This is a genomic window from Streptomyces sp. NPDC048211 (assembly GCF_043202315.1).
Taxonomy (GTDB): Bacteria; Actinomycetota; Actinomycetes; order Streptomycetales; family Streptomycetaceae; genus Streptomyces.
This window is the reverse complement of the sequence record NZ_JBIDAD010000011.1, coordinates 113047-228389: the sequence shown is the minus strand read 5'-3', so window position 1 is coordinate 228389 and position 115343 is coordinate 113047. Positions and strand designations below refer to the sequence as shown.

Sequence of the window (115343 nt, the reverse complement as noted above, 5' to 3'; positions counted from 1 at the left end):
GCTCGCGCCGCGCGCCCTGCGCTGCTGGAACTTCTCCCGGATCTCGCCGACGGAGGACACCACCTCGGGGCCTACGCCGTCCATCACGTAGTCGGCGTGCCCCTCCAGCAGGGACATCACCGCGGTGAGCCGGCCGAGGATCTCCCGCTGGGCGGGCGTCTGGACGATCTCGACCAGGCTGCGGCCGCCGTCCTCGCCCTCCTCGCCCTCGGGCCGTCCGCCCGCCAGCGACTGGGCGGCCTCGCGGAGCCGTTCGAGCACCGTCATCGGGTCGACGTCGGTCTCGTCGAGGAATGACTGGATCTCGCCCTGCAGATGGTCGCGGAGCCAGGGCACCGCGGTGAACTGCGTGCGGTGCGTCTCCTCGTGGAGGGCGACCCAGAGACGGAAGTCGTGCGGGTCCACCTCCAGTTCGCGCTCGACGTGGACGATGTTCGGGGCGACCAGCAGGAGCCTGCCGCCGCCGTCGGCCGAGGCGGGGAGATCGCGGGTGGCGGGGGCGAACGTCTCGTACTGGCCGAGGACCCGGGAAGCCAGGAACGACAGCAGCATCCCCACCTCCACGCCGGTCACCTTGGAGCCGACCGCGCCGAGCACGGCGCCGCCCGTACCGCCGCCGCGCCGCTCCTCCATCTTCTCCAGCAGGGGGCGGAGCAGTTCCCGGAAGCCCGCGACGTTCGCCCTGATCCAGCCCGCCCGGTCGACGACCAGGACCGGGGTGTCCTCCGGCTCGGTCCCTTCCGGGATCATCCGGGTGAAGGAACGGACGTGCTCCTCCGCCGCCTTGGCATGCCTGCGCAGCTCCGCGACGACCTCGCGGGCCTCCTCGCGGCTGATCTCGGGACCCGGCCGCACAAGCCGGGTCGCTGTCGCGACCGCGAGATTCCAGTCGACCATCCCGGCACCACCGATGCTCGTCATGCGTCAACCGTACGTGCTCGGCCCCTGGTCCGACCGGCGAATGAGGGGGCGGCGTCCCGGGGCCGGGCACGTGCGTCCGTTGCGTCGTCGCCCGTCACCACGGCTCCGCCGTGCCCCGGTCCTGCGCCGTGCGGCCGCGGGCAACCGGCCCCGCTCCGTCATCCGCTCCCCGGTGACGGCCGGCCCGGACGCGGTGGGGTGCCGACCGGCTCATCGCCTGCCCGCGGCCAGTGCGGTCGCGAGCGCGTCGAGGGCCGACTGCGCCTCGGACGGGGCAGTGGTGCCCGAGGCGAGGAAGGCGAACGCGAGCAGCCGGCCGTGGGGGTCGACGACCGTGCCGGAGAGGCTGTTGACGCCCGTGAGGGTGCCCGTCTTGGCGCGGATCAGCCCGGTGCCGCCGGATTTCGTGGTGTAGCGGCCGCTGAGCGTGCCGCTGAAGCCGGCCACGGGGAGGCCCGTGAGGACGGGGCGCAGCTCCGCGTGGTCCTGGTCGGCGGCGCGGGCGAGGAGCCCGGCGAGCAGGGCGGCGGTGACCTTGTCCTTGCGGTTGAGCCCGCTGCCGTCGGCGAAGACCACACCCTTCAGCGGCAGGCCGAGCTTCTTCAGCTGCGCGGTGACGGCCCGTCGGCCGCCGTTGAAGTCGGCCGGTTCGCCCGTGGCGAGCGCGGTCTGGCGGGCGAGCGCCTCGGCGATGTCGTTGTCGCTGTTGGTCAGCGCGCGCTCGACGAGGGCGGACAGCGGGACGGACAGGTGCGTGGCGACGGGCCGGGACTTCGCGGCCGTCCGGCCGGGCTCGGGGCCGTCCGTGGTGGTGATCCCGGCCTCGTCCAGCAGTTCGCCGAAGACGTCCGCCGCGTCGCGGGCCGGGTCGCCGCTGCGCGGCGCGGGGCCGCTGGAGGTGTCGTCGAGCCGCCCCTCGTTCATCATCAGGGCGCTCACGGGCGCGATGTTCTCGTTGGGGCCGATCGGGTGGAGTGCGGGGCCCGAGTAGCCGGAGGTGTCGTACCGCAGCCGCACCGAACGGACCCCGCCGTCCTTGAGGGCGCGGGCCGTGTCGGCGGCCAGGGCGCGCAGGGCCGCCCGGTCGAGGGTGGGGTCGCCGCCGCCGACCAGCGTCACGGTGCGCAGATCGGCGGAGGCGCCGACGGTCGTGGGGATGCGGTGATCGGGGCCGAGCGCGGTCAGGGCCGCGACGGTGGTCGCGATCTTGACGGTGGACGCCGGCGTCATGGGCGTGTCGGCCCCCAGCCCGTACAGCCGCTCTCCGGTCGCGGTGTCGATGACGACGGCGCTGCGCCGGGTGCCGAGCGCTGAGTCCTTCAGCAGGGGGCCCAGCACGGCACGCAGTCCGGCCGCTGCGCCGTCCGGGGCGACCGCGGCGTCCGGCGCGGAGTCGTCGGTACCGGTGCCCAGCGCCGCGAGCACGGCCTGCGCACTGGGCGCCGGAGCCGGTCCGGAGGGCGCGGCGGGTTCGTGATGTGCGCCACCTGTACCGGCCCGGGCAGCCGCCCAGTCCTGCTCGGCCTTACGCTGACCCGAGTCCCAGGGACCGGCGGCAAGGACGGCGCCGGCTGCGAGCGCCAGGCCCAGGACGGCGGAGACGCCCGTGAACTGCCGGTCGCTCAGTCCGTTGCGCATGCCCAGGCGGTCCGTGAGGGCCGTCCTGTCAACGCGGGAGAACGGATTGATCGACGGTCTTTTCACCGGATCAGCCACCGTTGACCAGCCCCTTTCGCGAGCACACAACTCCGTGGGGGACACTTAACCATCAGTCGTATGTGTTGATCATGGAGGAGCCACCCGTGGAGTTCGACGTCGTTATCGAGATCCCGAAGGGTTCGCGGAACAAGTACGAGGTGGACCACGAGACCGGTCGGATCCGCCTGGACCGTCGACTCTTCACCTCGACCAGCTACCCGGCGGACTACGGTTTCGTCGAGAACACCCTCGGCGAGGACGGCGACCCGCTGGACGCGCTGGTCATCCTGGAGGAGCCGACGTTCCCCGGCTGCCTCATCAAGTGCCGCGCGATCGGCATGTTCCGGATGACGGACGAGGCCGGCGGCGACGACAAGCTGCTGTGTGTGCCGGCCTCCGACCCCCGGGTGGAGCACCTGCGCGACATCCACCACGTGTCGGAGTTCGACCGCCTGGAGATCCAGCACTTCTTCGAGGTCTACAAGGACCTGGAGCCCGGCAAGTCCGTCGAGGGTGCCGACTGGGTCGGCCGCGTCGAGGCCGAGGCCGAGATCGAGAACTCCTACAAGCGCCTTGAGGCGCAGGGCGGCGCGCACTGACGTTCCGCTTGCGGTTCTGAGCACGCTTCGGGCGGTACACCTTCAGGGGTGTGCCGCCCGTTCGCATGCCCCCCCATGGGCGCGGCCATACTGGGCAGGAGCGCAGCCGAGGACGCGCAGCCGATGAGGATCGAGGTCGAGTGGTGGCGGAACCGGGCGGTCCCGATGACCAGAAGCCCCAGTCCGACGAGGCGCGCAGCGCCTTCTCCCAGCCCGCCGGGGTCGAGAGGTCGGCCCCGCCGTCGGACGACGATCATCCGACGTCGGAGTTCGCCCTTCCGTCGGGTCTGGCACCCGAGCCGCCGGGGCCGCCGTCGGGCCCGGGAACGGGTTCCGCTTCCGGTTCGGACACGATCGGCTCCGCCTTCGCCCCGCCGCGCACCTACGACGCCCGGAACTCCCCGCCCGCCTTCACGCCCGCGCACGGCATCCCGATGATCCGGCTGACCAAGGAGGCTCCTTGGCAGGACCGGATGCGCACGATGCTGCGGATGCCGGTCGCCGACCGCCCGGCTCCGGAACCCGTCCAGCGGCACGACGACGCGGGCCCCGCGGTGCCGCGCGTACTCGACCTGACCCTGCGTATCGGGGAGCTGCTGCTCGCCGGCGGCGAGGGGGCCGAGGACGTCGAGGCGGCGATGTTCGCGGTGACCCGCAGCTACGGGCTCGACCGCTGCGAGCCGACCGTCACCTTCACGCTGCTGTCGATCTCGCACCAGCCTTCGCTGGTCGAGGACCCGGTGACGGCGAGCCGTACCGTACGCCGCCGCGGCACCGACTACACCCGGCTGGCCGCGGTCTTCCGGCTCATCGACGACATCACGACCGTGGAGGGCGAGATCTCGCTGGAGGAGGCCTACCGGCGCCTCGCGGAGATCCGCCGTAACCGGCATCCATACCCCGGCTGGGTGCTCACCTTGGCCGCCGGCTGTCTGGCCGGCGCGGCATCGGTGCTGGTCGGAGGCGGGGTGCTGGTGTTCGTGATCGCCGCGCTCGGCGCGATGCTCGGTGACCGGCTGGCCTGGCTGTGTGCCGGGCGCGGGCTGCCGGAGTTCTACCAGTTCGTCGTGGCGGCCATGCCGCCCGCCGCGATGGGCGTGGCGCTGACCCTCACCCACTGGTCGGACGTACGGCCGTCGGCGGTGATCACCGGTGGGCTGTTCGCGCTGCTGCCGGGGCGGGCGCTGGTCGCGGGTGTGCAGGACGGCCTGACCGGCTACTACATCACCGCGGCGGCGCGGCTGCTGGAGGTCATGTACTTCTTCATCGCCATCGTCGCCGGGGTGCTGCTGGCTCTCTACGGGGGGCTGCAGCTGGGTGCCGAGCTGGATCCGGAGGCGCGGCTCATCTCCCATGACCGCCCGGTGGTGCAGATCCTGGCGTCGATGGTGCTGACGCTGGCCTTCGCGATCCTGCTCCAGCAGGAGCGGTCCACGGTGCTGGCGGTGACGCTCAACGGCGGCGTGGCCTGGGTCATCTACGGGGCGATGGCCCGGACGGGCGGGCTGTCCGCGGTGGCGGCCACCGCCGCGGCGGCCGGGCTCGTCGGGCTGTTCGGGCAGTTGTTCTCGCGCTACCGCTACACCTCGTCGCTGCCGTTCATCACGGCCGCGATCGGCCCGCTGCTGCCCGGCTCCGCCACGTACTTCGGTCTGCTGGGCGTTGCCCAGAACGAGCTGGACCGGGGTCTCGCCTCGCTGTCGACGGCGGTGGCGACGGCGCTGGCCATCGCGATCGGGGTGAACCTGGGAAGCGAGATCTCCCGGCTGTTCATGCGGGTGCCGGGGGCGGTCGGCGGAGCGAACCGCCGCGCGGCCAAGCGGACGCGCGGCTTCTGACGCGGGAGCCCCGCGCCCGGACCGGTGTCAGCGCTTGGCGTGGCGGCCGCCGCGGCGGCTCGCGGCCGGGGTGCCTCCGGTGCCCGGCCCGCGGTCCTCGTCCTCGCTCGCCGCCGCCTTCTTCGACTTGCTGCGGGCGCGCAGGAACTCGATGCCGATCGGCACGACCGAGATCAGCACGACCAGGACCAGCATCGCTTCGATGTTCTCGTGGACGAAGTCGATCCGGCCCAGACCTGCCCCGAGGAGCGTCACCCCGACGCCCCAGAGGACCCCGCCGATGATGTTGAACGTGATGAACGAGCGGTAGTTCATCCGGCTGACACCGGCGATGATCGGCGTGAACGTCCGCACGATGGGCACGAAGCGGGCCAGGATCAGCGACTTCGGCCCGTACTTCTCGAAGAACTCGTGGGCCTTCTCGACGTTCTCCTGCTTGAAGAGGCGGGAGTCCGGGCGGTTGAAGAGCGAGGGGCCGACCTTGCGGCCGAAGAGATAGCCGGCCTGGTCGCCGAGGATCGCCGCCAGCGCGACCAGCACGCAGACCAGCCACAGCGGGGTGTCCAGCTTGCCCGTGGTCACCAGCAGACCTGTGGTGAACAGGAGCGAGTCGCCGGGCAGGAAGAACCCGATCAGCAGCCCGGACTCGGCGAAGACGATGACCAGCACACCGATCAGCCCGAACTGCCCGATGAGATGGTCCGGGTCCAGCCAGCTGGGTCCGAGCGCAAGCGTATTCAAGGGTCCGGGCTCCAGGATGTGGGTCGATGGCGGCTGCGTGGCCGCCCCAAGCTATCAACGCCGCAGCCCCCCTCCCGGTTCCACTGGCCCCCGTGGAGATGCACACGGGATGAACCGGGGCAAAACTCGATCCCAGGAGGTGCCACACCATGGGCATTGAGGATTACGGCGGCGGCCAGACGGCACAGTCCGATGTGCTGGTCGTCACGACCAATGACGTACCCGGCCACCAGGTGACCCAGGTCATCGGCGAGGTGTTCGGCCTGACCGTCCGCTCCCGCCACCTCGGCAGTCAGATCGGGGCGGGGCTGAAGTCCATGATCGGCGGCGAGCTGAAGGGGCTGACCAAGACGCTCGTCGAAACCCGCAACCAGGCCATGGAGCGGCTGGTCGAGCAGGCGCGGGCGCGCGGCGCCAACGCGGTGCTGATGATGCGCTTCGACGTCTCCGAGGCGGCCGACGTGGGCACGGAGGTCTGTGCGTACGGAACCGCAGCGGTGATCAGCAAGGGCTGAGCGGACGACGGGGCGGGGCGTCCCGCCGGGCGGGAGCAGGACCGGCCGCCTCGCCGCCGGAGACCGGCCGGACGCACCGGACGGCATCACCGTCCGCATCGCCTCACCGGTCTGCACCGACGCGTTCGTACGAGTTCATTGGGATTCATCCGGGCTCATCGAAGAGAGCCGAGAAGGGCAGGTCCGTGATGGCGCTCCACAAGGGCTCCGCACACCGCACCGAACCGTCCGACGAGCGGCGGCGGCTCGCGCTCAACCCGTTCTTCGGGGAGGCCGACCCGACCGCCGGGATGGAGTCCGCGCCGCCCCGGCACAAGCTGCCGGACGGACCGCTGCCGCCCGCCACCGCGTACGGCCTCGTCCATGACGAGCTGATGCTCGACGGCAATTCCCGGCTCAACCTCGCCACCTTCGTCACCACCTGGATGGAACCCCAGGCCGGTGTGCTGATGGGCGAGTGCCGCGACAAGAACATGATCGACAAGGACGAGTACCCGCGCACCGCCGAACTGGAACGGCGCTGTGTGGCGATGCTCGCCGACCTCTGGAACGCCCCCGACCCCGCCGCGGCCGTCGGCTGTTCCACGACCGGGTCCAGCGAGGCCTGCATGCTGGCCGCCATGGCGCTCAAACGCCGCTGGGCGGCCAGGAACGCCGACCGCTATCCGACGACCGCCCGGCCCAATCTGGTCATGGGCGTCAACGTGCAGGTCTGCTGGGACAAGTTCTGCACCTTCTGGGAGGTCGAGCCGCGCCTCGTCCCGATGGAGGGCGACCGCTTCCACCTCGACCCGCAGGCCGCCGCCGACCTCTGCGACGAGAACACCATCGGCGTCGTCGGCATCCTCGGCTCCACCTTCGACGGCAGCTACGAGCCCATCGCCGAGCTCTGCGCGGCCCTCGACGCCCTCCAGGAGCGCACCGGCCTCGACATCCCCGTCCACGTCGACGGCGCATCGGGTGCCATGGTGGCGCCGTTCCTGGACGAGGACCTGGTGTGGGACTTCCGGCTCCCCCGGGTCTCCTCGATCAACACCTCCGGGCACAAGTACGGACTGGTCTACCCGGGCGTCGGCTGGGCCCTGTGGCGCTCACCCGCCGAGCTGCCCGAGGAGCTGGTCTTCCGGGTCAACTACCTGGGCGGCGACATGCCGACCTTCGCACTGAACTTCTCCCGGCCGGGCGCCCAGGTCGTGGCGCAGTACTACACCTTCCTGCGGCTGGGCCGGGAGGGTTACCGGGCCGTGCAGCAGGCGTCGCGGGACGTGGCCACGGGGCTGGCGAAGAAGATCGAGGAGCTCGGCGACTTCCGGCTGCTCACCCTGGGCGACCAGCTGCCGGTCTTCGCGCTGACGACGAAGCCGGAGGTGACGGCGTACGACGTCTTCGACGTGTCGCGCCGGCTGCGCGAACGCGGCTGGCTGGTGCCCGCGTACACCTTCCCGGCCCACCGGGAGGACCTCTCCGTGCTCCGGATCGTGTGCCGCAACGGCTTCTCGTCGGACCTGGCGGAACTGCTGCTGGAGGACCTGCGGCTGCTGCTGCCCGAACTGCGCGGCCAGGACCACCCCTTGAGCGCCGAGCACGCGCCGGCCACGTCGTTCCACCACTGACCGCCCCGGCGGAGGCCGGAGCCGTACGCCCCCGTCAGCGGCCGAGCCGCGCGAAACGGCGTACCGCCGGCGGGAGGAAGACCGCCGGCAGCGCCGGCGGCCTCACCGCCGCGAGCAGTTCCGCAGGGGCGGCGGCCCACGAGTCGCCGCCGCCCGGGCCACCGAGTGGAGCATCTCCGCGACGGCCCGGCCGACCAGCACCGTGCCGGAGAGCGTCGGCATCGAGCGGAAGCGGTCGATCACGCCCTGTCAGTGGGCGTCCCCGGGATCGGGCACCCCGGTCGCGTACGGATTCTGCTCGCCCTCGGCCAGCACGCCGACGAACGGATCGCCCTCACCCGCGAAGGTGTACGCCCCGCCCTCGATGCGTTCGATCAGCCCGCGGGTCCACTGCGCACCGGCGTCCGCCGAGTGCACCCACATGTTCATGATCTCGCCGATGTGCCCGATCGACTCGGGGCCCGCCTCGGGCGTGTAGTACTCGGTGACCGAGCGGCGCCACCGGGTGAGACCGGCCACCCGCTCCTTGAGCAGGGCCACCGCCTCGGCCCGCTCCAGGTCGACGATCCCGCCGAGCCCGGCGGACAGCACGTCCAGCTTCTGGTCGTACGAGGTCAGCGCCGCGCGCAGCAGCGTGAAGTACTCCTCGTCGCCCTGCTCGGTGATCTCGTACTCGGTGCGCGGCGGCCCGCCCACCGTGCTCGGGGCGACCTCGTGGGCGAGCAGGACGCCCTGCTTCGCCATCTGCTTCAGTGCGTGGTAGATCGACCCCGGCTTGGCGTTGGACCACTCGTGCGCGCCCCAGTACTCCAGGTCGTTGCGGATCTGATAGCCGTGCGCCCGGCCGTGCTGGCGCACCGCGCAGAGGACCAGCAACCGGATCGCCGACATGCCGCCCACCTCTCTACTCAACTTTGACGAGAGTAGCGGTGCGCGCGTCAGAGCGGGAAAGTGCTCCGGCCGTGCTGGATCGAGATCCACTTCCGGGTGGTGAAGGCCTCGACCGTCGCCTCGCCGTTCAGCCGGCCGCTGCCGGAGGCCTTCTCGCCACCGAACGCGACCAGCGGATCGTCCTGGACGGTGGCGTCGTTGACGTGGAACATCCCGCTGTCGATCCGCTGGGCGAAGCGCACCCCGCGTTCGGCGTCGGCGGTGTGCACGGCGCCGCTGAGCCCGTAGGGGCTGTCGTCGGCGATCCGTACGGCCTCCTCCTCGCCGTCGAACTCGATCAGCAGCGCCACCGGGCCGAAGATCTCCTGGGAGAGCAGCGGGGAGCCGTCCGGGAGGCCGGTGAGGACGGTGGGCTCGACGAGGTTGCCGCGGGTACGGCCGCGGAGCAGCGCCGTGGCTCCCTCCGCGAGCGCCTGGTCGACCAGGCCGGTCAGCGCGTCGGCCTGGAAGGCGTCGATGACCGGGCCGATCTGTGTCTGCGGGTCACGCGGGTCACCGGCCCGGAGCGCGGCCACCCGGGCGACGAACTTCTCGGTGAACTCGGGGGCGACCGCGCGGTCCACCAGGATCCGGTTGGCGGCCATGCAGACCTGGCCCTGGTAGACGAAGCGACTGAAGACGGCGGCGTCGACGGCGTAGTCGATGTCCGCGTCGTCGAGCACCACCAGGGCGCTGTTGCCGCTGAGTTCGAGAATGGTGCGCTTGAAGAGCGCGCCCGCCGTCGCGGCGACATGGCGGCCCACCCGGTCCGAACCCGCGAAGGAGATCACCTTGGGGACGGGGTGCTCGATGAACGCGTCACCTATCTCGGCTATGTCGGTGACGACGACGTTGAGCAGCCCGGCCGGCAGTCCGGCCTTCTCGAAGATCCGGGCGATCAGCCCGCCGCCGGTCACCGGCGCGTTCTGGTTGGGCTTGACGACGACCGCGTTGCCGAGCGCCAGGGCCGGGGCGACCGACTTCATCGTCACCAGGAAGGGGAAGTTGAAGGGGCTGATGACGCCGATCACGCCGACCGGCAGCCGGTAGAGACGGTTCTCCTTGCCGTCCACCGGGGACGGCAGGATCCGGCCCTCGGGGTGCAGCGCCTGGTGGGCCGCCTCGCGCAGGAAGTCCTGGGCGGCGCTCAGCTCGTACAGCGCCTTCGCCCGGGTGCCGCCCAGTTCGTCGATGACCGCCTCGACGATGTCGTCGGCCAGCTCCTCGGTGATCCGCACGGCCCGTTCCAGAACGCCCCTGCGCTCGTACGGACTCGTGGCGGCCCACTCCCGCTGGGCGCGCTCGGCGGCACGGTAGGCGCGGTCCACCTCGTCCGCGGTGGCGACGGTGATGGCGGCGAGCTTTTCCCCGTTGTAGGGATTGAAATCGATGATGTCCCACGAGCCCGTGCCGGTGCGCCATTCACCGTCGATGTACTGGGCGGCCAGCTCGTGGAAGAAGGACATGCGATCCCTTACTGCAGGTGCAAACTCCTGTCGGTACGTCATCGTACTGACATATCAGGAGAGTTGGAGAAGACCTCGGAGGAGATCCCGGCTCTCCTCGGGACCCGGACTGTCCGCGTGAAGCCGGACCATCGCCTTTTCGTACTGGGCGACTTCTTCGGCCTTGTCCAGATAGAGCGCACTTGTCAGCTGCTCCAAATAGACAATGTCCGACAGATCGGATTCCGGGAATCGCAGCATCGTAAAGGAGCCGCTCTCACCCGCGTGTCCGCCAAAACTGAACGGCATCACCTGGAGCGTGATGTTCGGCTGTTCCGACATTTCGATCAGATGCCGCAATTGGGCGCGCATCACTTCGCGTCCGCCGTAGGGGCGGCGCAGCGCCGCCTCGTCCAGTACGGCGTGGAAGCGGGGGGCCCGTTCGGAGACGAGGGCCTTCTGGCGCGCCAGTCGGAGGGCGACCCGGCGGTCGATCTCGGCAGCCGGGGCGCCTCGCATGCCCCGCGAGACGACCGCGTGCGCGTAGTCCTCCGTCTGCAACAGACCGTGCACGAACTGGACTTCGTAGATCCGGATGAGCGAGGCCGCGCCCTCCAGACCGATGTACGTCTGGAACCAGCCGGGCAGCACGTCCCCGTAACTGTGCCACCATCCCGCCACGTTGGCCTCACGGGCCAGGCCGAGCAGGGAGTCGCGCTCCGCGTCGTCCGTGACTCCGTAGAGCGTGAGCAGGTCCTCGACGTCCCTTGCCTTGAAGCTCACCCGTCCCAACTCCATGCGGCTGATCTTCGATTCGGAAGCCCGGATGGAGTAGCCGGCCGCCTCACGGGTGATGCCACGCGAGTCCCGCAGCCGCCTGAGCTGCGAGCCCAACAGGATGCGCCGCACCACTGATCCACTCGACTCGCCTGCCGCCACCGGTCCAACCCTCCCCATCGCTTCCTGGGCATCGGGGTCCCCCCGAACCCCAAGAGCCGGATTCTGCCATCAAAACGCTTCAGCCCGTACTCATTCGATTACGGAAATGGGAAGACTTCCAGAAGGTCCCGAAACTCCACACAGGAAGAAATGACCAAGAACCGGCACGGTATCGGACAGGTCAGGCGCATGCACGTGCATCTGCCCTTGCATCTGCCCTGCGCATTCGGAACCATGGGCCTCGCGCACCTGCGTGCTCGTTCGTGTTGTGCCGCTGTACCCGTGTACCCGCAGTACCGATACAGCCGCGAATCCCGGGAGTGCCTCGCATGGGGACGAATGGATCGACGATGCTCGAGCCCTTACGACAGGGGCTCCCCCCCATCGATCCCTCGGACGTCTCCGGATCGGCCACCTGCGCCCTGCCCGCCCGCTACGAAGCCGTGGGCGGCGCACGGCAGTTCACCCGGGCGACGCTGAGCGGCTGGGGTCTGAGCGAGCGCTTCGACGATGTCGCGCTCGTCGTCTCCGAACTGGTCACCAACGCGCTGCGGCACGCCCTGCCCGCCGATGTCCCGCGCGATCCCCAGGACCCGCCCGTCCGGCTGCACCTGATGCGCTGGACGTCGCGGCTGGTGTGCGCGGTGCGCGATCCCAGCCAGGCGAGCCCCGTCGCGGCCGAGGCCGCCGACTCCGCGGAGTCGGGCCGCGGCCTGTTCCTGGTGGACTCCTTCAGCGACTGCTGGGGCTGGCACCCTTCACCCGTATTGACGACGGAGAGCTCCATCGCCGGACCGGCGCCGCGCGGAAAGGTCGTCTGGGCGCTCTTCCGGCTGTCCGACCCGGCGTGACGCGCGGACGGAAATGCGGTATCCGGACGCGATCGCGCCGTACCGCCGGGGAATGACGCTCCGGCACAGCCCCCGCGATCGCTCCGCGTCGCCGGGGAATGACGCTCCGGAACGGCCCGTCGAAGGCGCTCAGACCTCCGCTATGAGGTGGTCGAACTCGCCGTCCTTCACACCGAGCAGCAGGGCCTCTATCTCCGCGGGCGTATAGACCAGCGCCGGCCCGTCGGGATGACGCGAATTGCGCATCGCCACATCGCCGCCCGGCAGTTTCGCGAACTCCACGCAGGATCCTTGGGAGTTGCTGTGCCTGCTCTTCTGCCAGACGACTCCGCGAAGCTCTGTGGCCGCCATGCCGTTGTACACGTGGTGCACAGGACGCTCCCCGAGTTGCAAAGTGCAAGTGTCAACTGTCTCGGATCATAGCTGTGTTCAATTTCCGGTGCATGAGCGGATGCATGGGCAGATGCACGTGCACGCGGGGTGTTCCCTCGGTTACAGCCCTCCGCAGGAGAAGGACGAACGAACGGCCTGTTCCGCTCCCGAATCCGGGAGTTGACCGTTCCGCCCCGGTTCCGACTCACTGGTAGCTTGGACGGTCATTCGTCATCCAGGGGGAATTCAGCATGGACACATTCGTACGTACCGCCACCGTCGTCGCCGCCGGGCTGCTGACCGCCCTCGCCCTCACGGGGTGCAGCAGCGACAGCGACAAGGACGGCGCGGACAGGACGGCCGGTTCCACCGCCACCCCGGCACCCGCCGGCAGCGGCGGCGACTCCGGCTCCGGAGCGGACGACGCCACCGGCGGCCTCAAGGCGCTGGAAGGCGCCTGGGCCGGGCAGACCGACGGCAAGGCCGTCGTGCTCTCCGTCGCATCCGGGAAGGCCGTGATCGTCGCCGAGTCCCACGTCTGCTCGGGCACCGCCAAGAACATGGGCAACAAGCCGATGCTGGCCCTGACATGTGCCGACGGCGACACCGACAGGACCATGGGAGCCATCGAGTCCAACGACGGAAAGACCGTCGTCGTCTCGTGGAACGGCGGCACGAAGGACACGCTCGCCAAGACCGACGCCGACTCCCTGGAGGGGCTGCCCGACCTGCCGACCCCGTGACCCGCGGGCGCGGGCCCGGAGCCTGACGCCGCCTCAGTCGTCGTCGGAGGAACGGGACCGCGGGCCGTTGTCCAGTCCCTGGGAGAACTCCTCCAGGGCTTCGAGCAGGAGGTCGGCCCCGTTGCGCACGACGGGGTCCGCCCCTCCTTCGCGCATCCGCTCCTCCTCGTCCCACTTCTCCAGCGCCTCCCGCACCGGCGTCCAGTCCGGTACGCGCCGCTCCCGCACCGCTTTCGCCCCCTGCTCGGTGGCCCGGCGCAACGCTTCGGCGAGCGGACCGGCCGCAGGCACGGGGGTGGCACCGCCCTCCGGGAGGTGCGCCTCCATCAGCATCGCGACCCGGCCGAGCTGGGCGAGCGCGTGCTGGGTGTCGTCGGCGGCGGCGCGCGAGAGGCCCCGGTGGCGGACCGGTTCGTGCTGTGCGGTGGCCACCGCCTCCTGCCAGGCGACGCGGGCGTTGCGGGTGGCGAGCAGGGCCTGGCGGACGTCGTCGTGGCCGCGGTCGGCGGGATCGGCGTACTGATCGACGACCGAGGCGGCGTAACGGCCGTCCTCCTTCAGCCAGTCGCCGAGCCGGCCGCGCAGCCGCGGAGTCTCCCAGGCCGGGTAGACGGCATACGAGATCATCGCCAGGACACCGCCGAGAAGGGTCAGGATGACCCGTTCGAGCACGGTCTGCGAGAGGTCGTCGCCCGCCATGCCGAGCAGGAAGACCACGTACGCGGCGACGCAGGCCTGACTGACGGCGTAGCCGGTGCGCATCAGCAGGTACATCAGCAGGGCGCAGACCACGGCGAGCACGGCGGACAGCCCGGCGCGGGGGTGGGACGCCTGGACGATCACGCTGGCGACGAAGACCCCGACGACGGTGCCGCCGAAGCGCGCCACGGACCGTTCGTACGTCCGGGAGAACTCCGGCCGCATCACCATGACGGCGGCCATCGGCACCCAGTAGCCGTGGCCGTACGGCAGCGCGAGACCCAGCAGGTAGCCGGCCGGGGCGACGACGGAGATCCGGATCGCGTGCCGCAGGATCGGGGAGCCGCGGTACAGCTCGCGGCGCATCGAGGCGATCACGACCGGGACCAGCCGCAGCAGGGTGGGCCGCCGGTGGTGCTCGGCGGGGAGCCGGCCGCCGCGCCCGGCCTCGATGGCGTCGGCGGCCTCCGCGGCCCCGGCCCGTTCCTCCTTCGTGCCCTCGCCCTCGGCGGCCTCGATGACGTCGGAGAGCAGGGCGGCCAGCCGGTCGGCGGCCCGGAGCGGAGGGCCGGTGAGCAGCGCGCCGGTGTCAGGTGTCTTCAGCGCGGCGACGGCGGGGGCGGGCAGGCGCACCGGGTCGCCGTGACGGATGGCCCGGGCGGCCGCGTCGAGCAGGGAACCGGCAGCGGCGAGGAGCTCGCGGACCCGGTCGCGCTCGGGGCCCTCCGACGGGACGCCCATCGCCGGGTCCGCGAGTGAGGCGAGGACGGGGCGGATGCGTTCGGCGACGCCGCGCGATCCGTGCAGTTCGGCGGGGCGGCGCCGGGCCTGGCGGGCGGTGACGGCGGCGGCCTCGCGGGCCTCCATCAGGGGGACAGGGTCGAAGTGGGCGACCGGGTCGTGGCGCAGTCTGCGGGCGTAGTCGGCCTCGGCGGCCAGCGCGTCGGCCAGGGCGTCGCGCTGGGCGCCCCATCGGCGGACCGGGAACATCAGGATCAGCACGGCCTGGACCACCCCGCCGAAGGTGATCATCAGGGCGTGCAGGGCCGCCTCGGCGACGGACGTGGGCAGCGTGACCGTCACCAGCATGATCGCGACGTTGGACGCGGCGATGATGCCGCCCGTCGGTCCCGCCGCCCAGGCCAGCCCGGCCAGGAAGGTCCAGAGCACCAGCAGGACCAGGAAGAGCAGGAGATGGGAGCCGGTGACATAGCCGAGGAACGTCGAGACGCCGAGGCTGAAGCCGGAGACCAGGGCGAGTACCGGCCGGGGCCGCCAGCTGCGCTGGAACGTGGCGATCGCCGCCTGGTAGGCACCGAACGCGGAGCTGGCGGCGACCACCGGCCCGAAGAGGGCGAGACTCACCTCGATCACCACGGCCAGACCGACCGCGCCGCGGATCGCGATCAGCGGTTCGAGACGCTTCCGCTCGATCGTCAGCCCCGAGCGCGCGGTCTCCCTCAGCGCCCGGAGCCAGCTCATGCCCAGAGCCTAACCGGATTTCCCGATATGCCCGAGTTGTCACGTCCGGTTTCCGCCTCGCGGACCCGCCGCGGCCCCGGCGCCGGCTCGCTCCGGGCCCGCCCCGCCCGCCCCCGGAGGAACCACCGGGACAGGGCCGCCGGCCTCAGTCGGAGATCTCCGGCGTACGCCCGCCCATCCTGGCCCGGTCCGCCGCGGCCGTCCCATGGGTCCAGCCGTCCAGGTCCGTGGCCCCGCGGACCCGGGTGGTCGTGGTCGTGGGGAACATCTTCTCCGCGGTGTCCGTGACCGCCACGTCCCGGGCGGCCAGCACGGGCAGCAGGCCCGCTCCCGACCCGGCGGACGGGGTGCCGCCCGTGGCCCCCTCGGCGTCGGCCTCCGCAGTGGCGCGGGCGGTCCCGTCGGCCAGCCGGCGGCCCAGCCGCTGCGCGTAGGCCATCAGGAAGGACTGCCGGAATGTCTTGGTCCGCTTGCGGCCGCCGGCCCGCTGGCCCGCCTCGGCCCGGGTCATCGCCGCCGTGCCCTGCACCAGCAGCGAGGTGTGGAGCAGCTCCACGGCCTCCAGGTCCGGCTCGAACCCGACCACCGTCGAGAAGCCGAGATCGCTGTTCCACACGGCCCGGCAGCGGTTCGCCGAGGCGACGGCGTCGAGCAGGATCGCCTTGGCCGTCTCGTACGGGGCCTCCACGCCGATCCGACAGGCCATCGGCACGCTGCCGCCGTGCGTACGGGCTGCCAGCAGGGCCTCGTCGATGCTGTGGCGGGCCATCAGCTCCTGCGCCTTGGTGGTGAGCGCCTCCGCCTCCTCGGGAAATCCGGTCGCCTCGGCCTTGGCCAGCAGCGCCCGGATCCGGCTCAGCATGCGCGGTTCGTCGTGCGCGGGCGGCAGGTGCAGGGTGTCGCGCAAGGCACCGGGCGGGGGCCCCACGGGCTCGATCGCGGGCAGCCGGAGCAGCAGCCGGTAGAGCCCCAGGAGTGCGGAGGCGTAAGAGAAGCGGTCCGGCCGCCCCGTCGGCGGGACAGCGGGCAGCTCGTCCAGCTGGGCCTGCCAGCGGGGCGGCAGCGCCTCGTAGCGCCGGACCTCCGAGCCGATCAGCCCGGCGGCCAGGCCGGCCGCGTGTTCGTCGAGTTCGCGGCGGACGAGACGCACGAGATCGGCGGGCAGCCAGCCCCGGTCCCAGGCGCGCCGCACGAACTCCTCGCCGCGGCGCCGCAGCTCCGCGTCGGACGCCGGGTCGGCGGCGAGAAGGGACGCGCCGGTGTCGAGGCCGTCGTCGCCGTCCGAGTACAGGGCAGCCGCGAAGGCCTGGTCGATCACCGGTTCCATGAGATCAGCGTAGGCGTGGCGGCTCGACACACTTCAGCGAGTGCACGTGACGGGCCGGGCCGGGCCGGTGAACCCGGTGAACCCGGTGAACCCGGTGAACCCGGTGAACCCGGCGAAAGTTATCCACACCCCGTGGATAACTTTCGCCACCCGAACCGCTCACCCGCTCCCGGGCGGCCTCCCGTCAGGGCAGCAGGACGACCTTCCCGCGTACGTGCCCCGCCTCGCTCAGTTCCTGTGCCCGGGCCGCTTCGGTGAGCGGGAACGTCTCGGCCACGGGCACCCGCAGCTCGCCGGCCGCCGCGCGGCGGGCGTGCTCGGCCAGTTGCTCCCTGGACCGGGAGCCACCGCCGGAGAAGGACACGCCGTACTTCGCCGCGTCCGGGTCGGCGATGGTGACGATCCGGTCCGTGGTACCGCCGCGCAGCTCGATGGAGTCCGGCAGCGCGCCGCGCCCCGACGCGTCGAAGACCGCGTCCACACCCTGGGGAGCGATGTCGCGCACCCGGCCGACCAGCCCGTCCCCGTACTCCACCGGGGTCGCACCGAGCACCCGCAGGTAGTCGTGGTTGCCCCGGGACGCCGTGCCGATCACCGTCGCGCCGCGGGCGGCCGCCAGCTGGACCGCGGCCGATCCGACGGCTCCGGCCGCTCCGTGCAGCAGCAGCGTCTCCCCCGCCTCCACGGCGAGCTCGTCCAGGACGCGCTGGGCAGTGTTCGACGCGATGGTCAGGGCGGCCGCGTCCGGCCAGCTCAGCTCCGCGGGCTTGGGGGCGACGAGGGCGGGGTCGGCCAGGGCGTACTCGGCATAGGAACCGGTGGCGCTCCAGCCCAGCACCTCGTCCCCCACCGCCACACCGGTGACGCCTTCTCCCGTCACGTCGACCACCCCGGCGAACTCGACACCGGGAATCGCCGGGAGCGAGGTCGCGAACACGTCCTCCATCCAGCCGCGCCGGATCTTGTAGTCCATCGGGTTGACCGCGGCGGCCCGGACCTTCACCCGGATCTGGCCGGGACGGGGATGCGGGTCCTCGACCCGGGCCGGATGCAGCACCTCGGGCCCGCCGAACTCCTCGAAAACGATCGCTTCCATCGTGTCGTCTGCCTCCTCGTTCTCCGCGGTGGATGAGCCGCTTCCGAATCCTTTCAGCCGACGCCGCCCCGCGCCCGACGCCTTGCTGTCAGTGCCGGGTGCCAGACTCGGCCATATGACCGAACGCTGGGCGCTGGCCGTCACGGAGAGCGGCGGCGCGCGCCTCGCCCCGCTGGACCGCGCCGGCCTGCCCACCGCCCCGGCCGTGACCGAGCCGGACCTCGCCGAGGCCGTCCGCTCCCGGCCCGATGTCACCCGCTGGGTGTGGCGTTCGACGGCCGAGGTCTACCCCCGGCTGCTGGCCGCCGGGGTCCCGGTCGCGCGCTGCTACGACATCGAGGTCGCCGAATCCCTCCTGCTGGGGCACGAGGGCCGGCTCGGCGAGCCCCGCTCCGCCGCGGCCGCCCACGCCCGCCTGCTGAACGGCCCGGTGCCGCCCGACCCGCCGCCGCGCTCCGCCGTGCCGGGCTCCCAGTCCTCCCTGTTCGAGCCGCAGTCCGGGACCGACCTGCCGTTCGACGCCCTCCTCCAGGTGTACGCGGGCCAGCTCGCCCGCCATGACGCCACGGACCGGCCGGGCCGGATGAGCCTGCTGACGGCCGCCGAGTCCGCCGGCATGCTGGTCGCCGCGGAGATGAACCGCTCGGGCCTGCCCTGGCGGGCCGACGTCCACCGCGAGCTGCTGCACGAGCTCCTCGGCGAGCGGTACGCGGGCGGCGGCGAGCCCCGGAAGCTGGCCGAGCTGGCGGACGAGGTGTCCGCCGCGTTCGGCCGCCGGGTCCGCCCGGATCTTCCCGCCGATGTGGTGAAGGCCTTCGCGCAGGCCGGGATCAAGGTGCGGTCGACCCGCCGCTGGGAGCTGGAGGAGCTGGACCATCCGGCGGTGCGGCCGCTCATCCAGTACAAGAAGCTGTACCGGATCTGGACGGCCCACGGCTGGAGCTGGCTCCAGGACTGGGTGCGCGACGGCCGCTTCCGCCCCGAGTACCAGCCGGGCGGCACGGTCAGCGGCCGCTGGACGACCAACGGCGGCGGGGCGCTGCAGATCCCCAAGGTGATCCGGCGGGCGGTGGTCGCCGACGAGGGCTGGCGCCTCGTCGTCGCGGACGCCGACCAGATGGAGCCGCGGGTGCTGGCCGCGATCTCCCGCGACCGGGGCCTCATGGAGGTGGCCGGCCACGACGGCGACCTGTACACCGCGCTGTCCGACCGCGCCTTCCACGGCGACCGCGACCACGCCAAGATCGCCCTGCTCGGAGCCGTCTACGGCCAGACGTCGGGGGACGGTCTGAAGAATCTGGCGGCCCTGCGCCGGAGGTTCCCGCACGCGGTCGCCTATGTGGACGACGCAGCGAAGGCCGGCGAGGAGGGCCGTCTCGTACGGACCTGGCTGGGCCGGACCAGCCCGCCCGCCGCGGGCAGCGGGGACGACGGGGAGGCCGGCATCCCGCAGGAGAGCGAGAATCCGGCGGCCGACGGTGCGGAACAGAGGGATGGCGGGTTCACTCCGGGCTACGCCTCCTCCAACGCCCGTGCGCGTGGCCGCTTCACCCGTAACTTCGTGGTGCAGGGCAGTGCGGCCGACTGGGCCCTGCTCCTCCTCGCCGCGCTGCGTCAGTCGATGGCGGCGGCCGGGCTCCGGGCCGAGCTGGTCTTCTTCCAGCACGACGAGGTGATCGTGCACTGTCCCGCGGAGGAGGCCGAGACCGTCGTGGAGGCGATCCGGGAGGCCGGTGAACTGGCCGGCCGGACCGCCTTCGGTGAGACACCGGTGCGCTTCCCGTTCACGACCGCGGTGGTGGAGCGGTATGCCGACGCGAAGTGAACCCGGCCGCGCCGCGGCAGCGTTCGCGCGACAGCGAAGCTGCCGGGCCGGAAACTCCGGCCCGGCGACGGGGAAGCGGCCCGGGCCGGAGGTTCCGGCCCGGGCCCGGCGCGGCGCACACCCCGGGAAGAGGCCCGGGGCGTACCCGCGCGGCGGAGGTCACCCCGCCGGTCTGCCCGTCTACCCGCGCTCCCACAGCGCGGGGACGTTCGGCGGCTCCCAGCCGGTCAGGGCGGTGTGAGCCTGCAGACAGCGGTAGGTGACGCCGCCGTACGTGACGCGGTCGCCCGCGTGGTAGAGCGTTCCGGCCGTCCAGCCGCCGCCCGGGCCGGTGGGCGGGTCCGTCGGGCCGGTCGGCGGATCGGTCGGATCCGTCGGGTCCTGGGCGACGTCGAGGACGAAGTCGAAGGTCCCCTGCTTGCCTGAACCCACGGTGCGGACGTTCATCAGGAGCGCCGGGTCGTACAGGGTGTCGGTGTTGTTGCGCGGTTCGCCCGGGAAGTACAGCTGCGTGGTGAGGATGCCCGAGCCGGGCGCCTGGGCCTTCACGTGGATGTGCCGGGTGCGGCCGGGATACAGCCCCGCCACGATCGTCGTGAGCGTGAACGCGCCCGACTGATCGGTGAACTGGTGCCCGCGGAAGGCGTATCCGCTCATGTCGTACGCGCCGTTGGTGTCGGCCTGCCAGAAGTCCAGCAGCACTCCGGGGATGGGGCGGCATCCCCGGCCGAAGACGTAACCGCTGACCGTGAGCGGGACTCCGGGGGTGCCGGCGGTCACCAGGCTGGTGCGCAGTGGGGAGTTGGGCTTGAAGTACGGGCCCTCCATCTGGTCGTGCGTGGGGCCGTCGCCGTCGTCGCAGTCCGGTGTCGGGGCGAGCGGCACTCCGGTGGAACCGGCGTCGCGCGCCAGCGCGACCCCGCCCCCCGCGAGCAGCGGGGCGGCGGTGGCGACCAGGGCCGCCTTGAGCAGGGTCTTACGGCTGATGGACCGGTCGCCGGTGGCGCCGTCGTCGGCCGGGACGGGTGTCGGGTCGGGGGTCATGGCTGCTTCCTCGGGGTGGTGGGGAAGGGCACGTGCGGAGGGGCGGTTACAGGGCCTGCCAGAGCGCGGGAACGTTCGGGGGCGTCCAGCCGGGCTGCGCCCGGTGTCCCTGGAGGCAGCGGTAGCTGCCGGAGCCGTACGTCACCACGTCACCGGCGGCGTACGCCGTCCCGGCCGCCCAGCTGCCGCCCGGCTCGGTCGGCGGGTCCGTCGGGTCGGTCGGCGGATCGGTCGGGGTGCCGCTGGTGACCAGGGTCAGTCCGTACGCCTGCAGCGCCGGGTTCACCGGCTGGAAGTACGTCGTACCGCCCTGGGAGCAGTTGCCGGTGCCGCCGGAGGTGACGCCCTGGGCCTGACTGCCGGAGACGAACGAGCCTCCGGAGTCGCCCGGTTCGGCGCACACGTTGGTACGGGTCACCCCGGAGACGGTGCCCTCCCGGTAGGTGACGCTGCTGTTGCGCTGCTGGACCGTGCCGCAGTGCCAGCCGGTCGTCGAGCCGGAGCGGCAGACCGACGAGCCCTCCAGCGCCTCGGTGGACCCGGTGACCGTCACGTCGCCGTTTCCGTACCCGTTCACCAGCGGTCGCGGGGTCCAGCCGGTGTTCGCGGCGACCCAGGAGTAGTCGCGGCCGGGGAAGGTGGAGCCCTGGAAGGAGCCCTGGGCCTGCTGGTTGTACCCGCTCGTGCTGACGCCCGGGGTTCCGCAGTGCCCGGCGCTGACGAAGCCGCCCTGGGTGCCGCGCTTGACGGGGAAGCCGATGGAGCAGCGCCCGGAGCCGTTCATGTAGTACGCGTCACCGCCCCGCAGATCCGCGAACGTGCGGGGTTCGCCGGTGGATCGCGTCACCGTCACCAGATCGCGCGCGACGCCGGCCGCGGCGAGGAAGGAGTCGGCGGCGGCGCCCCGGCCTGCCTGCACGACGACGCGGTTGGTGGCGACGTCGACGTACCAGGCGGGCACGTCCTCCGGAGCCCTGCGCAGCGCCACCCGGTCGAGGGCGGCCTTGGCGGAGGTGAGTTCGGCCAGGCTGTGGTCGACGACGACGGGGGTGGCTCCCGTCCCGGCGATCAGGCCGGTGTCCGCCGCGTCGGTCGTGGCGACGGTCAGCTCCGCCGCCTCGCCGCTCACCCGGGCCCCGGCGAAGCCGTGGCCGAGTGAGCGTTGCAGTCCGGCGGCCACGACGGCCGCCCGGGACTCGTTGCCGATCCGTTCCGCCGCCCGGTCGGCGGTGAGTCCGAGATCGCGCTGCATGGCCTTCAGCAGGCCGGGCGAGAGCCGGTCCGCCCCGGCGGAGGGCAGGCGGGGGGAGGGGTCGGCGGACGCGGTGCCGGTCAGTCCGGCCAGCCCGAGCGCGCCGACGGCCACGGTGGCGGTACACGCGGCCAGTGCACGTCTGCGGAGCATGGATCTCTCCACGGAACTCTCCTTGACTTCGGGGGAATTGCCGCCAACGTAGCCGCGTACACGTCATCTCCAGGAGATCCCGTCCGCCCCATCGCATGGCGTTATGGGGCTGTCGTGACCGGCGGCGATGCGGAGGGACACGTGCGAACCGCCTCCCCGCGGGGGCCCGTCACGAGTAGATTCCACCCATGCGAATAGGCCAGTTGCTGGGCAGCGGACGTGACGCGGACGTATACGAACTGGACGAGGCGTGGGTGCTGCGCCGCTACCGCTGCGGGCTGGACGCGACCCCTGAACTGCCCGTCATGTCCTACCTCTCGGCGTCGGGCTACCCGGTCCCCCGGCTCGGCCCGCAGCCCCCCTCGGCCGGCCCCGGCGATCTGGTCCTGCAGCGGCTGACCGGCCCCACGATGCTGGAGTCCCTGCTGAGCGGAGACATCGACGCCGCCGAGGGATCCGCCCTGCTCGCCCGCCTGCTCGCCGAACTGCACACCGTCCCGGCCCGGCTCTCGCCGGACCCCGAGGACCGCATCCTCCACCTCGACCTGCATCCGGACAACGTGATCCTGACGGCCGACGGGCCGGTGGTGATCGACTGGAGCAACAGCGAGGAGGGGCCGCCGGCCCTGGACCGGGCCATGTCGGCGCTGATGCTGGCGCAGGTGGCGGTCGATCCGGACAGCCCGGCGGCGGACGGCGCACGCGCGTTGCTGACCGACCTGGTGCCGTACCTCATGGCGGACGGCGGCATCCCGGCCCGCCACCTCGCCGACGCCGCGGCCCGCCGCGCCGCCAACCCGACGATGAGCCCGGCCGAAGTGGATCTCATCGGCGATGCGGCGGCCCTGGTCACCGCGCTCTCCCGCTGAGCCCCGTTCGGCCGGGCTGTCCGGACTGCACCCGCGCACCGGCAAGTCGGATCAAGCTGCCCGGACTACTCCCGCGCACCGGCCAGTTCGACCGGCCTGACGCGCAGCGCGAGCGAGGCGGGCAGCACCGCGAAGACCACGGCCAGGAGCGCGCTCACGGCGACGACCGAACCGGTGGTCCCCCAGGGGACGACGACCGCCGAGTCGACGTCGAGCCGTGCGAGCGCGGCCCGGACACCGAACAGATTCAGCGCGGCCACCGCTCCGCCGAGCACCGCGCCCACCGCCACCACGACCAGCGCCTCCGCCCCGACCAGCCGCAGCACCTGCGCCTTCGTCGCGCCCGCGAGCCGCAGCACCGCGAGGTCGCGCACCCGGTCCGAGGTGGCCATCACCTGCGTGTTGGCCAGCGCGATCCCCGTGTAGACCAGGGCGATGAGCAGGATCATCAGCAGCCCGATCCGGGTGTTCTCCCCGGTCCGGCGCTCGTTCCGCGCCAGCCATCCGGCCCTCGTCACCACGTCCGTCGCCGTCGCCCGGCCCGCCGCCTCCAACCGCGCCGCGACGGCCGAACGGCTCTGGCCGTCACGGACCTTGACGTCGATCCGGTCGACCGGGGCGCCGCCGGCATTGCGCGGGGTCACGTACACCCCGTTGTCACCGGTGCCGGTGCTCAGCACGGCCGCCACCCGCAGCGTGGCCTTGCGGCCGTCGGCCAGCCAGACGCCGACGCGTTCACCGACCGTCGTGGTCATCCACTCCTCGTTGACGACGAGGGATTCGTCGTCGAGACCGGCGAGGCTGCCCGCCACCACGGGAAGCGCCGACACCGCCGCCATGTCGGACGGGTCCACGGCCCGCGCCTCGGAGCCGACCAGCGCCGTCCCCTCCTCCAGCACGGTCACGGAGGTGGACCGCGACACGCTGACGACGGCGCCCGGGATGCGCCGGGCCCGCTCGACGAACCGCTGCGGGAGCGCGCCGCCCCCGCCGCCTGCCGTGACCACGAAGTCCGAAGTCACCTGGGTCCGCGCCTCGGTGGCCCTCGCCTCCTCCAGGGTCGCCGTCGTACCCATCAGCGAGGCGGCCAGCGCCACGGTCACGATCACGGGCGCGGCGACGGCGGCTGTTCGGCGCAGAGCGGTGGAGGCGTTCTCCCTGGCCAGTACGCCGGTGGCGCCCGGGAGTTGAGCCGGAAGCCAGGCGAGAAGGCGGGTGACGGGACGTACCAGCGCGGGGGCGAAGAGGGCGAACCCGACGATCAGCAGCATCGGCTGGGTGACGTAGGTCTTGCGCTTGAGCAGGCTTCCGGGGTCCTGGACGAGGGCCGTGCCCAGCAGCACGGCACCGGTCAGCAGGACGGCGGTGCCCAGCAGCACCCGGACCGGCGGCATCGCGCCGCTGTCCACGGCGGATTCGCGCAGCGCCTCGGCCGGTCCCACCTTCCCGGCCCGGCGCGAGGCGGCGACCGCACCGGCCAGCGCCACGGCGAGCCCGGTCCAGAAGGCGGCGTGCAGCGGCCAGTTCTGGTCGCCGATCGCGAACCAGCGGGGCGCGACCCCCTCCCCCACCATCCAGGAGGCCAGCCGGGGCGCCCCCAGGACGCCCAGCCGGCAGCCCGCAGCCGACGCCGTCACACCGATGACGGCGGCTTCGGCGTACACCGTCCGCCGCACCTGGCCGGGGGTCGCGCCCGCCGTGCGCAGCAGGCCGAACTCGCGGCGGCGCTGGGCGACGGCGAAGGAGAACGTCGAGGCGACCACGAAGACGGAGACGAACACGGTGATGCCGGCGGCCGTGCCCAGCAGCGCGTTGACGGAGACCAGCGCCTCGGCGTCCCGGTCCGGGTCGGGGTCGGCCCGTCGGCGGTCGTCGCCGGTCAGCACCGCCATCCGGGCCTCACGGGCCACCAGCGCCCGCACCGCCGCGGGGTCCGCGTGCACCACCACGGCGTCGATCCTCGGGGAGATCCTGGCGGCCTCGGCCGCGGTGAAGAACACGGCGGTCTCGAAGCCCGCGGGGCGCACCGTGCCGACGACGGTCCGCACCGCGGCCCCCGCGGCGGTGGCGACCGTGATCCGGTCTCCCGTACGCACGTCGGAGCCGTCCCCCGCGGTGACGACGACCTCGCCGGCTGCGGCCGGAGCCCGCCCGGCGGCCAGCCGGTAGGGAGTGGCGGCCGCGACCGGCCACGGGTGGCCGACCGTTCCCCCGCCGTCCCCGTCGAGGCGGGCGGCACCGACCGAGACGGGGAACGTGCGGTCCTCGACCGTACGGCCCAGCGCCGCGAGCGCGCCGGCGAGCTCCGGCGACACGGACCGGGGCGAGGTCAGTTCCCGGGTGCGGAAACCGATCGGGGTCCGCACTCGCAGCCGGTCCTCCCCGCGCACCACGACGGGGGCGGCGGCGAACCGCTCGGGCCCGTGGCGCGGGGCGTCGAACGTGGCCGCGAGGGCCATCCCGGTGGTGGCGACGATCCCCACGCCGAGGGCCAGGGCGAGGAAGGAGCCGACGAAAGTGACCCAGCGCGTCCGCATGCCGCGCAGTGCGAGGCTCAGCACGGCAGGGCCGCCATCCGCGTCATGCGCGCCGCGACCTGATCGGCGGACGGGGACGACAGCTCGTCCCGCACCCGGCCGTCGGCCAGGAACAGCACCCGGTCCGCGCAGGAGGCGGCGACCGGGTCGTGCGTCACCATGATCACGGTCTGGCCGCCGTCGACCATGCTGCGCAGCAGCGTCAGCACCTGCCGGCCGGTCGTGGAGTCCAGGGCGCCGGTCGGTTCGTCGCCGAACAGCACGTCGGGCCGGGTCACCATGGCGCGGGCCAGCGCCACCCGCTGCTGCTGCCCGCCGGAGAGCTCGCTGGGCCGGTGCCCGGCCCGCTCGCGCAGCCCCACCCGTTCCAGTACGTCGAGGACCTCGGCCCGCGCGGGCCGGCGGCCGGCCAGCCGGAGCGGGAGAGCGACGTTCTGCTCGGCGCTGAGCGAGGGAAGCAGGTTGAACGCCTGGAAGACGAAACCGATACGGGTGCGGCGCAGCAAGGTCAGCTTCCGCTCGCTGAGGCCGGTCAGTTCGGTGTCGCCGAGGAACACCTGGCCGCCGGTGGGCCGGTCGAGACCGGCGGTGCACTGGAGCAGGGTGGACTTGCCGGAGCCGGATGGGCCCATGACGGCGGTGAACGTGCCCCTGGGGACATCGAGGCTGACCCCGTCCAGCGCGGTGACCGCGCCGGTGTTCCTGCCGTAGGACCGGGTGAGCGAACGGAGTCGGACAGCTGCGTGATTCATGGCCACCACTCAACCGGCGCCGCTCCCGGGGCACATCGCAGCGAGAGGGAGTCCTCGGGGTGGAGGTAGCTCCACCTCCCGGGTCGATCCTGCCGGGTGGTCCGCGCCACCGGCCGCGGCCTACCGTTCCCCCATGTCCTCCCCCTCCGTCCGCTCCGCCGGACCCCTGCCCGCCCCGGGCCTGTGGCAGGCGCTGCGGCAGCGCCGCTACCTACGCACCGCCTGGCCGTGGCGCGCCACGCTCTATCTGCTGACGAGCGTGCCCCTGGGACTCGCGGCCCTGACCGCGCTCCTGCTCCTGGCCGTCGCGGGCAGCGCGCTCACCGTGGTCCTGATCGGTATCCCGCTGCTCCTCACCCTCGTGCTCGCGGGCATTCCGCTGGCTGCCCTGGAGCGGCGCAGGCTGCGGCTGCTCGACCCCCGGCCGGTCGCCGGGGCGCACCGCGAACCGGACGGCACCGGGCCCTCGTCCTGGCTGCGCACCCGTCTCCAGGAGCGTGCCACCTGGCGGGAGCTCGGCTACGCGCTGCTGTTCGCCCTGGTGCTCTGGCCGCTGGAGGCCCTGGCCGTGGGGACCGCCGTCCTCGTCTGCGGAGGGCTGATCGCCGCTCCCCCGATGCTGGCGGCGAGCGGGGGCGAGGAGGCCCGCGTGCTCAAGATCTGGCTGATCGACAGCTACCCGCCCGCCTTCACGGCGCTCCTCGCCGGACTGCTGCTGGTCCCCCTGTTCGCGTATCCGCTGGGGGCCCTGGCAGCCGGGCGTGCCGCTCTGACCCGGCAGCTGCTGTCGCCTCCGGAGGCCGGACTGGACTCCCGTATCCGGGAGTTGGGACGTTCCCGGGTACGGCTGGTCGACGCCTTCGAGGCGGAGCGCCGGCGGATCGAACGCGATCTGCACGACGGTGCCCAGCAGCGGCTCGTCGCCCTCTCCATGACGCTCGGCCTGGCCCGTCTGGAGAGCCCGGCCGAACCGCTGGCCGGGCTGCTGGCCAAGGCGCACGCGGAGGCCGGGGTCGCGCTGGTGGAGATCAGGGAACTCATCCAGGGCATCCACCCCCGGATCCTCACCGACCGTGGGCTGGTGGCGGCGGTGGAGGACGTCGCGGACCGTTCGGTGGTCCCGGTCGAGGTGGACCTCGACCTGCCGGACCGGCTCCCCGAAGCGGTCGAGACGGCGGTCTACTTCGCGGTCTGCGAGGCGCTGGCCAATGTGGCCAAGCACAGCGGGGCGGGCCGTGCCCGGGTGAGCGGCCGGGCGGAGAAGGGCCGGCTGGTCGTGGAGGTGCAGGACGACGGGGTGGGCGGCGCGGGCCCCGGGGACGGCACGGGGCTCCAGGGCGTGGCCGACCGCCTCTCGGTGCTCGACGGCCACCTGCTAATGTCCAGTCCGCCCGGCGGGCCCACGGTGTTTCGGCTACAGGTCCCCATCTCACCTGCGGATACGAGGACTTGAGCGTGCGCGTCGTACTGGCCGAGGACAGCGTGCTCCTGCGGGAGGGACTGGTCGGCCTGCTGGAGCGGTTCGGTCATCAGGTGGTCGCGGGGGCGGGCACGGCGGACGAGCTGATCGCGGCCGTGGCCGAGCACGGTCCGGACATCGTGGTGACGGATGTGCGCATGCCGCCCGGCTTCTCCGACGAGGGCCTGCGCGCCGCGATCGAGCTGCGCACCCGGCAGCCGGGGCTGCCCATCCTCGTCCTCAGCCAGTACGTCCAGCGCGCCTACGCCGAGGAGCTGCTCGACTCCGCGGACGGTACGGGCGTCGGCTATCTGCTCAAGGAACGCATCGGCGACGTCGAGGAGTTCATCGACGCCCTGCACCGGGTCGCCGCCGGGAACACGGTCGTGGACCCCGAGGTGGTCCGCCAGCTGATCCGTCGCCGCCGGGACCCCCTCTCCCGGCTGTCCGCGCGCGAGCAGGAGGTCCTGGCCCTGATGGCGGAGGGCAGGTCCAACGCGTCGGTCGCCGCCGCGCTGACGGTCAGCGAGGGAACGGTCAGCAAGCACTTCGGCAGCATCCTCACCAAGCTCGACCTGTCGATGGACGACACCACCAACCGCCGGGTGCTGGCGGTACTGGCGTACCTGCGAGGCTGAGCGCCGCCCCGGGAACACCGGGCCCCGTGGGCCGCCGCCCCCACCGCGCTGGGCGGCTCCGGGACGGCGTGAATCTCCCTGAACGGAGCGGCCTACCGGAAGAATTCCCTGGACCATTGCAGACAGGGAATCCAGTCGGCCCCCGAATATCCTGGACCATGAGCCGGACCACCTTCCACCAGGTCCCGGACCTGGCAGAAGGCAGCACACGACATGGTCACCGCAAGGAGAATTGGGTACCGGTAACGTCGCGACCGGACCCGGATTCAAGCCAGGCATCGCGAGCGAGAACGCGCCGCTGAATATTCTGGAGCTGCGGCCCCGGCTCTATACCCAGATCGTGGACCAGAAGACCGCGAATTCGATCGAAGGCTTGCAGCGCGTCCGCCGTACGACCACTGCGATAAAGGGAGATCATGAGATAGCCGTAAATCGCCTCCCAGGTCGGATGCATTTCGATCAGCGCATACAGCTCACAGATCAGCTCGCGGTGACGTCCCAGGTCAAGCTCGATCTGCAGTCGGCGCTCGTGGGCGTAGACACGTTTCTCGTCGAGCAGTCGGCAGACGCCCGCGAAGGCAGGCATCTCACGGAAGTCCGCCAATGCCGGGCCGCTCCAGAGGGCGACGGCAGCACTCAGTTCGGCGGACGCCGCTTCGAGGTCACCGCGGCGTTGCAGGTTGCGGGCCTCTGCCACGTGCGCCTCGAACAGATTGAGATCGAGGGAGGAGTGCGGGAGTCGCAGTTCGTATCCGGTCGACTGGGTGGTGAGGACGGAGGCCTCTAGGCCCAGTTCACGGAAGCGGCTTCGCAGGTTGCAGATATAGACGTGGAGCGCGGTCTGAGCGCTCTGCGGCGGTGCGCCCGACCATATCGCTTTGATGAGCCGGTCCGGCGAAACCACTACCTGATTATTGACGCAGAGATAGGCGAGTAATGCGCGATTCTTCGGCGCCCAAAGTCTGACGCTTTCACCGTCGGCCTTTTCTATTCCCAGCGGACCCAGAATACGGAAAAGCAAAACCAGTCACCCCCGTGTCTAGCCGGACGAGGCAGGGAGTCCCCACCGCAGCGATTCATCGTCAAGCATGCCATGCCGATGAGCAAGCGGTTTGAGCTTCACCTGAGGTTGCCACCGGTGGGGATATGAGAAGATTGAGAGGTAAGCGAATTTACTTCCGCGATGCTTCACAGTTCAACATCAACTCACCGTGTGTTGAGCGTACGGCAATTCTCCCGAGCTACACGCGTTGAATAGGCCGTTTTCACCGGGACCTCACAAGTGAGGCCCAGAATCCGTCGAGCCAGACCAAGATGTCCCGCATGACGTAGTGGTCCGCGTCCGGGCGCAGCGCCGACAGCAGGAACGAGCGCGCGCCCTCCGCCGGTGCCCCGAGGACCGTGATGCGGGACTCCACACCACCGTCGGTGCGCAGCGGATGGAACTGTGCGGTGAGGTCCAGACCGCCGGGCTCGAAGTCCGCGGCACGCGCGCCGTCCGCACCGTGGTTGCGCCACAGGCGCACCAGTCCGCGGTCCCGCAGATTGCGGTACAGGGGCCGAGCGTCGGCGCGGGGGTCGAAGGGATGCATGCGCGCCTCGACCAGCACGTCCAGGGCTCGTCGCGCGCCCGTGTGCGGCCCCACCACGACCGTGCGCCCGCTCGTCTCCTCGTAGCCCACCCGGGCGTCCGGTCCGGTGCCCACATCCAGCAGCCCGTGCTCGACGAGCGCGATGATCTTCGCCATGACCTCCGGCGCCGCCCCGTTGGCCAGCCGGTTGTGCAGGCCGGTGTGCCGGCGCAGGAACGCCCGCTGGGAGGCCGCGGTCACCCCGGCTTCGTCCACCGCGTAGGAGATCACCGACCGCAGATCACGCCACACTCCGTCGGACGCGGCCTTGTGCGGATTGCACAGGTTCCCCTGCCGGGCCCAGTCCTGGTCGCGGAGCATGAACTCCAGCAGTCGCGCCCGGTATTCGGCCGGGGTGCCCGCGGGGCCGACCGGGCGTACGACCGCACGCCAGTCGAACCGGTTCCCGTGGAGCGCGGTGTCCAGGGACCATGCGGAGTCCCTGCCGTCGAGAACTCCGGCCGGCGGCAGCGAACGGTCCAGGCAGCGCCGGACCTCGTACTGCGCCGACGGCCCGTACACCGTCCGCACCCAGTGCAGCAGCACGTCCCGAACCGGCCACACGACCTTCTTCTGGGCGTCGAACAGCGCCTGTTCGCCGCGCAGCACCGGCAGCACCGTGCGCACGACGTCGTCGACGGCCGCCTCCAGCGCCGGCAGCAGACAGTCCTCGCCGCCGGGCCGCGCACCGGCCAGGAAGGCCAGGTAGGACGGCATCGCACGCTGCGCCAGCAGCAGCGCCGCACTCGGTCCGAACAGCGTCCCGTAGTGCAGGTGGGCCATCTCCGCCACCACCAGCGGCAGGACGTCCCGGTCGAAGTCGAGCTGCCGCCGGGTGCGGTCGGGCGTGGGGTACGGCTGTCCGCAGTTCGCCCGGAGCAGGTCCACCGCTTCCCTGGTCAGAAACGTGCCGGGATGGTCGCCGGAGCCGTTGCTCGGTTTGTGGTTGTCGGGCCGGGCGAAGGTGAACAGCCCGGAACCGCTGAAGGCGACGATCGCGGCGGGTTCGGCACCGCTCGCGCGGTACACCAGCCCGCCTCCCGGCTCCTCGTGGAAGCTCCCGCCCCGCCCCTCCGTCAGGTGCAGGATCGTGTCGATGGCGGTGAGGCCCTTGCCGGCGCAGCCGACCACGTCGGCCGGCCCGACCGTGTCCGGGCCGAGCATCTCGTTCAAGGGGTAGGGGTGCGGCACATGCGTGGCGCCGCCGCGGGCCGTCGCCCCGGCCAGCCGGCGTCCTTCCCGGGACAGCCTCGGATCGTGGTACGAGTGCCCGGTGAGCAGCAGCACCTCGTCGGCCGGATAGCGGGTGCCGTCCGCCGTGACGATCCGCAGTTCGCTGCCGGAGGGCTCGATGTCCACGACGTCCGCGTCGTGCAGGTGGAGGCCGGCACCGGGGTACCGGCGCAGGTCGTCGGCGAACGCCCGGAACATGTCGCTCAGCGCCAGGCCGTGCACATACCGCCGGGGCCAGTCGTCCGGACGCAGGTCGAAGTCCGGGTGCGCGGTCTCGGCGTAGCGGCGGCGGCACCACTCGTGCAGGGTCGGCCGCTCCTCCCGCGGCCGCAGCGGGCCGGCACCCGTAACGGTCTCGTCGGCGGCGAAACTCACCTGGCAGCCGATGCGGTTGAGGTAGCTGGTCCGGGTCTGCCCGGGACTGTGGGCCTGGCCGGCCCCGAACTCCCCGGTGCGCTCGAAGACCCGCACCTCCAGCCCGCGGCCGCCGAGCCGGCCGATCGTCGCCGACAGCCTCTCGACGACGTACGTCGCCCTGGGCCCGCCGCCGACCAGGGCGAGCCGGTACGGCCGGCCCGGCGTGGCCGGGTGTGCCGGGTTGAGCGGCTCAGCGTAGTTGGTGGTCACCTCGTACCCCATTCAGCGGTGTCAGGCGTGTCGGCCGGGCCGGCCGCCAGCCGGATCGGTGAGCGGTTCATGGCCCGGAACCCGCAGGATGTCCGCGAGCACGGACAGGAAGCGGTCGATGTCCGCGACGGTGATCCGGCCCATCGTCGACAGTCGCCAGTGGTCCGCGGCCAGCCGCTCCTGAGCCCGGTAGATGACGAACCCGGCGTCGCGCAGGCCCCGGTGGAGTTCCTCGTAACCGGTCCCCGCGGGCAGGCGCAGCGCGGTCAGCCCCACTGCGCGCTGCCCGGGCGGCAGCAGCAGTTCGAGGCCGAGAGCCTCCAGGCCCGCGCGCAGCCGCTCGGCCAGCGCGGCGTAGCGGGCGTGCCGGCCCTCGCGCCCTTCGGCGAGGGCCAGGTCGAGCGCCGCGTCGAAGGCGTAACAAGCCGGTATGCCGGGGGTGAAGGCGGGCAGGCCGGACTTCTCCTGGGCCGTGTAGTGCCGGTGCAGGTCCAGGTAGTAGGTGCGCTTCGGGCGGTCGGCCAGCTGCTCGAACGCCCTTCTGCCGGCGCTGACGAAAGCCAGTCCGGGAGCCCCCTCAAGGCACTTGTTCGCCGATCCGCACAGCCAGTCGACACCGTCCCCGGACAGCGAGACGAGTTCGGCGCCCACACTGCTGACGGCGTCCACGATCAGCTCGCGACCGTGTTCGTGGGCGATCCGGGCCACGGCGGCGACGTCGTTGAGCATGCCCGTACTGGTCTCGTGCTGCACCATGCCCACATGGGTCAGCCCGGGGTCCGCGGCCAGGGCCTGCTCGACCCGGATCAGGTCGACCGGCGTGGCCCAGCCCAGCTCCAGCCGGTGGGTGCGTATGCCGTACGCGGCGGCGATGTGCTCGAACCGCTCCCCGTAGTGGCCGTTGTCGATGACGAGCAGCCCGCCGTCCGGCGCGACGACCGAACTGATCGCCGCCTCGACGGCCGAGGTCCCGGACCCCGTGAGGAGCACCGAGGTGTGCGCGTCGCCGCCACCGGCCACCAGGGTCGTCTTGTGCCGGATCCCGGCCAGCAGATCCGTGAACTCCGGTTCCCGGTGGCACAGGTCGGGGCCGGCGAGCGCGGCGCGGACCCGCTCGTCGAGGGTGACCGGTCCGGGGTTCATCAGGACCAGTCGTCCGGCGGCATCGGCCGCGGGGACGGATACGGGAGCGATCACTGGGCGAGCACCTCCATGAATCGGGCCGCCGACTGCGGCGGGCGGAGCGCGGGCCGGCCCAGCGCGGGGTCCGAACCCGGTCTGATCCAGACCCGGATCAGCTGGGCGCCGCCCTCGGCCTGGGCGGTGCGCACCGCGGTGCGCAGCTGCTCCGCGTCCGACACCTCGTACGTGGCGCGGTAGCCGCTCGCGGCGGCGACGGCGCAGAAGTCCACGCCCGCCGAGGCGGTCGGCTGGCCTCCGGTGGATTCGTAGGACTCATTGTCAAGAAGGATGTGACACAGGTCCGTTCGGGTCTGGCGGCCGATCGCCGCCATGGCCTCCAGCCGCATCAGTGCCGCGCCGTCGCCGTCGAGAACCGCGACCTGGCGTCCGGGCGCCGCGTGCATCGCCACACCGAGAGCCACGCTGGAGGCGCAGCCCATGGAGCCGACGATGTAGAGGTTCTCGGGCCGGTCGAATGCGTGCTCCAGCTCGCGGGAGGTCTTGCCGGTGGTCGCGACCAGCAGGGTCGCCGGGTCCATGGACTCGACGATCCGGCCGATCGCCTCGGACCGCAGCATGCGGTGCCCGCGCGGGTCCGCCGTGCCGGCCGCGGCGGCCGGGCGGGGGGCGATGGCTCCCTTGGGTACGACGAAGGCGAACGGCAGTCCGGTGGCGGCCATGTGCGCGAGGGCGCCGTCCAGGCGGTCGGCGAGCTCCGGGAGGGTCTGCGGGAGCAGCTCGTTGCGGATGCCCATCGAGGTGAGCATCTCGGGAGTGATCGCGCCCATCAGTTCGTGCTGCGGCTCGTCCGGCTGTCCCGGGCGGCCACGCCAGGTGACCAGGAGCAGGACCGGCAGCCGCAGTGTGTGGCACAGCGAGGTGAGCGGGTTGACGGCGTTGCCGAGTCCGGAGTTCTGCAGGATGACCACCGGGCTGCGGCCGGCCAGCCGGGCACCCGCCGCGATGGCCACCGCCTCGCCCTCGTTGGCGCAGATGACGTAGTCCTCGGGGTGCTCCGCCTGCAGGCAGCTGATGACCGGGCCCAGGAACGAGCAGGGCACACCGGTGAAGGGCCCGAGGCCACGGTCCTTGAGCAGCGAAACGACGCCGTCCGCGGCGAGCTGTGCGGCGATCGTGGTGCTCAACGTCCCGCCTCCGGCACCGCGAACAGTGCCGTGGCCCGCTCGGCGTCGTCGGCGGTACGCAGTTCCAGCCAGCCGGAGGCTATCTCGACCGCGCGGACCCGTTCCCCGGCGGCGAGCAGATCCGCGATCAGGTCGGACAGGGTGGCCGGGACGGCGTCGGCACGCCGCTTCTCGGCGGCCGCGCGCAGTGCGGCGAAGCCCTGCGGGGAGAAGACGGCGGCTCCGGCGAACTCCCCGTCGGAGTCGGGCTGTCCGATGCCCACGACCTCACCGGCACCGCCCTGTACGACCCTGCGGCCGCCCTGTGCCACGGAGCTCAGCGCGAGCGGCAGCCCGTCGTCCCGCCGCGGCGTGGCCGACACGTCCGCGAGGACGGCGACGTCGGCGTCGGCCGCCGCGAGCAGCCGCAGCGGCTCGGCCTCGACGAGCACGTCGCCGCACACGACCAGGGTGGGGCCGTGGTGTGCCTCCGGCAGACCGAGCAGCGCATCCACGACCGAGGGGTCGCCGTCCGCGCCGGTGACCGTGATGTCCTCGGCGCCCGAGCGGCGCAGGGCCGTGGTGCGGTGGTCGCGCAAGGGCAGGGGCGCGGCGTCGGCGGGCCCGGGGAGCACGGCCGCGCGGGGACGGGTCTCGTACGCGGTGACGAACTCGGCCTCGTGACGCTTCTGTTCGTCCATGCCCTGGAGGTCGAAGACGGTGGCCAGCGGGGCGATGCGGTCCTCGATGCCGGTGGTGCGGTCATCCCGCAGAATCGACGCGAAGGTGTCGGACACGGCGGTGATGCCGGCCCGCAGACCGTGGTTGGCGTAGATGATCATCTTGGCGCCGGCCTCGGCGAGTTCGGTGGCCGTGATGGTGTGGTAGGTCGTCGGCACCACGACCACCGGGGTCGGCAGCGACCACTGCGCGAGGAATTCCAGGATCGGCTCCGGCGAGGATCCCTTGGCGTGGATCAGCACGGCGTCGGCGCCCGCTCGGGCGTAGGCCTCCCCGCGGGAGAGCGCCTCGTCCAGGCCCCAGCCCGCGATCAGTGCCTCGATCCGGGCGATGACCATCAGGTCGGGGTGGCGCTGCGCGCTCTTGGCCGCGGTGAGCTTGCCGCAGAACTCACCCACGGGGGCGAGTTCCTGCCGGCCCGGGATGAAGCTGTTGACCTTCGGGAACCGTTTGTCCTCGATCGACACGGCGGCGATGCCGGCTGCTTCGTAGCGGCGGATCATGTGCATCACGTTGTGCGCGTTGCCGTAGCCGGCGTCACAGTCGGCCACGACCGGGACGTCGACCGCGGCGGCCAGTGAGGAGGCCACGCCGAGCAGTTCGCTCATCGTCAGGATGTCGGTGTCCGGAACGCCCTGCGAGGCCGACACCTCCAGGCCGCTCGACCAGACGCCGTCGAATCCGGCGCGTTCGGCCAGCCGGGCGCCCAGCGGGTTGTGTGCGCCGACCAGCCGCACGGCCCCGGGACGGGCGAACAGTTCACGCAGTTGCCTCGCCCCCGAGACTCCGGCCGCCCGCTGGATATCCGTCGTTGCAGCACCCATGCCGCATTCTCCTTACGCGTAAGGGCGCAGCACCATTGGGGCAGCCCTGAAATCGACGATTGACTGGATGATTGAAGATCGGTGGAATGTAAAGCGCGGCCGGCGGGAAAATCTGAGGAGATGATTCGGCGGCACGACGGGGATTCCTCTTCGATGCGCTGCCGGTTCAGTCCTGCCGGGCCCGTGCCACCACGACGGCCCCCAGCACCGCCACGGCGGCCGTTGCCAGCAGCGCGTACTGCATTCCCCCGAGGAACACCGACTGGCCGACCCGCTCCAGCACGCCGGGGGCGGCCGCACCGGTGCCGAGGTCCGGTGGCAGACCGACGGCCACCGACTGCACGGCCTGCTCCGTCCGGTCCGGCGGCAGCACGACCCCGGCGGCCGCGAGCCGCGACGGCAGGCGGTCCGCCGTGTAGGTCATGACGATGGCGCTGACGACCGCGATGCCGAGGCTGCCCCCGACCTGCATGGCTGTCTGCTGCATCCCGCCGGCCACCCCGGAGAGCTCCTTCGGGGAGTTGCTCATGACGAGCTTCGTGCCGCCCACCATGACCGGGCTGAAGCCGAGGCCCAGCAGCAGGAAGCACAGGGTCGTGCGCACCGTGCCGGAGTGCGCGTCGAGTCCGGCCAGGGCGCACATCGACACGGCGATGACGGCCAGTCCGGCAGCCACCGGGATCCGCGGGCCCGCCTTGCCGATCCAGATCGCCGCGGGCACCGCGCCCACGATCATCAGCAGCGTCAGGCTCAGGACCCGGACACCTGATTCGGCGGGCGAGAGACCGAGCACGTTCTGCAGGTAGAAGATCAGCACGAAGGGCGCGCCGACCATCACGCATCCCATCACGGCCATCGTGACGACGCCCGAGGTGAACGGCGCCGAGCGGAACATCCTCAGCGGCACCAACGGGTGCGTGCTGCGCCGCTCCCACACGACGAAGGCGCCGCCGAGCACCGCGCCCACGACGAGATAGGGCACCGTCTCCACGTCGGTCCAGCCCACGTCCGCCACCACGGCCAGGCCCCACGCCAACGACGCCAGGGAACCGGCCACCAGCAGCATCCCGACGAGGTCGAGGCGGCCGCCCGGGGCCTCCTCGCGCACATCGCCGAGGACGATGACGCCCAGCACCAGGGCGACGGCACCGAACGGAACGTTGAGGAAGAACACCCAACCCCAGTGGGCGTGTTCGACGAGCAGGCCGCCGACCACCGGACCGGCGGCGGTGGAGGCGGCGATGACGGCGCTGCGGACCGCGATGGGCTGATTCAGCCGGTCGGGCGGGAACGCACTGCGCAGCAGCCCGAGCGTGGCGGGCTGCATCAGCGCGCCGAAGACGCCCTGCACCACGCGCAGAGCGACCACCCAGCCCAGGCTGGAGGACAGGCCGATGGCCACCGACGCGGCGGTGAAACCCGCGGCGCCCACCAGGAACACCGTGCGGTGTCCGAAGCGGTCACCGAGCCGGCCCGCGGTGATCAGGAGCGCGGCCACGGCCACGAGGTAGGCGTCGGTGACCCACTGGACGCCGGTGAGATCCGTGTGCAGGTCCGCCTGCATGGCCGGCTGGGCGACCGTGACGATCGTCGTGTCCAGCGAGACCATCATCGCGCCGACGGACAGGGTCAGGACGGTCAGCCAGGGATGGCCGCGCAGGCCGCCCCGGGCGGCTTCCGCCGCCTCGGGCCGCGCCACGCCGTCCTGTTGGGTCACGTGGCCGCTCCGGGCATCTCCACCGGTGCGGACGTGGGCTCGGGACGGTCGCCGGGGCCGGCGCCGGTGTCGGCGGCGGGCTTCCAGCCGGGCGGGCCGAAGACGTGGCCCAGCTTGTGCCGGACGGTCGTGGCCTGGCGCACGTCCCGCACCATGTTGGCGAACTCGTGCAACTGGATCTTCCAGATGCTGAAGGTCTCCAGCTGCTTGGTCAGGCCGTAGGTCGGCCGCTGCACCTCGGGCTGGAAGGTGCCGAAGATCCGGTCCCAGATGATGAGGATGCTGCCGAAGTTCTTGTCCAGGTACTCCGGGTCGATGCCGTGGTGGACCCGGTGGTGCGAGGGCGTCACGAAGGCGAACTCGATGGGCCGCGGCAGCTTGCCGATCTTCTCCGTGTGCGCGAACAGGCCCCACAGCAGGTGCACGGAGTGCATCGTGAAGACCAGGGCGGGGTGGACACCGAGCAGGGGCAGCGGCAGCCAGACCATCTTCTCGAACCACTGCGCCCACTTGCGGCGGAGCGCGGTGGACAGGTTCAGGTACTGGCTGGAGTGGTGGACCTGGTGACCGGCCCAGATGAGCCGGATGGCGTGTGCGGCCCGGTGGTACCAGTAGAGCAGGAACTCGACGCCCCAGAAGACGACGAACCAGGTCGTCCAGGCCGTCGACGACAGATGCCAGGGCGCCACGTACTCGTAGACCAGGAGGTACAGCGCCAGCGCGACGGTGCGCAGCAGCGTGGACGACACCAGCGCGCCGAGACCGGTGATGATGCTCGCCCGGTGGTCACGCAGGCTGTAGCCCTCCCGCCCGTCGGGGTCGTCACCGAACTTGATCGCCAGCAGCTCGATCACGATCAGCAGCGCCATCGCGGGCATCGCGTACACCGCGGGGTCGTGCAGCCGATCGATCACCTTGTCGAGCATCAGGCCACTCCTCCGTTGGTCCGTGCCGGGCCTGCCGCATGCGATCCGTTGGAAACCCCGGAACTGCCCGAGCGCCTGGCAGCGTAATTCGGAGTCCTTAAAGCTGACTTACGAACTCCTTTGGAACGCAGGGCAACGGCTCTGCGTCCAGCCGTCGTCGAGCATGCCAATCAGGTGTTAAGCGACGGTTAAGAGGTGCTATCTACGCTCCAATCCTGCTCGGGCTGCGGCCGTATGGCGAATAGCCGCCGGGCCATCGATGAGTTGTGAGCGGGGTAGCCATGAGCGGAATTCATGTCGTCGTCCGGAGAGCCCGGGCCACGACGGACGAACGCCCCGTGCGCACGCTGGCCCTGCACGGACTGGCAGCCACGGACACCACCTGGAGCGCGTACGAGCAGCATGCCGCGCCCGACGTCGAGCTGTGGACCGCGGAACTGCCCTGGGGGCAGGCCGGCGCACCCGCGTGGAGCCTGCCGGGTGGCGACCCGGCCGACTGGATCGGCGCGGCCATGGCCGAGGTGCCCGGGGGCGTCGACGTCCTGATCGCCCACTCCTACTCCGCACTTCTGGCGCTGGAACACCTGGCCGCCGCTCCCCCGGACAGCCGCCCCGGTGCGCTCGTGGTGGTCTCGCCCTTCCACCGGCGCGATCCGGCAGACTTCCACTGGGACACCGCCCAGCACTATCTGAGCATCTTCCCGGACGTGTTCGACGAGGCGCTGCGCCTCGCCTCGACGCGTGCGCTGGACCCCGGGATGCGCCGCGACATGGCCCTGCTGGTACGCGACCGGGTCGGCCCCTACGGCTGGTTCCGCTTCTACGACAGTTACCTGCGCAGCCCCTTCCTCGACACCGCCGCACTCGACCTGCCCGTCCTCGCGGTGGCCGGCCGTGACGACCGGTTCGCCCTGCCGGAGGAGGCCGTCGCCCTGGCCGGATCGCTGCTCCGGGGCCGGGTGCGCCTGCTCGACGACTGCGGGCACTTCCCGATGGCGGAACGGCCGCGCGCGTTCGCCGACGCCGTTCACGCGTTCGTGAGCGAGTCCGCCGCCTCCGCGGAGGTGAGCTGAGCATGACGGCCACCACCACGGAGGTCCACGTCACGGGGCTCGGTGCGGTCAGCTGCCTCGGCACGGGTGTGGAGGCGTTCTGGACCGGGCTGACCTCGGCGGCCCCGCGCCCGACCCCGGTGACAGGGCTGACCGAGCGGGTGCCCGACGTCCTCGCCTACCAGGTCCCGGACGGGCCGGAGTGGTCGCCGGAGGCCGGTCAGCCGTACGGCCGGGCCACCCGGCTCGCGCTGCACGCGGCCCGGCAGGCCGTGGCCGACGCCGGGCTCGGCGAGGACGAGGCCGCCGACATGGCGGTGGTCATCGGCACCGCGGGCGGTGAGGGCGGGGAGCGCGACGGCTTGTCGTCCCCGGCGGCCGAGTGGACGCCTGTCTTCCGGCTCGCCTCCGAGGTCGGCGGCGAACTCGGCGCGTTCGGCACCAACATCAACGTGAGCAACGCCTGCGCAGCCAGTGGGTACGCCCTGTCGGTCGCCATGGACCTCGTGCGCCGCGGCGAGGCCGACACCGTGCTGGTCGGAGGGGCGGAGGCGCTGTCCTGGGCGCCGCTGGCAGCCTTCAGCAGGCTCGGGGCGAACGATCCCGAGCGGTGCCGTCCGTTCGACGCCGACCGCCGGGGCACCGTGTTCGGGGAGGGCGCGGCGATGCTCGTCGTGCAGTCTGCGCGGGCCGCGGCGGGCAGGCCGTCGTACGGCCTGCTGCGCGGCACCGGATGGAGCTGCGACGCCCATCACCTCACCGCACCGGACCCGGCGGGTGATCAGCCCCTGCGGGCTGCCCGCGAGGCCATGCGGGCGGCGGCGGACGGTCCCGCCGACATCGGCTGCGTGGTGCCGCACGGCACCGGGACCGAGCACAACGACGTGCTGGAGAGCCACGTCCTGCGCGAGGTGCTCGGCGAACACCTGGAGCGGGTCCCGCTGTTCAGCCTGAAGGCGTTCATCGGACACACCGCGGGCGCGGCAGCCGCGTTCGCGGTCGTGGCGGCCGCCCTGATGACGCGGCACGCGCTCGTTCCCGCGAACATCGCACCCGAACGGCAGGACCCCGCGTGCGGAGTGTGGCTGCCGCGGACCGGCCCCGTACCGCTGGAGCGGCCCCGGATCCTGCTCAGCGCCTACGCGTTCGGCGGCAGCAACGTCTCGCTGGTGTTCGGGGGCGAGTCCCGATGACCGGCCGTGACGTGGCCGAGGCGACGGTCGACGGCGTCGGTGTCGTCGTACCGCCCGTGCAGCTCCCGCCGGGCGGACAGTGGTTCGACCACCGCGCCCGCCTCGGGCGCGGTTACCGGTACGTGCCCGAGGCCTGCCACTATCTGCTGGCGGCCGCCCGGGAGGCGCTGGCGGAAGCCGAGCCGGAGCACCATGCCGAGGATCGGCGCGGGATCGTGGTCGGCACCAACTGCGCCGTGACCGCACTGCACGCCGACATCGAAGGGGCCGTACGCGCCGGGGGCATCAACACGCTCAGCCCCATGGCAGTGCCCTTCTTCTCGGTGAACCTCGTCGCGGCCAAGCTGTCCACCGAACACCACTTCAAGGGCTTCAACCTCACCGTGAGTTCGCCTCGGGTCGCAGGTCTGGAGGCGGTGCACCTGGCCTCCCGCGCGCTGTCCGCGGACCGCGGCGACCTGGTCCTCGCGGGAGCCACCGAATCAGCCGACCCACGGGCCGGCGACGCCGTGCCGGAGTCGGGCGCCGTGCTGCTGCTCCTGCGGCCGCGGACCGCCGCCGATGCCGGACCCGTCGTACGGACGGCGCTGCGTTTCCTGCCGCCCCGGGCCACAGCCACCGCGGCCGGACGCGACAGGGCCGCCCGCGCGGTCCGGACGGCCCTGGACGGGGTGTGCCCTGTGCGCCCGGTGTCCCTGCACCTGGTGACCGACGACTCACCCACGGCGCGCACGGCCGCGGACGCGGTACGCGCCTGGTGCTCCGGCACCACCGTGGTGACGGACGCGCCCGGCCCGGCCCGGGCGGGCGCGCTGGCCCCGATGGAGCTGCTCGCCCGCGCTCTGCGGCCGGACCGCCCCGGCCCCGAGGCCGTGGTCGTCGCCTCCCGCGAGGGCAACCTCGCCTTCGCCGCGGTCTGACGCCCGCCGGTACGCGCCGGCGCTCTTTCCCACCGACCCATCCACAGAGCAGGAGGAACGCATGCTGTCATCCGTCAAGGGGTCCTGGTGCCTGATACTCGGCGCCTCCAGCGGCATGGGCCGGGCCACCGCCCTCGCCATGGCCCGTGAGGGCGCCCACGTCTTCGGCGTCCACTTCGGCACCACCGCCCAGCAGGAGGAGGCCGACGCACTCGTCGAGGAGCTGCGCCTCCTCGGCGTCCAGGCCGTCTTCCACAACCTCAATGCGGCGAGGGCGCAGACGCGGACCGAGGTCGTCGCGCAACTGGCCGAACTCGCCGGTCCGGACGGGGTGCGGGTGCTGCTGCACTCGCTCGCGTTCGGCAGCCTGCTCCCGTTCATCCCGCAGGAGGACCAGCCGGAGGTGATCACGCCCCGGCAGATGGACATGACGGTCGACGTCATGGGCCACAGCCTCGTCTACTGGGTGCGCGACCTGTACACCGCGGGCCTGCTGAACCGCGGTTCCAAGGTGTTCGCGCTGACCAGCCGCGGCGATGCCCGGGTCATGCCGAACTACGGCGCGGTGTCCGCCGCGAAGTCCGCCCTCGTCTCCCACGTCCGGCAGCTGGCCGTCGAACTGGCACCGTCGGGGATCGCCGTGAACGCCCTGCGCGCCGGACTCACCATGACCCCGGCCCTGATCCGCATCCCCGGCAGCGAGGCCCTGGCCGGCCGGGCCGGCGGGGCGAACCCGCACGGCCGGATCACCACGACCGAGGACGTCGCCGAGGCCGTCGTCATGCTGTCCGCCAGTGACTCCTCCTGGATCACCGGCAATGTCATCGATGTCGACGGCGGCGAAGGCCTCGTCTGACCTCCCCGCCCCGCTGTCCCCGACCCTGCCCGTACTCACGCCGGAGGAACACGTCATGCCCGAACTCACCACCCCGATCGACCTGGAAGACCTGCGCGCCACCATCGCCGAGGTCATCGACGTCGACATCGCCGAGGTCACCGACACCGCCGACTTCAAGGAGACACTCGATGTCGACTCCCTGCTGGCGCTGGAGATTCTGGTCACCCTGGAGCGCAAGTACGGGGTGAGGCTCGCCGAGTCGAACCTGCAGAAGGTGCGCTCGCTCCAGGAGACCTACGCGCTGCTCACCGAGCAGTTCGAGGCCTCCTCGTGACAGCCGGCACCCGCACGGCCCTGGTCACCGGCGGCTCGCGCGGCATCGGCCGCGCGGTCGTCGAGCGCTTCCTGGCCGACGGATACGACGTCGGTTACTGCCACCGCACCCCGTCCACCGGAGACGCCGGATTCGAGGAGCTCGCCGAGAAGCACGGCGTGCGGGTGTTCGGGGCCGCCGTGGACGTGACGGACCAGGCAGCTGTGCAGGCCTGGCTGGAGGAGACCGAGGAGCGTCTCGGCGCCGTCGACGTACTGGTGACCAACGCCGGAATCGTCCGGGACATGCCCCTGGCCGTGATGGACCGGGAGCACTGGGACGCCGTCGTCGACACCAACCTCACGGGGACCTTCACCGTGTGCCGAGCATCGATCATGACGATGATGCGGCGCCGCCGGGGCGCGATCGTCAACGTGTCTTCCGTGGCCGGCCTGCGCGGCAGCGCCTCGCAGACGAACTACGCGGCCTCGAAGGCCGGGATCGTCGGCTTCTCCAAATCGCTGGCCAAGGAAGTGGCCCGGTTCGGCATCCGCGCCAACGTGGTCGCGCCGGGGCTCATCGAGACGGACATGACCGTCGATCTGGACGAGAAGGCCCGCCGGAAGATCGTCGCCGACATCCCGCTGCGGCGGACGGGCACGGCGGACGAGGTGGCCGACACGGTCGCGTTCCTCGCTTCGGACCGGGCCGCCTACATCACGGGCCAGGTCATCCAGATCGACGGCGGAATCGGCATCTGAGGGAGCACAGGTGATCACAGTGGTGGATCGCTCCGCCCGCGTGGTGGTGACCGGCCTCGGCGTCCTCACCCCCGTCGGGGAGACGGTGGAGGACTTCTGGGACGCCGCTGTACGCGGGGTCGTCGGCACCCGCCCGCTGGACCGGCCGGACGCCGCCGACTTCGCGGGCCGGCTGGCCGGTGAGGTGCGGGGTTTCGTCGCCCCTCGCGGCGACGGCGATCGTGTCACGCGGCTGGCCGTGGCTGCGGCCTCGGCTGCGACCACCGACGCCGGCCTCGCCCCGTGGGCCGGGGATCCGGCCCGGGCGGGGGTGTGCTTCGGCACCCTGCTGGGCAACCGGGCGGCGCTGGAAGGCGCGGTGACGCGTTTTCACCGTGCCGGGGGCACAGCCGCGGACGCGGGCCGTACGGACGTCCGGCCCGAGAGGCCGCGCCCCGTCGTGGGCCTCGCGGACGCCGTCGCCCGGGAACACGGGTTCCTCGGGCCCAGCTCGGTCGTGGCGACCGCCTGCGCGTCGGGCAACAGCGCGCTCGCGTACGCCGCCGAGACGATCCGGGCGGGCCGGGCGGACGTGATGGTCGCGGGCGGGGCGGAGGAGCTGTCCAGCGGCATCATGATGATGTTCGCCAGCCTGCGCTCGCTCACCGACGACGCGCTGCGCCCGTTCGACCGCAACCGCTCCGGACTGGTCGTCTCCGAGGGCTCCGCCGCTCTCGTCCTGGAGTCGTACGAGCACGCCCGCCGACGCGGCGCGCACGTGTACGCCGAACTCGCCGGGTGGGCGTCCGCCTGCGACGCCCACCACATGACCGCACCGCATCCGGAAGGACGCGGCGCCCGCCGCTCCCTGGAACGGGCCCTGGCCATGGCCGGGGTGGAGCCCGAGCGGGTCGGGCACATCAGCGCGCACGGCACCGGCACTCCGTCGAACGACAGCGTCGAGGCGGCGGCCGTGCGAGCCGTCTTCGGGGATCGCGGCCCCGCCGTCACCTCCCTGAAGGGGGCGCTCGGACACACCCAGGGTGCGGCCAGCGCGATCGAGGCGGTGGCCTGTGTGCTGGCGCTGCGCGACGGTGTGATCCCGCCCACCGCCAACCTCGTCGATCCGGACCCCGTCTGCCCGGTCGACGTCGTGTACGGCGCTGCCCGGGAGGTGCCGCTGAACGTGGCCGTCAACAACGCGTTCGGTTTCGGGGGCAACACGGCCTGCACCGTGTTCACCCGTCCCGGCTTCGGAGGGAACGCAGGATGAGCAGATCGGTCACCATCACCGGCGTGGGACTGGCGACCGCGCTGGGCGCGGGCCTCGACGCCACCTGGGAGGGCCTGCGGACGGGCCGTTCGGCCGTCACGGCCGTGGCCGCGCCCGAGGGGCTGTACCCCGGCCAGGGCCCCGTGCCGGCCGCCGCGCTGTCCGATGACCTGGCCGACGTGTCCGCCTTCGGCCGTCGGCGGCTGCGCGCGCTGAGCCGCGAGTCCCTGCTGGTGTCCCGGGCGGGCCTGCTGGCCTGGCAGGACGCAGGGCTCGACGCCGGCGGCGCGCCCGCCCCGGAGGACCTCGGTGTCGTCCTGGGCACGGCGGGCGCGGGCCTGACGGGCTACCTGCAGGTCCTCCACGACGGTCTCACCCTCGGGGTTGACCTGGTCAGCCCGTATGCCGGTCCGCAAGGAAGCCTGAACGCCGCCGTCTCCGACCTCGCCATCGCGGCGGATGCCGAGGGCCCCGTCGTGACGGTCACGGCCGGCCGCTGTTCCGGAGCCGAGGCCCTGATGGTGGCGGCCGACCTGGTTCGCACCGATCAGGCCGAGGTGGTGCTGGTGGCGGCGGTGGACGTGCTGGATCCGCTCAGGCTCGCGGGCGCAGACACGGGCGCAGGCACGGGCACGGACACAGACGCGGGCACGGACACAGGCGCAAGCGCAGGAAAGGGAGCCGTGGACCGAGGCGCCGACGGCCGTTCCGCGCGCCTGCCGCGTCCCTTCGCGCCCGACCGCACCGGTCCTCTCCCGGGCGAGGCCGTGGTGGTCCTGGTCGTCGAGGACGCCGGCCGGGCCCGCGGGCGCGGCGCCCGGATCCACGCCGAGGTCGCCGCCGTGAGCACCGCGCTGGGCGTCCCCGGCGACACGGACGGGGAGGCCGCGGCTCGTGCCGTCGACACCGCCCTGGCAGCGGCGGGTCTCACGCCCGGGACCGTCGGGCTCGTCTGCTCCTCGGCGGACGGTTCCGGCCCGGTCGACCGGGCCGAGGCCCACGCCCTCTCCAAGACGTTCGGCGCGGACACCCCGGTCTTCACCGCGTGCGCCGCTGTGGGGGACTGCGCCGGCGCCACCCCCCTGCTCCAGGTCGCCCTGGCCGTGCGGGCGTTGCAGGACGGTGTGACGCCCGCGACGGCGGGGCTCGCCGACTGGGATCCCGCCCTGCCGCGGCTCGCCGTGAGCGACGCGCCCCAGCGGCTCCCCGCCGCCACCGCAGCCCTGGTCCTGACCACGGACGAACGCCCCGGCGCATCCGCGGTGGTCCTGCGCATCCCGCGCCGGGACCCATGCCCCCAGAGAACTCACGAACGTCCCGGCCCGGCCACGGCCACCGGGCTAGGAGGTAGGAAGTGAAGCAGGACCTGGCAGACCAGATCGCCATCGTGGGGATGGCGGGGCGCTTCCCCGAGGCCCCGGACCTGGACAGCTTCTGGCAGCTGCTCATCGAGGGCGGCGACGCGATCCGCCCCGTCCCGGCCGACCGCTGGAACGCCCAGGAGGTCCTGGACCCGAAGAAGCGGATCCAGGACCGCGGCGGATTCCTGGCGGACGCCGACCAGTTCGACGCGGCCTTCTTCGGCATCTCCCCGCGCGAGGCCACGGTGATGGACCCTCAGCAGCGGCTGCTGCTGGAGGCCGCATGGCAGGCCGTGGAGGACGCGGGCGTGCCGGCCGCCTCGCTGCGCGGTTCCCGCATCGGTGTCTACAGCGCCGGCATCTGGCACGACTACGAGAACCTGCGCAACAACCGCGGCGTGCCGATCTCGCAGCACTCCATCGCCGGCACCTCCCTGGACATGCTCTCGGCCCGCGTCTCCTACTTCATGGGGCTGATGGGTCCGAGCCTCAACCTTGAGACCGGCTGCTCCTCGGCGCTGGTCGCCCTGCACCTGGCCTGCCAGGCCATCCGCCTCGGCGAGGTGGAAGGCGCGCTCGTCGGCGCGGCCAACCTCATGGTCACTCCCGAGGTGACAATCGGGCTGACCCACTTCGGCGGGCTGTCCCCGAACGCCCGCTGCGCGACCTTCGGGGCCGGCGCCGACGGGTTCGTCCGGGGCGAGGGCGCGGCAGCCGTCTACCTCAAGCGGCTCGACCACGCCCTGCGCGACGGCGACCGGGTGCACGCCGTCATCGTGGGCACCGCCGTCAACAACGACGGCGGCGGGCCGAGCCTGGTGACACCCAGCCTGGAGGGCCAGGAGGACGTGCTGCGCCAGGCCTACGAGAAGTCCGGCGTCCCGCTGGACCGGGTCGCCTACGTCGAGGCCCACGGCACCGGCACCCGGCGCGGCGACCCGACCGAGGCGGCGGCCATCGGCCGGGTGATCGGCCAGGCCCCGCAGCGGGCCGGCCGCCCCCTGCCCGTCGGGTCCGTGAAGAGCAACGTCGGCCATCTGGAGGCCGCCGCCGGGTTCGCCGGCCTGTTCAAGGCGGTCCTGTCCCTGCGCCACGGTGTGGTGCCGCCCAGCCTGCACTCCGCCGAACTCAACCCGCGCATTCCCTTCGACGAGCTCAACCTGCACGTGGTGCAGAAGCCGCTGCGGCTGCCCGAGGACGGCCCCGTCTATCTGGGCGTGAGTTCCTTCGGCTGGGGCGGCACCAATTCCCACGCCGTCGTCACCGGCCCACCGCCGGGGCGGGCGGCCGTCGTGGAACCACCCGTCGACACGACGGCACCCTTCCTGATGCCGCTGAGCGGTCACGTCCCGGCAGCGCTCGCCCAGCGCGCCCGCGATGTGCGCCAGGCGTGCGAGAGGCCCGACGCCGAACCCCGGAAGCTCGCAGGGGCTCTGGGGTGGCAGCGCGACCACTTCCCGTTCCGAGCAGGTGTGGTGGCCACCGATACGGGCGAACTGAACGCCCTGCTGGCGAAGTTCGCCGCCGAACCCGACGTCGTCCTCCCCGGCGTCGTGACCGGCCGCGCCCGGGAGCACGGCCGTACCGCCTTCGTGTTCCCCGGCCAGGGCTGGCAGTGGGCGGCGATGGGCCAGCGCCTGTACGCCTGCGACCCGGTCTTCGCGGCCTCGGTCGACCGCTGTGCCGCCGCCCTGGCCCCGCACGTGGACTGGGACCTCACCGACGTCATCGCCGGCGGCGCCGGGGACACGTGGCTGAAGAGGGTCGACATCGTGCAGCCGGTGCTCTGGGCCGTCTGCGTGGGGCTGGCCGAGGTCTGGCGGGCCGCGGGGGTCGAACCGGACGTCGTCGTCGGCCACAGCCAGGGCGAGATCGCCGCCGCGACCGTCGCCGGCATCCTGTCCGTGGAGGACGCCGCCCTCGTCGTGGCCCGCCGCAGCGCGGTCCTGCTGCGCACCAGCGCCGGCACCGGCCGCATGCTCGCCGTGGACCTGGACGCGGACGCGGCGCGCGCCGCGCTGGAGGGGTTCGAGGACAGCGTGACGCTGGCCGTGCACAACGGCCCCCGCTCGTGCGTCCTGTCGGGCGAGACCGATTCGGTGCTGCTGCTGAAGGAACTCCTGGAGGCCGACGGCACGTTCTGCCGCCTGGTCGATGTCGACTACGCCTCCCACAGCCCGCTGATGCGGGGCCTGACCGACGAACTGAACGAGGTACTGGCCCCCGTCCGGCCCCGCCGGGCGGAGGTGCCGCTGATGTCGACGGTGCGCACGCTCCTGCTGAACGGGTCGGAGATGGACGCCGCGTACTGGGTGGAGAACCTGGGCCGCCCGGTGCTGTTCGCCGACGCGGTCCGCCCGCTGATCGAGCAGGGCGTCACCCACTTCGTGGAGATCAGCGCCCACCCGGTGCTGCTGCCGGCGCTGGAGCAGATCGCCGCCTCGGCGCCCGAGCCGCCGGCGCTCCTGAGCACACTGCACCGGGACCGGGGTGCCCCGGAGGACCTCGTGGAGTCGTTCGCCCGGGCCTACGTGTCCGGTCTCTCCCCCTTCGGGCGGGTGCCGCTGGGCCGGGACGCCCACGTGCCGACCTACCCGTGGCAGCGGGAGCGGCACTGGGTGGACTCCGTACGCCGGCCCGCCGACCGCGCCGCCTCCTTCGCCCTCCCGCTCGCGCCGGTGCCCGCCGAACCGGACACCTGGCACGGCACGCTCGACCTCGACACCGTCGCCCATCCCTGGCTCGACGACCACCGGGTGCACGACGCGGTCGTCGTCCCCGCCGCGGCCGCCGTCGAACTCTGCCTGGGCACAGCCTCCACCCGCACCGGCGGCCTGCCGTCCGCGCTGCACGGCCTCGCCCTGCAGAGCAACATGACGCTGACCGACGACGCCCTGAAGCTGGGCGTCCTCTGGCGCGAGGACACGGCCGACGGCGCCGGGGTCGAGCTGCTCTCACTGCCGACGGGTGCCGACGCCTGGGCCCGTCACACCACGGCTCGTGTGTCGTACGGTCTCGACGCCCCGCCCGCCGCCCCGTTCCCGGAAGCCCTGCTCCAGGCGCAGGCCACGGACCCCGAAGCCTTCTACGAGATCTGCGCCGCCCAAGGCCTGCAGTACGGCCCCGCCTTTCGCAGTCTGCGTGAGCTGTACGTCTGTGCCGACGAGGCGCTCGGGCTGCTCAGGCTCGACGAGGGCTGCCGGGTGGGCGCCCGGAGCTTCACGCTCCACCCGGCCCTGTGGGACGGCGCGTTGCAGCTGTCGCTCCCGCTGTCGGGCGAAACGGGGACGGTCGTGCCGGTCGGTGTCGACCGCATCGACCTGTTTCCCGGCATTCCGGCAGAGGTCACCGATCTGTGGGCGCACGCCCGCCGCCGCGCCGACGGCCGCTTCGACCTGTGGCTGTACGACACCGACCGCCGCCCCCTGGTCCGGCTGACGGGACTCGAACTCCGCCCCCTGGCCGTGGCGGGCGACGACGACCCCACCGCTGAGCGTGTGCACCGGTTCGCCTTCCACGAGGTCGAGCCGGGCGAAGAGGCGGCCTCCGAGGCACGGTGGCTGGTGTGCGGCCCCGAGGCGTCGGCCGGCGCGGTGAAGGAACTCGCGGCCGTCCTGGGCGTCGAAGGGATCACTCTGCCGGAGATCGACGCCGCCGACCCCGACGCCTGGGCCGGGGTGCTGCGCCGGGCGTCGGACGCCACGGACGTGGTGTTCGCCGCCCCCGACCGGGCGGCCGGGGAGGCTGCGCAGCGGACCGGGCTGACCGAGCTCTCCGCGCTGGTGAACTCGGCCCTCGACCGGCCCACCGCACCGCGCCTGACCGTGCTGACCACACGTGCCCAGGCAGCGGCCGACGAGTGCCCCGACCCGGGGGCCGCCCTGTACTGGGGCTTCACCCGCGTCCTGCGCGGCGAACATCCGGGCCTCGCCGCCACGCTCGTCGACCGGGCGGAAGAGGACGGCTGGGCGTCGCACGCCGTGCGCGAACTGCGCGAGAGGCAGCGGGAGGACCAGGTCGTGCTCCGGGCGGGCCGGCGCTTCGCGGGCCGGCTGGAGCGCGCCGCCGTACCGGGCGCGGACACGGGGGCGCCCGTGCCGTACACGGCCGGTCAGCCGTTCCGGCTGCATCCCGGCCCCCGGCCCGGCCAGTGGGAGTCGCTGCGCTTCCTGCCCCTGGTGCGCCGTGCGCCCGGCGCCGGTGAGATCGAGATCGAGGTGGACGCCACCTCCGTGAACTTCATCGACGTGATGAAGGCGATGGGCACCTACCCCGACGAGTCCGGCGGCAAGGAGCTGCTGGGCGGGGACTGCGCCGGCCGGGTCGTCGCGGTGGGCCCGGACACCACCGGGTTCCTGGTCGGTGACCGCGTGGTGGCCTGCAAGTTCGGCGCGATGGTCTCCCACCTGACGCTGAGCGCCGAACACGCCCGCCCCGTCCCCGTCGGGATGTCACAGGCCGAGGCCGCCACGCTGCCGCTGGTCGTCGCCACCGCCTGGTACGCCCTGCACGACCTGGCCCGGGTCGAGGAGGGTGAACGCGTCCTGATCCACTCGGCGGCCGGCGGTCTCGGTCTCGCCGCCGTCCAGGTGGCCCGGCTGCTCGGCGCCGAGGTGATCGCCACGGCGGGCAGCGCGGCCAAGCGCGACCATCTGCGCGGTCTCGGCGTGCGGCACGTCTTCGACTCCCGCGACCTGACGTGGGCCGACGCCGTGCTCGACCTCACCGGCGGCCGGGGCGTCGACGTCGTCCTCAACTCGCTGACGGGCGCGGCCCTGACCCGGGGCCTCGACGTACTGGCCGAGGACGGCCGCTTCCTCGAAGCCGGCAAGAAGGACATTCACGGCGGCCGCCGACTCGATCTGCGCACCTTCCGCAAGGGCACCAGCTTCGCGGCCATCGACCTCGAAGGACTGGTGATGCGCCGTCCGGAGCGCTTCGCCCGGGTCCTGCACGCGGTGTGGGACGAGGTCACCGCGGGCCGTATCCGGCCGCTGCCCGTCATCCCGTACACCTTCGACCAGGCGGCCGAGGCGATGCGTGCCATGTCGCACGGCGCCCACATCGGCAAGTTCGTCCTGCACGAACCGCACCGGGTGCGCCAGGTGGTCGCGGACCCGCTGCCGCACGGGAGTTTCCGCGCCGACGGCACCTATCTGATCACCGGCGGCCTGGGCGACCTCGGCCTCTCGCTCGCCGAGCATCTGGCCGAGCGCGGGGCCACCGCCCTTGCCCTGCTGGGCCGTTCGGAGCCGGGCCCGGAGGCCACCGCCCGCGTCGAGACGCTGCGTGCGGCCGGTGTCAGGGTGAGCGTGGCGCGGGCCGATGTCGCCGAGGAGGCGGCACTGGCAGCCGCCCTGCACCGGATACGCGCCGAACTGCCGCCGCTGCGCGGTGTGTTCCACGCGGCCGGGATCCTCGACGACGGCGTGGTGCAGAGGCTGGAGGCCGGACAGGTCGCCCGGGTGCTGGCACCCAAGGCAGACGGCGCCCGCCACCTGGACCGGCTGACCGCCGACGACCCGCTGGACCTCTTCGTCATGTTCTCCTCCGCCGCAGGGCTGGTGGGCAACGTCGGCCAGGCGGCCTACGCGGCGGCCAACGCCTACCTCGACGCCCTCGCGGCCGCTCGCCGGCACGCGGGCCGCCCGGCCACGAGCGTCCAGTGGGGCAGCTTCGACGGCATGGGACTGGCCGCCCGCAGCGAGAACCGGGGCGCGCGTCTCGCCGACCGCGGGATGGCCCCGTTCCCGGCAGCCGACGCCTGGCAGGCGCTGGAGGAATTCCTTCGGGCAGGCGAGACGGTCGTGGGCTATCTCGAGCTCGACGCGCAACGCTGGTTCGAGACGTTCCCGGCGACCGCGAGTCTGCCCAGCTGGAGCGGGCTGGCGGCGGCCGGCCTGTCCACCGGTTCCGCCACGGGCGGCGCGTTCCGGCAACGGCTGGCCGCCTGCGCCCCCGAGGGCCGCTCCGACCTCGTCGAGCAGCGGGTGCGGCACCTGGCAGGCCGGGTGCTTCGGATCGCCGCGGACTCCATCGACCGCGAGACACCGCTCAAGTCCCTCGGACTGGACTCACTGATGAGCCTGGAACTGCGCAACCGCCTGGAGGCCGACTTCGGCCTGAAGCTGTCACCGACACTGCTGTGGACGTACACCAGTCTCCGGCCCCTGTCCCAGGAGCTCATGGAACGCGTGGGGGCCGAACTCGTGGACGGGGAGAAGCGATGAGCGCACCTACGGCATCCGGGGCGACGCCGGTCAGCCGGGCCATGGAGACCATCCGCGGGCTGCGCGCGGAACTCGCCGCGCTGCGCGGGGGGCGGACCGTCGCCGTCGTGGGGGTCGGGCTGCGTGCCCCGGGCGGCGTCGCCGACATGGACGGCTACTGGCGGCTGCTGGCCGCCGGCGGCGACGCGGTCCGGCCCATCCCCGAGCACCGGCGCCACCCCTTCGCCGACGCCTGGGACGACGTTCCGCACCGGGGCGGGTTCCTGGACGAGGTCCTCGACTTCGACGCCCCGTTCTTCGGCGTCGCGCCGCGTGAGGCCCGAGCCCTGGACCCGCAGCACCGGCTGCTGCTCGAAGTGGCCTGGGAGGCGCTGGAGGACGCGGGCCTGGCCCGGCCCCTCGCGAACTGCGGGCTGTACGTCGGCGTCACGGGGCAGGACTACCGCGAGTGGATGCCCGGCGAGTCCGACGTGTACTGGGCGACCGGCAACGGCCACTGCTTCGCGGCGGGCCGGCTCGCGCACACGCTCGGGCTCACCGGGCCGGTGGCCGCGGTCGACACCGCGTGCTCGTCGTCCCTGGTGACGGTGCACCTGGCCCGTCAGGCACTGGCCACGGGCGAGTGCGACATCGCGCTGGCCGGCGGGGTCAACCTGGTGCTGTCCCCGCGGGCCACCGAGTTCGCAGCCCGGACGGGCGCGCTCTCGCCGGACGGCACGTGCCGCCCGTTCGACGCACGGGCCAACGGCTTCACCCGTGCCGAGGGCTGCGGAGTCGTCGTACTGAAGCGGCTGGCGGACGCGGTGCGGGACGGGGACCGGGTGCATGCGGTGATCCACGGGTCGGCCGTCAACCACGACGGAGCCGCCTCGGGGTTCACCGCGCCCAGCGTGGCTGCGCAGACCGCGCTCGTCGAACGGGCTCTGGCCGACGCCGGGCTGGGCCCGGGAGACATCGGGTACGTGGAGACGCACGGCACGGGGACGGCGCTCGGCGATCCCATCGAGGTGGCGGCGCTGGCCGGGGCGCTCTGCCGCCCCGGCGGTGCGGGCCCCGTGCTGCTCGGGGCGGCCAAGGCGAACCTCGGCCACACCGAGTCGGCGGCCGGCGTCCTGGGCCTGCTCAAGGCGATGCTGAGCCTGCGGTACCGGGCCGCGCCGCCCGTGCCGCACTTCACCACCCTCAATCCGCGGATCGAACTCGCGGGCACCGGCTTCCGGGTGCCGGAGCGGTTGGAACCGTGGCCGGCCGAGGCCGGGGCGTACGCGGGGGTGAGCTCGTTCGGAATGAGCGGCACCAACGCGCACGTCGTCCTGGGCGGGCCGGAGGCGTCCGCCGGTCCGGCGGACGGCCGGGCCGTACAGGTCGCCGGGTTCGAGGTGTCGGCCCGTACGCCCGCCGCGCTGCGTGTCTACGCAGGGCTGCTGGCCGCACATCTGGCCACGGTCAAGGACGAGGACTACCCCGCCTTCGCCTACACGCTCACTCACGGAAGGGCGGCGCTGGCCACCCGGGTGCGGGTGGCGGCAGCCGACAAGGAGCAGGCCCGGGCCGCCCTGGAGACGCTGGCCGAGGACCAGGAGTGCCCGGTGGCCGAGTTCCTGAGCCCGGGTGCCGAACCGTCGTTCGCCGGTCTGCCGCGCCGGGTCATGACACTGCCCGCGTATCCGTGGGAGCGCCGCCGGTACGCGCCGCCGGCCGCGGAACGTCCGTGAGGACCCGGCGGCTCAGGCCGCCGCGGTCCGGGAGTGGATCAGCTCGCACACCGCCGAAACCGTGCTGGTGCGGGGGATGTCACCGATGGCGATCTCCACGGCGTACCGCCGCTTGACCGAGGCGACGAGCTCGACGACAGCGAGGGAGTCGATGTCGAGGGCGTCCAGTGAGATGTCATCCGAAATCGACTCCGGTTCGGCGCCGAAATCGACGAGTTCCTGCTCTATGAAGGTACGTACGGCATCGGGCGTGGGCTCGGACACGGCGCTCCTGAGTCTCTCGAATCCGGTGGAGAACGAACGTACTGGACGGGCAGGATCTTACCCGGAAAACCGCTGGATGCATCATTGACCGCGTTCCAGAAGTGACTCCTAAGTCACTTTTAAGCAGGTCGAGTTACCATCGCCAGAGCCCCCCGCGCGGACAGGAAGAACGCATGTTTCGAATGCTCCTGAGGAAGATACTCACGCTGCCGCTGAAGCTCTTTCTCCGCCCTCGGGTGACAGGGCTTCACCACATACCTGCGAGTGGTCCCTTCATTCTGGCGGCGAATCACCTTTCGTTCTTCGACTCCATATTCATCGCACTCCTGACGCCACGCCGACTGTATTTCGTCGGAAAGCAGGGATGGCTGGAGATGCCGGGCATCAAGGGCCGGCTGCAGAAGGTGTTCTTCAAGTCCGTCGGAATGATCTCGGTGGACAAGACGAGTGGCTCGGGGACCATGGCCGGGCTGGAGCTGTCTCTGAAGTTGCTGGCGGAAGGCAACGGCGTGGGCATCCACATCGAGGGCACCCGTTCGCCGGACGGGCGCCTCTACAAGGGCACTACCGGCACGGCCTGGCTGGCTCTGCACAGCGGGGCACCGGTGATTCCGTGCGGCCTCACCGGTACGGAGCGGGTACACCCCAAGGGCGCCAAGCGGCTGTACATCGCCAGGTTCGACGCGGGATTCGGCCCCGCGATGACGTTCGCGGAGCACCTCGGGCAGGAATCGGACCGCCGGGTCCGCCGTGCGGTGACGACGAAGATCACAGCCGAGATCTCGGCCCTGTCAGGCCAGGAGTACGTCGACATGTACGCGGAGACGGCCATAAGGAACGCGTGACGGACCCGGAGCGGCCAAGGCCCTGCGGCCGGCCCGTGCCCGGATCGGCCGCAGGGGCGGCCCGCTACGCCGCTTCGAAGCGCAGCGGCAGGGTCACCGGGCCCTGGATGGTGTCGGGTCGGCTCCACCGGGTCTCACCGTCGAGCGCCAGAGAGGCCAGTCGCCGGGACAGGATGGTCAGCGCCCCGCTGAGCTCGGCTCGCGCCAGTACCGACCCGACGCAACTGCGCAGCCCCCAGCCGAACCCCAGGTGCGGGAGCCGGAATTCGCGTTCGATGTCGAAGCGTTCCGGATCGGGGAAGACGCTGTCGTCGCGATTGGCGAGCGCGGACATCACGATGACGGAGGTGCCCCGGGGGACGAGCAGTCCGCCGAGTTCCACGTCCTCGTCGGTGATGCGCTTCATGGCGTAGGCCGTCGGCGCGTAGCGAACGACCTCCTCAACGGCGTTCGGGACCAGTTCCGGCTGCCTGCGCAGCAGTTCCCAGCTCTCGGGGCGTTCGGCGAAGCAGTGCAGGGCGATGGCGAGTTGGTTGCGCGTGGTGTCGGTTCCGCCGACGATCAGCGACGTGATGATGGTCATCACGTCGGTGCTCGTCACCTTCCCCCCTTCGGCCTCGGCCGCCGCGATGAGGTCCGTGATCAGGTCCATCCCGGGGTGACCACGTCGCCGCTCGATCAGGTCCTCGATGTAGGAGTCGATCTTCTCGGTGGCCGCCATGGCCGCCGGCACGGTGCTCGCGTCTCCCGAGAACAGGGCGGTCGACGCCTCGGCCACCTCGGCGAAGAACTCCGCTTCCTCGCGCGGAACGCCCAGCACCCAGCAGATCACCGAGATCGGCACGGGGCTGCAGAGGTCCACGACCGCGTCGCACCGTCCTTGGTCCACCACGCGGTCCACCAGCTCGTTCACGACCTGGGACATCGCGGGCCGGAAGCGTTCGAAGTTACGCGGCCGCAGGGCCGGGATCGCCAATCGGCGCAGCCGCGTGTGCCGTTCACCCTCCTCCAGCAGCATGGAACTCCGGCGCCGCTCGACGAACCTCGGATCGATGTCCGGCATGGCGCCGAGTTCGGCCCTGAGGCCGTTGCCGAATCTCCTGTCCGACAGCACGGACCGGCAGTCCGCGTACTTCGTCACGACGACGGAGGACTGCCAGCGAACGAATCGGTGCCCCCGCGTCTGCTCGGGGAGCCATTGCCAGGCAGGCCCCGTGCTGACGGCTGCCTCCTTGTCGATGGAGTGGAGATCCGCCATACACATCGATGAAGACATCGTTTTCTCCCTTGTCCTACAGGTCTTTCACAGCAGTTGGCTTGTCGACCGGCGTTCTGCCGCTGGTGTGCCGGCCACGGCGCACGCGGTCAGCACGTCGTCCGGTGCGGTCTTCCGAGCACGCGTGAGGAGACGGCGGCGACGCGGTCCGGACGGCCGTCAGCGCGCCTGGGCTGTGCCCGAAGCACACGTCGGCAGCGGGACCTCGGCCCATCAGCCCGTCCCGGACACCGCGAACGACGTCGCCGGGCAGGGCGCCGAGGGGAGGGAGCAACGCGTGCGCCCGCCCCCGCGTGGGGCGCCCGGGCAACCGATCGTCCGCGGAGGGGGCTGCCCCCGCCCGACGTGCGATGGACAACCAGGAGCGGGCCGGGCCTCGGGGCCACCCGTCACGGGCACCGGAGTGGGAGGAAAGGCCGGCCATCCGCCCCATGGGTGAGGGGCATTTCGGCCGGCCAGGCGCGCGGTACGGCCTTCTCCGCCTTGCCGGTGCGGCGGCGGCGAAAGACCGGGCATCCTCCCGGAGAAGCTCTTTCGGGTTTCTCCGGGAGTACCGGTGACTCCGTCGAAGCGGATGACGAGAACTGCGCCCACACCGCGTCGCGCCTGATGGTTCGTCACGCACGCGAAGCGCGAAGGCGGCCGCTGACACTTCCGGGTTCGCAGACGTGCGCATTTCCGCCAGGGGTGCATCCACCGCACACGACATATCTGACAAGGACATGTCACACAATGGACTCCTCGGTCGGGTCGCTCCGCTTCATGACGGGCTTCCCCGAGTTGACCGAGCTCACGGCGGTGCGGACCGCGAGAGGCGCCACCGCAGCGATGAGGCAGCCGGCCGCGGTGATCCAGAAGGCTTCTCGATAGGCGCCCAAGGTCGGCAGCGACAAGCCCTCGATGGTGTCACTGGCCAGGACGGACCCGAGGACGGCAGTTCCCACGGCGCCTCCCACCATGCGGAACACCGCGTTCATTCCATTGGCGATGCCGCTCTGCTCGATGGGAACGGCGGAATTGATGGCGGCCGGCATGCCCGTGTAGGCAAGGCCGACGCCGAAACCGAACACTGCGGAGGCGAGATAGAGGTCGACCGGGTGCCCGTTCAGCACGGCGAGGAACGCCATCGCCACCGCTGCGAGCAGTCCGCCCAGCGAGAGGGGGATCCGGGGGCCCCGCGCCGCGATCAGCTTGGCGCCGACCGGAGCAGCCAGCATGCTGCCGATGGCGGACGGCAGCAGCATCACGCCGGCATGCAGGACGTCGGCGCTGAACCCGTAGTGCGCGATCTTTTCCGGCGTCTGGGCGAAGTTGCTGATCACCATGAAGCACCCGTACATGCCGAATCCGATGACCGCGCCCGCCACATTGGTGACGGCCACGACGGGGCTCACGAGCATCCGGATGCTCACCAGGGGATGCTCCACCTTCATCTCGATGACCACCCACACGGCCGCGATCACCGCGGCCGCGACGAAGAGGCCGACGGTCCGCCCGGAGCCCCAGCCCCAGGCGTTGCCCTTACTGATGGCGAGCAGCAGGGCGCAGAGCGAGCCGGCCAGGGTAAGGGCACCCAGCGGGTCCACCTTGGCGGAGTGATCGGGCGCCCGGTCCTTGGGTATGCCCGCCACGGACCAGGCGATGGCGACGAGGCTGACGAACAGTCCGGCCCAGAAGACCGACTTGTAGCTCCACTGCTCCATCAGCAGACCGGTCACCACCAGGCCGAGGGCGCTGCCGATGCCCATGGCGGCGCTGACCGCCCCGATGCCGCCCGGGATCTTCTTCGGAGGAAGCTGGTTGCGGACCACGCTGATGGCCAGCGGGAGAACACCTCCGCCCGCGCCCTGGAGCACGCGGGCCACCACCAGCCAGCCGAACGACTCGGTGGTGACGGCGAGCACCGAGCCGAGCGCCAGACCGCCGAGCGAGACCAGCAGCATCGGCTTGCGGCCGTAGAGGTCACCGAAGCGGCCCAGCAGTGGGGTGAGCACCGCGGCCGCGAGCAGGTTGGCGGTCATCAGCCAGGTGACCGTGACGCCGGAGACGTGCACGGCCCCCGCGAGTGCGGGGAGGATCGGCACCACCGCGGTCTGCACCATGCTGAAGGCCAGCATGGACAGCACCAGCGCCGGCAGTATCTGTCCGCCGCCGGGTGCCTCCGGCGACGCGGCTGTGTCGTGATTCGGGTTCATAGTCACTGCTTCTGTTGAGGGACGGTGGGGGGTCACGACTGCTTCGGTAGGGCCTCCCTGGCCAGCACCTCACCGAGGTACCGCGACAGCTCGGCGGCGGAGGAGTGGTCGAAGGTGAGCGTGCTCGGCAGCCGCAGTCCTGACGCGGTGGTCAGCCGGCTGGTCAGTTCCAGCGCGGTCAGGGAATCGAGGCCGAGCTCCCAGAACGGTGACTCGGGCGCGACGGCGTCCGCCGACGCGTACCCCATCACCGCGGCGATCTGCTCCCGGACGAACGCGAGGAGTACGGCGGGCCGTTCCGCCTCCGGCAGCGCCGCCGTCCGGTCCCTCAGCGAGACCTGGGGCGCCGTCCCGGGGCGCGCCGCGCCGGCCGGTGCCAGCCCGGCGAGTACCTTGGCGAGGCCGTCGGACCGGGTGCGCAGCGCCTTGGTGTCGAGCGCGGCGGGCACGAGTACGGGCTCGTCACAGCCGAGGGCGGCGTCGAACAGCTCGATGCCGCGCTCCGCGGACATAGGTGCCAGGCCGGACCGGGCCATGCGGGCGATGTCGACGTCCGACAGGTCCGCCGCGAGTCCCGCGTCGGGATTCCACAGGCCCCAGGCCAGCGAGACGGCGGGCAGCCCGAGCGCCCTGCGCCGGTGTGCCAGCGCGTCCAGGACACAGTTGGCCGCGGCGTAGTTGGCCTGTCCGGCGCCCCCGAGCATGCCGATGACCGAAGAGAAGAGGACGAACGCCGAAAGGTCATCGCCCCGGGTGAGCTCATGGAGATTCAGCGCTGCCGTGCTCTTGGCCCGCAGGACGCGTTGCAGCCGCTTGGGCGTCAGCCCCGTGACGGTGCAGTCGTCGAGAACCCCTGCCGTGTGCACGACGGCGACCAGTGGAGCGTCCTTGCGCAGCCGCTCCAGTGCCGCCGCCAGCGCCGGACGGTCGGCCACGTCGCAGGCCAGGACGGACACCTGCGCGCCGAGTGCGGTCAGTTCGGCCACCAGGCCGTCGGCGCCGGGTGCGGCCTGACCCCGCCGGCTCAGCAACGCCAGCCTCCGTACACCGTGCCGCCGCACCAGGTGGCGCGCCAGCAGGCTGCCGAGCATGCCGGTCCCGCCGGTGATGAGCACGGTGCCCTCCGGCGTCCAGGGTCCGCTGCCCGGCGCGGCCGCGAGGCGCCTGCCGCGGACCGCCGCCAGGCGCGGTTCCCGCAGGACACCGGAGCGGACGGCCGTCTGCGGCTCACCTGAGGTGATCGCGCCGACCAACAGGTCCACTCCGCCTTCCCCCGGTTCGATGTCGACCAGGACGAATCGCTCGGGATGCTCCGTCTGGGCACTGCGGATCAGCCCCCAGACAGCCGCGCCCGCCGGGTCGGACACCTCCTCGTCCGGACGGGTGGGTACCGCGCCCGCCGTGACGAGCACCAGCCGGGTGGCGGCCAGCCGGTCGTCGGTCAGCCACTCCTGGACCAGCCTGAGCACCCGTCGGCTCGCCGCCTCGACGGCCTCGCCGACGGTGCTCCTCTCTCCCACGCACGTGACGACGACGGCCTCGGGCGGCGGCTCCGGGGCCCCCACCAGACTGTCGAGAGCCAGCAGGTCCGGGCAGACGTCCAGCGGTATCCCGGCACTCTTGAACATCCCGGTCAGGCCGAGGTGGTCGCTGCCCAGGAACACCCACCGGCCGTCCGGCCCGCCGGCGGCCGCCGGGGCCGCGACGGGCGGCCACTCCAGCCGGTACAGCTCCCCGTGCCGCTTCCCGAGCGCCCGTCCGAGCTTCTCGGGCGTGGTCCGCTTCAGCAGAAGCGACTCGACCGAGGCCACCGGGCGGCCCGTGCCGTCCGCAAGGGCGAGCGAGACCGACAGCTCGCCCGGCCTGCCGTGCTTGCGCAACAAGGTCGCGCGGACCCTCAGGCGCCGCCCGCTCGGTGCGTACGTCTCGATCCCCTGCCAGCTGAAGGGCAGGACGGGGTCCGGCTCCGGGGCCGACGCCAGGACCGCGTGCAGCGCCGCGTCGAGGAGAACCGGGTGGAGGTGGAAGCCGTGGGCGCCCTCGGCCTCGTCGCCGGGGAGTTCGACGTCGGCGAACAGCTCGTCACCGAGCCGCCACAGGGTTCGCAGTGCGCGGAACCCGGTGCCGTACCGCAGGCCGCGTTCGGCGAGCCGGTCATAGACACCGGCGAGGTCGACCTCGACGGCCCCGACGGGCGGCCAGCTCTGCTCCGCCGCGCCGGCGGCCGGTCGCGCGGCGTGCGGCGCCTCCAACTGGCCGGTCGCGTGCGAGGTCCACTCCCCGCCGGACACGTCATGCGGCCGTGCGTGCACGGTGAACGCGCGGCGGCCGTCCGACTGTGCGCCGCCGACGCCCACCCGTACGTCGAGCGCGGTCCCCTCGTGCAGGGCCATGGGCGCCTCGAGCACCATCTCGCCCACCCGGCCGCCACCCGTCCCGGCGGCGGCGTGCAGCGCCCACTCCGCGAACGCCGCGCCCGGGACCAGGACCGTGCCGAGCACGACGTGGCCGGCCAGCCAGGGGTGACTGTCCAGCGACAGCCTGGCGGTGTGGACGACGCCGTCGGTCGCCGGCAGTTCGACCGCCGCTCCGAGCAACGGGTGGTCCGTCCCTTCGAGCCCGGCGCCGCCGAGGTCGGTGCCGCTGAGGGCCGGTGGGGTCAGCCAGTAGGACTGCCGGTCGAAGGCGTACGTCGGCAACGCGACGGTGCGCCCGCCGGCCCGGGACAGCCCGGCCGCCCAGTCGACGTCGGCCCCCTGGACGTACAGTGCGGCGAGCGCGGTGAGGAACGTCCGCTCCGCGGGCCGGTTGCGCCGGGCGGCGGTCGCCACCACCGCCTTCGGCGCCGCCGTCAGACAGCCCTTCGCCATCGACGAGAGCACACCGTCGGGACCGACTTCGAGGAACTTGGTTACTCCCGCCGCCTCCAGGGCCTTGATGCCCTCCAGGAAACGCACGGGCTGCCGGACGTGCCGGACCCAGTAGTCGGCGGAGCACAGCGTCGTCTCCTCGACCAGCCGGCCGGTCAGGTTGGAGACGACGGACAGGGCCGGCGGTCGATAGTCGAGTGTCTCGGCGATCCTGGCGAACTCGCCCAGAACCGGCTCCACCTTCGCGGAGTGGAAGGCGTGGCTCACCGCCAGTCGCTTGGCCCGGCGGCCGCGGCTCTGCCACTGCGCCATGATGCGTTCCGCCGCGTCCGCGTCACCCGCGACGACCGTCGAGTCCGGACCGTTGAGCGCGGCGACGTCCAGCGGTGCGCCGTGTTCCGCGATCCACTCGGTGACTTCGTGCTCGGTCGCCTCCAGCGACACCATCGCCCCGCCGTCCGGCAGCCCGCCCATCAGCCGGGCGCGGCTCGCCACCAGGAGACAGGCGTCCGGCAGCGACAGGACTCCGGCCACATGCGCGGCCGCGATCTCACCGACGGAGTGGCCCAGCAGATGGTCCGGGGTGACGCCCCAGTGTTCGAGCAGCCGGAACATGGCCACTTCGAAGGCGAACAGGGCCGGCTGGGTCCACTCCGTACGGTTGACGAGCGCCGCTTCCCCATCCGCCTCGTCGGCGAACATCACCCCGCGGAGCGGGCGCCCGAGGTGCGGGTCCAGATGCGCGCAGACCTCGTCCAGGGCCTCGGCGAAAGCGGGGTGGGCCGCGTACAGCTCGCGGCCCATGCCCGCGTACTGGCTGCCCTGGCCGGTGAAGAGAAAGGCGACCCGGCCGGGCGTCGCCGCGCCCCGGGTCACGTTCCCGGCGAGAGCACCGTGCGCCAGGGATTCCAGGCCGGAGGAGAGCTCGGTACGGTCCGCCGCGAGCACCACGGCCCGGTGTTCGAACGTCGAGCGGGTGGCGGCCAGGCTCTGGCCGAGGTCGAGCAGACCGGCGTCCGTGACCGCCGCATGGGCCCGGAGCGCGTCCGCCTGAGCGCCCAGCGCGGTCGCGCTCCGCGCCGTCAGCGGCAGCGGTACCGGTCCTGCCGGCTCGGGGGCCGGGGCGTCGGTGCCGGCGCCGGACCGCGGCGCCTCCTCGATCACCACGTGGGCGTTGGTGCCGCTGATACCGAAGGACGACACACCCGCCCGTCGCGGGCCGTCGCCCCGCTCCCAGGGCATCGCCTCCCGCAACAGCCGGACGTCTCCCGCGGACCAGTCGACGTGGGAGGTGGGGCGGTCGCTGTGCAGTGAGCGCGGCATGACGCCCTGCTGCATCGCCATGACCATCTTGATGACGCCACCCACGCCGGCCGCGGCCTGGGAGTGGCCCGTGTTGGACTTCAGCGAGCCCAGCCACAGCGGACGCCCCTCGGGACGGTCCTGCCCGTACGTGGCCAGCAGCGCGCCGGCTTCGATGGGATCGCCCAGGGTCGTGCCGGTGCCGTGCGCCTCCACGACGTCGACCTGGCCGGGGGCGAGCCGGGCCGAGGCCAGCGCGTCCCGGATGACCCGCTCCTGCGCGGGACCGTTCGGTGCCGTCAGTCCGTTACTCGCGCCGTCCTGGTTCGTCGCCGTCCCACGGACCACGGCGAGCACGTGGTGACCCTGGCGGCGGGCCTCGGACAGCCGTTCCAGCAGCAGCATCCCGGCGCCCTCGCCCCATCCCGTGCCGTCCGCGTCGGCGGAGAAGGCCTTGCACCGGCCGTCGGGCGACAGGCCGCGCTGGCGGCTGAACTCCAGGAACATGCCGGGCGTCGCCATCACGGCCACCCCGCCGGCCAGCGCCATCGAGCACTCGCCGCGCCGCAGGGCCTGGACGGCCAGGTGGAGCGCCACCAGCGAGGACGAGCAGGCGGTGTCGACCGTGACCGCCGCCCCCTCCAGCCCGAAGGTGTAGGAGAGCCGTCCGGACAGCACGCTCGGGCTCGAACCCGTGAGCAGATAGCCCTCGAGGTCCTCAGGCGCCTCGCCGAGCGGCGGTCCGTACCCGGAGGGCATCGCCCCGATGAAGACGCCCGTGCGTGTGCCGCGCAGCGTCTCGGGGACGATTCCGGCCCGCTCGAACGCCTCCCAGCCGATCTCCAGCACGATCCGCTGCTGCGGGTCCATGCCCAGTGCCTCGCGCGGGCTGATGCCGAAGAACGCCGCGTCGAACCGGGCGGCGTCGTACAGGAATCCGCCGGAGCGCGCGTACGTGGTCTTCCGGTGCTCCGGTGAGGGGTGGTAGAGGCCCTCCAGGTCCCAGCCGCGGTCGGCCGGGAAGTCCCCGACCGCGTCCTCGCCCTCCGCCACGAGGCGCCACAGGTCCTCCGGGGAGTCCACCGCGCCGGGATAGCGGCAGGCCATGCCCACGATGACGACCGGGTCGTCATCGTCCTCCGCGACAGCCGGCGTGGCGGCCCGGCCGTCGGCGGACGACACCAGCAGCTGCCGGATCCTGCGGGCCAGCGCGAGCGGCGTCGGGTGGTCGTAGACCGTACTGACGGGCAGCTTCAGACCGGTGGCCTCGACGAGCCGCCGACGCAGCTGGACAGAGCCGTGGGAGTCGAATCCCAGGTCACGGAAGGCCAGCCGGCCGTCGATCGCCTCGGGGCCGTCGTGTCCGAGCAGCAGCGCGGCGTGCCGGCGGACGAGGTCCAGCGCGTCCTCCTCGCCGAGCAGCCCCGGCCGCGGCCGCTCTGCGGGCTGCCGCTCCTCCTCCGGCGGCGCTTCGGCGAGCCCGGCGGGGAGAGCGGCGGGGGTGGACCTGCCGGGGGCGTCCAGCCAGTGCCGGCGGCGCTGGAACGGATATCCGGGCAGCTTGACCCGGCGGGCGCCGGTCCCGGCGTATGCGTTCGCCCAGTCGACCGGGACGCCGTGCACGTAGGCCTCGGCGGCGGACAGGAGGAAGCGCCCGACGCCGCCCTCACCCCGCTGCAGAGTGCCGACGACGGCGGCTTCCACGGGCTCGTCGGCGGACGCCTGCGCCGCGTCCTCGATGGTGTCCAGCATCCCGGCCACCAGCACCGGATGCGGGCTCACCTCGATGAAGACGGTGTGGCCCGAGTCCAGCAGCGCCCTGGTCGCGCGCTCGAACTGCACGGCCTCGCGCAGGTTCCGGTACCAGTACCCGGCGTCCAGGTGGAGCGTGTCCAGCGGCCCGCCGTCGGTGCTGGAGTAGAACGGGATGTCCGAACGGAGGGGGGAGACATCCTTCACCGCGTCGAGCACCTGATCGCGGATGGCATCGACCTGAGGCGAGTGGGAGGCGTAGTCGATCAGGATCAGGCGGCTGCGCACCCCGTCCCGCTCACAGGCGGCGGCGAGGGCGGCCAGCGCCTCGGGAGATCCCCCGACGGCCGTCGAGCGGGGGCTGTTGACCACCGCCACGGACAGGTGGTGCGGAGAACGTTCCAGATAGGGCAGGACACGGTCGGCAGGCAGGGCTATGGACAGCAGCCCGCCGGTTCCGGCGATCCTGGCGATGGCCCGGCTGCGCAGGGCCACCGCGCGGGCGGCTTCGTCCAGGGTCAGGGCACCGCAGACGTAAGCGGCGGCCAGCTCACCCTGGGAGTGGCCCACGACGGCATCGGGCCGGACGCCGTGCGCGCGCCATACGGCGGCCAGCGAGACCATGACCGAGAACAGCAGGGGCTGGACGACCTCCACGTCGTCCAGGCCCGGCGCCCCGGGGGCGCCGCGCAGCACGTCGGCCGGGGACCAGTCGACGTACGGGGCCAGCGCCCGTCCGCACGCCTCCAGTTCGTCCCGGAAGACCTGGGAGTCCTCCAACAGGCCCAGGGCCATGCCGGCCCACTGCGATCCCTGGCCGGGGAAGACGAACACGACCTTGGCCGGGTGCCGCGCGACGCCGCACGCCGTGGTGGTGCCCGCCTCACCCGCCGCGAGCGCGTCGAGCGCTGCGCCGAACCCGGCACGATCGCCGGCGACGACCACCGCCCGGTGGTCCATCTCCGTGCGCGTCGTGGCCAGCGAGCGGCCCACGTCCTCGGGCCGCAGGTCCGGGCAGCGGGCCAGCTGCCCGGCTAGGTCGCGTGCCTTGGCCTCCAGCGCCGGCCGGCTCCTGGCACTGAGCGGCCAGGCCATGACCTCCGGTGCCGGCGCCGTCCCGGGCGCGTCCTGCCCGGCCTCGGGGGCCGGGCCGAGGATCACGTGGCAGTTGGTCCCGCCGATGCCGAAGGAGCTGACGCCGGCCAGCCGCCGCTGGTGGGGTCGCGGCCAGGGGCCGCGGTCGCGCCGGACCTCCAGGTGCGCCTCGCCCCGGAGCGGGCGGGGCCCGGGCGAGGCGTAGTTCAGGCTCCCGGGTATCTCGCCGTTCTTGATGCTCAGGGCTGCCTTCAGCAGTCCGACGGCGCCGGCCGCGCCTTCGAGGTGGCCCACGTTGGTCTTCGCCGAGCCCACGAGCAGGGGGGAACCGGGCTCCCGCGATCCGGCGAACACCGAGTCGAGGGCGGACGCCTCCAGCTCGTCGCCGCGTACGGTGCCGGTGCCGTGCAGTTCGACGTACTGGATGTCCCGGGGCCGGACCTGCGCCCGGTCCTGCGCCGCCCTGATGACCGCGCTCTGGGCCACCGGGTTGGGCACGCCGACGGCCTCGCCCCGGCCGTCGTTGTTGACCGCGCTGCCGAGGATCAGACAGAGGACGTCGTCGCCGTCGGCGACCGCCCGGGACAGCGGCTTCAGGACGAACACCACGCCGCCCTCGCCACGGACGAACCCGTTGGCCCGGGAATCGAACGTGTAGCACCGGCCGTCGGGCGAGAGCACCCCGAAACGGTCGGCGCGCACCGCCGACTCCTCGACCAGGTTGAGATGCACCCCGCCCGCGAGCGCGAGACCGCACTCGCCCGAGCGCAGGCTCTCGCAGGCCATGTGGACGGCGACCAGCGAGGAGGACTGCCCGGAGTCCAGGGTCAGGCTGGGGCCCACCAGCCCGAACAGGTGTGAGACCCGGTTGGCGATCATGCCGCGCTGCAGTCCCGTGAAGGAGTGCCTCGTGATGCTGTCCGCCCCGTACTGGTTCAGCAGCGCGTCGTAATCACCGGCGATGGCCCCGAAGAAGACACCGGCAGGGCTGCCCTGCACGTCCTGCGCGGGTATGCCGGCGTCCTCCACAGCCTCCCAGCTCAGCTCCAGCATCAGCCGCTGCTGCGGGTCCATCGACGCGGCCTCCCGCGGCGACACGCCGAAGAATCCCTCGTCGAAGTCACCGACGCCGGCCACGAATCCACCCCGGCCGGTGTTGCCGGGCGGCGGGGCGGACGGCCCGCCCGCCGGCCTGCGGTCGGAGGGCACCTCGGTGATGCCGTCCCGTCCCTCGCCGAGCAGCTCCCAGAAGCCCGCCGTCCCCGCTGCCCCGGGCAGCCGGCAGGCCACGCCGACAACGGCGATCGGTTCACTCCGGAGGCTCTGCCGGGGACGTCCAGTGGATTCGGGCTGGCTGGTCATCGCTCACCTAGGTTCGTGATTACTGGTTGCTGGCGAGTCCGGGCGGTGCTGCTCGTCAGGTGTCGACGTCGCCCAGGGCGAACGTCAGCACCTTGGTGATCACGGTGCTGTCGCCCAGGATCCGGCGGTGCCCGAGCCCCTCCGTCAACAGGAACTCGGCCCGGTCGCCGTACGCGGCGGCGATAAGGCGGCCCTGCTCCACGTCGACCTCGCGGTCGTTCCGGTCGTGCACCACGAGCACCGGCTGCTCGATCTCCTCCGGGCGGTGCGCGGGCGAGAAGGCGCTCCACGGGTCCGGCTCGGCCGCGAACAGCAGCTCACTGCGGCGCCTCAGCTCCCGCGCATACGGCGCCCGCAGGCCCAACTGCTTGCAGAACGTGCCCGGCAGGGACCCGAACTCGCCCACGGAGGCGATGGACACCAGCCGGCCGGCCTTGATGCCGCGCCGCACCGCGAGGTACCCCGTGGTGCCGCCGAACGAGTGCCCGATGATCGCGCGGAAGGGCCCGTGGCTGTCCTGCAACTGGCGCAGCACGTCCAGGTGATCCAGGATCGTGACGCCCTTGCCCTCGGAGTCGCCGTGGCCGAAGGCGTCGTACGCCAGCGCGGTGACACCCATCTGCTGGAGCCCGTGGACGAACCCGGCGAAGTTGGCCGCCCGGCCGCCGAAACCGTGGATGAGCAGCACCGGATTGCCGCCCTCGCCCCAGCGATAGGTCGTCACCTTCTTGCCATGGACCGTGATCTTCTCGACCACGGCCCGGTCGTGCAGCGGCTGCTGGGCCTCACGCACCTTGTCACGCGCGACCGGCTCGCAGAACAGCCGCCACACGTACCCGCCGAGCAACCGGGGCGAGACGTACGAGGCGGCGTTCAGCACCCTGCGCACGGCAGTGAAGGACGGACTCATCGGATCACCTGGGATTCCTGCCGGCGGCCAGTGGGGCGACCGGCGTCGAAGGAACAGCCGGCCCCGGGAGCAGGAGCGGCTGTTTCACGTCTAGTTGACCTTGCGGGTCTGCCCCTGCCAGAACCTGTCACGCAGTTCTCGGCGGAGGATCTTGCCGCTGGGGTTCCGGGGAAGCACGTCGACGAACTCGTAACCCGTCGGGATCTTGAAGTCCGCGATCCTCCCCTTCAGCGACATCATCAGTTCCCGCGGCGCCGCGGTCGTCCCGGGACGCAGGACGACGAACGCCCGGACCGCCTCCCCCCACCGTTCGTCGGGCACGCCGATCACGGCCGCCTCCAGCACCGCCTCGTGCTTGGTCAGCGCGTTCTCGATCTCGGCCGGATAGACGTTCTCCCCCCCGACGATGACCGTGTCCTTGATCCGGTCGCAGACGAACAGATACCCCTCTTCGTCGAGATACCCGGCATCACCCGTCATGATCCAGCCATCCACCAGAGTGCTCGCGGTGGCCTCGGACAGCCCCCAGTACTCGAGCATGCGCGCGGGCGTGCGCAGGCACACCTCGCCCACGGAGCGGCCCTTGAGGCGGTTGCCGTCGCGGTCCACGATCTTGACCTCGAGGCCGGGGTACGGCCGGCCGGCCGCCTGCATCCGCGGGCCGCCGACGACATGCTCGTGGGGGGGCAGGCACACCGCGGTGTTGCCCGTCTCGGTGAGCCCGTAGATCTGCGCGAAGTCACAGCCGATCCGTTCCACAGCCTGTTCCAGGAGCCGCTCGGAGATCGGGGAACCGCCGTAGACCACCTTGCGCAGGGAGGCGAAGTCCTCGTTGGTCGCCTCCGGTTCGCTGAGCACCATCTGCAGCATCGAGGGGACCACGCACGCCGTGGTGATGCCCAGCTCACGGATCCGCCGTACCGCCTCACCGCTGATGAACATCCGCATGGCGACGTTGGTGATGCCGGCGTTGAATCCCTGGGTGGCCCACCACAGCCCGCCGACATGAAAGCCCGGGATGCCGATGAGGCTCACGTCGCCTTCCTGCCAGTCGATCCAGGACAGCCCCTCGGACGCCAGCGCGTCCCGCACCTTGAAGAAGCTGCGGTGGGCGAGCACGACTCCCTTGGGCAGCCCGGTCGTTCCGCTGGTGTACAGCTGCGCGACCGGGTCGTCCTCGTGTGCGGAGCGGTTCGGGTCCGTGTCCGGATGAGGCGCGGCCCAGTCGAGAACGCCCGCGCTCGCGTCGCCGTCGCGGTCCACGACGACGACCTGGACCCGGTGGGCCAGCGCCTCGATCGCCTTCTCCGCGACGGCGCGGAACTCCGCCTCCACGAAGAGGAGTTCCGTCCCGGAGTCCCGCAGGATGTGGTCCACCTCGCCGACGGTCAGCCGCCAGTTGATGGGCACCAGGACCGTGCCGGCTTTGGCGCAGCCGAAGAGCACTTCGTAGTAGTGCTCCGACTCCTTGCCGAGATAGCCGATCCTGGCCTGATCCGACACACCGGCCGCACGCAGCGCGTGCGCCAGGCGGTTGCTGCGCCGGTGCAGCTCGCCGTACGTGACGGTCCGCCCCTCGCACAGCACAGCCGGGTGGTCCGGGCGCCGCCCGGCGTGGAAGGCCACGCTCGCGTCGAGTGTCCGCAGATTCGGAAAGTACATCGCTGCTCCTCGGCTCCTCGTTCCAGGCTTCACGGCAGTGCCGCGTCAGATCCAGATGTTGTCGTCGGGCCAGTGCCGGTGCCCCTGGCCCGCCGTGTTGCGCGCCGCGGAACGGGGCTCCAGGTCCCCGCCCGCCTCCATCAGCACATGCGCGTTGGTTCCGGTGAAGCCGAACGAACTCACCGCCGCCATGGGGGACTCGACATCGGGCCACGGCACGGGGGTGCGGGGCAGCCGGAGGCTGGTGCGGTCCCACGGCACCGCCGGGTCGGGGGTGTCGATCCCCGGCTGCGGCGGGATGACCCGGTTGCGCAGGGCGAGCGCCGCCTTGATCAGCCCGGCGGCCCCGGAGGCCGTCTCCAGGTAACCGAGGTTGGCCTTGGCCGAGCCCAGGTACAGCGGCGGCGCGTCCCTCGTGCCGCGCCGGTACGTCTCGGCGATCGCCTCCGCCTCTATGACGCCGCCCAGCTTGGAGCCGTTGGCCTGGGCCTCGATGTACTGCACCTGATGCGGATCGACGGCGGCGTCCCGCAGTGCCTGGGCCATCACCCGGCGCTGGGCCACGGACGAGACGGCCGCCATCGCCGGCCGGTCCCCGTGCTGGTAGACGCTGCTTCCCTTGATCAGTGCGTACGGCCGGTCGCCGGCGGCCTGCGCGTCTCGCTCGCGCCTGAGCACCAACACCCCGCAGCCCTCGCCGCGGACATGACCGTCCGCCTCGCTGTCGAAGGGACGGCTGCGCCCGGTGGGCGAGAGCATCCCGGCCTGCTCGAAGACGCCCGCCGTGAACGGCGCGAGCGTCAGGTGGCAGGCGCCGACGATCGCGACGTCGCACTCGCCGCGGCGCAGCGCCGACGTGGCCAGGTGGGTGGCCGTCAAGGCGGAGGAACACGCGGTGTCGACGGTCAGCACCGGACCGTTGAGCCCCAGACCGGTGGCGACCCGGGCGGCCGTCGCGCTGAGCGCGCCACCGGTGCCCATGTACGGGGAGAGCCCCTCGGCCCCCAGGCCGTTGCGGAGCGCGGCGAAGCTGTACTCCACCGTGCTCACCCCGGCGAAGACGCCCACCCGGGTCTCCGCGCGGTCGAACGCCGCCGCGTCCTCCAGTGCCTCGGCGGCACAGGTCAGCAGCAGCCGCTGCTGCGGGTCCATGTACCGCGCCTCCTCGTCCGGGATGCCGAAGCGCTCGGCGTCGAAGAGGTCGACGGCGTCCAGATAGGCGCCCCTGGCGAGCAGGTCGGCCAGCGGCGCCAGGTCCGGCGCCGCCACGTTCCACCGGGGACGCCCGGTGGAGTCCTTCGGGATACCGCCCCGTTCGGCGAGGACGCTGCGGCCTGTGTGCAGCGCCTCCCAGAAGTGCTGGGGGCCGTCGATACCGCCGGGGAACCGGCACGCCATACCGACGACGGCGATCCGCTCGGTCTCCTGCCGTCGCTGCCGCGCCAGCAGGAGCACCAGCTGTGACTTGGACAGCCCCTGCAACGACTCGATGTAGTCCTTCATCGCGTCACAGCTCCATCATCGCGGCCAGCTCGGCGTCGGCCTCGGCGTCGGTGAGCGCCTCCACATCGTCCGTGGGCTGCTCGTCCCCGGTCTCCGTCTGCGGTACGAGCTGCTGCTCCAGGTACTCGGTGAGCAGACCGATCGACGGGTAGTCGAAGACGATCGCGGAGGACAGCGGCACCCGGAAGGCACCTTCGAGGCTGTTCTTCAGCTCCACCGCGCTGAGCGAGTCCAGGCCCAGTTCGAGGAACTTCGCGTTGACGCCGACATCGTCGGGCCCCTCGAAGTGGAGCAGCCCCGCGATCCGGGAACGGACCAGCTCGTTGACGAACGAGAGCCGTTCGGACTTGGGCAGGGCACGCAGCGTGTCCAGGTCGACGGTGCGGACACCGGCGCGGCCGGGCCCGGCCACCTCACGGTAGAAGGCGTTGGCGGCCGGCCGGCCCGAGACGAAGCGGTCCCACTCGAACTCACCGATCATCAGGTGTGCGGCGGGCTTCCCGAGCACCTTGAACATCGAGCGGGTGCCGTCGGCGGGCTTGAGGAACTTCATCCCCTGGGACTCGATGCTACGGATCAGCTGCTCGCTCAGGTCCGCGGCCATGCCCACCTCGGCCCACGGGCCCCAGCTGATGCTCAGACCCGGCAGGTCCTGCGCTCCGCGCCACTGCATGAGCGCGTCGATGAACGCGTTGCCCGCCGCGTAGTTGCCCTGCGCCGACGACCCGACCACCGAGGCGATCGACGAGAAGCCGACGAAGAACGGCTCGCCCGGCAGGCCGCGCAGCGCCTCGTGCAGGTGCCAGGTTCCGTACACCTTGGGCTGGAAGACCTGGTCGATGCTCTCCCACGAGAGGGAGGCGATCGGCATGTCCGCGAGGACGCCGGCCGTGTGCAGGACGCCACCCAGCGGGTTCGCTCCGCCTGCCACGAGGCCGACGAGCCGCTGGACGTCATCGGCCGAGGCCACATCGCACTGCAGCGTGCGGACCTTCACGCCCTCGCCCAGCCCGGCGGCGAGCGCCTCGGCATCCGCCTCCGGGACGGCTCGCCGGCTGACCAGGACGAGGTCCCGGGCGCCGAGGTCGACGAGCTTCTGTGCCATCACCAGTCCGAGGGCACCCGTACCACCGGTGATCACGTACGAGCGGTCGGCCGCAATGGTGACCGGGCGCTCGCGGACGCCGTCCTCCGGCTCGAAGCTGATCACCAGCTTGCCGACGTTGGCTCCGCGGCTGAGGACCGCGAACGCCTCCTCGATCTCGTCCAGGGTGTAGGCCGTCGTCGGGAGCGGCTGCACCGCCCCCTCGGACAGCAGCCCGGCCACTGTCTGGAGGATGCCCTTGTTGACCGCCTGCAGCTCCTCCTCGCCGAACTCGCTGAGGTCGAAGTTGTGGTAGTCCACGTCCGGCCGCGCCGCATGTGCCTGCTCGGCCGACCAGATGCCGATCTTGCCGAGCTCCACGAACCGGCCGCCCTCGCCGAGCGCCTTCATGCCGGCCGTGATGTAGTCCTTGTTCAGACTGTTCAGGACGATGTCGACGCCCTTGCCGCCGGTGACCTCCAGGATCTGGTCGGCGAAGTCCAGGGTGCGCGAGTTGAAGACGTGCTCGATGCCCTGGGCGCGCAGCAGTTCCTGCTTGCGAGGGCTGGCGGTGGCGATGATCTCGGCGCCCGCCAGCTTGGCCAGCTGCACCGCGGCCTGGCCCACGCCGCCGGCCGCAGCGTGGATGAGGATCCTGTCCCCCTGCTGGATGCCGGCCAGATCGTGCAGCGCGTAGGAGGCGGTGACATAGGCGGTGGCCAGGCCGGCCGCCTCGGCGAATCCGATGTTGGCGGGCTTGCGCACCGCCATCGCCGACGGCACGGTGACGCGCCGCTTCATGCAGCCGAGGTGGCTGAGCAGTACCTCGTCGCCGGTGCGGAACTCGGCGTCCGGGCCGGCCGCGACCACCGTGCCGGCCCCCTCGAAGCCCAGGTCGAGCGGCTGGTACTCGATGCCGTTCTCCTCCGCGTGGGCCTTGAGCAGCCCCAGCACGTTGAGCACGTCCTTGAAGTTCAGGCCCGCCGCGTGCACCTGGACCTGGATCTGGTCCCCCTCGGGAGCCACATCCTCGACGGGCACGGCCCTGACGTTGGAGAACTCCCCGAACTCGGTGATGGCCAGCTCGAAGTTGGCGTCGTTCGTCCGGGCCGGATCGGCGCGGTGGATGCGGCGCACGTGCCGGTTGCCGTCGCGGAAGGCCACCTGGTACTCGTCGGGCTCGGCGGTCAGCAGCTCGTCGGCCAGGGCCTTGTAGTCGCCGCCGACGGGAAGGTCGATCAGTGCGGGCTGGTAGGTGGGGTACTCGTTCCACAGCGTGAGGCCGAAGCCCCACAGGGTCGCTGCCGCCGAGACCTCCGAGGCGCGGCCCGGCCGGCCGGGAAGGTCACCGGGCAGCCGCTGGGCCCCCTCGGTGACCAGCCACAGCCGCTGATCACGTCCGAACGCCGCCTTCTCCAGCGCCGCCAGAAGGTCCAGCAACTGGCGGTAGTTGGCCTCGCACTCCGACCGCAGGTGCTCGGCGCCGACCGGTCCCGGGGTACTCCTCCAGAACCAGCAGACGTCGGTGGGCCGCTCGCCGAGCAGTCCGGCGGCCGCGTCCGCGTCCGGTGCGAAGGTCAGCGAGGCGCCGTTCGCGGAGAGGTGCTCGCGTACGGACTCGAAGTCCGCCGCGTCCCGGTTGACCACCAGGACGCGCCGCTCGCCCTCGCCGCCCTGGCGGACCAGGGAGCGCTTCACCCAGCGCGGCTCGTGGAACAACTGCCGACGCGGAGCGCCCGCGGCGGCCGTGACCTTCTTCAGCCGGAATCCGTGCACGACGAACACCGGCCGGCCGTGCTCCGTCAGGAGCATGTCGGCGGTCATCTCGCCGTCGGCGTTCTCCTCACTGGTGAGCCGCACGTAGCTGCACAGCTGGTCGCTCTTGGGCTTCTTCAGCAGCTGGAAGCGGCCGAAGCCGACCGGCAGATAGGTGTTGCCGTTGTCCAGCACCCCGGCCAGCGACTGGGTGACGTTGTCGAGCACGACCGGCGGCAGGTGCTCCAGCGCGTGCGCCACCCGGCCGCGCAGCCGGGCGACGGAGACGCTGTCGCCCTGGCGGGCGATGTGCTCGATCCGCTGGAACTCGGGCCCGTATTCGAGCCCGAGGTCGGCGAACTCCGCGTACAGGTCGTCAGGACGACGGGGCGACGCCGGCTCTCCCTCGGCCGCCGCCTTCTCCTCCAGCTCCGCCGCGACGTCCCGCAGCTCCGGAAGCAGGGTGTACTCCACCCCGATCCGGGCGGTGACGTGGCAGCGCTCGATGGCGTTGTCGGCCGTCCGGCTGACGATCTCGACCTCCGCGCCGTCGGGGAGCTCCCGCAGCCGCGTACGGATCTCGGTGCGCTGCCCGTCGGTGAGGATCAGCGGCTCCTGGATCGCCACGTCCTCCAGGAGGCGGCCGGTCTCGCCGTACACCGCGTCCTGCAGGGCGAGCAGGATCTCGATGTAGCCGGCGCCGGGGAACACCGTCTGTCCCATGATCACGTGGTCGACCAGGTACGACGGCTGGTCGGGCCCGACCTCGGCGGCGAACTCGCGTACCCCGTCCTGGAGCTGTGCGGCCGCGCTCACCTCGGCGCCGAGCAGCGGGTGGTGTGCCCGGGAGGCGTCGACCACGCGCTCCTTGGAGTGCCGGTCGCCGGTGATGGGCAGCCAGTACCGCTTGGTGTCGAAGGCGTACGTCGGCAGTGCGGTGCGGCGTCCGCCGCGTCCCCGGTGATATCCCTTCCAGTCGATCCGCAGCCCGGCGGCATAGCACTCGGCCACCGAGGCCCGGATGACCGAGGCGTCCGTGTCGCCCTTCGCCGAACTCCGGACCCAGACGTGCTCCTTGGCGTCCAGGATGCGCTTGCCCAGTCCGAGCAGGGTCCCCGAGGGGCCCACCTCGATGAAGACGTGCCGGCCGCGGGCACCGATGGCGGCCATGCCGGCCTGGAAGTTGACAGGTTCCGCGATGTGCCGCACCCAGTAGTCGGGGGTGGACATCTCGGCGATGTCGGCGACACGGCCGGAGATGTTGGAGATCAGGGCGAACTCGGGGTCGCGGAAGGTGATGTCCTGGATCTCCTCGCGGAAGGCGTCGAAGACCTCGGCCATCAACGGCGAGTGGAAGGCGTGCGAAACGGTGAGCCGCCTGGTACGCGGACCCCGCTCCTCGATCTGGCCGGCGAGGGCCAGGACGGACTCCTCACCGCCGGAGATGACGCAGTGACCGGGCGCGTTGAAGGCTCCGAACGTGACGTCCTCGTACGCCTCCAGGAGAGGGGCGATCTCGTTCTCCGCGGCTTCCACGGCGACCATCGCGCCGGCCGCGGTCACGGACTGCATCAGCCGGGCCCTGGCGGAGACCAGGCGGACCGCGTCCTCCAGCGAGAAGAGTCCGGCCACGGTCGCCGCGACCACCTCGCCGATGCTGTGGCCGATCAGGACGCTCGGCCGGACACCCCAGCTCAGCCACAGCTGTGCGGTGGCGTACTCCAGGGCGAACAGCGCGGGCTGGGTGAAGCAGGTCTGGTCGATTGCCTCGGGGTCCTCCGCGTCACCGAGGACCAACGCCTTGACGGACCGTCCGATACGCGCCTCGAAGAGGCGGTCGCAGGCGTCCAGGTGCTCCCGGAACACCGGGTACGCGTCATGGAGCGGCCTGCCCATGCCCGCGTACTGAGAGCCCTGGCCGGTGAAGAGAAAGGCCGTTTTGCTCAGGTCGGGGCCGGCGGTGGGGGTTCGGCCGAGCAGCGCGGACAGCTCCTCGGTGTCGCGTACCACCCCCGCCAGGCGGCTGCCGAAGTGGGCCCGGCCGGCGTTGCTGGTGTAGCAGACGTCCGCCAGGTTCAGGTCCGGGTGCGCGGCGAGGTGCGCGCGGTACCGCTCCGTCTGGAGCGCCAGCGCCTTCTCGGTCTTCGCGGAGAGGGTGAAGAGGTGTCCCCCGTCGGTCACCGACGGATCCGCGGGGGCGAAGGCGGGTGCCTGCTCCAGGACGGCACAGGCGATGGTGCCCGCGAAGCCGAAGGAGTTGACGACGGCGCGGCGGGTGTCCGCCTTCCAGGGCCGGCCCTCGACCGGCACGTCGACGCAGTAGGCGTCCCACGGGATGTGCTCCGAGGGGGTCGTCATGTTCAGGTGCGGGAACATCTGCCCGCTGTGCAGTTGCAGCGCGGCCTTGATCACACCGCCGATGCCGGCCGCCGCTTCCATGTGGCCGACGTTCGTCTTCAGCGAGCCGACGACGATCGGATCCGCCTTCGAGTGCGACTTGGCGAAGACGGACTGGATGGCCCCCATCTCGATGGGGTCGCCCAGAGAGGTGCCGGTGCCGTGCGCCTCGACGTACTGGATGTCCGCGGGCTCCAGCACCGCGTTGTCGAGCGCGGCCCGGATGACCATCTCCTGAGCGGATCCGTTGGGAACGGTCAGGCCGCCGCTCTCGCCGTCCTGGCGCACGGCCGAGCCGCGGACCAGCGCCAGCACGCGGTCGCCGTCGCGCTTGGCGTCCGTGAGCCGCTTGAGGACGACCATGCCGCAGCCCTCACTGCGGCTGTAGCCGTCGGCGGAGGAGTCGAAGGTCTTGCACTCACCGTCGACGGCGAGCATGTTCGCCTGCGAGAAGACGATGTGGTTGCGCGGGTGGTGGATCACGTTCACGCCACCGGCGAGTGCGATGTCGCACTCGCCGCGGCGCAGGCCCTCGGCGGCCAGGTGCACGGTCACCAGGGACGCGGAGCAGGCGGTGTCGACAGCCATGCTCGGTCCGCGCCAGCCGAGGAAGTACGAGATCCGGCCGGGCACGGCGGAGTGCGCCGTGCCGGTGCCTATGTTGGCGTCCAACTCCTCGTACGCCAGGGCGTCCGCTTCGATCGTGTAGTCGACGGTGGAGACACCGACGTACACACCGCCGTTGCCGTTCCGCAGGCTGTTCGGGTCGATGCCCGCTTCTTCCAGGGCTTCCCACGCGGTCTCCAGCGCGAGCCGCTGCTGCGGGTCGACGTACTGCGCTTCCTTCGGCGAGATGTTGAAGAACTGCGGGTCGAACTGGTCCACCTGGTCGAGGAATCCGCCGGCGAACGTGCGGATTCTGCCCTTCGCGTCCTGACCGCCCGAGGAGAAACCCTCCACGTCCCAGCGGTCCTCGGGGATGGGCCGCGTGCCCGACCGGCCCTGCTCAAGGAATTCGGCGAATCCCGGAAGCGTGGAGTTCCCACCGGGGAACCGCATCCCGACGCCCACGATCGCAATGGGCTCGTGCTTTTCGAGCAGCAACTCCCTGAGCACATGCCGCTGCTCCTCGAGTGCTTCGCGGGCAGCGTCCAGTTCTTCCTGCACGTCTGGGCACCGGTTCGACATGGTGGCTCCTCCGCTCCAGAGGCAGCCCTGCGTCCCCCGGAATAGTTCGTTGGTCAGGCCGCGTTCAGTCTTTGTACAGGTCGTTCAGCAGGTCGTTGACCAGCGCCTTGCGGCCGGCCGGGACGGTACTGGCGGCCTTCCCTTCCGACGCCGACGACTCCCCCATCAGCTTCGGGAGGATCTCGGCCTGCAGGAATTCCACGAGGTGGCCCAGGGTCGGGTTCGCGAACAGCACGGACGTGTCGATGGCACAGCCGAGCCGGGCTTCCAGACGCTGCTTGATCTCGGTGACGCGCAGCGAGGTCAGGCCCAGGTCGAAGTAGTTCTGGTCCGGCGGGACGTCTTCGTCCTCGGGCATGAGAAGCGCGGCCCGCAGCTCGTTGTGCGCAAGCTCCTCGACCCGGAGACGCCGCTCCGGCCGGGAAAGGGTGCGCAGCTGCTCAACCAGTGGCGTGGTCGTCGTCATGAGTTCCTCGTGGTCAATTCTTGGTGCTGACCGGATTGGTGATGGCTATGCGGACTTCGCCATGGCAGTTGCCGCCGTTCTCGTCCCAGTAACGGCAGGAGGTCTGCGCGACCAGAAGTGCCTCGTGGAGGTCGTCACCATCCCATTCGGTGATGTCGAGGATCTCGATCTCACCGGAGAACCTCCCGCCTCGCATGGCACGCCGGAAGGCGCTGCGGAAATCGGTGATGAGGAAGTCGGCGAGCTGATGCGACCAGTAGTCGGCCATACTCCATGAAGAGAGCGGCTCCAGGAGCCGCTCCTTCACCGACTTGGCGATCACGTAATACATCATCTGGTTGTAACAGATGTTGAATTCGACCGAGTTAAAGTGTCCGGTGTCGTCGATGTAGCACGACTCCGGGATCTCGAATTCACAGGATGCCGACACCCGTCCCGCCTCTCCGGGGCGATCGGTCAGCTTCACCACCGCGGACTTGAGGTATTGGCAGTTGAGCCGGTACGGCTTCAGCACCTGCTCGAGCAGTACCTCGTCGGTGGCGAACTCGGTCGCCTGCGTCGACGGCTGGGACAGGGTCGGCATCTCATTACCCCCAGGATGAGATCAGTACGTGACAGGCAGCTTTTCGAGAGACCGGATGGAGTACCCGGGCCGCAGCCTGAGTTCCTCCGCCGGCACCGCCAGCCGGAGGTTCGGGAGGCGGTGCAGCACCGCCTCCAGCGCCGCCGTGATCTCCATACGGGCGAGTTCGGCACCGGAGCAGAAGTGCGGTCCCTGCCCGAGGGCGACGTGCCGGTTGGGCGACCGGTCCGGTTCGAAGACCTCGGGGTCCTCGAACTTCTCCGGATCACGGTTGGCGGCACTGAGCGACAGGAAGACGGCGGACCCGGCCGGAATGGTCACACCGGCGACCTCGACGTCCTCGGCGGCGAACCGCCGCGCGGCGGTGTGGCTGGCGCCGTGCAGGCGGAGGAACTCCTCCACGGCCGACGGCATCAGTTCCGGCCGCTCGCGGAGCCGCTGCGCCAGGTCCGGTTCCTCCAGCAGGCGCAGGATGGCCGAGCCGATGACGCCGGCGGTGGGGTCGTAACCGCCGAGCAGGACCATGAAGCCGAGGCCCAGCAGCTCGTCGGTCTCCAGCGGCTCCTCCTGGCCCTGATGACCCCGGATCCAGTCGTTCCAGATGTCGTCGCCCGGCTCCTTCCGCTTGAGCTCGACCAGCCGGGAGAGGCAGTGCAGCATGCTGATGCCGCCCTTGCGCAGCTCCTCCTGGTCCAGCCCCACGAGCGAGTCGGCCCAGCGCCGGAAGTCCCCCTGCTCCTCGGCCGAGACGTCGAGCATCTCGGCGATGATGGTGATGGGCAACGGCATGGCGAGGCTGGCCATCAGATCCGTCTCGCCACTGTCCCCCAGCGCCGTGACGAGCTCGTCGGTCACCGCCTCGATACGGGGTCGCAGGGGCCGCACCCGCTTGGGCGCGAACGCCAGGTTCATGTACCGGCGCAGCCGCGTGTGCACGGGCGGGTCCTCGCGGACCAGCGACCGGGAGAACTCGACGGGCAGGGGGAACCGGTAGTACTCCCCCTTGGCGTGCCGCACCTGGCGCACCAGCCGGTGGTCCCCCAGCAGCTGGTGCACATCCGTGTACCGGGTGACCAGCCAGGCGTCGTAGCCCTCGGGCGTCTTGATCCGGTGGACCGGACCCTCGGTGTGCAGACGACGGTACGTCGTGTACGGGTCCGCGAAGTAGGAGGCGTCGAAGGGCGTCTTCACCCCGCCGAACGGACAGCCGGGCGCCTCCGCAGCATCCGGAACCGTCGTCACGCTCCGAACCTGACGGGCAGCTCGTACGGAACCCGGATCAGGTACGACGGACGCCAGACGACCTCCTCCTCGGGCACGGCCAGCTTCATGTCCGGGAAGCGGCGGACGAGCTCACCCAGCGCGACGCGCAGCTCGTGGCGGGCCAGCTCCTTGCCCGGGCAGTGGTGCGGACCACGGCCGAAACCGAGCTGCCAGTTCTTCTCCCGCTCGAAGTCCAGCGTGTCGGGGTCGGAGAAGCGCATCGGGCACCGGTTGGCCGCACCGAGCGAGATCAGCACGCAGTCGCCGGCGCGGATGGTCTCGCCGGCGATCTCCACGTCCTCGGCCGCGAACCGCCGGATGCCGCTGTGCGTCGATCCGTCCCAGCGCATCAGCTCCTCCACCGCGTCCGGAATGATCTCCGGATTGCTGCGCATCATCTCGGCCTTCTCCGGGTGCTTGATCAGCGCGAGCACGGAGGCACCGATCTGACCGACCGTGGTGTCGTAGCCGCCGAGCAGCAGGAAGAAGGTCATGCCGATCATTTCCTGATCGGTCAGCGGCTGGCCCTCGTCGTCCTTGACCGAGACCCAGTACGAGATCAGGTCGTCGTCCGGCTCGCGCCGCTTGAGGTCGATGAGTCCCTGGACGTACGTGAGCAGGCGCTCGGAGGCCTCGCGGGCGCGCCCGGGCGTGCCTCCGAGGAGCTCGTCGCTCCAGTACCGGAAGTCGCCCCGCTGGTCGTCCGGCACACCGAGGATGCCGGTGGTCATCGCGATCGGGAGCGGCGCGGCCAGGCCGTCCATGATGTCGCCGCCGCCGTTGGCCTCCATGGCGTCGAGCAGCTCCTTGGTGACCTGCTCGATCCGGGGCACCAGGGCCGCGACCCGCTTCGGGGTGAAGGCGAAGTTCATGAAGCGGCGGAGGCGGGTGTGGAGCTGCCCGTCCTCCATGTGCAGGTTCCCGGAGCGGACGACCTCGGGGAGGATCTCGCTCTGGTAGTCGGGGCCGGCGTGGCGGCGGTTACGGACCATGCGGCGGTCCTTGAGCGCCTCGCTGGCCTCCTCGTAGCCGGTGATGAGCCAGACGTCGTTGCCGTCCGAGAGGGACACCCGGTGCAGGGGCGCGCCCGTCTTGTGCAACTCGGCGTAGGCCGGGTACGGGTCCTTGAAGAACGCCTCGTCGAACGGGTTGGGGTGCTGGCGGGCTGGCTGCGCTGTGGTCATGACGACTCCTTCTCGGTCGTGAGGTGCAAGAACGAGCTGGTCAGGCGGAGATGCCCTCGTAGAACGGGAGGTGGTCGTGCACGGTGACGCGGTACGAGACTGTGGGCTCCGGCGTCGCTGTGTGCAGCGCACGATGCACGAGGCTGCGGTTGTCCCAGAGCAGAAGGTCGCCCTTGTCGAACGTCTGGAGGTGGAGGTTCTCGTGCTCGCCCGTCGGGTCCATCTGGCCCACGGCCTCCAGCACGCCCTTCAGGACCGAGTCGTCGAGCCGGTTGCCGTCGGCGTCCTGCAGTTCAGCGGTGAACCCCTCGCTGACGTAGAGGATCTGCTCGCCGGTCCCCGGATGCTTGAAGACCGCCGGATGCGGCGACGCCGGCGTCTTGGTCTCGATCTCCTCGAGGATCTCGGAGATCGGGCGGTACACGTCGGTCGGACGGATCTTGAAGTACCGGCGCACGGTCTGCACCGCCACCGCGTCGGCGAGGGTGGCCTTCAGCTCGTCGGAGAGCTTCTCGTAGGCCTTCCCCATGTCGATGAAGTAGGTTCCGCGGTTCTTCTGCGGTATGACCTGGGGATAGATCAGCGTGAGCCCGAAGGGATTCGGCATGAACATGTAGTCGGCATGCCAGAACTTGCCCGTCTTCGGGACCCCGATCTGCTTGTCTCCGTCGCTCACATTGGAGGAGACGAAGACTTCCTTTACTTCGGGGTGCTGGTACATCGCCTCGTAGTAGGTCTCGGGAGTACCGAGCCTCCGGCCGAGTTCGAGGAATTGCTCGGGCGAGAGGTCCTGGTTCTTGAGCACCAGGATCTTGTCGCTGTAGGTACGAGTCTTGAGCTCCTCGAAGTCCTCGTCCGAAGCAGTGGCCAAATCGAAGGCCTCAACCACTGCCCCCATTTTTTCACCGGCCTGTCGAGTGATTTTCAATTCAATCCCTCCCCATTGACTGAAAACGAACGTTCATCGGCAAGCTCATGCCCACAACACGCTAGCCCGGGCAGCTAAAGGTCCCCTTAACATGGACTTTTGATGATGGCCGCCACTTCGACCGGCTGGGGAGATTCGGCTCGTCGAACTGTCGGCGGGGAGGCTGCGGACGCCAATTCCGCATCGGGTACCCCCGAGTTCCGGCACCATGCTCGTGGCGTCGTCCTTCTCCGCGTTCCGGTGCCGAAGGAAGGACCGAACCTTGCCGTTCACCGGCCTCGCAAGCGACTCGGCCCGCGTCCGGCAACGGTGCCGACACCGGCCCCACGGACAGCGCCCGCAACGCACCGGAGGCCGTTGCCCGCTCCAGAAGCCGTGGCCGATGACGAACCAGCCGCCGGTCGCCGGCTCCCCGCACGCCCGGATCTCGAAGATCGGCACCGTGCGGGAGTTCATCGACTGGTTCGACAGCACCTACGTCGAGCCGACGGACAAGTAGCCGCCCACCCGGGTGCGCCCGTTGGGCAGCGCCCCGCCGCCCAACAGTGGCGGGCCTCCGCCTTCTTGTGCGCCTGCACAGGGGCCTGCGTACCGCCTGCGGGCCCGCTCGAGGGAGCGGTTGCCCCCGTCCTGCGCGTCTCACTTCTCGCCTGTCGGCAACGGGGGCGCTCCCGCCCCCGTTGCTCCAGCTCAGGAACAGAGCAACGACCGGGCGGCCGTCCGCGCGTTCCGCGTGGCGCTCTCGGCCACCACCGCCACACGCCCGTCGCCCGTTCGGCCACCGGTCGGCCACGGCTGCCCGCAGCGACGGTTTCCGGGCTGGGCCGTCACTGCGACACAAGGCAGAGGACATGAAAAAGCCCCAGGTCACGGCGAGTGAGTCCTGGGGCTGATCCGAGCCGCCTTCGGGATTCGAACCCGAGACCTACGCATTACGAGTTGTCCGATCTTGGTCCGCGAACGTCCGTCGCTGTCCGTCCCACTGCGCCCACGGCTGGTCAGGCGCCTACTCGGACCCATACGGACGGTGGCGGACGCTCGCGGGTGGAGCAGGTACCGAGACCACAACTGAGACCGGGTCAACCGCGGGGACACCTGCAACCGTCGTCCCGCAGGCGCGTGCGCACACGGACCGGTGGCGTCATCAAGGACAAGGGACTGTTGACCCTGCACGCCGGGGTCCGCCAAGGGCGCCAAGGTCGAAGGCAAACACGGATGCCGGTCCGGCGCCGAGAAGCGCCGCGTGGAACGGCCGCGCAGGCCCAGACTTACCGCCGCGAAACCCTTCTGTTTCGCCCGCAAGTATGGCCGGAGGCGGATACATTGATCAGCGCTACGACGGGCCGGAACTCGGGGGCGACACCTTGACAAACGAAAGAATGCAACAAACCTTCTACGCCATAATCACCGCGGACATACATTTCCCGATGATTATGCTCACGCTCTACTCACTAAAGACGAAATCCGACACACTGGATCGCGCATGGCGCCGCAGGAAACGAATCGTCAGAAAAAAGGCACACAGAAGGGAACTGCACGCTGTTGCATCATTGACTGACTATGTCACTGCCATGGCCATCGAGCTAGGACACCCGCTCAGAACAAAGAAGTTACGGCTTCGCCATGCGGCGATGCGAGAGCGCAGAGCCGAAATCGGGCGGAGGCGAGCCTCACATCTATCAATGATCTATACAGTCCTACTCATGCTTATCAGCTTCCCGATTTCACTAGCCGTTGACTCAGAGTTGAGAAACGCCAAGAATGAGTGGGGAATCGTCTACGGTCCTGGCCTAGCGGTACAGATAGGACTCCTCGGAACGTCCATTACCCTTTTCGTTATCGCGAGACTAGCCCTTAGGCGCCGAAGCCGAATTGATGCCGAGCTATACGCACTTACTCAGGCTTGCCGTACCATTCGATCTTGTGCTGCCTCCGGGAGTAGGGCTCAGCAACCTGCCACTATCGACCGCACCGTAAACCAATTGTGCATGTACTTGAGGGTCTTCGGTCAGTATGGATCCTACGGTGCACCAAGCGTTCGACGGGACCAACTTGCCAAACACCTCAATGCCGTGGCTGTGACATTGGAAGACCATTCCGAGCAGATACTCATGCACGGCCGGTCGGCGAAACGTGAGTTTCTTGTTCTTCTCTCAGAGATAATTGACCGCATGACTGAAGGCAGATGGCATGCCCTGCTGTCCGATGAGAAGTTTTCTGAGCGCGCTCGACAGTCTTCCGCCGACTACTCGGTGGCACGCAGCGAGAGGCGAGACCTCTACCTTGTGCTTGCGGGATCGGGCATCGCGGCCCTCGTTTCGACAGGAGGGATTTTACTGGGCATCCCGCCCGGGGTCGCTCTAGGTATTGCAGGTGTCAGCGCTGCAGTGCCGGCCGCCATTGGAGGCACTAGGCGGCTAGGAATAAGCCCAGCCGCCCTCATGGAACACACTCGACAGTCACTTTCACCGGAGCAGGGACCTTCGCAAGCTAGCCCGCCAGAAAGACAGATTTGATATCTAATTTCACCTTGCCACCCGCCAAAAGACCGCATCAAAACGACAGGGGAAGATCCGATATCTTAGGAATCTCCTCAGGTAGCGCCATTGCTCAAGCCGTGGTCAGCCAGTTTCGTTCGACGCTGCGCAAGCCATCCTGAGACCCTCGGCCCTCCGTTTACTGCACCCCCCTCTCGAACTGTGCGCACGTACTCAAACCCCTGTCGAAGGTAATATCGCTGTAGCGCCTCATTCGTTGTCCAAGCGTCAAGCCGTAGCCACATTGCACCTGCGCGATATGCCCTGTCGCCTGCCCAGTCGAGAAGCAGGCCCCCAAGGTTCTGCCCGGAATAGGCCCGGGAAACAGTCAGCTTGGTGACGAACCTGGACGGCTCACTCAACTCCAATTCCGTCCATAGACCGTCTTCTGCGTCGGCTGTGAGCGTGATGGTCGCTGCTGTCTCATCGCCGTCCGTGACCATGAAGACGCAGCCTGCCTCAATGGTGGCGAGCAACCGATCAGCCGGATAGGGGCGCTGCCACTGGTCGCTACCGAGGCGCGTGAGCCAAGCCGCCGCCTCCTCGCGGAAGGCCAACAGCTTAGTCAGGTCGTCCGGGCGTGCGGTGGTGATCTTCAATGGGGTTCATTCTCGCTTCGCGCGGCCTGGTCGCCGATCTCGTAGTTCATCCGGTTCAGGTCGCCCCGGAACGTCGTGATTGTGCAGCGAATCGGCCGCTCCGCCGAGTACCCGGTACGCATCCAAAGGAGCACCGGCACCCCCGCGCCAATCTCCAGCAACCGTGCTTCGTCCGGGGTCGGCATGCGCGTTGAGATCTCGTCGAAGTACCCGATCTGTTCGGTCCCATGAGCGGCCAGGTATCGGGTCGTGCCCTCTTCGATGTCGCCCGGCTCTGCAAGGCGGGGCGCCTCATCGGCCAGCCACGCCGGGTAGTACGTGGCCTGAGTCGACCACGGCACATCATCGACGTACCGATGGCAGAACCGGAGAACGGCGCGTGACTGAGGGTCGATCTTGAGCCGCTCCGCCACTTCGGCCGGCGCAGGCAGAATCTCGACCCTGAATGTCTGGTGCGGCCGACGGCCCGCAGCCGTGACGTCCGTGCTGTACGCGTCCCCGTTCTGCGGGAAGCTCAGGTTCTCGAACCGAGAAGCGTTCAGCTCGAACACCTCATGCTTAGCCACCTCGTACCCGAGGCCCTGGCTGGACGTGACAAGCCCCTGCGTAACGAGCAGGCCAAGCCCGGACCGCACGGTGTTCCGCGACGCGTCGAAACGCGCGGACAGCTCGCTCTCCGAGGGGAGACGCGACCCGGGCGGATACGTCCCGTTGTCGATTTCGCGGCGCAGAGCATCCGCGACTTGCCGGTACTTCGGCTGCTTGCTCATGACTCCATCATGACGCACTCGCTCAACTTGTTGGTACATGTGGGCCCCGATCGCTTGACGCTTCACAGTCCGTTGGTGCACCATCACTGCATCAGCTTGTACCAACAAGTTGAGCAAGCGGTGCAGCTCCTTCAAGTGTGCGTGCTTGCCGCTTATTCCCTCTGCCTTCGGCGGTGGGCTGCACGGCACAGGAGCCCCGCATCGGTCGGGGGGAGGGCACCGGATCCCTTGTCAACCGGATGGCACGAGACCGAAAGGTCATGTCTCTGCCTACAACGGGCTAGCGGCTCTTCCGTGAAACGGGAGTCGCCCCCGAAGGAGACACGCACGTCAACCACACCGCACACGCTTCGGCTGCTGCGGCCGGTTGCCTCCTCCGCCCGTCTCGTACGGGCGGGGCAGAGGGGAGCCGGAACACCTCCTTCCCGCTTCACCCGCAGACGGCGCGCGGCCCCGGTGGTGACACACCGGGGCCGCTGTTCTGGGCCGTCCACCGACTAGGAGAAAACGACCCATGAAGACCATCGCTGCACTTCAGAACCTTGTTACGGCTGCCTCGCTCGACTTCGAGCCGTCGGCCGCTGAGCTGGACGCGATCGAGGTCGAGATGCCGCTCATCCGGGCGGAAGTCGCCCTGCTGGACGCGCAGATCATGACCATCGACCGCCCGGCCACCGAGCTGGACACCCGGCGGGTCCGCCGGGCCCGCAACCGGGTCCTGGCGGCGCGGCGTGACCTCGCCAACCGCGCCGCGTCGACGCTGACGGGCGGTGCGGCATGAACGAGGTCCTCACCCTTGACGCCATGGCGGCGCCGCTGCGGGCGTTGCGGCTGCTGGCGGTCGACTTCCCACACCTGCCGGCCCCGGTGGTCGACGTGAATTCGCTCTACCCGGACCGGCTGTCGCTGTCGCTGCACGAGCAGAACGGCGCGTTCACCGCGTTCGAGGCGTGGCGGGCGGCGCTCAGCATCGACCCGGCCGCGGTCGACTTCCACGTGCAGTTCGACGGCCGGACCGGTGTGCTGAACGCTGAGGCGAAGTACGCCGGCGCGACCATCGAATTGACCGCCTACACGCGGGTGCCCACCACCGCGCGGCTGTCCACGGCGGGGGTGGCGTGATGGCGCGTCCGACCGCACTGCCTGCCGTCACGGTGACGGCGGTGTCCCTGGTTCTCACTCTCGCCGTGATCATGATGTGGCTGGGTACGGCGATGCCGTGGCCGGTCGCCCTCGTGGTCGGTCTCGGCATTGACGGCGGCTGGCTGGCCACCCTCGCCTACGAACGCCGCCTGGCCGCGCAGGGCGACCACAGCACAACGGTGACCGCGGTCGGCTGGTCGTTCGGCCTGCTCGCTACTGGTGTCCTGGTCGCGCACGCGCTGACCGTCGAAGCGGACACGGGCGCTTGGCTGGCCGTGGCGTGGCTCCCGCTGGCAGCGAAGGCCCTGTGGCTGGTCCACGGGATGTGGGAGCGGACCGCACTGACGCCCAACGCGCTGTCTGCGATCACCGGAATCCAGCAGGAGGCCCGCGACGAAGCGGCCGTGGCCCGGGCCCGGCTGCGGGCCGAGGCCGCGGCTGAGGAGACCCGGCTGACGGCCGTGACGCAGGCCGGGGCACGCGTCGCACGCATCCAGGCCAAGACCGCCGACGCCCTCTCCCGGGCGTGGTCGACGCTGGAGACAGCACGCAACGGCGAGGACACCGGACGGGCGCTGACCAGCGTGACGACCCCCGTCACGCCCGGCGTCACACCCCGGTGGGAGCTCCCCGTGTGGGGGCCCACCGAGCCGGTCCCGACGCTTGCACTGGAGGCGGTGCCCGCCCTCACGGATGAGGCGCTGGACGTGCTCGTCGACGAGATCCGTCACAGCGAGACGCCTGCTCTGTCGTACCGCGAGATGGCCACCCGGTTCCGGGCGGCCGGCCACTCCGCATCCGAGGTGCGGCTGCGGGCGGCGTGGAAACGCATGGTCGCGTGATGGCCACGCTGCCCGAGTTCCGGTGGCGCCTGGCCCCGGACGGATACGCGACCCGCCGGCAGCTCAGGGCGTTGGGGCTGCGGCCCGGCGGACAGGACGTCGCCGCCGTGCTCCAACGCCCGCGGCGCCGCCGCGCTCCGCTGGTCGCCTACCTCTACCGCATCGACCTCGCCCGGCCCGTACGGCCGATGACGCCGGGCCGCACGGCTGCGCTCGTCGCGGCGATGCGGGCGCGCCGCACCTGCCCGAACTGCCGGCGCGATGCCGGGTACTGCATCCCCCGCTCACTCGGCATGTGCGTGCCGTGCGCGGACTCCCACACCTGACGGGAAGGGGCCGTCATGGCCGCCGAGGAAATCGACCAGGACGTCGTACGGGCCGCAGCACAGACCGTCGTCATCGAAGAGGTCCGCGCCTACGTCGAGCGGATCCGCTCCCAAGGCCCCATTGACCTCGCCGACACCGGGCGACTGGTCGGCCACCTGATGTCCGCCGAAGTGCTCCTGATGAACGTCGCCGAGGCATTCACCCCCGCCAACTGACCACAGCCCAGCCCCACCACAGCCCCAACAGAAGGGACTTCTCATGGCCTACCGCTTCACCAGCGAATCGGCCGACCGCTCTGCGCTGACCGCTGAGCCGGTCGTCCTGTACGCCGGTACCGACCGTGCTCGGCCCGCCGTGGCCGTGCGGGTCAGGAGTGGCGGAAGGAGCTGCATGCTCTACGTCACTCTCGACCGCATCGACGAGCTGATCACCGGCATCGCGGACACCGCCCGCACGGCCGCCGCCGACTTCCACCCCGGTGCCTGAGAGGACCCCTCATGAACTCCCACCTGCCCGCTCACCGGGCGTTGACCGTCGTCCAGCTCCCGGACGGCACCTACACCTACGCCGACCCGCAGTCCCTGCCCGTCCAGCAGGTGCCGCAGCAGATCGTCCAGCACATCCACCACGCCCCGCCCGACCGCACCGTCCAGCGCATCGCGCTGGGCTCCGGCGTCGGCGCCGGGGCAGTCGCGGCCGGCGTCTACTTCGGCCCGCTCCTGGTCGGTGTCCTGACCGCCATCGCCGCGAACCTGGCGATGCTCGCGTTCCTCGCCGCGGTCATGGCGTGGGGCGTGGTGACCGTCGTGAAGTCCCTTAGCAGCGACGGCAAGGCGGCCTCCAAGGCTGTGTCGCGGGGGCGGCGGCGCTGACGGTCCCCTGTCCGCCCGGACACCCATGCCGGGCGGGTGGAGGACCGGACAGCCCGGCCCACCCGCTATCTGGGAGGCGTCACATGCTCAGCTACACCCCGGCCGAGAAGCGCGAGCGCAACCGGCTGTTCCGCAAGGGCTTCCGCCAGGCCCTCGCGGACTGCGTCGACCCGAAGGTCGAGAACGCCATCGAGCGCATCGACCAGCGGGCCGCCGAGCGCGGCGCGCAGGAACTGCGGGCCCTGCACCAGGTCCAGGCCGATGCGAGGCAGGCCCTGGCCAACGCCAAGGCAGCCGAACGCACCGCACCCCGCACCGACCGCCCCGCCGCCCGCCAGGCCCGCCGGGCCGCGGAGGACGCCGCACGGCGTGCCGAGCGCGCCGTTCTGCGGGCCGAGAACTGACCGGGGCGGCCGGATTCCTTGGCCGGCACCGGCCGCCCCGGACCCTCACCCCTTCCGCCCCATCAGGGCAGACAGGAGCACGTCTCATCATGTCCGACAACGTCATCAGCCTGCACAAGAACGCCCCCGCCCCCAAGCCCGTCCTCACGGTGGTGCCCGACCCCGTACCGGCAGCGCCCGTGCCGCTGTGGGTGCGTTCCGGTCGCGCCGTACGGGGCGCAGTCACGCACGAGCGCACCCGGGCCACAGCCCGCGCCACCGTCCGGCACTCCCTCTACCTCGCGGGCGGGGCGGGCGTGGTCGCCCGGCGGACGTGGCAGGGCCGGACGGTGGCGGTCCACCACCAGATGAGGGCCGCCGCGGTGGCCGCGGGCAACCAGGAAATCGCCGCCGAGTGGCAGGAGAAGGCGGACCGCTTCCGCACCGACCGGCACCGCCGCCGGATGGACCTGATCAGCGGCGTTCCGCAGATGGCCAAGTCCGCAGCGATCGGCACCGCCGGCACAGAGGGCGTGTTACTGCTGCTCGGTGCCTGCATGGCCATCCACAACCACAACGTGCACGACGTGATCGCGCCCACGCTGGCCGCAGTCGACGCGGTGCGGGCCCTGTGCTGGTTCGTCTCTGTCGCCTGGGGGCCCGCGCTCGCGCTGGCGCTGCTGGCCGGACTGTCCCACCTGTGGCGGGCCGGCCAGCAGCAGCAGACCGCACCCGCCTGGGCCCGCCCCGCCACCAGCGGGGTGGACGACGTCCCGGTCACCCCCTCGGTGGTCGTCAAGTCCCTTTCCGACCTGGGGATTTCCTCGCTGCGCAAGGCCATCAAGGAAATGGCCGACGGTGCGGCCGGCATGCTCGGCCCCATCACCCTGGCCGGGTGCGGCGTGGAAGTCGACGTCACCCTGCCGTCCGGAGTCAGTACCGAAGAGGTGCTGGGCAAGCGGCGCAAGCTCGCTGAGAACCTGAGCCGCCACGAACACGAGCTGCACATGACGCTCCCGCCGGCCCCGCGCACGGTGCGCATGTGGATCGCGGACTCCGGCGCCCTGGACCAGCCCATCGGCCCCTCTCCACTGCTCACCGACCCGGACGCCACCGCCGACATGCACCGCGGGCGGGCCCCGTGGGGTGTCGACCTGCGCGGGGACGCGGTGCTGGTCTCGCTGTGGCAGAAGCACATGCTCATCACCGGCCTGTCCAACCAGGGCAAGACCGCCAGCCTCCGGGCCCTGGCCCTGTGGCTCGCGCTCGACCCCCGGGTCGAATTCCGCATCGCCGACCTCAAGGGCGTGGGCGACTGGCAGATGTTCGACGGCATCGCCACCGCCCTCATCCAGGGGCCCACCGACGACCACGTCATCGAGGCCACCGAAATGCTCGAAGGCGCCGTCACGGAGATGACGGACCGGATCGCGTTGATGCGGGAGCTGACCGCGAAGGGCTGGAGTCAGGACAAAATCCTGTCCGACCCACGCTTCAATCCCCTGGTCCTCGTGGTCGATGAGGCACAGGTGGCCTACGGCTCCGGTGCTCAGGAGACGTTCGTCACCGAGAAGGGCGCCGTCCGCAAGGGCGCCCCGTTCGGTGGTTCGAAGGCGGACAGCCGCTACTTCCAGGCCGTGAAGAAAATCCACGACCAGGGACGCGCGGTCAACGTCACCACCTGGGAGGGCACCCAGGACCCAACCAACGAGAACCTGCCCAAGCGCTCCCGCGAAGGCAACCACATCCGCGCCTCGCTGGTGCTGGGCACTGAGTCCCAGGCCCGCATGGCCGTGGGTGACTCCGCGGTCGACGCCGGCGCCGCGCCGCACAAGCTGCGCCAGGGATTGGACAAGGGAACGCTCGTGGTGGCCGGCGACGGAGTCAAGCTCGCCCCCGGCCAGCCCTCCGCCACAGCCCGGACCCACTACATCGGCCCGGAGGACGCGGAGGTCATCGCGGAGCGGGCCAAGGCCCTGCGCGCCGGCGTGGGCACCGCGCCCGGACCGGAGGCGCCTGTGCGGGAGGTCGACCACCTGGCCGACGTGGCCGCGGTCCTGGGCAGCGAGGAACGGATGAAGTCCGACGAGATCCGCCAGCACCTGGCACAGCGGTGGCCGGAGGTCTACAAGTCGTGGTCCGCCTCCGACTTGGTGCAGGCGCTCAAGCCGTTCGGTGCCGAGCCACGGAAGTACAACGGCAACCAGATGATCTCCCGGGCCCGCCTCTTCGCCGCGATCGAGTCCCGCGCCGACGAGACCGAGGGCACCGAGAACGCCGGATAAGGCGACGCACGGTGACGGGGAGAGAGTTGGGGAGTCGCGCACATCCTGGGGAGTTCTCCCCAACCGCCTCCCCAACCCGCCCCACCCACGCTGATCAGCGACAACACCCCAGTTGGGGAGCGTGGGGAGGCCAGGGAGGCGTTACCTCCCGCGCCCCGGAACCCCCGGAAACAGCCTCTCCACAGCCATCCCCCAACTCCCCTGCCAACTACGCAGAGTGATTAAGGATGGGAAACATGGCCGACCCGTACCGCCCGCCGCGCGGCGAGTGCCGCCAGTGCTGGGCCCACGCCCACGACCGCAGCATCCACGCCGCTCAGGACCAGCGCTCCAACTGCGCCGACTGCGTAGGCCACATGGGCGGACGCCATCCCGATCACCTGATCGTCAAGTAACCCACCGGGCAGGCCCCGCGCCCCCGCACGAACAGATTCCACATCCCGTCCCGCAGACGCCAAGGGCGGCCCCCTCTCACGCCAATGAACCGGGGCCGCCCTCGTCTGCCAGCACTCAACACAGGACTGGAGACACCCAGCATGACCCAACCCACCGAGATTCGGCGAGCGGCCGCCCTCCTGGAAACTGCCCTTGCCCTGGCCGGCCAAGCGGTGCCTGTACTGCCGCTGCGGGCGGGGAAGGTGCCGTTCGGGAACTGCCGCTCCTGCCGCGACAACGCGTGCGGCGGCCGGCCGAACATGAAGGTGCCCGGGCCCTGCGACTGCCCGCGGGTCTGCCACGCCTGGGCCGCCGCGACCACCGACCCCGCCGTTCTCACCGGACGCCCGTGGACACCCGTGTGGGAGCAGACTCAGGCCGTGGCCTACCACCCCGGCGGTGCCGGACTGACCGTCGTCGACCTCGACAACGACCAGGCCGTCACCTGGGCCCGCCAGACACTCCCCGCCACCCGGACCGTACCCACCACCCGGGGCGAGCACTGGATCTACAAGGGCACCATGCGCTCCGTGAACGGCGTCCGAGACGGCGTGGACATCAAGTCGTCCATGTCCTACGCCCGGTGGCTCGGCCCCGGCACCGGCACCATGACGGGACTGCCGGACGTAGTGCGCACCCTGACCGTGAAAGCGCCGGCCGCGGTCCGATCGCTGACAGCCGCGGCGCCCGCACCCGGCGGCGGGGGCCAGTGCCCCCACCGCACGCCCGTCTACCTGGACCGCGGCATCGCCATGGCCGAGCAGCGCATCACCGAGGCCCGTGAGGCGGTGCACGCCACGGTGTACCGCACGTTCCTCGCCGTGCTGTCCGCGCACGGCCGGTGCGGCTGCCTCACCGACACCCACATCGGGCGCCTGTTCACCGCCGCGCAGGCCAAGGGCGAGAGCTTCCGGCACTGCACCGACGCGTGGACCAACGCCCTGACCCGGTTGGGACTGTGACCATGGCTGACGACGAGAAGACTCCTGGCCGCGAGATCATCACCGACTACGCACAGGCGCATTTCCGGTACTTCCGCACCGCCGACGGCACCGTGTACGCGCAGAAGAACGGCCATCCCGTGGCCCGGCCGATCCGCTCGCAGGGCACGACCGGCAGCCACCGGCAGGAACTCATGGTCGGGCTGTTCAAGGACGGCTTCGGCGTGTTCAACGGGACCGCGCTCAAGGAAGCGCTGGACCTGATCGAGGCTCTGGCGCTGACCGAGGACACCCAGGCCGTCCACATCCGCGTGGCCCCGGGATTCGACGGGGCGACGTGGCTGGACCTGGGCCGCAGCGATGGGCAGTCCGTCCGCATCCACCCCAACGGCTGGGACATCCTCACCCCCGACCCCCGCGAGGTGTGCTGGCGACGCACCCAGCTCACCGGGGAACTCCCCCTGCCGGCCAAGGACACCGACGGCAAGGGCATCGATCTCATCCTCGGCCTGTGCAACTTCGCGAACGCCGAGACCGAGTGCCTGGCCATCGCGTGGTTGCTCGGCTGCCTCGGCCCGTCGGTGCCCGTCCCCGCACCCTTCCTCACCGGACCCCAGGGGGCAGGGAAGTCGACCGGCGGGCGGATGCTCATCAGGATCGTTGAAGGCATGAGCGGCGACCTGCGGCGGGCGCCGAAGGATGAGGAGAACTTGATCGCGGCCGTGGCTGCCGGGTGGGTGACGGCGCTGGACAACCTGTCCCACATGACGCCGGACCTGTCCGACGCCATGTGCTGCATCGTCACCGGAGCCGAGTCGGTCAAGCGGGCCCTGTTCACCGACGGGGACGTGCACCGGGCCCGCTACCGCCGCCCCCTGCTCCTGACCGGAATCGACGTCGGTGTCATCCGCCCCGACCTCGCCGAACGACTCCTCCCCCTGCGCCTGGAACGACCACGCGTGAGGCGGACCGAGGCGGAACTGTGGACGGAGTACGAGGAGGTCCTGCCCATCGTGCTCGGGTCGCTCCTGGACCTCGCGGTCAAGGTGCGGGCGGCCGAGGCGGAGACCCCCACCGATCTACGGATGGCCGACTTCGCCCACCTGTGCGCGCAACTCGATGCGGCCACCGGCCTCGGGGCACTGGCCGCGTACCGGGCCAGCCTGGATGACCTCAACGACGACGTCATTGAAGGCGACCTCATGGCACAGACCGTCCTCAAGCACGCCGAGAGCATCGCCCCGGGTGGCGAGCAGCGGATGACGTCCACGGAGTGGCTGCACTGCCTCAGTCAGCTCTACAGCGGCGACGACTTCCGCCCCCTGCCCAAGGGATGGCCGACCACCGGGAAAGTCCTCTCCGACCGCCTCAAGCGCCTCCAACCGACCCTCGCCGCCCGAGGCGTCCTCATCGACTCCGGGCGCACCAAAGCGGGCCGCTACCTCGAAATGACCCGCCCAAGCGCACCACCACCGCCCGAACAGGCGACAGCGTTCTGACCCGCACCGCCGCTCACCTGGACAGCAAGAAGAGCACGACCGCGCGGGTGCTCCTCTTGCTTGTCCGGCGGAACGCCGCGCCAAGGCGTGCCCGAAGGGCTCCTTCTCACGCCTGAACGGTCACCGCCACTACTACAGACCTCCCCTCCTCTTTCCTAAGTAGGGAAGGTCTGCGTCACCTGCGTCACGCACGACAGAAAACGGCCCCTGAGCTGCGGCAACAGCGGTGACGCAGACGGCCGACTCTGCGTCATCCTGCGTCACCTGCGTCACCCGGTGACGCAGGTGGTGACGCACGGGTGACGCACCACCGCTCAACTGCGTCACCCAAAACGCCTGGTCACAGGCTTAGTTGACGCGGGTGACGCGGTGACGCAGAAATCCACACCTCGGACACACGCGGGCCGAGGTCTTGAGCTCAACCCCCGAAGGCAAAGACGACTGCCCAGGAGGCACCTGGATGAGCACCGCGATTGCCGCCCCCGTCGACCGGCTCTTGTACAAGCCGGAGGAAGCGGCCGAAGCCCTCGCCATCGGCCGCTCCACCGTCTACGAGCTGATGGCCGAAGGGGCGCTCAAGTACATCAAGTTGGGCAGCATCCGCCGCATTCGGCGTGCGGATCTCGAAACGTACGTGGCGAACCTCGCCCCTCAGCCCGGCTGACCCAAGCACCCCCGGAGGCGCCCCGAGCATCCCGCTCGGGGCGCCTCCCTCGTGGAGGAACACATGAGCCCGCGCAAGCCCAACATGGAGTCGTCCATCTACCTCGGTAGCGACGGTTGGTGGCACGGTCGCGTCACGATGGGCGTGAAGAACGATGGCAGCCCGGACCGTCGCCACCGTCGGGCCAAGACCGAGCCCGAGATCAAGCGCAAGGTGCGGGCGTTGGAGCGCCTGCGCGACCAGGGCCGCGCGCCGGCCGCTGGGCGCAAGCCGACCGTAGCGAAGTGGATGGAGACCTACCTCACCGACATCGCGAGCCTGAAGCTCAAGCCGCGTTCCCTGGATGACTACTGGTCCAAGACCCGCAACGACATCGTCCCGGGGATCGGTCAGCACCGCATCGACAAGTTGCAGCCGGAGCACCTGGAACGCATGTACCGGGCGATGCTCGATGCCGGACACGCACCGTCCCATGTGGTGAAGGTGCACCGCATTCTGTCCCGTGCCCTGAAGATTGCGCACCGCCGCCGGATCATCGGCGAGAACGTCGCCACGCTTGTGGACCCGCCCAGCGTGGACGAGACGGAGGCCAATCCCTTTACGCAGGAAGAGGCGAAAGCGTTCCTTGAAGCTGCCGCGAAGCGCCCCACCTTCATGCGGTGGATCGTCGGCGTCGGCATGGGATTCCGACAGGGCGAGACGCTGGGGTTGCGGTGGCAGTACGTCGACCTGGAGGCCGAACTGTTCCACCCCAAGTGGCAGCTTCAGCGGCTGACGTGGCGGCACGGCTGTGACGACCCGCACGCCTGCGGAGCGCGCCTGCACCGCTTCAGGCCGTGCTCACCGAACTGCACCACGCACGAGGGATACAAGCGCGGTTGCCCCAAGCCCTGCGGCAAGACGTGCACGAAGCACGCGAGCGCCTGCCCCGCGCGCAAGGGGGGCGGTCTGGTCTTCACCCGACCCAAGACCAAGAAGAGTCAGAACGCCGTCCCGATCCCGCCCGTCTTCGTCCCGTTCCTCCACGATCACAAGGCGCAGCAGGACGAGATGCGAGCCGCCGCGGCCGAACTGTGGCAGGAGTACGACGTTGTCTTCTCTCGGCCGGACGGGCGCCCGCTCGACCCGCGCGCCGACTACGAGGAGTTCAAGGAACTACTCGTAGAGGCCGGGATCGACGACCGCCGCCTGTACGACGGAAGTCGCCACACGGCCGGCACGATCCTGAACGAGCTGGGCGTGGACATGCCCACCATCATGGAGATCCTTCGGCACACCCAGATCAGCCAGACCCGGCGGTACGTGAAGGGGCGATCCCACCTGTCGAAGGACGCCATGCGCCGCATGGGCGAGTTCTTCGTACCTTCGTCGGCGAAGCCAGATCAGGGCCCCACTGAGACCAGAACTGAGACCATCGACACTCGCGCGGCCCGCGCTCGCCGTCGGCGCCGCATCCAGTAAAAGCAAAAGCCCCAGGTCACGGCGAGTGAGTCCTGAGGCTTCCACAGAGCCGCCTTCGGGATTCGAACCCGAGACCTACGCATTACGAGCTCGCCAGAGCGTCCCCCTGTCCTTCCCTGGCTATCCCCGGATTCGCCGTTTCCGCAGGTCATCCGGCATGGGCCTATCCGGGGCTCCATGATCGTTCCCGGGGTTTCACCATCCTTCCGGCCCCCATCTGGCCCCCGCCGGGCCCCGTCGACGGACACCTGGGCTCCCGGCGGACGGGCTGCCAGGTCAGCGGCGGGCGAAAAAGGGTGTCCGGCGCATCACCCTTGCGATGCGAAGAGGCCCTTACCCCGCTGCTGGGGAAGGGCCTCCTTGGCCGCCTGCGCGCGCATACATGGCTCTGAGTTCAGACTACTGGTTCAACTGCTGGGCTGGGTTGCAGGGGCCACACAGAACCCAGGGCCGGACTCCCAGCATGCCTACCACCCCGCGACCTTGCGGAAAAGGCAACGGCTTCCGGAATGGACGCGCGAAGTCCCCGCCCGACGGCAAGAACCGAAGTTTCGCTCTTTCAACAGTCCGGCAATCGGCGATATCCCGGCCTCCTCCAGTGCGCGACAACCCAACAGGACACAGCCTCCAACGACCCTAGGTCCGACCAGCAATGCCGCAGTTCACTGCGAGTTGCTCCTCCTCGGTGGAGAGTTCGGGGGGCGAGGCGCCCGCCCGCGCACCCTCGGCGGTCTTCTTGCAGGCCAATGCTTGGCGGGCGAGCTCGTCAAGCATGGTGCGCGCATCTCTCAACGAACCAGTGCGCACTTTCGACTCGACCAGCTTGCGTTGGTAGGCCGGCAGGAATCTCAGCTCAACCTCTGGATGGTCCTGGTAAACGTCCGCGAGGGAGATCCACGCGACATTCTGGCCAATGCCTCGGTACACGGCCACGTGTCCGTCTTTCGCACCAACGTAGTACTGCGACTGCGTCCATCGGTAGCCCAGGAGGAGCCCGCACACCACGACGAGGGCGGCCAGTGCACAGTACACCGAATTGCGCCGAAAGAGGCTACGCGGAGGGGGCGGATTCCCAAGTTCTGGAGGCATCGGCGGAGACGCGCGTGTGGACAACTCGGGGGAGACCGATCGGATGGTCGGTGCGGCAGCGGCAGTGCAGGTAGGCGCGTCGTTCAGGGCTCTGCGGAGGGCCCCAAGGCGGGCCTGCACCTCACGCGCCGTGCTTGGTCGCTGTGCGGGGTCCCGAGCTAGAAGTTCGGCGACGAGTTTGACTAGAGCGGGCGGCAGGCCGGGGCGCACGCTATTGAGCGAGGGAGCCTCCTCGTCGATCTTGCGCCGCATCACCGCGAGGCCACTGGGACCGGTGAATGGCGGATACCCAGAGAGCATCGCGAACAGGACGCCGCCGAGGGCGTACAAGTCCGAGCGCGCATCACCTCGTTCAGTTCCGAACTGCTCTGGCGCCCCGTACTCGGGCGTGCCCGCCGGAGCCAGCTGGGAGGAGTGTGCGACAGAGAAGGTTGTCTGCAGAAATCCTGCGATGCCGAAGTCAACTATCTTCACTTGGCGTTCGGCGGTAAGCATCACGTTGTGCGGCTTAATGTCATAGTGAATGACACCCGCCGCATGAGCAGCGACCAGAGCCCCGCAGACGTCGGATGCCAGCGCGAGCGCCTGCGTGACTCCTAACGGAGAATCAGACGCAATGAGTTCAGAGAGAGTGTGCCCCTCCACCCTCTCCATCACGATGAACAGCATGTCCTCATGCATGCCGCGGTCATACAGGGAAACCACGTTTGGATGGTTGATCTGAGCCGCTGCTACCGCTTCACGGTCGAATCGTTTGGGGAGATCGATGAAGGATCCGTCGTCGAGTACGAGTAGCTTGAGTGCGATGTCGCGGTGCAAGTCGCGGTCACGCCCGGCCCACACCTCACCCATTCCTCCACGGCCGATTCGCTTCAGCAACTCATACCGACCAGCGAGCAGTTGACCCCGTTCCATGCCCCCTCCAGCTTCAGCACTTGTTGGCTGCAAGGTCAGCATACGAGCGACAGTAGTGATGCCTGACCCATTTCGACAGGCTCAACCCCGCCGCAGGTCGCCTTCAACTGTCGGACTGCCGAGCCGTGCACACGGGGGCAGCGGGAACTGGCGGTTACCCGAGCCGACCTTCGGCTGACAGCCTGCGTCGTAATGACCTCGCCTGACGCGCCCGGGATCTCAGACGGCGCACGATACGTCACAGTCGTGGAGGGGGCCGGGCCTGTTGCGATCGTCAGCGGGTGCCGAGTCGACCTCGGCGGCCAGAGGCATCCTTGACGATCTAGGCCCGGCCGGCCTGGGTGGTCAGGAGGTGGCGGGCTTCGGCTTCGGGGTGGTGCGCTTGCGGGAGACGCGCGGCTTGGGCTCGGCGGCGGGGTCCGTCTTGGTGCGGCGGGTCCGCTTGGCGGCGGGCTTGGCCTCGGGCTCTGGCTCCGGCTGGGGCTCCGGCTGGGGCTCCGGCTGAGGCTCCGGCTGATCGGCCGGGGTCTGCGGCTCGGGTGCGGGTGTGGGCTGTTCGTCGGCGCCGGCGGCGGGCGGGGTCGTTGTCTCGGCGTCCGGCTCGTCGGCGGGGGCAATGTCGGGCTCCCAGGGCCGGTGGCCGACGTAGTACGGCTTGGCGTCGAAGACGGGCAGCAGGTTGTCCCTGACGGTGTCGTAGAGGACGACCCCGGGGTCCTGGTCCTCGGTGAGGGCGCCGATGTGGACGGCCATGTTGTAGCTGTGGCCGTACGGCAGCGGGGCGACGGCGTCGGCGGGGTGGTCGGTGGGCTGGGTGCCGCCGGTGGCCCACAGCTGGACGGTGCTGCCGTTGTTGAGGAGGCGCATCCCGATCTGACGTTCCAGGCTGCCCTGGAGGTGGACGATGCCGTCGTAGTCGAGCCCGTCGAGCTGCCAGCCGAGGCGTGCGGCGAGGTCTTCGCCGGTGGCGTGAAGGGCCGAGGGTGCAAGCTGCACGGTGTTCTCCAAGAGGTCGGTGATGCTGGCTGGTTGGGGCCCCGCCCCTCGTGGGGCGGGGCTGGGTCGGGTCAGGCCGGGAGGTTGTCCAGGAGGGTGCGGGCGGCGGCTGCGAGCTTGGGGGCGGCTGCTTCCTCGCAGCCGGCGTAGCTGCGTGCGGCGCGCAGGGCGTCGCGGGCCTTGTCGGTGTCGCCGCGGGTGAGGAACTTGGCGGCGGAGTCGAGCTGGAAGGCGGCGACGCCGAGGGCGTTCTCCTGGTCGTCGCAGACGGCGCGGTTGACGAGGGCGCGGGCCTGGGTGGCCGCCTTGCGGGCGGCGGCTTCGAGGTGCGAGGTGTCGAGGTGAATGTCGAGGGCCGGGGCTGCGGGCTCCATGGGGTTCTCCATGAGGTCGTGTGGTGGTGTGCGAAAGCCCCGCCCAGGTGGGCGGGGCCTTGTGCACGGGGGTGGGTGGGGTCAGGTCAGGACGCTGACTTCGTCGCCGTCGTCGAGGAGCATCGAGAGTCTGGAACCGCTGTCCCAGGTGACGTTGAGCTGCTGGAGGGCGGGGTTGTATGAGCGGACGGTGCCCTCGTCGCCGGGGCGGAGTTCGGTGTCGGCGTCGGTGGTGATCACGAGGACGACGCGCTGGCCGGCTCGGTACATGGGTTGCCTTTCCGGTGCGGTGGGGACAGGGATACGTGACGCATGACAGTCGACTGGTGTGGCACACCTGTGGGGGGCGGCGGAGTCATTCACCGCCCCCATGGGACTAGGACAGCTGCACGGTGACCTCGCCGGCCGCGGTCAGCGTCGTCACGCTCAGCTTCACGCCGAAGCGCCACACCTCGGCGATCGTCACCTCGCTCTCGTGACGGATCTTCATGACCCAGCTCCCACCGTCTGCGGAAGCGGTCGAGATGGTCGGGCGTTCGCTCACTGCGGCTCCCTTCGGGGTGCAGGGGGGCTTTTCCCCACCCGCTACCCTTATTCTAGCGGCAACACTGTGGGGGTCAAGAAATTTCCTGAGCGAAACCCCAGTTCAGACGGCCTTCGCCCCGCTCATGAGCCGGTCAGCGAGCTTGATGGCCTCGCTGTACGCCTCGACCGTCGCGAGGTACCCGACGATCTGGTCCCGCTCCTCGATGAGTGCCGCGCGTTCCCTCATCGCCTGGTCCACCACGTCGCCCTGGCGGAGCGCGTCGCCGCAGGAAACGACGACGTTCGGGCCCAGCCCCCACACGATCGCGTTGACGGCCGCGCCGGCGGCCGCGAGCGGATCGAGGTCATTGATTGCCCAGACGTAGTCGGCAGGGTCCGCGTTCAGGTCGCGCAGGTGCTGGGCGAGGGCGCGGAACATCCCGCCCGTACCGCCGGCGGGTTCGTGGAACCACTTGCCCTTCTCCGGCGGCTCGTCAACGATCACGCGGGCCATCATGTCGCAGACCTCCGGCGGTGTGTGGTACTCCCCCATGCCCTGGCGGGCGCCGTGCGAGCGCAGCGAGGTGATGGTCCACGACATGAGGTCGGTGTCGGACCGGCACCACGGGTCACGGTCTCCAGTCATCTGCAGTACGCCGTACTTGAGTGCGGTGTCGGTCACCCGACGGACCGCGTACGCCTTCTCCTCAACACCGTCCTCGGTGAGCCACCCCATGAGCGGAACCATGCGGGCACCCAGGTCGGGGCGGCTGGACCAGGTCGCCGCGTAGACCTCGCGATAGCCCTGCAGGAGTTCCCAGTCTGTGCAGGTACTGATGATGCGGGTGACGTCTTCGATGTGCCCCTTTATGGGAAACAGAGCGAGGGCGGCGACGATGCTGACGGGTATATCCATGCGGTAGCCGCCCCAGTTGGAGGCGTGCCACGTGTCCGCGACGGCCTCGCCGAGCCGCTGGCCGGCGTCGCGGTGGTTTCCGATGAGCAGCGGCGCGATGCCGCGGCGGGTGGGGATGGGTACCTGCACGGCGGGCAGCTCGGGGTGCGGGTCGGCAAACAGGCTGTCGGGTTCGGCGGCCGCCACGACCGGGCGCGGCGCGGACGCCGGACGAGGTGCGGCCGCGGGGCGGGGCACGGCGGTGCGGGCGACGAAGGTCGCCGGGATCTCCTCGGCGTCGGCGAACAGGTCGAGCTGGTCCATCGGGTGCTCCTCGGGGTGTGGGTGTGACGGCGCCCCGCCACCCGGGCCGGAGTCGGCTGGGGCGGCGGGGCGCCGAAGAGAGGGTTGGGGGTGGGTGGGGGCAGTCGCTTCACCAGGGGGTGCTGGCGATCTCCTCCCAGCCGTTGCCGCCGGGGACCAGGACCGCGAGGCGTTCCGGGTGCAGGACGTAGGCGTATTCGGCTTCCGAGGCGGTCTGCTCGGTGGTGGGCTCCGTCGGGGCGGGGCCGTTGATGGGCGGGGCGTCGTGGCACAGGCACCGGCCGCGACAGTCCGGGTCCGGGACGTCGATCCAGCCGCCGGGGTGGTCGTCGATGAGGACGCGGGCGGCGGCCTCGACGTCGCCCTCCTGGACGTTCAGGACGAAGCCGCGCAGCACGCATACGGCGGTGCTGGGTGCGCCGTCGTTGAGGAAGATGCGTCCAGCGAAGCCCTGTGGTGTGGGGCGGGCGACAACTGCTCTGGTTCCCATGGGGTACTCCGGGTGTGGAAGGGGCCGGGCTCCCGCAGGTGCGGGAGCCCGGCCCAGTGGGTGAGGTGGGATCAGTCGCTGGTGGGGGTCGCGGTGTCGGGGGCGGCCTGGTCGTCGGCGGCGTCCTTGGGGCGGGGCAGGCCGCATTCGCAGTGGGTGACGTGCCATTCCTCTTCGCCGCCGCAGGTGCACGCCCAGGTCGCGAAGTGCCAGGTCCACGACCCTCCGCCGATGCCGTACAGGCCGTCGTCGTGGGGCTGGATGATCGAGGCGGCCGTCTGGGGGTCTTCATCGAACCCATGCCAGCTGACGTGCAGGACGACCGCTCGGGGCTTGCCTTCGCAGTCGGTGCCGCCGTCGATGACGTGGATGGTGTCGGTGACTTCGTGGCCGTACTCGTCGGCTGCCTGCTGCGTGACGGCGGCGATCTTGCGGACGGTGTCGAGGGTGAAGTTCGGGAAGAGCCAGCCGTTCCACCGGTTGGTGGGGTTCAGCTTGGCGTCGTAGGGGCCGAGCATGTCGTCGATGCAGACCCGCGTGTCGATCAGACGCGATGTGGTGCCGGCGTGCGGCTGGTCGGTGTCGGTCACGGTGTGTTCCTCCTGGCATAGAAGGGCCGGGCCCCGCGGCTGCGGGGCCCGGCCCATGGGGTGGGTTTGAGGGCGGGTCAGTGGGTGGTGGCGGCGCTGCCCAGTGCGTTGATGAGGACAGCCACGGCCTCCTCGGTGCGCCCTGCGGCCACCAGTGCGGCGTGCTTGTAGAGCGCCCCCGCGGCGTTGGCCGTGAGGTGGTCGACGAACTGCTCGTAGGTCAGGTGGCGCTGACGCAGGGGCCGGTGGCGGTAGCCGGCGCGCAGTGCGGTCGCGACGATCTCCTCGGCGCGCTTCGCGGCGGGCCGGGTCAGGGCGACGTCGCGGGAGACGCGGGCGAGAGCCTGGTGGCCGCGGGGGGCGGGGCAGGTACGCGGGGCGGCCGTAGAGGGCTGCGACCGGTCGGTGCGCAGGCGGGCGCAGACGGTGCGGATGCGCTCGACGTCGTGCAGCTGCCGGGCGGTCAGGCGGGCCTGGCCAGCGGACGGGGCGTCGACGTAGAACGAGGCGAGGTTCGCGACGTACAGCTCGTCGTTGCCGGGGGCCGGGTGGACGGCGACGATGCGCATCGCGTACGGGTCGTCGTGGAAGACGACGAGCCAGCTGCGGAGCGGTCTTTCGAGGTTGATGGGCATGCGGGTCTCCAAGAGGTCGGTGGTCTGGTGGCCGCCCGCCGGCGGGCGGCCACCAGGGCTCAGCGGCTGATCTGGCCGATGTACGTGTGCATGTCGTTGGTGACGAGCCACAGGCTCTTGGTGATGAGCGCGGTCTCGAAGATCGGCTTGTAGAAGCAGTGGCAGGTCAGCTGCGTGAATTGCTCGCGGGTGAGGCCGTGCACCCGGTTCAGGTCCTTGCGGATGAGGCTTTCGTCCGGGTCGAAGGCGTCCGTGAGAGCGATGTTCACGAGGAGGAGGGCGTTGCTGATGTCGGCGCCGGACCACGTGATCTCGTTGCGATGGCGGTCGATGACGTCCGCGATCGTTTGTGCAATCTGCAGGCCGGGGTAGGGCGGGAGGGGTATGAGGGTCGCGCTGGTGATCACGTGGTTCTCCAAGAGGTCGTTGGTCGCGAAGGGGGGAGCCCACCTCCCGCCTTCGCCTTATTCTACAGGCATTTGCCCTATGTGCCCCCTATGCCAGAAAATCTTAGGTATAGCCCAACTTCTCCGCCCGCATGGGGTGAGCAGCTGACCACCCGGGCGGCCTGGCCGCCCACGGCCGGATCAGGAAGCGGGGTGCGCGTAGCGGGACTTGAGGGCGTCGATGATCTTCGGCAGGCCGGCGCGCAGCGGCTCGGGCACATCGGTGTGCCGGCCCGCGTCGTCCAGAGCGCCCAACAGCACGACGGGCCCGTGGAGGCTGCACCCCAGCCGTTCGAGGCGGACGCCGTTGATCAGCGACGTCGCGTACAGGTTCGGCGCCAGCCCCAGAAAGACGCCCATCTCGTTCACGGCCACGGACAAGCGGTGGGTACCGTCGCGGCGGGCGTAATGGGCGACCTCGACCCAGCCGTCGACCACCGGGCGCAGGGCGGCCGTCATCCCCTCGCCGCCGGGCAGTTCCAGGTCGGTGAGGGTTCCGTCGACGTCGAGGCGGATGGCGCGAATGCTTCGCATGTTTGTCTCCGATGTCGGTGAGGGGGTGGGGGCCGCCCGAGGTGACGGCCCCCAGGGTGGTCAGCGGCCGCCGAGGTCGACGGCGAGTTCGGTGAGCATCAGGCGCGCCATGCGCAACTCGTGGGCGGTGGCATGCGGGTCTGTCTCGGCTCGGGCTGCCATCTCGACCAGGCACTTGAGTAGGACCTCGGGGAGGCGTCCGACCCAGGCGGTGTAGTTCTCGCCGTACGCGGTGGCTCGCCAGGCCTGGTGCAGAGTGGCGCCGGTCGAGATGGCGGCCTGCTCGGCTGCGTCGGCGTCGAGGCCGAACCGGTCGACCAGCAGGGTCTTCAAGTGAGGGCCGTCGATGATGTCGGCGAGGCTGTCGCCGATGACGGGCGAGGAGCTGAGCGCGCCGGTATCGCGAATCGTGTAGGGGCCGACGAGTCGGTCAAGCGGGGTGGTGTGCATGGCTTCCTCCAAGAGGCCGTGGTCGTACAGGGGTGGGCCGGGCCACCGATGCGATGGGGGTGCGCGCATCGGGGCGGCCCGGTCCGGGTCAGTGCGGGTGGGCCGCGGGCATTTCGCCGCCTTCGGCAAGCTCCAGCAGTGCGCGGCGGGCCAGGCGCGCGACGTCGCCCAGCAGCGCGATCACCGAATGGGCGTAGTCGTCCGCGGTGGCATTGGTGGCGGCCAGGTACAGGGCCTTGCAGGTCTCCTTGTCGTCGTTGGCGAAGGCGGTGATGAACCGCAGGGAGAAGGCGTGCGCGGGGTGCAGGGGTTCGTCGTCCGGGCTCTGTGGGGCCAACGCCCACTGAATTTCGGGGCCTTGGTGCCCGTACAGGCGCAGGAGGGTGTGGCGGGCGGCGTCGGCCAGGCCGCAGCACACGCCGTACATCTGCTGGCCATTGCTGTTCCGGAGTATGTCGCCCATCAGGTTCGACGCGGTCTGGAAGTCGCAGTCGATGGCGCAGGTGATGGCGTCCATGAGGAGCTGGGCGCGCCGGGAGGTGTTCATGATGATCGGTTCCTTACCTGGATGGGTTGGGTGGGCCGCGCCCGCGGGGGTGTGGACACCGCGGGCGCGGCCCGGATCAGGGGGGTGGGTCAGGCGGCGAGGAGGGAGAGGCTGTCGGCCCAGGTGCGGCCTCCGGACGCCCATGCCACGGCGTGCAGGCCCATGCGCTTGGTGGGCTCGTCCAGCAGACTCAGGTTCGCCAGGGACAGGGCGTGGCGTCCGGTCAGGAGACAGGCCAGCCGCAGGACCTGCCATTCGACGGGGGTTCCGGTCAGGGGCCCGTCGCCGGCGGACAGGCATGTGGAGGCGACCTGGCGCCAGGCGATGCGGGATCGGCCGTCGTCGTCGTGGATCAGACCGGTCCGCTCAAGTTCGGGCAGCCAGTGCCCGTGGTGGGTGATCAGCCACACGGCGGCCTCTTCCTGCCAGGCGCCGGCGGCGCGCTCTGCGAGTCGGGTGGCGAGGTCGGTCGTGTCGGGGTTCATGAGTTCTCCAAGAGGTGTTCGGGTCAGCGAGTGGTGCGGGGCTTGGGTGTGTGTCCGACGTGCCAGCCACCGCAGCTCCGGTTACGGCACTGGTAGGCGGCCACGCGTACGGCGCCGTTGGCGATGAGCCGGTCACGGTGCTCTTCTGCCTTCTCCTGGGTGTCGTGGCGCCTCTTGCCGGTGCAGGCGCGGTTCTTGGTGCGGATCACTGCGAGCCGCCCGTTCCGGCCGCCGGGGCGGGGGTGGGGTGGCGCATCGGCGTCTCCAAAAGGGGGTTGGGCCCGCCACCCACCCCCTTCGCTGGAGGCGGGACGGGGGCGGGTCAGGTGATGCTGGTGAAGTCGAGCTGCAGCTGTTCCTGCTGCTTGGCCTTCTCCGCCTGGCGGCGCGCCTCGATCTCGCGGGTCGCCTGCCGGCAGGAGGGGCAGACGCGTTCGTCGTTGCGGGTGTGGCTTTTGGCCCCGGCTTCGGTGCCGCAGGAGGGGCGCAGTTTCGGCTCGGCCAGCTCCTCGTCGCTGACGTCGTCGAGGGCGTCGATGACTTCGCCGTTGCACCACAGGCGGCCGCCGGCGATGCCGTCGAACTTGACCTGGGCGGGTTTGATGGTGGCGATGCACTCGGCGCGGAACGGGCACGGCCCGCACGTCGGCAGCTGGGGTCGGCACAGGTCCTTGATGTCGTTCGCACTGCTGCAGGCGTCCTGATTGGGTGCGAAGCCGTCCAGGCCGCTGCACGGTGCGCGAAGAGCCCACGCGCCGGTCACACCTGCTCCTCGGAGTGGTGGGCGGAGGCTTCGGCCGGGCGCCGAGCGGATGCCGCCCAGCGGTCGGAAGTGGTCACAGAGGGGCTCCAAGAGGTCGGTTCCAGGTGGCGAAACGGGGCGGCGGGCCGGGCCGGCCGGGCCTGGCCCGCCGGGTGTCACAGAGCGGCCGTTGCCGACCTTTCGAGGGCGGCCCTGATGCGCTCGCCGAGGTGCCGGGCGACGTTCACCGACACGGCGTTACCGCCCTGCATGGTCTGCTCGGCCTGGGTGCCCAGGACGACGTACCGGTGGGGGAATCGCTGGGCTTCCAACTGCTCGCGGGGCTTGAGCATCCGGAAGAAGCAGTCCTCCACCGCGGGCGCCGTGTTCAGCAGCGCGGCGGAGTCGCGTGTCGTCATCGTGTGCACCGGTTCGCCCGCAGTCCTGACGGCTGCCTTGCGGTACGGGATGACCAGGGAGTTCCGGAGCTCCACCGGGACGGGCCCGCCGGGGACGACCAGGCCGTGGTGGTTGCCCTGGGCGGTGACGGCGGTGACCGGGTCGGTTGCCAGTGCCGGGTTGGCGTTCTGGCGGTACGTGATCACGAACGGCTCCGGGTCGACGGTCACCAGGGCCTCGCTCTCGCGGGTCAGCCGGGCACGCATCGGGTCGGCGGTGTCGCTGCAGGCGGTGTTCCAGCTGCCGCCCGTCGGCACAAGCAGCGCCTCGCCCTGCTTGATGGTGCGGGTAGTGAACGGCCGCTCACCCACCGCGTAGGCCCGGTCTGTGCCGTCCTTGCCGTGGTTGAGGGTGATCGAGGACGGTTGGTGAGGGAACTTGGCCAGGCCCGCGCGTATGCGGTCCGTCGTGGTCTCGGCCAGCGGCTTCTTGCGGTCGCCGATGCGCTGGCCGAGGTCGTCCCAGTTGATGACGGAGGCGGCCGGGCGCACGTACGGCTCGACCTCGGCGTGACGGCATCGAGTGCTGGGGCACCGGTAGCTGTAGTCGCGCCGGTACTTCCCGATGCGGACACCGCGCTCGAACCAGACCTTCCTCGCGTGGACGTCCTTCCCGCACTCGAAGCAGAACGCCAGCGGGCGGGGCTCCAGGTCCGGCTTCGGCATGCCCTTGAGGCGGAAGCAGAGGTAGATGCGGTCCCGCCACTGCGGGGCACGCAGGTTGGTGTCGTCGCCGACGTGCGCGGAGGTGGCGCACAGGATCTGCGGGGGCTCGTAGCCGAGCTCCGTCATGGCCTTGACCCAGGTCTTGAACAGGACCCAGCACAGGGCGAACTCGACGACGTTCTCGATGACGACGTACGGGAAACGCTTCGCCTCGCAGGCCCGCACCACGCACCAGGCGGTGGCCCGGGTCCGCTCGAACGCGTCTGGCGTCAGGGCCTCCCAGGACTCGGCGTCGTCGTCGTCGCCGAGCTGGTCCAGGACCTCGAACAGGTTGAGCTGGTCGGTCTGGTGAACGCGGCCGCCGGCCGGGGACACCTCGGTGCAGATGATGCTTGCCCACAGAAGCAGGGCGCGGGGCAGGAACCGCATCGGGTACCCGCTGACGTCGGCGGTCAGGTGCTCGATGGTGGGGTGGTTCACGGCGTGCGAGTCCATCGCGGTCTGCCAGTGGTTCATGGCGAGCTTGCCCTTCCATCCGGCCTCCACCAGGCCGGATGAGGACCCGCCGGCCCCGGCGAGCAGGTCGTTGAACGTCAGCTCGACGTCGCGGGGAAGAGTGGCCAACAAGGTGTTCTCCAAGGGGTGTGGGACGGCCTCGCCCCGATGGGGCGAGGCCGAAGCGCGTCAGGTGCGGGCGGGGCAGGGGCCGGTGAGGCGGGCAATCAGCAGCGGCAGGGCAGCGGTGTCGCCGATGCGGCGGGCGTAGTTGATGGCCTCACCCAGCTCGGCGCGCTCGGCATCGGTCACGGGGTGGGCGATAACGCACCAGCACTGGCGGGCCGGGGCGGGCGCCGGCTTCGGCTCAGGGGCTTCGGGGGTGGTGTCCACGGGGGGTGTCTCCAAGAGGTACGGCGCGGCCCCGCACGCGGCGGTGCGGGGCCGGGCGGGTCGGGTGTGGGTCAGGCACTGATCGGGGTGACGAAGACCGTGCGCACGACCAGGCGGCGGTGCCAGACGGTCAGCGGCCACTCGGTGTCGCCCTGCTCGTGGATCAGCTGCCAGCCGTCCTGGTCCAGCTGGTGGGTGCGGACCCCGTACTCCTTGACCGCTTCCAGGTGGGTGTCGAACGGGCCGACGATCCGCCCGTCCGCGGCGTGCTCGGGGCAGACGCCGAGGAAGCCGACCCCGTACAGCTGCGAGGGGTTGATCAGGGACTCGCCGAGGACCTGCCCTGCGGTCTTGGTGTCGACGTCGAGCAGGTCCTTCAGGTACATCGCGATCGCGGCGAGCATCGGCCCGACGCCGGCGGCGTACCGACCGTGTTCGCCTTCGGCGGTCGAGTCGTAGATCAGGGCGTCGAAGTTCGGGTTGTCCTCGTGGCTGCGCAGGGTCCGCCAGCCGGTGACGTCGTCGAGGCGGTCGGGCAGGGAGTGCTCGTCTGCGACGACGAGGTGCGTGCCGTCGGGCAGGTTGACGTAGATGACGGTCTCGCCGCCGCAGGTCTCGATGTCACAGGCCAGTCCGGCCGCGCGCAGGGGCGTGGTGACGCTTTCGTACTGGCACCAAAGGGCCTGCCACTCCGGCCGGTTCACGCGGCCGTGGTCAGGCATGGGGGCGAGGGTCATCATGATCTCCAAGAGGTGAGCGGTCGAAACAGTACAGAGTTGTGGCACATCTGTGAACCCAGGCGAGATGGCTGCCCGCCACCTGAAGCCCGTTCGGGCTCGACGCTGGCCATGCCGCCGATGACGTGGTTCACGATGCATTCCCTTCCGGCTGGTGAGCGGGGGCCCTTCCCCTCGCCATTCCTCTTATTCTAGTCGCATTTGGGTGGGGGTCCAGTTTCATTTTTCAGGCGACCGAGCGCCACCAGGTGCTTCCCGCGCAGCCCGCGCCGCTTGGCGGGCCAGCCGTCGGGCCGCCTCCACGTCCTGCGGGCGGTCGTGGGCCACCTGGCGGGCCTCGGCGAGGTCGGCGTGCCAGTTCTCCATGAAGTCCCGCTGTGACTGCCGCTCCGCCTCCGCCCGCTCGCGGTCGCGGGCCGCGCGCTCGGCGCGTGGATTGGTTTTGCAGCCACGACAACTGGCTGCGGGCGTGGCGTGCTTGGGGCAGCCGCGCGGCTCCCCTGCGGCGTCAGCCGCGGGGGTAGGGGGGGAAGGAAGGAAAGCAGTAGAAGAAGGAAAAGAAGGGGTTCCCCTGGGGGAACGCTTGGGGTTCCCCTGCGGCAACCCTTGGGGTTCCCCCGGGGGAACCCTGGGCTGAGTCTGGTCAGGGTTCCCCCGGGGGAACCCTGACTGCTTCACTCCCTCGCCGGCGGCCAGCGACATCGCGTCGAGGTCAGCTCGCGCGTCGATGTCCTCGTGTGTCATCGCAGGCTTGGACGGAGCTGCGCGAGCGACGCCTGGGCGAGCCAGGCGCGGGTTCTTCGGCGCGGCGTCGGCGGCCTGGAACCGGGTGTCCAGGTCGTCGTTGGACGGGATCGCGGGCACTCCCAGCGGGAAGACCTTGTACACCGCCCGCCGTCCGAGCATGCCGACCTCCACTCGCTCGATCAGGCCCTTGGCGACCAGCTCGGTGACGATGGTCGTGCACCGCTTCTCCCCGACGCCGACCCACGCGCGGACACGCTTCATGCCCGGCTTGGACAGGCGGGTCTCGTCGTCGGCCGAGTCGCCGATCTTCATCAGGGCCAGCTTCTGGCTCTGGGTGACCACGTCGGCGGGTAGGTACGCGGCGACGAGCATCAGGTGAATGGACAACGGAACTTCCCCTTTTCACGGCACGCTGCCGCCCGCCCGGGTCACGGGCGGGCGGCAGGGTGGCAATCAGGCCTTGTAGGCCCGCACGTTGATGGTCTTGGGCGTCTTCTGCGCGGTCTTTCTCTCCGGGACCGCGAGGCCCGCCTCCTTCAAGTTGGCGACCATCCGCTTCTCGTCGGGCACCATCGGCACCGTCAGGCCCGCCGACTCGTGGAGGTCGACCATGGCCTGCAAGTCGCCGGACCAGACGTCGTTCCCGCCGAGCCACACCAGTTCGTTCGCGCCGTACACCCCCGCCGGCGAGAGGTCGACCTTCTTGCGCGCCAGGGCCTTCATGCGGTTGCCCTGCAGCGCCAGCTCGTGACCCTGCACGTACTCCGCCAGGGCTTGAGTCCGGTCGGCGTCGTCGTGGATGAGCACGGTCTGTACGGCAGCGCCGGGGCTCTCGGGGAGGCCCCAGCAGGCCGTCATGAACGGGCAGTGGTCGCAGATGGCGTCCAGGCCCGGCCCGTCGAAGTCGCGGCGCCCCTCCTCGGGCGACTTCAGCTCCCGCACGCGCTGGACCCACCAGCGGGCGCGCGTGGCCTCGTTGGGGTCGAAGTCGAACTCATCGATGAGCTCTTCGCCGTTGTCGCGGTTGACGAAGCGGAAGCGAATCCGGGCAACCTCCAGCGGGCCGAGTCTGGCCAGGTACCGCTGGCCGCTCCGGTCCTCGAAGCCGACCGTGCGCAGCAGGTCCGCGTACAGGTAGACCTGGCGCAGCTCAGCCGCCGAGGGCCCGTAGCGGCGCACCTTCTCCCACAGGTATGTGGACTTCGTCTTGACGTCCTCCACGGTCACCCCGTGTTCGGCGGCCACCTTGGGACGGTGCCGGGCCGGTACGCGGGCGGCGGTGTCCTGGTCGAGCTGCACGGCGTCGATGTGGCCCCGGATCGTGTCGTCGGCCACGGCTCGCTCCACCAGCCAGCCGTACTCGGTGCGGGCGGCGCCCAGCAGGCCCTCGTGTATGTAGGTGCCCAAGATCGCGGCACGCTTCTCGGACCAGTCGGAGGGGGTGGTCCCGAACAGGACGTAGGCGGCGCGGCGCTCGCACACGGTGTCGGATGCACCGAGCTGGCGCTGCAGGGATCTCGGCCGTCTGGCGTCGACATCGTGAGCGGCTGCCCACAGGGACACGGCGTCTTCCACAGGTTGTGCGGTCATCGGGTACTCCTGGAAGTAGGGCGGCTCAGCGCCGGGCGGGGGCCTTGGCGGCAGTGGTCTTGGCGGGTGTGCGCTTGCGTGCGGGCCGGCGCGTCGGTTCCCGCACGGTCACGTCGCCTGGGTCGACGACGGGTGCCTCGGCGGCCTGCCGCTCGGCGGCGGCCCGCAGCTTGTCGGCGTCGCTGACCGGGCCCTGGCCCATCTCGGTGGGCGGGTTCTCGAGGACGGTGACCTTCCGCTCGATCGCCCCACGGATGGAAACGACTTCGGCGCGGGTCAGGCCGGTGTCGGGCTCGGCGGAGTCCCACCACAGTTGGCGCAGCTTCTCGACGTCCTGCAGTTCGTCGACGTCGTTGTCCTCCAGCCACGCCTGCACGCGGTCACCGATCAGGGCGGGCATCTGCCGGGGCTGGGAGTCCATGGAGCAGCCGAGCCGGTTGAATACCAGGTCCTCGACGGTGAAGTTCTCCAGGTTGAGCGGCTTACCGTCCTCGACCCGCAGCTGCAGCGAGCGGGCCTTGATGACCTGCGGGTGCCTGCCGCGGCGCATGCGGACCCACACCGAGCAGTCGAACGCCAGGTCCTTCTGGGCCTGGACCTTCCACTCCCTGAGGACGCGGCCGCGGTTGTCCTTGACGGGCTTGCCGCCCTCGTCGATGGCGGTGATCTGCTTGCCCCGGGCGGTGATGATGGCGATGCCGGGGAAGGTCTGCAGCAGGTGGATGACTTCCAGCCACCGTTCGGTGGCGTCGTTCCACAGGTTCATGCCGACGTCGATCGAGGCGTCCGGGTTCTCCTGCAGGAGAGCCGCGTTGTTCCTGCTGCGCCGGGCCCGCTCGTTGGTCCAGGTCTTGAGCATCCGCCACAGAGCGGTGCCCGAGTCGACGGAGAGCACCACGGGCGGCTCGCCGGCGGCCGCCGCCCGGCGGGCTTCGAGGAACACGGCCCGGATCTGCTCCAGGATGTCCCGGTAGGTGCCGTCGTGCTCGATGATCAGGTAGCGGGCGCCGTCGATCGCCGCGTACTCGTCGGCGCTGCCTTCGGCGAGGTCGACCCAGTACATCTGGCCGACGAGCTCGGAGGCGGAGAACTCGGCGGCGGAGTACGTCTTTCCGGCGCCCTCTTCTCCTTCGAGGAGGATCAGGGGCCACGGGACGATGCCCGTGGGTTTGCGGGTTTTCAGCTTGATTCCCATCAGGCCTGCTCCAAGAGGTCGTTGGTCTCATGCGGCGCGCAGCGCCCGGGTCTCGAACAGCGGCGCCCACCGGGCGTTGCGTTCGATCAGGAGCCGCACGTACCGGCTGCGGAAGTTGTTGTTGAGCCGGAAGACATCGCCGCTGGTGGCTTCGCCGTAGCGCCATCGCAGGAGCTCGAAGAGCATCCCGATGCCGACGCGCTTGAAGCCCTTGGCGACGCAGTCGGTGGTCAGTGCCTCCAGGTGCCGCAGCACCCACGGATTGAGGTCGTGGAACGCCTCGAACCGCTGCTGGATGGACTGGCCGGGACGGATTGCGGGCTGCTGGACCGGCTGGATGTCGCCCAAGCCGGGCAGTTGCTGCTGGTAGATGGGCACGAGACCCCCGAAAGCGCACTCACACTTGAATGGTGTGGCACATCTTTACTGATGCGAGTCACGTGATCAACCAGCAAACTGCACCCGACACCACATTGGCGGGTCGGGGAGCGGGTCATCCGCGAGGCGGCATACATGCATCCCCCAAGAACATAGGCAGCGTCGCACCCTGCGACGCTGCCCTTATTGTACCGCCACTTTATCGGGGGGTCTAGCTGTTTCCCCAGGTCAGACGGCCTTCGCGGCAAGTCCGCGGGGGACGATGACGGATCCGGGGCCGTTGTACCGCTTCTGCTTCAGCGCCGCCGCAACCTGTGTGTTGATCGCCCACGGCAGGGTCCTGGACTTCGCCTGCAGCTCCGGCGCCGCCGCGATCAGGGTGTCCAGCAGCCACAGCTTCGACCCAGACAGCTGGTAGTCCGCCGGCACCGTGAACGGCCCCTTCCGCACCATGGCCGCCATGCTCTGCTGGCTGGCCACGCCGAACAGCTGTGTCGCCTCCTGCAGGCCCAGCAGCGGCGGGATCTTCTCCACGCTCTGCGACCACGTCCCGGGTTCCTGCGCGGCAACGATCCGCTTCAGAGCCGCCTGGTCCAGCTCCTTGGGCCGTGGCGTCGTCTCCCCGAAACCTCGCACGAACGACAGCAGCCAGTACGGCGAGCCCGACACGATCACCGCGCGGTCGTAGTTCAGCACCCCGCGGGCCAGCCACTGCGTAACCTGCGTCGGCTTCACCCCGTAGAGGGCACCGAACTCCTGCCTGCCGGCCAGGAAAGGCTTCTCCGGCATCGCCGCCCCCTTGTCATCGAGCTCCACGTTTGCCCTTAGATTATAAGCAGCGCGGGCCCGGGCTGCTCTGTTCACCGGCTGCTAGGCTGACTGCTCCAAGAGGTCGAGGCCCCCACCGCGTGCGGTGGGGGCCTTGGTCTTTGCCGGCCTCAATCAGTCGAGCGGCGGCAACCGCAGTTCCGGGTCCTGGTACTGCGGCGGAGCCGCGTACCCCAGCAGCCAGCCGAAGCGCGGGCTGATGTGCAACTCGGCCCAGCGGAACACCAGGTAGTAGGCGCCCGCGAACGCCGAGGTCTCCAGGGACACGAGCACGGCGCTGTCCAGGTGCACGCCGAGGCTCAGCGCCTGGGTGATCAGCCATCCGGCGAGGATCGGCGCGAACGTCCGCACCAGCGACAGCAGGTAGTTGTAGAGCATTCTCACTCCTTGGGTTGGCGGGCGATCGCAGCGTTCGCCCAGAACATGACCTCTTCGAGCCGGAACAGGGCGGCCTGCTTCTCCGCTCCGGCCGGCAGCTCGGTGTTCAGCGTCAGCGCGAGGTCCAGGCACACCGTGCGGACGTCCTCGTGCGCCTGGCGCCGCGCGGCGGTGTCGGCCGGCTGGTACGTGAACCGGCGGATGATCTCTTCGGCGTCCACCCCGTCCCTCACTTCCGGCCGTAGGCGAGGGTGAACAGGTAGGCCCAGCCGCGCGGCCCGATGGCGACGTCGTGCGGCTTGCCCTTCTCCCGGAACTGCGGGTGCGCGGCGAAGAACTTGCCCACGCCGGCCTGCGTCCGCGCCCCGTAGTGGTCGGCCAGGTCCCGGTCACTGATGGTCAGGAATCCGGCCTTGCGCAGCGCCTTCTGCAGCGACTTCGCCGACGGCCGGGACTTGCCCGGCGCCAGGCCCGCGGGGAACTTCGGCGGTGCGTAGGGCTTTGCTGTCGCCGGCTTGGGCGTGAGCGGCTTGGTCGGCGGCCTGGGCGTGGTGGGCGCGCCGGCCCACTCCTTCCAGTCCTCGACCGTGGCGAAGTTGCAGACGTTGACGTCGGTGTGGTTGCGGATGCCGTACTGGTGAACCACCCATGGGTGCTGCACGCGCGGGTGGCCGGCTGCCGCGCCCGGGTCGGCGATCCACAGGCCGTCGCCGCACTTGCTGGTGGTGTCGCGGTTCTTCCAGTAGTCGAGGTTGCAGTACAGCACCACCCGCAGGTGCGGCCGCAGCTTCTTCACGGCCGCCAGGAACGCGTCCTTGTCC

General features: G+C 70.9%; 98 protein-coding genes (2 of these 98 only partly in view). 35 read left to right on the top strand and 63 right to left on the bottom strand.

Going from position 1 to position 115343, the window contains the following annotated elements; all coding sequences use genetic code 11:
- Both ACGFZA_RS33255 and dacB read right to left on the bottom strand, forming a co-directional pair.
- On the bottom strand, positions 1-921 hold the 5' portion of the coding sequence (locus ACGFZA_RS33255; RefSeq protein WP_393684091.1) for a zinc-dependent metalloprotease. 213 nt of this gene lie to the left of the window's left edge; 921 of the gene's 1134 nt are visible here — the first part of the coding sequence; the start codon lies at positions 919-921; its stop codon lies beyond the left edge, outside the window.
- Between the two features lie 210 nt (positions 922-1131).
- Positions 1132-2637: a D-alanyl-D-alanine carboxypeptidase/D-alanyl-D-alanine-endopeptidase gene (gene dacB / locus ACGFZA_RS33250; protein ID WP_393684089.1), complete on the bottom strand. Its 1506-nt coding sequence runs from the start codon at positions 2635-2637 to the stop codon at positions 1132-1134.
- Positions 2638-2723: 86 nt separating this feature from the next.
- Between dacB and ACGFZA_RS33245 the strand changes: the two genes are divergently transcribed.
- Entirely contained in the window at positions 2724-3218 is a 495-nt protein-coding gene (locus tag ACGFZA_RS33245) for an inorganic diphosphatase (RefSeq protein ID WP_123525235.1), read from the top strand.
- A 140-nt stretch (positions 3219-3358) separates the two neighbouring features.
- On the top strand, positions 3359-5056 hold the full coding sequence (locus ACGFZA_RS33240) for a threonine/serine exporter ThrE family protein (protein WP_393684087.1): 1698 nt from the start codon (positions 3359-3361) through the stop codon (positions 5054-5056).
- Positions 5057-5083: 27 nt separating this feature from the next.
- On the opposite strand, the gene ACGFZA_RS33235 is transcribed toward ACGFZA_RS33240, so the two are convergent.
- Positions 5084-5797: a DedA family protein gene (locus ACGFZA_RS33235; protein WP_393684085.1), complete on the bottom strand. Its 714-nt coding sequence runs from the start codon at positions 5795-5797 to the stop codon at positions 5084-5086.
- A 149-nt stretch (positions 5798-5946) separates the two neighbouring features.
- On the opposite strand from ACGFZA_RS33235, the gene ACGFZA_RS33230 reads away from it, so the two are divergent.
- Together ACGFZA_RS33230 and ACGFZA_RS33225 are read left to right on the top strand one after the other, a co-directional pair.
- Positions 5947-6312 (top strand): YbjQ family protein, encoded by a 366-nt coding sequence (locus ACGFZA_RS33230; RefSeq protein ID WP_385277340.1) that lies wholly within the window; start codon positions 5947-5949, stop codon positions 6310-6312.
- A 188-nt stretch (positions 6313-6500) separates the two neighbouring features.
- Complete coding sequence (locus ACGFZA_RS33225) at positions 6501-7925, top strand: glutamate decarboxylase (RefSeq protein WP_393684083.1); 1425 nt, start codon at positions 6501-6503, stop codon at positions 7923-7925.
- Positions 7926-8027: 102 nt separating this feature from the next.
- On the opposite strand, the gene ACGFZA_RS33220 is transcribed toward ACGFZA_RS33225, so the two are convergent.
- Genes ACGFZA_RS33220 through ACGFZA_RS33205 form a run of 4 tightly spaced genes read right to left on the bottom strand, consistent with a single transcriptional unit; the run spans position 8028 to position 11257 of the window.
- Positions 8028-8168 carry a hypothetical protein gene (locus tag ACGFZA_RS33220; protein ID WP_393684081.1) on the bottom strand — a complete coding sequence of 47 codons (141 nt, stop codon included), beginning with the start codon at positions 8166-8168 and terminating at the stop codon, positions 8028-8030.
- A 6-nt stretch (positions 8169-8174) separates the two neighbouring features.
- Positions 8175-8816: a PadR family transcriptional regulator gene (locus ACGFZA_RS33215; RefSeq protein WP_385277413.1), complete on the bottom strand. Its 642-nt coding sequence runs from the start codon at positions 8814-8816 to the stop codon at positions 8175-8177.
- A gap of 47 nt (positions 8817-8863) precedes the next feature.
- Positions 8864-10321 carry an aldehyde dehydrogenase family protein gene (locus ACGFZA_RS33210; protein ID WP_385277334.1) on the bottom strand — a complete coding sequence of 486 codons (1458 nt, stop codon included), beginning with the start codon at positions 10319-10321 and terminating at the stop codon, positions 8864-8866.
- A 54-nt stretch (positions 10322-10375) separates the two neighbouring features.
- Complete coding sequence (locus ACGFZA_RS33205) at positions 10376-11257, bottom strand: helix-turn-helix domain-containing protein (RefSeq protein WP_385277332.1); 882 nt, start codon at positions 11255-11257, stop codon at positions 10376-10378.
- A 332-nt stretch (positions 11258-11589) separates the two neighbouring features.
- Here ACGFZA_RS33205 and ACGFZA_RS33200 point away from each other — a divergent pair, with 332 nt between their 5' ends.
- Positions 11590-12090 carry an ATP-binding protein gene (locus tag ACGFZA_RS33200; RefSeq protein WP_393684079.1) on the top strand — a complete coding sequence of 167 codons (501 nt, stop codon included), beginning with the start codon at positions 11590-11592 and terminating at the stop codon, positions 12088-12090.
- Positions 12091-12219: 129 nt separating this feature from the next.
- Here the strand turns inward: ACGFZA_RS33200 and ACGFZA_RS33195 are convergent, their stop codons facing one another.
- Positions 12220-12462 (bottom strand): DUF397 domain-containing protein, encoded by a 243-nt coding sequence (locus ACGFZA_RS33195; RefSeq protein WP_385277328.1) that lies wholly within the window; start codon positions 12460-12462, stop codon positions 12220-12222.
- Between the two features lie 251 nt (positions 12463-12713).
- Between ACGFZA_RS33195 and ACGFZA_RS33190 the strand changes: the two genes are divergently transcribed.
- Positions 12714-13205, top strand: coding sequence for a hypothetical protein (locus tag ACGFZA_RS33190; protein ID WP_385277326.1), 492 nt, complete (start codon positions 12714-12716; stop codon positions 13203-13205).
- A 33-nt stretch (positions 13206-13238) separates the two neighbouring features.
- Here ACGFZA_RS33190 and ACGFZA_RS33185 read toward each other — a convergent pair whose 3' ends face one another.
- The 3 genes from ACGFZA_RS33185 to ACGFZA_RS33175 all read right to left on the bottom strand — a co-directional run bounded on the left by ACGFZA_RS33185 (position 13239) and on the right by ACGFZA_RS33175 (position 17809).
- Positions 13239-15386 (bottom strand): FUSC family protein, encoded by a 2148-nt coding sequence (locus ACGFZA_RS33185; RefSeq protein WP_393684076.1) that lies wholly within the window; start codon positions 15384-15386, stop codon positions 13239-13241.
- 145 nt (positions 15387-15531) lie between these two features.
- Positions 15532-16713: a DUF2786 domain-containing protein gene (locus tag ACGFZA_RS33180; RefSeq protein WP_393684074.1), complete on the bottom strand. Its 1182-nt coding sequence runs from the start codon at positions 16711-16713 to the stop codon at positions 15532-15534.
- A 184-nt stretch (positions 16714-16897) separates the two neighbouring features.
- Complete coding sequence (locus ACGFZA_RS33175) at positions 16898-17809, bottom strand: NADP-dependent oxidoreductase (protein WP_393684072.1); 912 nt, start codon at positions 17807-17809, stop codon at positions 16898-16900.
- A 115-nt stretch (positions 17810-17924) separates the two neighbouring features.
- Between ACGFZA_RS33175 and ACGFZA_RS33170 the strand changes: the two genes are divergently transcribed.
- On the top strand, positions 17925-19634 hold the full coding sequence (locus ACGFZA_RS33170; protein ID WP_393684071.1) for a bifunctional 3'-5' exonuclease/DNA polymerase: 1710 nt from the start codon (positions 17925-17927) through the stop codon (positions 19632-19634).
- Between the two features lie 180 nt (positions 19635-19814).
- Here ACGFZA_RS33170 and ACGFZA_RS33165 read toward each other — a convergent pair whose 3' ends face one another.
- Both ACGFZA_RS33165 and ACGFZA_RS33160 read right to left on the bottom strand, forming a co-directional pair.
- Positions 19815-20678, bottom strand: a complete 864-nt coding sequence (locus ACGFZA_RS33165; protein ID WP_385277316.1) for a carbohydrate-binding protein — start codon at positions 20676-20678, stop codon at positions 19815-19817.
- A 46-nt stretch (positions 20679-20724) separates the two neighbouring features.
- Complete coding sequence (locus ACGFZA_RS33160; RefSeq protein WP_393684068.1) at positions 20725-22083, bottom strand: alpha-lytic protease prodomain-containing protein; 1359 nt, start codon at positions 22081-22083, stop codon at positions 20725-20727.
- A 188-nt stretch (positions 22084-22271) separates the two neighbouring features.
- On the opposite strand from ACGFZA_RS33160, the gene ACGFZA_RS33155 reads away from it, so the two are divergent.
- Positions 22272-22952 (top strand): phosphotransferase, encoded by a 681-nt coding sequence (locus ACGFZA_RS33155; protein ID WP_393684066.1) that lies wholly within the window; start codon positions 22272-22274, stop codon positions 22950-22952.
- A 65-nt stretch (positions 22953-23017) separates the two neighbouring features.
- On the opposite strand, the gene ACGFZA_RS33150 is transcribed toward ACGFZA_RS33155, so the two are convergent.
- On the bottom strand, positions 23018-25513 hold the full coding sequence (locus ACGFZA_RS33150) for an FtsX-like permease family protein (RefSeq protein ID WP_393684064.1): 2496 nt from the start codon (positions 25511-25513) through the stop codon (positions 23018-23020).
- Positions 25507-26241, bottom strand: a complete 735-nt coding sequence (locus ACGFZA_RS33145) for an ABC transporter ATP-binding protein (protein ID WP_385277308.1) — start codon at positions 26239-26241, stop codon at positions 25507-25509. The genes ACGFZA_RS33150 and ACGFZA_RS33145 overlap by 7 nt, the downstream gene beginning before the upstream one ends.
- A 133-nt stretch (positions 26242-26374) precedes the next feature.
- Between ACGFZA_RS33145 and ACGFZA_RS33140 the strand changes: the two genes are divergently transcribed.
- A complete protein-coding gene (locus ACGFZA_RS33140) occupies positions 26375-27694 on the top strand; it encodes a sensor domain-containing protein (protein ID WP_393684061.1) in 1320 nt (439 codons plus the stop codon).
- A 2-nt stretch (positions 27695-27696) separates the two neighbouring features.
- On the top strand, positions 27697-28338 hold the full coding sequence (locus tag ACGFZA_RS33135) for a response regulator (RefSeq protein WP_385277304.1): 642 nt from the start codon (positions 27697-27699) through the stop codon (positions 28336-28338).
- A 217-nt stretch (positions 28339-28555) separates the two neighbouring features.
- Here the strand turns inward: ACGFZA_RS33135 and ACGFZA_RS33130 are convergent, their stop codons facing one another.
- The 7 genes from ACGFZA_RS33130 to ACGFZA_RS33100 all read right to left on the bottom strand — a co-directional run bounded on the left by ACGFZA_RS33130 (position 28556) and on the right by ACGFZA_RS33100 (position 38343).
- Positions 28556-29359 (bottom strand): BTAD domain-containing putative transcriptional regulator, encoded by an 804-nt coding sequence (locus tag ACGFZA_RS33130; RefSeq protein WP_385277302.1) that lies wholly within the window; start codon positions 29357-29359, stop codon positions 28556-28558.
- 244 nt (positions 29360-29603) lie between these two features.
- Positions 29604-31829: an FAD/NAD(P)-binding protein gene (locus tag ACGFZA_RS33125; RefSeq protein ID WP_393684058.1), complete on the bottom strand. Its 2226-nt coding sequence runs from the start codon at positions 31827-31829 to the stop codon at positions 29604-29606.
- A gap of 21 nt (positions 31830-31850) precedes the next feature.
- Positions 31851-33026, bottom strand: a complete 1176-nt coding sequence (locus tag ACGFZA_RS33120; RefSeq protein ID WP_385277298.1) for a pyridoxal-phosphate-dependent aminotransferase family protein — start codon at positions 33024-33026, stop codon at positions 31851-31853.
- Positions 33023-34156 (bottom strand): phosphonopyruvate decarboxylase, encoded by a 1134-nt coding sequence (aepY, locus tag ACGFZA_RS33115; protein WP_393684056.1) that lies wholly within the window; start codon positions 34154-34156, stop codon positions 33023-33025. Before aepY ends, ACGFZA_RS33120 begins: the two co-directional genes overlap by 4 nt.
- On the bottom strand, positions 34153-35700 hold the full coding sequence (locus ACGFZA_RS33110; RefSeq protein ID WP_385277293.1) for an isocitrate lyase/phosphoenolpyruvate mutase family protein: 1548 nt from the start codon (positions 35698-35700) through the stop codon (positions 34153-34155). The genes aepY and ACGFZA_RS33110 overlap by 4 nt, the downstream gene beginning before the upstream one ends.
- Before the next feature lie 166 nt (positions 35701-35866).
- Positions 35867-37417, bottom strand: a complete 1551-nt coding sequence (locus ACGFZA_RS33105) for a DHA2 family efflux MFS transporter permease subunit (RefSeq protein ID WP_393684054.1) — start codon at positions 37415-37417, stop codon at positions 35867-35869.
- The gene (locus ACGFZA_RS33100) at positions 37414-38343 is read right to left on the bottom strand and encodes a sterol desaturase family protein (RefSeq protein ID WP_393684052.1); all 930 of its coding nucleotides are present in this window, start codon (positions 38341-38343) and stop codon (positions 37414-37416) included. Before ACGFZA_RS33100 ends, ACGFZA_RS33105 begins: the two co-directional genes overlap by 4 nt.
- 281 nt (positions 38344-38624) lie before the next feature.
- On the opposite strand from ACGFZA_RS33100, the gene ACGFZA_RS33095 reads away from it, so the two are divergent.
- The 10 genes from ACGFZA_RS33095 (at position 38625) to ACGFZA_RS33050 (ending at position 53978) form a co-directional block, all read left to right on the top strand.
- A complete protein-coding gene (locus ACGFZA_RS33095; protein WP_385277287.1) occupies positions 38625-39416 on the top strand; it encodes an alpha/beta fold hydrolase in 792 nt (263 codons plus the stop codon).
- Positions 39417-39418: 2 nt separating this feature from the next.
- Positions 39419-40588, top strand: a complete 1170-nt coding sequence (locus ACGFZA_RS33090) for a beta-ketoacyl-[acyl-carrier-protein] synthase family protein (protein ID WP_385277285.1) — start codon at positions 39419-39421, stop codon at positions 40586-40588.
- Entirely contained in the window at positions 40585-41508 is a 924-nt protein-coding gene (locus ACGFZA_RS33085; RefSeq protein WP_393684049.1) for a beta-ketoacyl synthase N-terminal-like domain-containing protein, read from the top strand. The genes ACGFZA_RS33090 and ACGFZA_RS33085 overlap by 4 nt, the downstream gene beginning before the upstream one ends.
- A 61-nt stretch (positions 41509-41569) precedes the next feature.
- Positions 41570-42364 carry an SDR family oxidoreductase gene (locus ACGFZA_RS33080; RefSeq protein ID WP_385277281.1) on the top strand — a complete coding sequence of 265 codons (795 nt, stop codon included), beginning with the start codon at positions 41570-41572 and terminating at the stop codon, positions 42362-42364.
- Positions 42365-42419: 55 nt separating this feature from the next.
- Positions 42420-42680 (top strand): acyl carrier protein, encoded by a 261-nt coding sequence (locus ACGFZA_RS33075; protein ID WP_385277279.1) that lies wholly within the window; start codon positions 42420-42422, stop codon positions 42678-42680.
- Positions 42677-43420, top strand: coding sequence for a 3-oxoacyl-[acyl-carrier-protein] reductase (gene fabG / locus ACGFZA_RS33070; protein WP_385277277.1), 744 nt, complete (start codon positions 42677-42679; stop codon positions 43418-43420). Before ACGFZA_RS33075 ends, fabG begins: the two co-directional genes overlap by 4 nt.
- Positions 43421-43430: 10 nt before the next feature.
- Positions 43431-44672, top strand: coding sequence for a beta-ketoacyl-[acyl-carrier-protein] synthase family protein (locus ACGFZA_RS33065; protein WP_393684046.1), 1242 nt, complete (start codon positions 43431-43433; stop codon positions 44670-44672).
- Positions 44669-46030: a beta-ketoacyl synthase N-terminal-like domain-containing protein gene (locus ACGFZA_RS33060; RefSeq protein WP_393684044.1), complete on the top strand. Its 1362-nt coding sequence runs from the start codon at positions 44669-44671 to the stop codon at positions 46028-46030. The genes ACGFZA_RS33065 and ACGFZA_RS33060 overlap by 4 nt, the downstream gene beginning before the upstream one ends.
- On the top strand, positions 46027-52263 hold the full coding sequence (locus tag ACGFZA_RS33055; RefSeq protein WP_393684042.1) for an SDR family NAD(P)-dependent oxidoreductase: 6237 nt from the start codon (positions 46027-46029) through the stop codon (positions 52261-52263). The genes ACGFZA_RS33060 and ACGFZA_RS33055 overlap by 4 nt, the downstream gene beginning before the upstream one ends.
- On the top strand, positions 52260-53978 hold the full coding sequence (locus ACGFZA_RS33050) for a beta-ketoacyl synthase N-terminal-like domain-containing protein (RefSeq protein ID WP_393684040.1): 1719 nt from the start codon (positions 52260-52262) through the stop codon (positions 53976-53978). Before ACGFZA_RS33055 ends, ACGFZA_RS33050 begins: the two co-directional genes overlap by 4 nt.
- Before the next feature lie 12 nt (positions 53979-53990).
- Here the strand turns inward: ACGFZA_RS33050 and ACGFZA_RS33045 are convergent, their stop codons facing one another.
- Complete coding sequence (locus ACGFZA_RS33045; RefSeq protein ID WP_385277267.1) at positions 53991-54242, bottom strand: acyl carrier protein; 252 nt, start codon at positions 54240-54242, stop codon at positions 53991-53993.
- Positions 54243-54415: 173 nt separating this feature from the next.
- On the opposite strand from ACGFZA_RS33045, the gene ACGFZA_RS33040 reads away from it, so the two are divergent.
- Positions 54416-55087, top strand: coding sequence for a lysophospholipid acyltransferase family protein (locus tag ACGFZA_RS33040; protein ID WP_385277265.1), 672 nt, complete (start codon positions 54416-54418; stop codon positions 55085-55087).
- Between the two features lie 64 nt (positions 55088-55151).
- Here ACGFZA_RS33040 and ACGFZA_RS33035 read toward each other — a convergent pair whose 3' ends face one another.
- The 14 genes from ACGFZA_RS33035 to ACGFZA_RS32970 form a co-directional block, all read right to left on the bottom strand.
- The gene (locus ACGFZA_RS33035) at positions 55152-56363 is read right to left on the bottom strand and encodes a cytochrome P450 (protein WP_393684038.1); all 1212 of its coding nucleotides are present in this window, start codon (positions 56361-56363) and stop codon (positions 55152-55154) included.
- Positions 56364-57088: 725 nt separating this feature from the next.
- Positions 57089-58558 carry an MFS transporter gene (locus ACGFZA_RS33030; protein ID WP_385277261.1) on the bottom strand — a complete coding sequence of 490 codons (1470 nt, stop codon included), beginning with the start codon at positions 58556-58558 and terminating at the stop codon, positions 57089-57091.
- 32 nt (positions 58559-58590) lie between these two features.
- A complete protein-coding gene (locus ACGFZA_RS33025; RefSeq protein WP_393684036.1) occupies positions 58591-66939 on the bottom strand; it encodes a type I polyketide synthase in 8349 nt (2782 codons plus the stop codon).
- A 55-nt stretch (positions 66940-66994) separates the two neighbouring features.
- Positions 66995-67849 (bottom strand): alpha/beta fold hydrolase, encoded by an 855-nt coding sequence (locus tag ACGFZA_RS33020; RefSeq protein WP_385277257.1) that lies wholly within the window; start codon positions 67847-67849, stop codon positions 66995-66997.
- Positions 67850-67939: 90 nt separating this feature from the next.
- Positions 67940-69511, bottom strand: coding sequence for a fatty acid--CoA ligase (locus ACGFZA_RS33015; RefSeq protein ID WP_385277255.1), 1572 nt, complete (start codon positions 69509-69511; stop codon positions 67940-67942).
- Positions 69512-69556: 45 nt separating this feature from the next.
- The gene (locus tag ACGFZA_RS33010; RefSeq protein ID WP_385277253.1) at positions 69557-71014 is read right to left on the bottom strand and encodes a polyketide synthase; all 1458 of its coding nucleotides are present in this window, start codon (positions 71012-71014) and stop codon (positions 69557-69559) included.
- A gap of 4 nt (positions 71015-71018) precedes the next feature.
- Positions 71019-77438, bottom strand: coding sequence for an SDR family NAD(P)-dependent oxidoreductase (locus ACGFZA_RS33005; RefSeq protein WP_393684033.1), 6420 nt, complete (start codon positions 77436-77438; stop codon positions 71019-71021).
- 64 nt (positions 77439-77502) lie between these two features.
- A complete protein-coding gene (locus ACGFZA_RS33000; protein ID WP_385277249.1) occupies positions 77503-77904 on the bottom strand; it encodes an acyl carrier protein in 402 nt (133 codons plus the stop codon).
- Positions 77905-77917: 13 nt separating this feature from the next.
- Positions 77918-78487 (bottom strand): FcoT family thioesterase, encoded by a 570-nt coding sequence (locus ACGFZA_RS32995; protein ID WP_385277247.1) that lies wholly within the window; start codon positions 78485-78487, stop codon positions 77918-77920.
- Positions 78488-78508: 21 nt separating this feature from the next.
- Positions 78509-79729: a cytochrome P450 gene (locus ACGFZA_RS32990; protein ID WP_393684030.1), complete on the bottom strand. Its 1221-nt coding sequence runs from the start codon at positions 79727-79729 to the stop codon at positions 78509-78511.
- Positions 79726-80934, bottom strand: coding sequence for a cytochrome P450 (locus tag ACGFZA_RS32985; protein ID WP_385277243.1), 1209 nt, complete (start codon positions 80932-80934; stop codon positions 79726-79728). Before ACGFZA_RS32985 ends, ACGFZA_RS32990 begins: the two co-directional genes overlap by 4 nt.
- Positions 80935-80974: 40 nt before the next feature.
- Positions 80975-81862 (bottom strand): TauD/TfdA dioxygenase family protein, encoded by an 888-nt coding sequence (locus ACGFZA_RS32980; RefSeq protein WP_393684028.1) that lies wholly within the window; start codon positions 81860-81862, stop codon positions 80975-80977.
- Positions 81863-84455: 2593 nt separating this feature from the next.
- Complete coding sequence (locus ACGFZA_RS32975; RefSeq protein WP_393684026.1) at positions 84456-84998, bottom strand: GNAT family N-acetyltransferase; 543 nt, start codon at positions 84996-84998, stop codon at positions 84456-84458.
- The gene (locus tag ACGFZA_RS32970; RefSeq protein WP_393684024.1) at positions 84995-85768 is read right to left on the bottom strand and encodes a GntR family transcriptional regulator; all 774 of its coding nucleotides are present in this window, start codon (positions 85766-85768) and stop codon (positions 84995-84997) included. Before ACGFZA_RS32970 ends, ACGFZA_RS32975 begins: the two co-directional genes overlap by 4 nt.
- Before the next feature lie 514 nt (positions 85769-86282).
- Between ACGFZA_RS32970 and ACGFZA_RS32965 the strand changes: the two genes are divergently transcribed.
- The 14 genes from ACGFZA_RS32965 (at position 86283) to ACGFZA_RS32900 (ending at position 96620) form a co-directional block, all read left to right on the top strand.
- The gene (locus ACGFZA_RS32965) at positions 86283-86549 is read left to right on the top strand and encodes a DUF6284 family protein (RefSeq protein WP_393684022.1); all 267 of its coding nucleotides are present in this window, start codon (positions 86283-86285) and stop codon (positions 86547-86549) included.
- The gene (locus ACGFZA_RS32960) at positions 86546-86890 is read left to right on the top strand and encodes a hypothetical protein (protein WP_393684020.1); all 345 of its coding nucleotides are present in this window, start codon (positions 86546-86548) and stop codon (positions 86888-86890) included. Before ACGFZA_RS32965 ends, ACGFZA_RS32960 begins: the two co-directional genes overlap by 4 nt.
- A complete protein-coding gene (locus ACGFZA_RS32955) occupies positions 86890-87753 on the top strand; it encodes a protein spdB (RefSeq protein WP_393684018.1) in 864 nt (287 codons plus the stop codon). The genes ACGFZA_RS32960 and ACGFZA_RS32955 overlap by 1 nt, the downstream gene beginning before the upstream one ends.
- Entirely contained in the window at positions 87753-88079 is a 327-nt protein-coding gene (locus ACGFZA_RS32950; protein WP_393684016.1) for an RRQRL motif-containing zinc-binding protein, read from the top strand. The genes ACGFZA_RS32955 and ACGFZA_RS32950 overlap by 1 nt, the downstream gene beginning before the upstream one ends.
- Before the next feature lie 15 nt (positions 88080-88094).
- Positions 88095-88295 (top strand): hypothetical protein, encoded by a 201-nt coding sequence (locus ACGFZA_RS32945; protein WP_393684014.1) that lies wholly within the window; start codon positions 88095-88097, stop codon positions 88293-88295.
- Between the two features lie 43 nt (positions 88296-88338).
- A complete protein-coding gene (locus ACGFZA_RS32940; protein WP_393684012.1) occupies positions 88339-88566 on the top strand; it encodes a hypothetical protein in 228 nt (75 codons plus the stop codon).
- An 11-nt stretch (positions 88567-88577) separates the two neighbouring features.
- Positions 88578-88952, top strand: a complete 375-nt coding sequence (locus ACGFZA_RS32935; RefSeq protein WP_393684010.1) for a DUF6251 family protein — start codon at positions 88578-88580, stop codon at positions 88950-88952.
- 83 nt (positions 88953-89035) lie between these two features.
- Entirely contained in the window at positions 89036-89356 is a 321-nt protein-coding gene (locus ACGFZA_RS32930) for a hypothetical protein (protein ID WP_393684008.1), read from the top strand.
- An 89-nt stretch (positions 89357-89445) separates the two neighbouring features.
- On the top strand, positions 89446-91620 hold the full coding sequence (locus tag ACGFZA_RS32925; RefSeq protein WP_393684006.1) for an FtsK/SpoIIIE domain-containing protein: 2175 nt from the start codon (positions 89446-89448) through the stop codon (positions 91618-91620).
- Between the two features lie 236 nt (positions 91621-91856).
- Complete coding sequence (locus tag ACGFZA_RS32920; protein ID WP_393684004.1) at positions 91857-92015, top strand: pRL2-8; 159 nt, start codon at positions 91857-91859, stop codon at positions 92013-92015.
- A 141-nt stretch (positions 92016-92156) separates the two neighbouring features.
- A complete protein-coding gene (locus ACGFZA_RS32915; RefSeq protein ID WP_393684002.1) occupies positions 92157-93017 on the top strand; it encodes a DNA primase in 861 nt (286 codons plus the stop codon).
- A gap of 2 nt (positions 93018-93019) precedes the next feature.
- Complete coding sequence (locus ACGFZA_RS32910; protein ID WP_393684000.1) at positions 93020-94495, top strand: ATP-binding protein; 1476 nt, start codon at positions 93020-93022, stop codon at positions 94493-94495.
- Positions 94496-94955: 460 nt separating this feature from the next.
- Positions 94956-95159, top strand: a complete 204-nt coding sequence (locus ACGFZA_RS32905; protein ID WP_393683998.1) for a helix-turn-helix domain-containing protein — start codon at positions 94956-94958, stop codon at positions 95157-95159.
- Between the two features lie 63 nt (positions 95160-95222).
- Positions 95223-96620 (top strand): tyrosine-type recombinase/integrase, encoded by a 1398-nt coding sequence (locus ACGFZA_RS32900; protein ID WP_393683996.1) that lies wholly within the window; start codon positions 95223-95225, stop codon positions 96618-96620.
- A 636-nt stretch (positions 96621-97256) separates the two neighbouring features.
- Here ACGFZA_RS32900 and ACGFZA_RS32895 read toward each other — a convergent pair.
- From ACGFZA_RS32895 to ACGFZA_RS32770, 26 genes are all read right to left on the bottom strand, one after another.
- Positions 97257-98666 (bottom strand): serine/threonine-protein kinase, encoded by a 1410-nt coding sequence (locus tag ACGFZA_RS32895; protein ID WP_393683994.1) that lies wholly within the window; start codon positions 98664-98666, stop codon positions 97257-97259.
- Positions 98667-98969: 303 nt separating this feature from the next.
- Positions 98970-99620 carry a hypothetical protein gene (locus tag ACGFZA_RS32890; protein WP_393683992.1) on the bottom strand — a complete coding sequence of 217 codons (651 nt, stop codon included), beginning with the start codon at positions 99618-99620 and terminating at the stop codon, positions 98970-98972.
- 71 nt (positions 99621-99691) lie between these two features.
- Entirely contained in the window at positions 99692-99994 is a 303-nt protein-coding gene (locus tag ACGFZA_RS32885) for a hypothetical protein (RefSeq protein WP_393683990.1), read from the bottom strand.
- A gap of 81 nt (positions 99995-100075) precedes the next feature.
- Complete coding sequence (locus tag ACGFZA_RS32880; RefSeq protein WP_326737015.1) at positions 100076-100264, bottom strand: DUF4314 domain-containing protein; 189 nt, start codon at positions 100262-100264, stop codon at positions 100076-100078.
- A gap of 376 nt (positions 100265-100640) precedes the next feature.
- A complete protein-coding gene (locus ACGFZA_RS32875) occupies positions 100641-101738 on the bottom strand; it encodes an N-6 DNA methylase (protein ID WP_393683988.1) in 1098 nt (365 codons plus the stop codon).
- A gap of 109 nt (positions 101739-101847) precedes the next feature.
- Positions 101848-102228: a hypothetical protein gene (locus ACGFZA_RS32870; protein ID WP_393683986.1), complete on the bottom strand. Its 381-nt coding sequence runs from the start codon at positions 102226-102228 to the stop codon at positions 101848-101850.
- A 71-nt stretch (positions 102229-102299) separates the two neighbouring features.
- Positions 102300-102818: a hypothetical protein gene (locus ACGFZA_RS32865; RefSeq protein ID WP_393683984.1), complete on the bottom strand. Its 519-nt coding sequence runs from the start codon at positions 102816-102818 to the stop codon at positions 102300-102302.
- 77 nt (positions 102819-102895) lie between these two features.
- A complete protein-coding gene (locus ACGFZA_RS32860; RefSeq protein WP_393683982.1) occupies positions 102896-103453 on the bottom strand; it encodes a hypothetical protein in 558 nt (185 codons plus the stop codon).
- Positions 103454-103512: 59 nt separating this feature from the next.
- Positions 103513-103860 (bottom strand): hypothetical protein, encoded by a 348-nt coding sequence (locus ACGFZA_RS32855; protein ID WP_393683980.1) that lies wholly within the window; start codon positions 103858-103860, stop codon positions 103513-103515.
- Between the two features lie 180 nt (positions 103861-104040).
- Positions 104041-104433 (bottom strand): hypothetical protein, encoded by a 393-nt coding sequence (locus ACGFZA_RS32850; protein WP_393683978.1) that lies wholly within the window; start codon positions 104431-104433, stop codon positions 104041-104043.
- A gap of 60 nt (positions 104434-104493) precedes the next feature.
- A complete protein-coding gene (locus ACGFZA_RS32845) occupies positions 104494-104883 on the bottom strand; it encodes a hypothetical protein (RefSeq protein ID WP_393683976.1) in 390 nt (129 codons plus the stop codon).
- Positions 104884-104971: 88 nt separating this feature from the next.
- Positions 104972-105430, bottom strand: coding sequence for a hypothetical protein (locus ACGFZA_RS32840; RefSeq protein ID WP_393683974.1), 459 nt, complete (start codon positions 105428-105430; stop codon positions 104972-104974).
- 89 nt (positions 105431-105519) lie between these two features.
- Positions 105520-105915 (bottom strand): hypothetical protein, encoded by a 396-nt coding sequence (locus ACGFZA_RS32835; RefSeq protein ID WP_393683972.1) that lies wholly within the window; start codon positions 105913-105915, stop codon positions 105520-105522.
- A 23-nt stretch (positions 105916-105938) separates the two neighbouring features.
- Entirely contained in the window at positions 105939-106124 is a 186-nt protein-coding gene (locus ACGFZA_RS32830; RefSeq protein ID WP_393683970.1) for a hypothetical protein, read from the bottom strand.
- Between the two features lie 113 nt (positions 106125-106237).
- Positions 106238-106678 (bottom strand): hypothetical protein, encoded by a 441-nt coding sequence (locus ACGFZA_RS32825; RefSeq protein ID WP_393683968.1) that lies wholly within the window; start codon positions 106676-106678, stop codon positions 106238-106240.
- A 155-nt stretch (positions 106679-106833) separates the two neighbouring features.
- Entirely contained in the window at positions 106834-108408 is a 1575-nt protein-coding gene (locus tag ACGFZA_RS32820) for a DNA cytosine methyltransferase (protein WP_393683966.1), read from the bottom strand.
- Between the two features lie 57 nt (positions 108409-108465).
- Complete coding sequence (locus ACGFZA_RS32815; RefSeq protein WP_393683964.1) at positions 108466-108588, bottom strand: hypothetical protein; 123 nt, start codon at positions 108586-108588, stop codon at positions 108466-108468.
- A gap of 152 nt (positions 108589-108740) precedes the next feature.
- The gene (locus ACGFZA_RS32810; protein ID WP_393683962.1) at positions 108741-109391 is read right to left on the bottom strand and encodes a hypothetical protein; all 651 of its coding nucleotides are present in this window, start codon (positions 109389-109391) and stop codon (positions 108741-108743) included.
- Positions 109392-109625: 234 nt separating this feature from the next.
- Positions 109626-110540: a hypothetical protein gene (locus ACGFZA_RS32805; protein WP_393683960.1), complete on the bottom strand. Its 915-nt coding sequence runs from the start codon at positions 110538-110540 to the stop codon at positions 109626-109628.
- A 66-nt stretch (positions 110541-110606) separates the two neighbouring features.
- Positions 110607-111743, bottom strand: a complete 1137-nt coding sequence (locus ACGFZA_RS32800) for a PD-(D/E)XK nuclease family protein (protein WP_393683958.1) — start codon at positions 111741-111743, stop codon at positions 110607-110609.
- Positions 111744-111768: 25 nt separating this feature from the next.
- Positions 111769-112938, bottom strand: a complete 1170-nt coding sequence (locus ACGFZA_RS32795) for an AAA family ATPase (protein WP_393683956.1) — start codon at positions 112936-112938, stop codon at positions 111769-111771.
- 27 nt (positions 112939-112965) lie between these two features.
- Entirely contained in the window at positions 112966-113316 is a 351-nt protein-coding gene (locus ACGFZA_RS32790) for a hypothetical protein (RefSeq protein WP_393683954.1), read from the bottom strand.
- 228 nt (positions 113317-113544) lie between these two features.
- Positions 113545-114105: a hypothetical protein gene (locus ACGFZA_RS32785; protein WP_393683952.1), complete on the bottom strand. Its 561-nt coding sequence runs from the start codon at positions 114103-114105 to the stop codon at positions 113545-113547.
- A gap of 153 nt (positions 114106-114258) precedes the next feature.
- Positions 114259-114522: a hypothetical protein gene (locus ACGFZA_RS32780; RefSeq protein WP_393683950.1), complete on the bottom strand. Its 264-nt coding sequence runs from the start codon at positions 114520-114522 to the stop codon at positions 114259-114261.
- A 2-nt stretch (positions 114523-114524) separates the two neighbouring features.
- Positions 114525-114743, bottom strand: a complete 219-nt coding sequence (locus ACGFZA_RS32775; protein ID WP_326737034.1) for a hypothetical protein — start codon at positions 114741-114743, stop codon at positions 114525-114527.
- An 8-nt stretch (positions 114744-114751) separates the two neighbouring features.
- A protein-coding gene (locus ACGFZA_RS32770) for a glycoside hydrolase family 25 protein (RefSeq protein ID WP_393683947.1) crosses the window boundary here: on the bottom strand, positions 114752-115343 show its 3' portion. The gene runs 290 nt beyond the window's last position; 592 of the gene's 882 nt are visible here — the last part of the coding sequence; its start codon lies beyond the right edge, outside the window; it ends in the stop codon at positions 114752-114754.

Excerpts from the sequence above, each read along its gene's own strand:
- ACGFZA_RS33230 (WP_385277340.1), top strand. The coding sequence starts at position 5,947 with ATGGGCATTGAGGATTACGGCGGCGGCCAGACGGCACAGTCCGATGTG.
- ACGFZA_RS33225 (WP_393684083.1), top strand. The coding sequence starts at position 6,501 with ATGGCGCTCCACAAGGGCTCCGCACACCGCACCGAACCGTCCGACGAG.
- ACGFZA_RS33215 (WP_385277413.1), bottom strand. The coding sequence starts at position 8,816 with ATGTCGGCGATCCGGTTGCTGGTCCTCTGCGCGGTGCGCCAGCACGGC.
- ACGFZA_RS33210 (WP_385277334.1), bottom strand. The coding sequence starts at position 10,321 with ATGTCCTTCTTCCACGAGCTGGCCGCCCAGTACATCGACGGTGAATGG.
- ACGFZA_RS33205 (WP_385277332.1), bottom strand. The coding sequence starts at position 11,257 with ATGGGGAGGGTTGGACCGGTGGCGGCAGGCGAGTCGAGTGGATCAGTG.
- ACGFZA_RS33200 (WP_393684079.1), top strand. The coding sequence starts at position 11,590 with ATGCTCGAGCCCTTACGACAGGGGCTCCCCCCCATCGATCCCTCGGAC.
- ACGFZA_RS33190 (WP_385277326.1), top strand. The coding sequence starts at position 12,714 with ATGGACACATTCGTACGTACCGCCACCGTCGTCGCCGCCGGGCTGCTG.
- ACGFZA_RS33185 (WP_393684076.1), bottom strand. The coding sequence starts at position 15,386 with ATGAGCTGGCTCCGGGCGCTGAGGGAGACCGCGCGCTCGGGGCTGACG.
- ACGFZA_RS33180 (WP_393684074.1), bottom strand. The coding sequence starts at position 16,713 with ATGGAACCGGTGATCGACCAGGCCTTCGCGGCTGCCCTGTACTCGGAC.
- ACGFZA_RS33175 (WP_393684072.1), bottom strand. The coding sequence starts at position 17,809 with ATGGAAGCGATCGTTTTCGAGGAGTTCGGCGGGCCCGAGGTGCTGCAT.
- ACGFZA_RS33170 (WP_393684071.1), top strand. The coding sequence starts at position 17,925 with ATGACCGAACGCTGGGCGCTGGCCGTCACGGAGAGCGGCGGCGCGCGC.
- ACGFZA_RS33165 (WP_385277316.1), bottom strand. The coding sequence starts at position 20,678 with ATGACCCCCGACCCGACACCCGTCCCGGCCGACGACGGCGCCACCGGC.
- ACGFZA_RS33160 (WP_393684068.1), bottom strand. The coding sequence starts at position 22,083 with ATGCTCCGCAGACGTGCACTGGCCGCGTGTACCGCCACCGTGGCCGTC.
- ACGFZA_RS33155 (WP_393684066.1), top strand. The coding sequence starts at position 22,272 with ATGCGAATAGGCCAGTTGCTGGGCAGCGGACGTGACGCGGACGTATAC.
- ACGFZA_RS33145 (WP_385277308.1), bottom strand. The coding sequence starts at position 26,241 with ATGAATCACGCAGCTGTCCGACTCCGTTCGCTCACCCGGTCCTACGGC.
- ACGFZA_RS33140 (WP_393684061.1), top strand. The coding sequence starts at position 26,375 with ATGTCCTCCCCCTCCGTCCGCTCCGCCGGACCCCTGCCCGCCCCGGGC.
- ACGFZA_RS33110 (WP_385277293.1), bottom strand. The coding sequence starts at position 35,700 with ATGGGTGCTGCAACGACGGATATCCAGCGGGCGGCCGGAGTCTCGGGG.
- ACGFZA_RS33100 (WP_393684052.1), bottom strand. The coding sequence starts at position 38,343 with ATGCTCGACAAGGTGATCGATCGGCTGCACGACCCCGCGGTGTACGCG.
- ACGFZA_RS33095 (WP_385277287.1), top strand. The coding sequence starts at position 38,625 with ATGAGCGGAATTCATGTCGTCGTCCGGAGAGCCCGGGCCACGACGGAC.
- ACGFZA_RS33090 (WP_385277285.1), top strand. The coding sequence starts at position 39,419 with ATGACGGCCACCACCACGGAGGTCCACGTCACGGGGCTCGGTGCGGTC.
- ACGFZA_RS33085 (WP_393684049.1), top strand. The coding sequence starts at position 40,585 with ATGACCGGCCGTGACGTGGCCGAGGCGACGGTCGACGGCGTCGGTGTC.
- ACGFZA_RS33080 (WP_385277281.1), top strand. The coding sequence starts at position 41,570 with ATGCTGTCATCCGTCAAGGGGTCCTGGTGCCTGATACTCGGCGCCTCC.
- ACGFZA_RS33075 (WP_385277279.1), top strand. The coding sequence starts at position 42,420 with ATGCCCGAACTCACCACCCCGATCGACCTGGAAGACCTGCGCGCCACC.
- ACGFZA_RS33060 (WP_393684044.1), top strand. The coding sequence starts at position 44,669 with ATGAGCAGATCGGTCACCATCACCGGCGTGGGACTGGCGACCGCGCTG.
- ACGFZA_RS33050 (WP_393684040.1), top strand. The coding sequence starts at position 52,260 with ATGAGCGCACCTACGGCATCCGGGGCGACGCCGGTCAGCCGGGCCATG.
- ACGFZA_RS33040 (WP_385277265.1), top strand. The coding sequence starts at position 54,416 with ATGTTTCGAATGCTCCTGAGGAAGATACTCACGCTGCCGCTGAAGCTC.
- ACGFZA_RS33035 (WP_393684038.1), bottom strand. The coding sequence starts at position 56,363 with ATGTCTTCATCGATGTGTATGGCGGATCTCCACTCCATCGACAAGGAG.
- ACGFZA_RS33030 (WP_385277261.1), bottom strand. The coding sequence starts at position 58,558 with ATGAACCCGAATCACGACACAGCCGCGTCGCCGGAGGCACCCGGCGGC.
- ACGFZA_RS33025 (WP_393684036.1), bottom strand. The coding sequence starts at position 66,939 with ATGACCAGCCAGCCCGAATCCACTGGACGTCCCCGGCAGAGCCTCCGG.
- ACGFZA_RS33020 (WP_385277257.1), bottom strand. The coding sequence starts at position 67,849 with ATGAGTCCGTCCTTCACTGCCGTGCGCAGGGTGCTGAACGCCGCCTCG.
- ACGFZA_RS33015 (WP_385277255.1), bottom strand. The coding sequence starts at position 69,511 with ATGTACTTTCCGAATCTGCGGACACTCGACGCGAGCGTGGCCTTCCAC.
- ACGFZA_RS33010 (WP_385277253.1), bottom strand. The coding sequence starts at position 71,014 with ATGAAGGACTACATCGAGTCGTTGCAGGGGCTGTCCAAGTCACAGCTG.
- ACGFZA_RS33005 (WP_393684033.1), bottom strand. The coding sequence starts at position 77,438 with ATGTCGAACCGGTGCCCAGACGTGCAGGAAGAACTGGACGCTGCCCGC.
- ACGFZA_RS33000 (WP_385277249.1), bottom strand. The coding sequence starts at position 77,904 with ATGACGACGACCACGCCACTGGTTGAGCAGCTGCGCACCCTTTCCCGG.
- ACGFZA_RS32995 (WP_385277247.1), bottom strand. The coding sequence starts at position 78,487 with ATGCCGACCCTGTCCCAGCCGTCGACGCAGGCGACCGAGTTCGCCACC.
- ACGFZA_RS32985 (WP_385277243.1), bottom strand. The coding sequence starts at position 80,934 with ATGACCACAGCGCAGCCAGCCCGCCAGCACCCCAACCCGTTCGACGAG.
- ACGFZA_RS32970 (WP_393684024.1), bottom strand. The coding sequence starts at position 85,768 with ATGAGCAAGCAGCCGAAGTACCGGCAAGTCGCGGATGCTCTGCGCCGC.
- ACGFZA_RS32965 (WP_393684022.1), top strand. The coding sequence starts at position 86,283 with ATGAAGACCATCGCTGCACTTCAGAACCTTGTTACGGCTGCCTCGCTC.
- ACGFZA_RS32960 (WP_393684020.1), top strand. The coding sequence starts at position 86,546 with ATGAACGAGGTCCTCACCCTTGACGCCATGGCGGCGCCGCTGCGGGCG.
- ACGFZA_RS32955 (WP_393684018.1), top strand. The coding sequence starts at position 86,890 with ATGGCGCGTCCGACCGCACTGCCTGCCGTCACGGTGACGGCGGTGTCC.
- ACGFZA_RS32950 (WP_393684016.1), top strand. The coding sequence starts at position 87,753 with ATGGCCACGCTGCCCGAGTTCCGGTGGCGCCTGGCCCCGGACGGATAC.
- ACGFZA_RS32945 (WP_393684014.1), top strand. The coding sequence starts at position 88,095 with ATGGCCGCCGAGGAAATCGACCAGGACGTCGTACGGGCCGCAGCACAG.
- ACGFZA_RS32940 (WP_393684012.1), top strand. The coding sequence starts at position 88,339 with ATGGCCTACCGCTTCACCAGCGAATCGGCCGACCGCTCTGCGCTGACC.
- ACGFZA_RS32935 (WP_393684010.1), top strand. The coding sequence starts at position 88,578 with ATGAACTCCCACCTGCCCGCTCACCGGGCGTTGACCGTCGTCCAGCTC.
- ACGFZA_RS32930 (WP_393684008.1), top strand. The coding sequence starts at position 89,036 with ATGCTCAGCTACACCCCGGCCGAGAAGCGCGAGCGCAACCGGCTGTTC.
- ACGFZA_RS32925 (WP_393684006.1), top strand. The coding sequence starts at position 89,446 with ATGTCCGACAACGTCATCAGCCTGCACAAGAACGCCCCCGCCCCCAAG.
- ACGFZA_RS32920 (WP_393684004.1), top strand. The coding sequence starts at position 91,857 with ATGGCCGACCCGTACCGCCCGCCGCGCGGCGAGTGCCGCCAGTGCTGG.
- ACGFZA_RS32915 (WP_393684002.1), top strand. The coding sequence starts at position 92,157 with ATGACCCAACCCACCGAGATTCGGCGAGCGGCCGCCCTCCTGGAAACT.
- ACGFZA_RS32910 (WP_393684000.1), top strand. The coding sequence starts at position 93,020 with ATGGCTGACGACGAGAAGACTCCTGGCCGCGAGATCATCACCGACTAC.
- ACGFZA_RS32905 (WP_393683998.1), top strand. The coding sequence starts at position 94,956 with ATGAGCACCGCGATTGCCGCCCCCGTCGACCGGCTCTTGTACAAGCCG.
- ACGFZA_RS32900 (WP_393683996.1), top strand. The coding sequence starts at position 95,223 with ATGAGCCCGCGCAAGCCCAACATGGAGTCGTCCATCTACCTCGGTAGC.
- ACGFZA_RS32895 (WP_393683994.1), bottom strand. The coding sequence starts at position 98,666 with ATGCTGACCTTGCAGCCAACAAGTGCTGAAGCTGGAGGGGGCATGGAA.
- ACGFZA_RS32885 (WP_393683990.1), bottom strand. The coding sequence starts at position 99,994 with ATGGAGCCCGCAGCCCCGGCCCTCGACATTCACCTCGACACCTCGCAC.
- ACGFZA_RS32880 (WP_326737015.1), bottom strand. The coding sequence starts at position 100,264 with ATGTACCGAGCCGGCCAGCGCGTCGTCCTCGTGATCACCACCGACGCC.
- ACGFZA_RS32875 (WP_393683988.1), bottom strand. The coding sequence starts at position 101,738 with ATGGACCAGCTCGACCTGTTCGCCGACGCCGAGGAGATCCCGGCGACC.
- ACGFZA_RS32870 (WP_393683986.1), bottom strand. The coding sequence starts at position 102,228 with ATGGGAACCAGAGCAGTTGTCGCCCGCCCCACACCACAGGGCTTCGCT.
- ACGFZA_RS32860 (WP_393683982.1), bottom strand. The coding sequence starts at position 103,453 with ATGCCCATCAACCTCGAAAGACCGCTCCGCAGCTGGCTCGTCGTCTTC.
- ACGFZA_RS32850 (WP_393683978.1), bottom strand. The coding sequence starts at position 104,433 with ATGCGAAGCATTCGCGCCATCCGCCTCGACGTCGACGGAACCCTCACC.
- ACGFZA_RS32845 (WP_393683976.1), bottom strand. The coding sequence starts at position 104,883 with ATGCACACCACCCCGCTTGACCGACTCGTCGGCCCCTACACGATTCGC.
- ACGFZA_RS32840 (WP_393683974.1), bottom strand. The coding sequence starts at position 105,430 with ATGAACACCTCCCGGCGCGCCCAGCTCCTCATGGACGCCATCACCTGC.
- ACGFZA_RS32835 (WP_393683972.1), bottom strand. The coding sequence starts at position 105,915 with ATGAACCCCGACACGACCGACCTCGCCACCCGACTCGCAGAGCGCGCC.
- ACGFZA_RS32810 (WP_393683962.1), bottom strand. The coding sequence starts at position 109,391 with ATGCCTGACCACGGCCGCGTGAACCGGCCGGAGTGGCAGGCCCTTTGG.
- ACGFZA_RS32800 (WP_393683958.1), bottom strand. The coding sequence starts at position 111,743 with ATGACCGCACAACCTGTGGAAGACGCCGTGTCCCTGTGGGCAGCCGCT.
- ACGFZA_RS32795 (WP_393683956.1), bottom strand. The coding sequence starts at position 112,938 with ATGGGAATCAAGCTGAAAACCCGCAAACCCACGGGCATCGTCCCGTGG.
- ACGFZA_RS32785 (WP_393683952.1), bottom strand. The coding sequence starts at position 114,105 with ATGCCGGAGAAGCCTTTCCTGGCCGGCAGGCAGGAGTTCGGTGCCCTC.
- ACGFZA_RS32780 (WP_393683950.1), bottom strand. The coding sequence starts at position 114,522 with ATGCTCTACAACTACCTGCTGTCGCTGGTGCGGACGTTCGCGCCGATC.